Source organism: Grimontia sp. SpTr1 (genome assembly GCF_947387585.1).
In the GTDB taxonomy this organism is placed as follows: Bacteria; Pseudomonadota; Gammaproteobacteria; order Enterobacterales; family Vibrionaceae; genus Enterovibrio; species Enterovibrio indicus.
The window spans coordinates 1-104,225 of sequence record NZ_CANDOD010000019.1 but is presented as its reverse complement, the minus strand read 5'-3'; the positions used below and the strand labels follow the sequence as shown (position 1 = coordinate 104,225).

Here is a 104,225-nt window from a genome sequence, read left to right as displayed (position 1 = left end):
GAATTTGCTTGGCGACCATAGCGTTATGGACCCACCTGACTCCATGCCGAACTCAGTAGTGAAACGTAACAGCGCCGATGGTAGTGTGGGGTCTCCCCATGTGAGAGTAGGACATCGCCAGGCTTCCAATTTAAGTGTGGAGCGGTAGTTCAGTTGGTTAGAATACCGGCCTGTCACGCCGGGGGTCGCGGGTTCGAGTCCCGTCCGCTCCGCCACTTCTTAAAGAAACCTCAGCAGAAATGCTGAGGTTTTTTGCTATCTACGACCCTGAAAAGTGCTTCGCACTTTAGGGCGAGATACTAGCCTTCTTCAATTTCTGAAAGCGTCGCGATAACCAACTGAAATTACCGCAAAATAAGCATGATAATTAAGCTTTCAAGCGTAGAATTAACTAAGCGGAGTGTTTGTTTTCTTTTTGCACCTAGTCACTAAGAGCCTTTTTTCGGTGCTTATCTTCCTTGAGCTTTTCACATTCCCTGTCTGGAACTCAAAACACAAACCTGTCCACAATTAATGAGTGGTTAAAAGCTAATAATTTGATTTATAGGGATACAACGCCTACATCTAATGTATTAAAAAGCATACACAGAGTGATCATTGTTAATTTCTCTCACTTTTATTTATGCAATGAATGGAATACTTACCAGTGGTTCTTATCACTGAGACTTTTTTTATATACCATCGCGGTATTATCAGCTTATCTAACAGGGATAAAGGGATCACCAGATGAATGATTTGTCAGCTTTACTTCAAATGACATTGCTATGTAGTGCAATTGCAGCTTTGGTTGCAGGGCCTGCGGTGATTGCCTTGTTGGTATTTAACAAGTTCAAGCAAAAGAATCTTGCCGAAGAATCATAACCTTGTATGAATTCTGTCCACTTGGTTTAGCTTTCCCCAATCAACACTGGCTATTTAACTGATAACCATTAAAATAGCTTGCGTATAGGGGTGTAGCTCCAATTGGCAGAGCAGCGGATTCCAAATCCGCGTGTTGGGGGTTCGAATCCCTCCACCCCTGCCAAATTCAAAGCCTCAGCAGAGATGCTGGGGCTTTTTCATATATGGTATTTGGCTCTGCGAGCCAATTGTTGGGGGCTGGGGCGCCAGTCCGATCGAATCCCACCACCCTCGCCAAATTCGAAGCCTCAGCAGAAATGCTGGGGCTTTTTCGTATCTACTGTTCCCTCATTCAGTTCAATATTTGAATTGGCTAAAAGATCGCCTTAGCGAATAGGTTCTTTAAGGCGTATCATGTCAGCTTGGTTTTTCGATAGCATGGGTTTGAACGCCATGAATCAAGCGGCTTTACTCTTCTATATTGCGATTGGAGGTGCATTTGGTGCCTGTTCTCGCTACCTCATCTCCGAGCTATGCGCTGTGATGCTAGGGCGCGGCTTTCCTTATGGTACTTTGACGGTTAATGTCGTGGGCTCATTTATCATGGGGCTACTCGTTGCCGCCTTGGAGCAAGAAGTCTTTTCTCCAGGCCCTTGGCGCCATCTTATTGGACTTGGCTTCCTTGGGGCGCTCACTACCTTTTCCACGTTTTCTATGGATAACGTTTTGCTTCTTCAACAGGGTGAGTGGTTCAAAATGGGCCTGAATGTTGTGCTTAATGTTGTTATCTGTATCTTTGCTGCTTGGGCAGGCTTTCAGTTGTTAATGCGCGGTTAATCACTTTGAGTGGTTGAGATAACGGAAAGCATTCCCTATACTCGTTCGCTGATACTTGTCGGAGTGCCATTTGGCTGAGACTGCGAAAGCAGGATCCGTTGAACCTGATCAGGCTAATACCTGCGAAGGGAACAAGAGAACAACAATTGTGGTGTTCTGGGATAGTCATATCTATAAATTTCGCCACACCTCTTGCTCAGCAAATCCGGCAAGCATTTATTCCCAAAAATATATTGGAGTAATGCTATGTCGAACCGTAAACAAGCCAGAAATGAAGCAAAAGCCTTTATCGACAATCTGTCGGTACAACCCTTTCCAAACTCTCTTAAAGTTCATGTAGAAGGCTCCCGTCCAGATATTCGGGTGGGCATGCGTGAAATATCCCTAGCACCAAGCCTCATCGGTGGCACTAAAGATAACCCCCAGTTTGAAGAAAATGAGCCAGTTCGTGTTTACGACACCTCAGGAGTGTATACCGATCCTGACTACGAAATTGACATTTATGCGGGTCTGCCAAAGCTGCGTGAACGCTGGATAGAAGAACGCAGCGATACTGAACTTCTTGATGGAGTGACGTCAGACTTTGCCAAGACACGTTTGGATGATGACACACTGGACGAGCTTCGCTTTGGTAATCTGCCGTCCGTGCGTCGAGCCAAAAATGGGCAGTGTGTTACCCAACTACACTATGCACGTCAGGGCGTCATTACACCTGAAATGGAATACATCGCGATTCGTGAAAACATGGGTCGCCAGCAATATGCAGATGAGCAACTGAATCGTCAGCACCCGGGTCAGAACTTTGGTGCTAATCTTCCAAAAGAAATTACTCCGGAATTTGTCCGCAAAGAAGTGGCGGAAGGCCGCGCGATCATCCCTTCCAATATTAACCACCCTGAATCTGAGCCAATGATCATTGGCCGTAATTTTCTGGTGAAAGTGAACGCTAATATCGGTAACTCATCAGTCACCTCATCAATTGAAGAAGAAACCGAGAAGTTGGTGTGGTCTACCCGCTGGGGTGCAGATACCGTCATGGATTTGTCGACGGGTCGAAACATCCATGAAACCCGAGAGTGGATTTTGAGAAACAGCCCTGTGCCAATTGGCACTGTTCCTATGTATCAGGCTCTTGAGAAAGTAAACGGTATCGCTGAAAACCTGACGTGGGAAGTGATGCGCGACACCCTTATTGAGCAGGCAGAGCAGGGTGTTGATTATTTCACTATCCACGCTGGTGTGCTGCTGCGCTTCGTACCAATGACCGCTAAGCGTGTCACTGGCATTGTTTCCCGAGGTGGCTCTATCATCGCCAAGTGGTGTCTGGCGCATCATCAGGAAAGCTTCCTCTACACCCACTTCCGCGAGATTTGTGAAATCTGTGCGAAGTATGATGTGGCATTGTCGTTGGGTGATGGTCTGCGTCCGGGATCTATTGCCGATGCTAACGACGAAGCTCAGTTCTCAGAACTTCGCACTCTTGGTGAGTTGACCAAGGTGGCTTGGGAGTACGACGTTCAGGTGATGATTGAAGGCCCGGGCCACGTGCCAATGCACATGATCAAAGAAAACATGGAAGAGCAGTTAGAGCATTGCCACGAAGCGCCTTTCTACACGCTTGGACCTTTGACGACAGACGTTGCTCCAGGCTATGACCACATCACTTCCGGTATTGGTGCGGCGATGATTGGCTGGTTTGGCTGTGCCATGCTTTGCTACGTGACACCAAAAGAACATTTAGGACTTCCGAATAAAGATGACGTGAAAGTCGGCCTGATTACCTACAAGCTCTGTGCTCATGCGGCTGATTTGGCGAAAGGACACCCTGGGGCTCAAGTACGTGACAATGCGTTGTCTAAAGCGCGCTTCGAATTCCGTTGGGAAGATCAGTTCAACCTGGCGCTCGACCCAGATACTGCGCGCGCTTATCACGATGAAACTCTCCCACAGGAGTCAGGCAAAGTGGCGCACTTCTGCTCTATGTGTGGCCCTAAATTCTGCTCAATGAAAATCAGTCATGAAGTTCGTGATTATGCCAAAGGCCTTGATCTAGGCGAAGGCATCGAAGTGAAAATGTTGGAAGATCCGCTTGAAGGCATGAAGCAAAAATCGGCGGAATTTCTTGCTAAAGGCAGCGAACTCTACCACCAGAAAGCGTAGGAGGTGCTATGAACACCTCTCCCGTGTTTCCAAGGATAGAGGGGGGCATAGGCCCTCTCTATCCGGTGGTTGATGATATTGCCCTGTTGAAGCGTTTGCTGGCTTTTGGTGTGCGTACAGTTCAGCTTAGGATTAAAGATGCCAATCATCCTAACCTTGATGCCATGATCAAAGAGGCTGTTTCTTGCGGCCGTCTTTGTCAGGCTCAGGTATTTATCAACGATCACTGGGAAAAGGCTCTCGATGCCGGTGCATATGGGATCCATCTGGGTCAGGACGATTTGAAATCGGCGGACCTTGATGCGATAGCCCGTGCAGGTATTCGCCTTGGAGTGTCCACCCGAACGTCTGATGAACTGGATTTAGCCTTGTCTCTTAACCTGAGCTATTTAGCTATCGGCCATATTTTCCCAACGCCCACCAAACAGATGCCCACTCCACCCCAGGGCGTGGCGCAGTTGTCGAAGCATTTAGCGACAGTAGCAGGGAAAGTACCGACAGTGGCTATTGGGGGAATCGATCTCGCTAAAGCCCGAGAAGTCTGGCAAAGCGGCGTGGATGCGATTGCTGTTGTGCGGGCGGTCACCCAGTCCTGTGACTTGGCGGCAACGCTTCAATCATTCGCTGAGGTGCTGACAGAGGAGGCGAGAAATGAGCGTATCGTCGTCGAACAAAGCTAGTCTGTCAGACTGTGAGTTTGACCGTTACAGTCGCCAAATCATGTTGGATAACTGGGGCGAAGAGGCGCAACTGAAACTTTCCCAAGCCAAAGTACTGATAGTGGGATGTGGTGGTCTTGGAACTGCGGCATCGCAGTATTTGGCCGGGGCAGGAGTCGGACAGTTAGTGCTGGCTGATGGCGATGTGCTGGAGCGTTCAAACTTGCCGAGGCAAATTGCTTATCGTGAAAAGGACTTAGGCAAAGGTAAGGCGAAAGCGCTGAGTGAACAACTCAATGCGTTGAACAGCCTCATCCAATGTCGGCCCGTCACTCGTCAGCTAGATGGAATGGTGCTGGAGCTCGAAGCTTCCCTAGCCGATATCGTGCTTGATTGTAGCGACAACATGGCAACCAGACAGGCGGTGAATGCCGCCTGTGTGAAACTGGGCAAACCGCTGATTGCCGGTGCAGGCATTGGTTGGCAAGGTCAACTGATGACTTTCGATTTCAGGACCTCTTCCTCGCCTTGTTATCACTGCATATTTCCCTCCCATCAGGACCCTCACTCGAGGAGTTGTCAGAGTGCCGGTGTCGTAGGGCCAGTAGTGGGCAGTATTGGCAACTTTCAGGCTTTAGAAGCGCTGAAGCTGCTGATAGGCGAGTCTCTTCCTGCGAACTTTTATCAGTTTGATGGACAGTCATTTTCGCTCAAAAAGATGCTGATTGCTCGCGATCCTGAGTGCGCCATTTGTCAGCCTCGCGCACTTCTAAATAAGGAGGTCTCACATGCAGATCTTGCTTAATGATGAAGCCTATTCGCCAAAAACTGCCAGCGATTTGCTGGCATTGGTGAGTGAATTATCTCTGCCTGAACAGTCGGTGGCGATCGCTCTGAACGGTGAAATTATCCCCCGTAGCCAGTGGCAATCTACACCACTGTCTGAGGGTGTTCAGATCGCTATGTTTCAGGCCATTGCCGGAGGTTAATGATGTTAAAGATCGCTGATAAAACTTTTTCCTCACGCCTGTTTACCGGTACAGGAAAGTTCTCTGGTACCCAGGTGATGGCAGAGAGTATCGCCGAAAGTGGCTCCGAGTTAGTTACCATGGCGCTAAAACGTGTCGATATCCAAAAGCGTGATGATGACATTCTGGCGCCGCTGATTGCGTCGGGTGTGAATCTGTTGCCTAACACGTCGGGTGCAAAAACCGCGAAAGAAGCCATTTTTGCGGCAAGACTTGCCCTTGAGGCGCTGGGAACGAACTGGCTGAAGCTCGAAATTCATCCTGATCCTAAATACCTGATGCCTGACCCGATTGAAACCTTGAAAGCGGCCGAAGCACTGGTCAAAGAAGGCTTTGTGGTGCTGCCATATTGCCACGCCGATCCTGTGCTTTGTAAGCATCTGGAAGAAGCTGGTTGTGCGGCCGTGATGCCGCTCGGTGCGCCTATTGGCAGCAATAAGGGGCTGGCATCAAGGGATTTTCTCGACATCATCATCGATCAGGCCAAAGTGCCAGTCGTGGTAGATGCGGGTATTGGAGCCCCTTCCCATGCTGCTGAAGCGATGGAAAAAGGTGCAGATGCTGTACTGGTGAATACAGCGATTGCTGCGGCAGCTGACCCTGTCGAAATGGCTAAGGCATTCAAGTTAGCCGTAGAAGCAGGACGTATGGCGTATGAGTCAGGCTTAGCAGGTCAGGTAAAACAAGCTGTCGCTTCCAGTCCACTCACCGCTTTTCTTGATGAGCTGGCGTGACGGGAGGAGATATGGCTTTTTCTGATCATTGGCAGACGCTCAATTGGGATGATATCCGTCTCTCGATTTACAGCAAAACGGAAGCGGATGTTCAGCGGGCACTGGCCAAGCCAAAGCGGAATTTGGAGGACTTCAAAGCGTTGATCTCGCCCGCTGCGGAGCCCTTCCTTGAAGCGATGGCGCAGCAAGCTGCCGCACTGACACGCCGTCGATTCGGCTATACGGTCAATTTCTACGTGCCGCTTTATCTGTCGAACCTTTGCGCCAATGCTTGTACCTATTGCGGCTTTTCAATGGAAAACCGTATCAAGCGACGCACTTTGTCGCTGGATGACATTGAGCGAGAGTGCGAAGCGATTAAAGCAATGAACTTTGACAGCATCCTTTTGGTGACGGGTGAGCATCAAACCAAAGTGGGGATGGACTATTTTCGAACCTCAGTGCCTGCTATTAAGCATCATTTCAGCTATCTCGCCATGGAGGTACAACCCATGGAAACGAAAGACTATGCTGAGCTTAAAGGTCTGGGTCTAGACGCAGTGATGGTCTATCAGGAAACCTATAATCGCTCGACCTATGCCGAACATCATCTGCGTGGTAACAAGACGGATTTTGCTTTCCGTCTTGATACCCCTGACAGGCTTGCCCAAGCAGGGATCGACAAGATTGGCATTGGTGCTTTGATTGGACTGGATGAGTGGCGAACTGATTGCTTCTTTGTCGCCAGTCACCTTGAGTACATGGAGCGCACTTACTGGCGAAGCCGTTACTCGATTTCCTTTCCAAGGCTCCGTCCTTGTGAAGGTGCTGTGCAGCCAAAGTCGGTGATGACGGATAGGCAGCTGGTTCAACTTATCTGTGCCTATAGGTTGCTTAACTCAGAAGTGGAGCTTTCTCTATCGACCCGAGAGTCGCCTGAATTTCGTGATAAAGTGCTGCCACTTGGGATCACTTCGATGTCAGCAGCCTCGAAAACCCAGCCCGGTGGTTACGCCGATGATGAGCCTGAACTGGAGCAGTTTTCGGTTTCGGACGAACGTAGCGCGAGTGCTGTAGCTAATGCAGTAAAAGCAGCGGGCTTTGAAGTGGTTTGGAAGGATTGGGAGCAGGGATACTCTGGATGAGACGATAGTGTCCTTAATAGTCTTGACTCAAATATAAGATGGTTTGTAAAAATCTTGACTTTTATGTGGCTAAGGGGTTTCACCGCGCTAGACTGGTAAAGATTTTCAGTTGGTTATCAAGGAAGATAATAATGAAAAAAGTAGTTCTATCTATGTCCTTTGCCTTTATTGTCGCTTCGTGCACATCGACAATTGAGTCAAGCCCTTACAAACCTTCAGCGAGCGAGTTTGATATTAAGTCAGCGAAACGCTCCTTGTCCAAGTACGATGCAGTAACTGTGGATGATGATGGATTTATTGTCGTGAGCCATCAAATTCAGAGTGGCTACAAGTGGGATAAAATTGGTATGCGACAATATGGTTACGAAACTGCATGTGAGTGGCTGGAGTGGTATATTGATCGCGGCTTTATAGTGAATGTTTGGGCAAAAGGTCGAGGCGGAAGCTATGAATTTTATAACGCTGATAGATGTGCTGAAGGCCCTCCTACAAACTTGTAAAGAAAGGGCTCGAAAGAGCCCTTTTAAACTTTACTAATTTGAAATTGGAGCAGTTGCCTGCTTAAGCCACGCCAAGTCTTCCCCTTCCATTGATGGGCTAACATCCTGCCACACTTTCTGGTGGTAATCGTTCCACCAGGCAATCTCGCTGTCAGTCAGCAGTGATACATCCACTAAGCGGCGATCGATTGGTGCACGGGTTAATGACTCAAAACCAAGCACAGTCATGTCGCCCTGGGTTGGCACTTCTACCACCAACTCTAGATTTTCGATGCGGATACCAAAGGCATCAGCGCGGTAATAGCCTGGCTCATTTGACAACACCATACCTGGCAACAGCGCAACGGTATTCGGCGCTTTGGCAATGCGTTGAGGGCCTTCATGGACGCTTAGGAAGTGACCTACGCCGTGGCCAGTGCCATGGTCGTAGTCGAAGCCGTTAGCCCACAGGTGCTGACGCGCCAGCGCATCCAGTTGGCTACCAGCGGTACCCTTCGGAAAACGTGCAGTTGCCAGAGAAATGTGGCCTTTTAGTACCAGTGTAAAAGCCTGCTTTACTTCGTCGGAGCACTCACCAATCGCAACAGTGCGGGTGATATCGGTCGTACCATCCGGATACTGACCGCCTGAGTCCACCAGATAGACATTGTTCAGCTCAAGCTCGCCCGGCTCAGGTTGGTTCAGGTGGTTGTAATGGCACATAGCTGCATTGCCACCTGCTGCTGAGATAGTATCGAAGCTCAAATCTGCCAGGGTTTTATCTAGTTCGCGGAAGCTGTAGAGCTTGTCAGAAAGTTCAGCTTCGTTTGGCAGATTGCCCGCGGCGACTTCTTTATCCAGCCAGGCAAGGAAGCGGCTGACTGCCACGCCATCGCGGACATGGCTTGCTTTCATACCTGCGACTTCTACTGCGTTTTTGGCCGCTTTTGGCAGCATGCATGGGTCGGCAGCGTGAACGATAATAGCACCGTTTTGATTCAGTACCTGACTTGCCCAGGCATTGCTGGTTTGCGGGTCGACCAACACAGATTGGCCGGATAGTGCAGCCAGAGCCGATTCCAGTGCTTCTGGAGCTTGAACCGATACGCCTTCGCTCACATGTGCAGAGAAACCTTCAGGCAGGCGCGCAGGGTCGATAAACAGAGTGACTTCGCCTTTGGCATTGACGATAGCGCTGGCCAGCACCACGGGCAGACGTGATACATCACCACCACGGATATTCAGAAGCCAACAGATGCTGTCGAGCTGACTTAAAAGCGCTGCATCAGCACCAGATTTAGCAATTGCAGTACCGATTTCACGGCGTTTATCTTCGCTGTTTTGACCCACAATGTTGGTGCCCATCAGCCTTGCATCGGTCAGCAGGGGGGCAGGGCGATCATGCCATGCAGTATCGACCGGGTTGGTATCTACACACACCAAATCCAGCTTACCCTCGACCTGTTTCTTCGCAGATGCCAGCCAGTTCGCGCTATGAAGGCGTGGGTCAACGGCAACTTTGCTGCCTTGAGGCAGGTTGTCTTGCAGCCATTGCAGGGCAGGCTCTTCAATCAGATGACGGTATTCGAAAATGTCATCAGGCACTTGCTTGCGTACCTGTACCGTGTAGCGGCCATCAACAAACATCGCGGCTTTGTCTCGCGCGATAACCGCCGCACCCGCTGAGCCAGTAAAACCTGTCGCCCAGTGGAGGCGTTCATTGTGCTCGGGGATGTATTCGCCGAGAAATTCGTCTTCATGAGGAATGATCAGAGCGTCCAGTGCCTGTTCTTCCAGCCAGCGTCTCAATGCATCGACGCGCTGCGCAATAATGGCGTGCATTCTTCGTCCTTATTTGGGTGATCGTATAGGGGTCTTTGGTTGTCTAAGCTATCTGTTTTCATCTGCCGCTGCAATTTCTGTCATATGTCGACAACGTGAAATAATCAGCTGCCGTAACCAGCTATGGCCAGGATCGGATTGCTGACTTTGATGCCAGAACAGGGTATATGCCATGGGCGGTAAAGGTGTTGGTAATGACAACACGTGTAAATTGAGTTGCTTAGCGACGGCTGCTGCAAAATGCGCCGGCGCGGTAAACACCAAGTCGGTATGGGTGCAAAGGCTCGCAGCACTGTTGAAATCCGGTACATACATTGCGATGTCGCGCTCAATGCCCCGCTCTGCAAGTTTATAGTCAAGCAGCCAGCGATCGCTGCCATCACACCTAACCTGAACGTGTCGCTGTTTCAGGTAGGTATCCAAATCCCATTTTGCTTCATTTAGCACGGGGTGATCTTTTCTCACTATCACCCGTTGCTCATCCTGATAAAGCTCCTCATAGATGATGCCTTTCGGCGGCATCATCGTCAGCATGGCGTCAGCAGGGTTAAGGTCTTTTCCCGTAATGCCAAAATCTACCTCACCACGTGCCATGGCGTCGAAAGTTTGCCCGCTCCAAGCTTGGGTATCCAGCGTGATTGAGGGAGCTGCGTCGAGGATTTCACCTAAAAATCGGGGAAGCAGCAGAGGATAGGCACTTTCGACCAGTGAGAAGTGAAAACGGCGATCGCTGGTTGCCGGGTTGAATTCATCCGAGACTGTCAGCCCTTCAATGTGCCCTAGCAGGCTTTTCAGTCCTGGTTTTAAGGACAAGGCTTTCGGCGTTGGGTAAAGGCCACGGGAAGTGCGGTTGAACAAGGGGTCATCAAACTGCTCTCGAAGCTTGGCGAGGCTCTTACTGACCGCGGATTGACTGAGATGAAGACGCTGCGCAGCCCGGGTGACGTTGCTTTCTTCCAGTAATACATGAAGACAGATCAGCAGGCTGAGATCGAAACGAAGCAGTTGGTTGAGGTTCATTAGATGTTATTCCTAATGGGAATGTCTGACCTGAATATAAACCATTTTTGTTCATATCAAAATCCCACTACACTCCGCCTCAAATCATCAGGAGTTCTTTATGTCTACCCCTTCTTCCAAGCCTGATAGCCGACTTGTGGCCCTCATGGTCCTGCTGGTGCTGTTCAGCCCACTGGCAATCGATATTTACTTGCCTGCGATGCCACTGATGGCGGCAGAGTTTGATGTGGCCTCTACCCGAATTCAGGACACCATTTCCTGGTTTATGGTAAGTCTGGGTCTTGGCCAGCTTCTGGCAGGACCTTTGGCAGACCGTTATGGCCGCCGTCCAGTCGCGATAGCCGGTATCGTGATTTATAGCTTGAGCTCGGGCTTTGCCTGGGTTGCAAGTTCGCTGGATGCGCTGCTTTTTGCCCGTCTGATGCAAGGTGCAGGCGCTTGTGCAACCTCTGTATGTGCATTCGCTGCCGTGCGTGACAGCTTTGGCGGTAAACGAAGCGGCCAGATGATCAGCTACCTTAACGGCGCTATCTGTTTCATTCCTGCTCTGGCACCGCTTTTGGGCGCATGGTTAACGGCGCAGTTTGGCTGGCGTTCAAACTTCAGCTTTATGATGGCGTATGCACTGGTGGCCTTAGTGCTGGTATTGACCCTGTTCCGCGAAACCCGTCCGGCAGACACGGACAGCAGCGGCAAACTGCTGAGCCCTTCGCGTTACTGGCAGGTTTTGAAAGAGCCAGTGTTTGTGTATCACGCTGTGCTTTGTATGCTGGCGATGTCGGTGATCCTGGCTTATGTCACCTCAGCGCCGGTTCGCCTGATTAATGGCCTTGGCCTTACCATGGAGCAATTCACCCTGTGGTTTGGTGTCAATGCGGTGCTGAACATCACAGCATCCATGACGGCGCCAAAAGTCATGGATAAATTTGGCAGTCGCAAAACCCTGAATGCCGGCATGTTACTGTTGGTGTTTGCAGGTGGCCTGATGGCTGCACTCAGCACCACACAAGCTGCCTGGGCATTTATGGTACCTGTCTTCCTGTCATCATTTGGTTTCGCCTGGATTCTGGGCTCAGCGGCGGGTAAAGCGCTGGAGCCGTTTGGTCAGCGCGCGGGTACGGCAGCCGCTCTGCTGGGTCTTTTCCAGATGAGTGGCGCAGGTGTGCTGGTCAGCCTGACACAACGCGCAGGTCTTTCTGAGCCACACCTTCTGGTCTTTCACATGTTGCTGCTGGCACCAGGCCTTTTGCTGCTGTGGTCGTCGAAAGGTAAACGCTGGCATACCGCAGAAGCGTAAAACTTAGCGAATTCACTAATAAGACGCGAAAAGCGCGACGGTCTCGACAACCGTTATTCCATCATTTACCCGTTAATTGCTCATTAGCGGGTATTTTTTTGTTGCTTATTTGGCTTGGGAAGTATATTTAGTGTGCGAATTTCTCAGATCTTCCCGATTTCGGGGTGCCAGCCAAATCAAGGGCTGTTCGCACACTCCTTCGTAAATACATACACAGGCAGTTAAATATTATGTCGATGTCGACAATTGAATTAGCTCGTCATCTGGAGATGCTAGAAGAATCTCCGGAAAAAATGATGTTCGGTAAATTGCTCACTGAATTGAGCGGCATGAGTGAAGAGCGCGTAAAAAGCGCTGCGCGTCAGGTGCCAATCAGTGGCCTTCGCGAGCTGGTACACCAGTTTAATAAAGTGATTGATGAGCGCAAAGGTGAGCGTGTGCTGGAATTGGCACAAGAGCTGGCAAACGACGGTATTTCTGTCGATGAGCTGCGCGACTACCTCGCGCAGCGCAGCGCCTGATTATTTCGCTTTCCCTTTTCGCTGCTGAATCAGCAAACCGACAACAATCATTACCAGACCGATTAAGGTCGTAGGATGAATTTGTTCTCCAATAATTTGCGACAGCAAGATCAGCGAAATAAAAGGTGAAATAAAGATCAGGTTACTGATCTTGGCGGTATTAGTGGCAAGCTTCATGGCATTAAGCCAAAGCACAAAAGTAATGCCCATCTCGAACAGACCGACATAGGTCACCGCCGCCCAGCCTTGCCATGGAATGCCACTCCAGTCGCTGGTGTACAGGCTAAGTCCAATCGAAAACGGCAAAGAAAGTAAGAAACCAAGCAGCAGCCCAATTACTGGGTCGGCTTGGTTTTTTGCGTTCAAAATCCAGTAACCCGCCCACAAAACCGTGGAAAGCAGCGCTAATCCGACGCCTAATGGGCTGTCGAATTGTAGGCCAAAGATATCCCCTTTGGTGGCAATGACCACTACACCGGCATAACCCAGTGCCGCCGCAATCCAGTCCTGTTTACGAATTTTCTGGCCTAGGAATACTGCTGCCATCAGCGTCAGGGTGATCGCCCAGCTGTAGTTCAATGGCTGCGCGAGAGAAGCGGGCAACAAATCATAAGCTTTGAACAGTACCAGATAATAAATCAGCGGGTTGATAAGCCCGAGCAGCAGGTAATACAGCGGTCGTTTGGCAAAGGTAGACGTCAACAGGTGCAATTTGCCCTGAAAGCCTGCCACCGCAGCCAGAGAAATTGCCGACACCACACTGGCGGCGGCCAGCATCTGGATCGGCGTCATATAGCTCAGGGTGATTTTAAAAGCCGTCGCGACGGTCGACCAAAGGAGCACCGCAGCCAATCCGTAGCCAATCGCAAGGCGGTCATTCATAGGAGAATCACTTATAAAAAATGAGGGAGAGAATGCGGCAGTCTAGAGCAAGATATACTCAATAGAAAAGCTGGACATTTATCCAGTGTCTGATTAGCCTTCAATACAGTTAGCGTATTGGAAATAAAAGGGTATCGGCATGCAGCTTGAAGCGCTGTTTTCAGACAGTCTGGTATGGATGGCAGCAGGGGCTGGCGCAGGTGTCACGGCGTTATTGGCGGCGCTATACCATCGTATGGCAAAACAAAGCCTGCAGGCCTTGCATGAGCAATTGCGGGAAGCTGATGAAAAGCACAGCCAGTCTGAGATTGGTCGGCTGAAAGGCGAAAACCAGACCTTGCAGGATGAGCTTGATGGCATGGATCTGGAACGTGATCGCTTAAGCTCCGAGCTTCGCACTCAATATGGCAAGCTCGCGGCGGCGGCAGAAAAGCTGCGCCAGATGGAAACCCTGCGCGCTGAAAAAGCCCAATTGGCCGATACCGTTGAGAACCTTCGTGATACCAAAGCGGCACTGGAGTTGACCCTTCGCGAGCAGCAAACCCGTACCGAAGAGCAGCTTGAAGCTGCAGAAGAGAAAATCAAACTGCTTGAAGGCGCGGAGGAGCGTCTTCGCGTTCAGTTCGAGGCGCTCGCCAACAAAGTCTTCGACCACAAAACCCGCACTGTGGATGAGCAAAACCGCCAGAGTCTCGAATCTCTCCTTAGTCCTTTGAAAAACGAGCTGGAAGGTTTCCGTAAGCAAGTCAGTGACAGCTTTGGCGAACAGGCCAAAGAGCGCCACACCCTGGTGCATGAAATCAAAAACCTCCAGCAGCTTAACGAAGCCATGACTCGTGAAGCGGTGAACCTGACTCAGGCGCTCAAAGGCGACAACAAGCAGCAGGGCAATTGGGGTGAAGTGGTTCTTGCCCGTGTACTGGAAGAATCCGGCCTTCGTGAAGGGTATGAATACGAGACTCAGGTCAGCCTTGAGAACGAGCAGGGTAAACGCTACCAGCCGGACGTCATCGTACGCTTGCCGCAAGGGAAAGATGTCGTGATTGATGCCAAGATGGCACTGGTGGCGTATGAACGTTACTACCATGCGGAATCGCTGGTAGATAAAGACAATGCACTGCGCGAGCACATTGCCGCCATTCGCGGTCATATCCGAGGCCTTGGTCGCAAGGACTATCATCAGCTTCATGGCATTCAAAGCCTCGATTATGTGCTGATGTTTATTCCTGTTGAACCTGCGTTCCAGATTGCCATCGAAGCAGAGCCTTCCCTTATCCGAGAAGCGCTGGACCACAACATCATGTTGGTGAGCCCAACTACTTTGCTGGTGGCGCTCCGCACCATCAATAATCTGTGGCGCTTTGAGCACCAGAACCAGAATGCCCGTGTGATTGCAGAAAAAGCCGGCAAGCTTTACGACAAAATTCGTCTGTTTGTGTCGGACATGGAAGCCATGGGATCGGCGCTCGATAAAGCGTCAGATAGCTATCAAAACGCCGTGAACAAGCTTTCCAGCGGGCGTGGCAACATTTTGCGTCAGGCCGAGAGCTTTAAAACGCTGGGTGTGGAAGTGAAGCGCGATATCAGTCCGGCTATGCTGAAAAGAGATACGACAGAAGAGAATGATGATGTTGTGACCTTACCCGTCTCAAAGGATTAAACGGACAGTCACTTGGCGCACTAAGCGCTTTGAGCATGCTCTGCGTATAAAGTACACTAAGCGCAAAATATCGGGCGTTTTCTTCTTTTCCGGCCCGGTGTTACTCAGGGGTTAATAATGACAGATATGACACAGGGCGTGACGCAAGACGCGGAACAGAATACCACCCACTTTGGCTTCAAGACCGTCGCTAAAGATGAGAAAGCCGGTATGGTTGCCAACGTCTTCCACAATGTGGCGGCAAAGTACGACATCATGAACGATGTGATGTCCATGGGTATTCACCGTATCTGGAAACGCTTTACCATTGATTGCAGCGGTGTGCGTCCGGGTCATCGTGTTCTCGACCTGGCTGGCGGTACTGGCGATCTGACGGCCAAATTCTCCCGCATCGTGGGCGAGAAAGGTCAGGTGGTGTTGGCAGACATCAACAACTCAATGTTGAATGTCGGTCGCGACAAACTGCGTGATCTGGGTATCGTCGGCAACGTGAATTACGTGCAGGCGAACGCGGAAGAGCTGCCATTCCCTGATAACTACTTTGATTGCATCACCATTGGCTTTGGTCTTCGTAACGTTACTGATAAAGACAAGGCACTGCGTTCCATGTACCGCGTACTGAAGCCGGGTGGCCGTCTGCTGGTGCTGGAATTTTCCAAGCCAATCGTTGAGCCGCTGTCAAAAGTCTATGACGCCTACTCTTTCCACCTACTGCCGAAAATGGGCGAAATTATCGCGAATGACGGCGAAAGCTACCGTTATTTGGCTGAATCTATCCGCATGCACCCTGATCAGGACACTCTGAAGGGCATGATGGAAGAGGCAGGTTTCGAGCAAACCAAATACTTCAACCTGACCGGTGGTATTGTTGCCCTGCACCGCGGCTACAAATTCTAAGGGGTCGGGAATGCCATTAGACCCATTAGTCACCGCCGTTGTTGAGACCAGCTTAAACACTCTGCTCAAGCAGGATGTGGAGAGCCAACGTCGCTTAGCGAGACTCAAAGGCAAAGTGCTGCGTGTGCGCCTGACAGACATCAACAAGCAGTTGGTGTTTGTGTTTAGCCAGCAAATCGATGTACTGGCGGATTTTGAAGGTGACGCAGATTGCGACTTGGCGTTGGCTATTTCCGTTGCGCCACAGCTGAAAGACAAAGCCAACCTGACCAAACTCATCAAAGAAGACAAATTGCATCTGGACGGTGATATTGATGTTGCCCAGCAGTTTTCCAACCTTCTGAATGGTCTTAACCCGGATATCGCAGAGTGGCTCTCGCATTACACCGGAGATGTGGTCGCACACACCCTGGTTCGAGGTGCCCAGCAAGGGTTGGCATTACTTAAGCAGATGACCGAACGTAACCAGCGCTATGTCGGTGAGCTGGTGGTCGAAGAATGGCGACTGGCCCCAGGTGCGCTGGAAGTGGCCTACTTTGCCGATCAAGTCGATGATGTTCAGAGTCAGGCTTCCCGCCTGTCAGCCCGACTTGAAGCGTTCGAAAAGAAATTGGCTGAGGTGGAGAGCGCATGACACCCAGCGAAATCCGCCGCCTCTACAAAATTACCCAAGTCCAGCTCAGTTATGGGCTGGATGAGCTGTTGCCGGACCAGCCGATAACCCGTGGCCCGCAATTGATGCGCAAAATGCTGTTTTGGATGAAGAATCAACATCCGGACAAGCAACTCGGTGAGCGTCTGCGTTTGGCGCTTCAAGAGCTGGGCCCTGTGTGGATCAAGTTCGGCCAGATGATGTCTACCCGCCGTGACCTTTTTCCGCCTGCGATTGCCGACCAGCTTGCTTTGCTGCAAGACCAGGTTGAACCGTTTGACGGCAAGCTGGCCAAAGCGCAAATGGAAAAAGCCCTTGGTGGGCCGCTGGAAAACTGGTTTGACGATTTCAGCGAAACCCCGCTGGCATCAGCCTCGATTGCACAGGTTCATACCGCGACCTTGAAAGAAAACGGTCGCGAAGTCGTGCTCAAGGTGATTCGCCCTGACATCCTCCCTGTCATTCAGGCCGACATCAAACTCATGTACCGCATGGCGCGTATGGTCGCGCGTTTCCTGCCGGAAGCAAGACGCTTAAAGCCGGTGGAAGTGGTGCGTGAGTACGAAAAGACCTTGCTCGACGAGTTGGATTTGATGCGTGAAGCGGCCAATGCGATCCAGCTTCGCCGCAACTTTGAAAACGACCATATTCTCTATGTGCCGGAAGTGTTCAGCGATTACTGCCGCTCGAGCCTGATGGTGTCTGAGCGCATCTATGGCATTCAGGTGTCTGATATCGAAGGGCTGAAAGCCAACGGTACTGATCTCAAGCTTCTGGCTGAGCGCGGCGTGCAGGTCTTCTTCACCCAGGTGTTCCGAGACAGTTTCTTCCACGCAGACATGCACCCGGGCAATGTGTTCGTTTCCTATGAACACCCGGAAGACCCGCAGTGGATTGGTCTGGATTGCGGCATTGTTGGCACGCTGAACCGTGAAGATAAGCGTTATCTGGCAGAAAACTTTCTGGCTTTCTTCAACCGTGACTACCGCAAAGTCGCGGAACTGCACGTCGATTCAGGCTGGGTGCCGCACGATACCAATGTCGATGAGTTCGAATTTGCTATCCGTACCGTGTGTGAGCCAATTTTCGAAAAGCCGTTGTGCGATATTTCATTTGGGCATGTGCTGCTGAATCTGTTTAACACTGCGCGCCGCTTCAACATGGAAGTGCAGCCTCAATTGGTTCTGCTGCAAAAAACACTGCTTTATGTGGAAGGGTTGGGGCGCCAACTTTATCCGCAACTGGATTTGTGGGATACCGCCAAGCCGTTCCTTGAAGACTGGATGTCACGTCAGGTCGGCCCTCAGGCTGTGATCAACGCCATCAAAGAAAGAGCGCCTTTCTGGGCGGAGAAACTGCCGGAATTGCCAGAGCTGGTTTACGACAGTCTTAAGCAAGGCCGTCAGGTTAACCAACGAATGGATGCCATGTACCGCGAATTTATGCTGGCGCGTAAGCAGCAAAACCGAGCCCGCTTCCTGATGGGTGTTGGCGCTACGCTGCTGGTGACTTCTGCCATACTGTATAGCAATCAGGTAGAACTCTTACCTCAGTTGACCGGTGGCACCGCGCTGTTTAGCTGGTTATTTGCATGGCGCGCATTTAATAAGTGAAATTAAAGAAATAAGTTGTAACATTGAGGGGATAAACTCCGGTTACTTTTTTATTCACCACATAACGCAGAGGTAACACTAGCATGGGTGGTATTAGTATTTGGCAACTGCTGATCGTAGCAGTGATCGTTATTCTTCTGTTCGGAACCAAAAAGCTGCGTAACATCGGCGGCGACTTGGGTTCGGCGGTAAAAGGCTTCAAGAAAGCCATGTCTGATGAAGACAAAAAAGATGCTGATTTCGGCCAGGAAAAACTGGAAGAGAAAGGCAGCAACACAGCTCAAAAAAGCGAAGCGAAAGACAAAGAGCAGGCATAATCCGTGTTTGATATCGGTTTTTGGGAGCTGATCCTGATCGCCGTTGTCGGTCTGGTGGTGCTCGGCCCCGAACGTTTACCTGTGGCCATCCGCAATGTGTCCCGATGGGTGGGTGCGGCGCGTAGAATGGCAGGCTCCGTGAGAGATGAGCTCGAACAAGAGCTGAAAATCCAGGAGCTTCAGGAGAACCTGAAAAAAGCCGAGCAGATGGGTATGCAAAACCTGTCACCAGATCTGCAACAGTCTGTAGATGAGCTTAAAAAAGCAGCGGAAGATGTTCAGCGCCCTTACGCCCCGAAAAGCGAAAGTGAGCCTGCTGCAGACGCTGCCAATGCTTCCAGCCCAACCAAGGATAAAACCGAGTAAGGTTTTATCCGGGCTTCAGTTTTTGTCGAGAAACTATGTCATCTGTTGAAGATACCCAACCGCTCATCAGCCATCTTACCGAGCTGAGAGATCGTCTGCTGCGCGCATTGCTGGCTGTGCTGGTGGTGTTCTTGGCGCTGGTTTACTTTGCCAACGACATTTACACCTTCATTTCCGAGCCACTGGTTTCCCAGTTGCCGGAAGGCACCAGCATGATTGCGACGGATGTGGCCTCGCCCTTCTTCACGCCCATCAAGCTGACCTTGGTGGTGTCGGTGTTTGTTGCGGTGCCTATGATCCTCTATCAGGTTTGGGCATTTATTGCCCCGGGCCTGTACAAACATGAAAAGCGCCTGATATTCCCGCTGTTAGCCTCCAGCTCACTGTTGTTCTATTGCGGTGTGGCGTTTGCCTACTTCGTGGTTTTCCCGCTGGTATTTGGCTTTTTTACCTCGATTGCCCCGGTAGATGTTCAGATAGCTACAGACATTGCCAGCTATCTGGATTTCATTCTGGCACTGTTTATGGCCTTCGGCCTGGCGTTTGAGATCCCGGTAGCGATTTTGCTGCTGACTTGGACGGGTGCAGTTGAGCCTGATGATCTGCGCAAGAAGCGCCCATACATCGTCGTCGCGGCGTTTGTGGTCGGTATGCTGCTGACACCACCTGACATCATTTCACAGACGCTTCTGGCGATCCCTATGTGTTTGCTGTTTGAAGTCGGTCTTTTCTTCTCCCGCTTCTACAAACCGCGCGGCGAAGAAAACGAAGAGAATGAAGAGCAAAGCCAGGGTTAACCTGAGCGTGTGCTGAACCAGAAAGCCAGTGATACACTGGCTTTTTTCTTATTCAGATCAAATGAAAAGGATTGAGCGTGATTGATATTGGGGTGAACCTCACCAGCAGCCAGTTCGACAAAGACAGGGAAGACGTCCTGTCGCGTGCCAAAGAAGCCGGTATCAGTGCCATGGTGCTGACAGGGACGGATCTGGAATCCAGTCCAGAGGCTGCCGCTATGGCCGCATCTCTGCCGGGTTTTGCGTTTTCCACCGCCGGCGTTCATCCCCATGATGCCAAAACCGTGGACGATTTGACGCTGCCATCTATCCGCGCTTTAGCCCATCAGCCTCAAGTGGTTGCCATTGGTGAATGTGGGCTCGACTTTAACCGCGACTTTTCACCAAGGCCGCAGCAAGAAGCGGTGTTTGAAGCGCATCTTAAACTCGCCGTTGAACTCAACTTGCCTGTGTTTCTTCATTGCCGTGACGCCCATGAGCGCTTTATGGCTATTCTGACGCCTTACCTCGATAAATTGCCGGGCGCCGTGTTGCACTGCTTTACGGGCTCTGAGGATGAGCTGAAAGCGTGCTTGGAAGCTGGGCTTTATATCGGCATTACCGGCTGGGTGTGCGATGAAAGGCGCGGTGAAGCCGTGCGTGCCATTGTGCCACTTATCCCTGATGACAAGCTGATGATTGAAACCGATGCACCGTATCTTTTGCCGCGGGATCTCAAGCCAAAACCCAAATCCCGTCGCAATGAACCCTGCTATTTGCCTCATATTGCATCAGAAATTGCTGCATTACGTCAGCAGGACACTGAGCAGTTGATCACACAAACCACCCTCAACACCCGTCGATTCTTTGGACTGTAACCGCTATGATGCTGTCAAAGCTCAAGCACTTGGATTAAGGAGGATACCGTGACCGTATCCATTCAGGGCGCGTTTCCGGCCCGTCGTATGCGCCGTCTGCGCAAACATGATTTCAGCCGCCGCCTGATGGCGGAAAACCAGCTTTCCGCCAGCGATCTGATTTACCCGATGTTCATTCTGATGGGGAAAAACCGTCGTGAAGCGATAGAGTCGATGCCGGGCATTGAGCGTTTGTCCATCGATCTTATGCTGTACGAAGCAGAATATCTGGCAAAACTGGGCGTACCTGCGATTGCCTTGTTCCCTGTTGTGCCGAAAGAATTTAAATCCGCAACTGCTGACGAGGCACATAACCCGGAAGGTCTGGTGCAGCGCGCCGTGCGTTTGCTGAAAGAGCACGTACCACAAATGGGCGTGATCACTGATGTCGCACTCGACCCATACACTTTGTCGGGTCAGGACGGTCTGACCGACGAAGATGGTTATGTGCTCAATGACGAAACCACCCAGGTGCTTATCCAGCAGGCCTTGTCCCATGCGGAAGCGGGCGCAGATATCGTGGCACCGTCAGATATGATGGACGGCCGCATCGGTGCTATCCGTGAAGCGCTGGAAGAGGCGGGCTACATTCACACCCAAATCATGGCGTACTCGGCGAAGTATGCGTCGGCATACTATGGCCCGTTCCGTGATGCGGTCGGCTCAGCTGCTAACCTCAAAGGCGGCGACAAGAAAACCTATCAGATGGATCCTGCCAACAGCGACGAAGCCATCCATGAAGTGGCGATGGACGTGAATGAAGGCGCGGACATGGTGATGGTCAAACCTGGCATGCCATACCTTGATGTGGTTCGCCGCGTGAAGACGGAGCTAAAGGTGCCGACGTTTGCGTACCAGGTTTCCGGTGAGTACGCGATGCACAAAGCGGCGTCCATGAATGGTTGGCTTGATGAGCGTAAAACCGTGATGGAATCCTTGATGTGTTTCAAGCGCGCTGGTGCAGACGGCATCCTGACGTACTTTGCCAAAGACGTAGCGCGTTGGCTGGCCGAAGAGCAGCAGATGGAAATCCCTGATCTGCCGAATCAGGAAGAGGCTGAATAAGCTGACCTACGATGAAAAAATGCCAGCGATTTGCTGGCATTTTTGTCTCTGGACGCCGGAGTATTTTAATTAAGGCGCGACATTTCGCTTAATGGGGTTTTGCAGGGAAATCAGGGTTTCTGTCGACTGCACCTCATCAATCGCCTGAAGCTTATCAATCAGCACGTATTGTAGCTCTTCAATCGAGCGGCACATCAGTTTGACGAAGATGTTATAGGCGCCCGTGGTGTAATAGGCTTCCACCACTTCATCAAGCTGTTGAAGCTTTTCCAGCGCCGAGTGGTAGTCCCGTGCGGCATAGAGGTTGATGCCGATAAAGCAGCACACATCGTAGCCCAGTGCTTTGGTGTTCACCAAAACTTCGGTGCCGGTGATGATGCCCGCCGATTTCATCTTTTCAACCCGCACGTGCACTGTGGCCGGGCTGACAGAAAAACGTTTCCCCATTTCCGCATAAGGCACTTTGGCATCCGCCATCAGGGTTCGTAGAATTTGGCGATCTAAATCATCTAATTTTGCAATTTCATTCATAGCGATTCACTAAACTCCATGTTACCCGCAGTTTCCGTGCATGAAACTTGACCAATTGATAGCCTTCCCAATACCGTGTGGTACAACTGATACAGAATTAAGACAGCTCAACTTCATTCTATGCGCCAAATATTTAAGTGGCTTTTTGTTACTGTTCTCTTTCTTCAAAGCGGCGCAGCACTAGCAGCCTATCAGGTTCTCGCCATTCATTCCTACCATCCGGACTTTTTCTGGACGGAATCCATTGTACGTGGAATCGAGAAGGGTGTTGAAGGGCAGGACATTGTTGTTGAGCATACCTATCTTGATACCAAGAGAATTCAATCCCCTGATTATCATGAAGAGCTGAAACGTCTGTATCTTACTCGCCTTGAAGAGCATCAATACGATGCCGTGCTGACCACAGATAATGCCGCGCTCTGGCTGGTCAACGAACTTGCTGAAGAAATTGGCAATGTGCCCGTGGTGTTTTCCGGTTTGAACAGTGCCAGTCTCGAGCCGTATCAGAACATTAATATGCTCGGTGGCGTTGAAGAACTGATTAACGTGCCGGCCAACGTTTCGTTGATCAAAAACCTTCACCCTGACACTGAGCGTGTTTGGCTCGCACTGGATGATGCTTATTCCAGCCGTCAGTACTGGCAGGCCATCTCACGTCAGTTGGACAGCGCCCCTGAGCTGGGTGTCGACATTCGCCGCATGCACAAAGTGAGCTTTGAGCAGTTGGTTGAACAGAGCGCCGTGCTGGAAGAGGGCGATGTGATTCTGTTTGTCTCCTTCTTCAAAGATGCCAATGGCGACTTTATGGAGCATGGCGATTTGCTCACCAAGGTCACACAAGCGACCACGGTGCCGGTTTACGGCGCGAACAGTTTTATGCTGCCTTACGGCATTGTCGGCGGCATCATGGTGGATGGCGAACACCATGGAAAGGTACAGGCAGGCTTGCTGATTGAAGCGCTAAACAGTGGTGAAATGCCAAAGATTATTTCTGACGCCAATCAGCTTATCTTTGAATACGATGTTGCCAAAAAGCGTCAAATCGACATAAGACAGTTTCCTCAAGCCACCATCAACAACCAGCCTCCATCTTTCTGGCAAGCCAACCGTGATGCAGTGCTAAGTAGCCTCGCCATCATGTTTATCGCTATGGTGATCATTGGCATTCTCACCAAGCACATGAACCGCCAGAAACAGGGTGAGCGGGCGCTGGCGCAAAGCCGGGCATTGTTCAAAGGTGTGTTTGATCAAAGCCATCAATATATTGCTTTGCTGGATTATCAAGGGCGTGTGATTTCCGCCAACGGTGCATTCCAGCGTTTGTTTCCCGAGTTTGGCAACCGCGGTTTCTTGCCATTATGGCGCTGGTCAGAATGGCTCAGTGCTGACAGGCTAAAACTTCACCTTGAATCCTTGATTGAAGGACAGGCGAGCCGTTTTGAAGTTTGTCTTTTGTCCGAGCAGCAAAACGAAGTGATTCTGGATGTGGCGCTCAAAGCCTTACCGGATCACAGCCATGCCGACGCGCAAATTCTGTTTGAAGCCCGCGATATCAGCCAGCGAAAACTGGCAGAGCAGAAGCTTCAGCGCAGTGAGGTGGAATACCGCATGCTCTATGAACAGCAGCCTGTAATGTTGCTGACCATTGATCAGCAATCGCGTATTCAATCCGTGAACCAGTGCACCACGGAGTGGCTGGGCTTTTCTAAACGCCATATGCTCGGACATAAAGTGACAGACTTTTATGCCGATGGCAGCCTACCGCCGAGAAGCCTTTTAAACGGGAAAGATCGGGAGCGGTTTGGGATCCGTCGCCGTGAGATCCGCTACCGCACCAGTGACGGCAAAGAGCGTTGGATTCGTGAAAGCATCCGCTCGACTCAGGTGCAATCCCAACTTTTATTAGTAGGAGAGGACATCACGGAAAATCGCCGAATGGAGCAACAGCTTCGTTATCAGGCGCAACATGATTTCCTGACCGGTTTGCTGAATCGGAACTACTTTGAAGCCAGATTGGTTGATGTACTGGGCACTTTGACTGAAAACGGTGCCACGCACGCCATGTTCTACATCGATCTCGACCAGTTCCGCGTGATTAACGATACCGTGGGTCATGAAGCGGGTGATGAAGCGCTCAAACAAACGGCGCAGGTTCTGCGTGAGTTGCTGCCTATTGGTGCGACGTTGGCACGTCTTGGTGGTGATGAGTTTGCGGTGATTTGTTATGACTGCAATGAGCAGGATGCTTTGGATCAGGGCAGGAAAATTCTCGATACGCTGAGCGAGCTTGATTTCTACTGGAAGAATACCCGTCTTGCGTTGGGATGTTCTGTTGGCATCCGCATGCTGGATAAAACCGCGGGCACGCCTCAGCAGGTGCATGCTCAGGCTGATACAGCCTGTTATGCCGCTAAGCATGATGGCCGCAGCCGGGTTCACCTCTATCGCCCGGACGATCAGGAACTTCGCCGCCATGAGCGGGAAATGTCCTTTGTCAGCAAAATTCATGCGGCACTGGCGGAAGACCGATTTGAAGTTTATGCCCAGCCGATTGTCAGCGTGACGTCCCGTCTGAAAGAAAAACTCTATTTCGAAGTCTTGGTGCGGATGCGCGACACCAAAGGGGAGAACGTGGCGCCGGGACAATTCATCCCGGCTGCTGAGCGCTACAACATGGCGCATTTGATTGATAAGCGGGTGATTGAGAAAACCTTGGGGTGGTTTGAGCGTTACCCTGAATATGTCGATTCCGTGGGTATGGTATCGATTAACCTTTCCGGCCGCTCTATGAGCGATGAAGGTTTTATCCAGTTCTTGATTGAAGCGCTCAAAACCAGCACCATTCCAAGTACATCGATCAGTCTTGAAATCACCGAAACGGCTGCGATTGGTAACCTCAGTGACGCGATAGAGCTATTTAAAAAGCTCAAGCAATTAGGCTGTACCATTGCGCTGGATGATTTCGGCTCTGGGCTTTCATCATTTGGTTATCTCAAGCGCCTACCTGTCGATATCATCAAGATTGATGGCCAGTTTGTGCGGGATATCGCCGAGGATGAAACCGACTATGTCATGGTGCGGGCGATTCACCAATTGGCGACTCAGATGGGCAAGAAAACCGTGGCAGAGTTTGTCGAAAATGATGCCATTCTGATGCGTCTACGTTCCCTCGGTGTTGATTATGCCCAAGGTTATTATTTCAGTGTGCCGAAGCCGATGGAGCAGCTTATCCTCGAAGCGGCGGCCGATGAAAAAGAAGCGGCTCTCTAGCAAGGGACCGCGGCCAGCTTTCTATTTCTCTTCAAACCCTATCCTTTTGTCATATACCTACACGACCTGAACCCTGCATCTTCAGGTCGTTTAGGTATATACTCACGGCGAATATTACGCCGGAGAACCCAGGTGCAGATAGCTTTAACCTGCGAAGCGCTAGAACGCGCTGACATCCTTAATGAGATTGCCAACCGTTGGGGACTGACCCACGATGAGAACGCCCTGTTTGCGTTAGTACTGACCGAAAATCAATTGGAGCTTAGAAAGCTGGACGAGCCAAAGCTCGGCGCGGTCTTCGTCGATTTGGTCGGCGGAGCTGTAGGTCATCGCCGTAAATTCGGGGGCGGGAAAGGGCAGTCGATTGCTAAAGCAGTCGGACTCAACAAAGGCGCGACGCCAACGGTACTGGATGCCACCGCGGGATTGGGGCGCGATGCTTTTGTGTTGGCTTCTCTTGGTTGTAAGGTGCAGATGGTTGAGCGTCATCCTGTGGTTGCGGCATTGCTGGATGATGGCCTTGCCCGTGCCAAAGTGGATCCGGAAATCGGCGGTTGGGTGAGTGAACGTATGTCGCTTCTGCATGCATCAAGCCATGATGCGCTGGTGAAGCTTGTTGATGATGAACATCTGGAACGCCCGGATGTGGTGTATCTCGACCCTATGTACCCGCACAAGAAAAAGTCAGCATTGGTGAAAAAAGAGATGCGTGTTTTCCAGTCGCTGGTAGGCGCAGATGACGACGCAGATGGTCTGTATGAGCCGGCTTATACACTGGCGACCAAGCGTGTGGTGGTCAAGCGTCCGGATTATGCCGAGTTTCTGGCTGGCAAAACGCCGTCTACTCAAATTGAAACCAAGAAGAACCGCTTTGATGTCTATGTGAAGGCGGCAATGCGATAGCTCTCATCGCTAAGGTCAACAGACCCTAGATTCCTCTCCACCAGAAACCAAAACGCCTCCGAAGCGGAGGCGTGGGGTGCAAAGGGTCGGATTACTCCATACCTTTAACCAGCAGAACTGTCAGCAGACCAGTAACAACTGAAACCAACAGGCCTGACACCAGGATCCAAGGTAACATATCCATGATGGGCGGGCTCACTTTCAAAAGGGATTGGCAAAGCCGATGCCATTTGTTGATCACTCTGGCTGATGAAAGCCTACGAATTGATTAACAACTGAAACCGGCAAAATATAATTTGTTACGCCCCTATTTGATAACAGCTACTTTGTCTTAACAATGGCTGGTAAATAGCAGTTAATCATTATTAACAGCTTGAAACAACTTGGGTTGTTTTTGAGTCTGAGTGCGAAAATCGTGAATAAAAAAACGCCCTTTTGGGCGTTTTTTGTGCGCGAAATGTTTCACTCTTTGTGAGGCAGGGCAAGCTTGAGGGCTTCGCGGGAAAGACTGTTAGCAGCACCGGACTCGTTAAGTTTTTCTAACGTATCCACTAGCCAAGCGTAATCGGTCACATCCGGGCGAATTTCCAACGCTTTTTCAAAATGAGTGCGAGCCTCTGTCCATTTTCCTTCACGGAAGTAGAGCTGACCCAATGCGCTGTGTGTCACCGGGTTATTCTCGTTGTAGCGCAGTAGCTCCTGAAGTTTGAGAATAGCCGGATGGTAATCTGGCAGTTTCAGTTCAGGCACCAGAGAGATCAGGGTCTCATCAGGATGCTTTTTCAGGTTCTCACGTAGAATGATGTAAGCCTCTGAATCAGCATGGCGTGAAATAAGCTGTTTGACCAAGCAAGCAATCAGCTTAGGTTGCTGGCGGGCTGCGCGGCTTAGGCTGTTCCAGTGCGCAAGAAGGCCGTCGCTGCCTTTCTGGGTCGCGATATGCGCCATCAGGCCACACTCAGCTTTCAGCTCCAGCTTTTCAGCTTCGCTGTCTGTCACGGCTTTCACACGTTTCAGCGACGGCATCAAACGCAGCAGTGCTTGCCAGTCCTGAAGCTGTAGGTAGGTATCTTTCAGTAAGTTCAGCAGAATCGGGTTGCGCGGATTGGCATCGACCAACCCTTGAAGGCTCGCGAGCGCTTCTTCATATTGACCTTGGCGAAATTGCAGTTTGGCGCGGGTCAGTGAGGTTGCCAGACGATCAGTCCCAAAATCCGCCGCCTGCTGCAGGTAACGGTCACGGCTGTCCACGTCGCCACGGCCTTGCGCTGCTTCTGCTGCTGCCAGGTAGTTCAATAAAGGGGCATCGCTGTGGGCAGCCCCTTTCATCACCAGTTTCTCGGACTGTTTCCAGTCACCTTCCAGCAGTTTCAGCAAGCCATCGTTGGTCAGCGCGCGTGCTTTCTTACTCTTACGGCCGGAAAACCAGCCGCGGGTTGAACTTGAAAGCGAGAAGATTTTGCGAATGAGCCATTCAAGGATGAACAGCGCAGCAAAAGCGAATACCACCAGAATGATGAGCGTGGATACACTCATCTCGATGGTTTGGTTGGCTGCGGAAATCAGCACGTAACCTTGATTACCCGCCAGATCCGGCCCGACAATCAGGCCTGCAATCAGCGCGATAACCAGCAGGAGAATTTTAATCATTGGTTATTCTCCCCGGTTTGCAGTGGCGCTAAATCGCGGCGAAGACGGTCGGCCAGCATGTCACTGATCAGCGCTTGGCTTTCCAATGCCTCAGGGTAGCTCACCTCGATGGTTTGTTGGCTGAGGTTGGTCAGGGTCGCAATGAAGCTCTTGGTAATGTCAGCGTCCTGATTGTAGAAACGCTCTGCCCAGTCTTTCGCGGTTTTCAGTGACTCTGCATACAAGCGGCCATTCTCGCGATATACCGAGGTCACGGCCTGATCCAGCTTCGCCTTGAGGTTTTCTTGCAGGTAGAAAGTTTGCGCCGGTGTCAGCAGCGGGACCACATCACCTTCACGCTTTCGGTAGGTGATGAACTGACCGACGAAATCACTGAAAGAGGCTTTCAGGTTTTGCTGCCAGTCGTCGACATTGCCAGAAACCTGCTGCGGCGCGACTTCTTCTGCTTCTGGCATGATGGCATTGGCCAGCGGCAGTTTGTCGACCTCCTGCTGCAGCGAGTTCAGGCGAAGCACAATTCCGTCGCGGTCAATGCGCTTCACGGCTTTCAATTGCTGGATATCTTTTGCCATCGCCTGACGGATAGGCGTCAGCGACGGGTCATTAAGCTCAGCAATGCGCTGATCGGCATTTTGCATCAGTGTGGTGGCTGTCAGTACATCGTGTTCCAGCCAAAGCTTACGTGCGGCCTGATTCACCAGGTAGTCCGCTTCCGCTAACAGCCAGTCATTGGGACGACGGCCTTTCACATCAGCCAGCGCTGATTGCAGGCTCTGAATGGTGGTGTCCTGCTGTTCAATCAGCACTTGAGTATCCTGCACGGCTTTTTTCACGGCTTCCTGGCTTTGCTTTTCGCTGTCAGCCAGCGCCGATTTCAGTGAGCTGATTTCATCCGTTAATGCAGAGATGTTGGCTGTGAGCTGTTGGCTTTGCTGGTGGCCGTGATAGTAAAGGCCGCCGCCGAGGGCAATCACCAACACAATGGCAACCACAGAAAGTTTGTTGCCACCTTTTTTCTCTTGGGTAGCAGGGGGCGGCGTTGCAGCGTTTTTGTCACTGGCCGGCGTATCAGCAGGCGTGGACTTGGCAGCGGATTTGTCGGTCGCAGAAGGCTTACCGCTTTGCTTGGAAGACGATGGCGTTTCCTTGCCGGTAGGGGATGCTGGCGCCGACGTGTCTTTATCCGTGCCTGAAGTCTTATTGTTGTCTGTCATCCGAATGTCCCGAGTTAATCATCTCGTTTAACGCGTGAAACAGGGCGTGATTGGAGGCGCTGTTTACGCAGCTGATTGCATTAAAACCAAGGCCAATTGCTTGATTGTAAATCCGTTTGCTTGGCACCAGTATATGGCATTCTCGTAACCATTGCTGGTCACACTCTGAGATTGTCTGACACAAAAGCGAAAGTTGTTCACCACTGGTGATGACCAAGGTGTCGACATTTTCCGCCCGCCATTGCATAGCCAGTGATGATAGGGGGTCACTGGTCCAATGTCGTTGATAGGCTTCAAAATAGCGCACCTTGGCGCCGTGATTTGTCAGGGTATCGCCCAAAAGTGCCCGTCCGCCGTTGCCACGCAAGATCACGACCTGAAGACTTTCCGGCTTCTCGAAAACTGACAAGGACACCATGCCTTCGCTGTCTTCTGTCGGCGGCTGTATAGCATCCACACCACTTTTGGCTTTCCAGACTTGTGCTGTTTTTTCTCCGACTGCCACATAATGCAGATCGTCACGCCAGCTGGCGTTTTCGTCCTGAAGTTGTTGATGGGCGTATTCAATCGCACGGGGACTCACCGCCACGACAACGCTGTGTGGGGGTAGTGTATTAAGGGAGTGAGTCAGAGAGGGAAGATCGTTTCCGGCGGAAAAAGACAATAAAGGCGCGGGAAGCGCCTTTATTCCTGATTGATTCAGGGTTTCGGCAAGTTCATAGCAGGCAGGTGCGGGGCGCACCACCAATACTGTCATACTTCGTCCTGATACAGTTTTTCCAGAATCACGCGCGCACCATCTTCAAGCAGTTGTTCAGCAAGGCCAGTACCCAGCTCTTCCGCTTTTTCAAGCGGGCCCGTCACTTCACCGCTGACGATCTTGCTGCCGTCTGGCTCACCAACGAGTGCGCGCAGATGAATTTGGTCGCCGTGGATTTCTGCGTAGCTGCCAATCGGCACCTGACACCCACCCATCAGGCGGTTGTTCATCGCACGCTCACACAGTACGCGGTAAGTGGTGTTGGCATCGGCCAATGGTTCCAGCAACGCACGGACGCGTTCATCATCCAGACGGCACTCAATGCCAACAGCGCCTTGGCCAACCGCTGGCAGAATTTCTTCCGGTTCAATTTCATTGCGGATACGGTCGTGAAGATTCAGACGTTTCAGACCTGCTGATGCAAGAATGATGGCGTCGTACTCACCATTATCCAGTTTGCCTAAGCGGGTGCCGACGTTGCCGCGCAGATCTTTCACCACCAAATCAGGGCGCATGGCACGAACCTGGCACTGGCGGCGAAGGCTTGATGTACCGACAACCGCACCTTCTGGTAGTGCATTGATGCTTTCATAATTGTTGGAAACAAAGGCGTCACGTGGGTCTTCACGCTCACAGATAGTGACCAGCCCCAGCCCTTCAGGGAACTCTACCGGCACGTCTTTCATGGAGTGGACTGCTATGTCTGCACGACCATCCAACATTGCTTGCTCCAGCTCTTTCACGAACAATCCCTTGCCGCCAACTTTGGCCAGTGGAGTGTCGAGAATGATGTCGCCTTTGGTCACCATAGGAACCAGCTCCACAACCAAACCCGGGTGGGTTTCTTCCAGAGCGGCTTTAACAAATTCAGCCTGCCACAGGGCAAGTGGGCTCTGGCGGGTGGCGATGCGGATGGGTGTTGAAGTCATAGTTGCGTCCATTTGATTTGCTTACGCTAATCGTACCACCCCTTGTTATTCCTTGAGAACTTAAGGTGATAGTGGCGATAAAAAGGTGCGAATCCACGCGGCTTCGGCTATGATGATGTGATATGGATCATGTTTTTGAGGCGGTTCACAGGGATAAAACCCTACGTGGTTCACCTTATTTCGGATCAAATTTGAGATAAAGCGTTGTCTCTCTCACAGTTTTGGTCATATAGTGAGCAAAGTGAAGCAGAAATGATGAGTCATTGCTCGCTTTACGCTCCAAAGAAAAACTGTTAGATTGATCACGTTTTTATCCATGGGCACTGAAGTCTTTTAGATTCAGCTCCCGTTACGTTGACTAGGATGTCGGCAACTTTGGATGTTTATCTTGCAAAACTATGTTGATCAGCAATTAGAGCGTCTTAATGCCTTCAACCACGTTAGGTTGGAGCGCGCACGAAGCGCTATGCACTCTCAGGCCGTTAATGTCTTTAACGTATTGCCTGCCTTGCTGCACTTTAATCATCCTGCTGTCCCTGGTTACCTAGAACGTAGCGTCGTCCATGGTATCTGCAGTTTCTCCCTTTCAGACGTTCAGCAAGACTTCGTCAACGATTGCGCCCTCGCACTGAATACCCCATCACCAGTTAAGCCATTTTCCCAAGAGCACCCTATTAAAGGTTTGTTCTCGATGGGCAGTACTGCATCAATGGGTCAAAGCCTCACCAGTGACCTGGATATTTGGGTGTGTGTGCAGGATTGGGTGGCGCACGACGAACGTGACATGTTGGACGCCAAATGTTCACTGATTTCCGACTGGGCAATGTCTCAGGGTGTGGAAGTGAACTTCTTTGTGATTTGCGAGCAGCGCTTCCGCCAGAACATGGCGCAGGCGATGACCACGGAAAACTGTGGCTCTACCCAGCACTACCTGCTGCTCGATGAATTCTACCGCTCCGCCGTGCATCTCGCCGGCCAACATCTGCTTTGGTATTTGGTGCCACCGGAGATGGAAGGTTGCTACGAAGATTACGTCGGAGAGATGATTGCCAGTGGCGCGATAAAACGCGAAGACTGGGTGGACTTTGGCGGTTTGCCATCGATCCCGGCGGAAGAGTACTTCGGCTCCAGTCTCTGGCAACTGTATAAAAGTATCGATTCACCTTATAAGTCGGTACTGAAAGCGATTTTGCTTGAAGCTTATTCTTGGGAGTATCCAGGTACCCAGCTTCTGAGCGTCGACGGCAAGCGCCGTTTCTTCTCTGGCATGTTGGACGTTTACCAGTCTGACGCGTATTACCTCATGCTGGAGAAAGTTACCCGCTATCTTGAGCGCATCGATGACCACCGCCGTCTTGATCTGGTGCGTCGCTGCTTCTACCTCAAAACCCACGAGAAACTGACCCGCGAACCGGGCCCTGGCTCTGTGCCATGGCGCCGTGAAGTACTGTGTATCCTGACCCGTGAATGGGGCTGGACGCAGGAAGACATCGCGCGTCTGGATAATCGCCGTAACTGGAAAGTGGAAGAGGTTAAAGAAGCGCACAACGAGCTGCTTGAAGCCTTAATGCTGAGCTATCGAAACCTTATCCGTTTCGCGCGCCGCAATGACATCACTTCTGCAATTAGCCCTGAAGACATCAGTATTCTGGCCCGTAAGCTTTATGCTGCGTTTGAGGTATTGCCGGGCAAAGTGACCCTGCTCAACCCGCAACTGTCTCCGGATTTGCACGAAGCGGACTTGAGCTTTATTCAGGTGCCAGAAGGGCGCAGTAACCCGCCGGGTTGGTATCTGTACAAGCAATCACTGAAGCCTGTCGAAATCATCGGCCGTTCGCCGCTCGAACATAACCGTTACCTGTCAAAGCTGGTGGCGTGGGCGTATTTCAATGGTTTGTTGACCGAATCAAGCCGCCTGCATTCAGTGGCACGTAACAGCAATGTCGACATCGACAAGCTTTACCAATTGGTCAGTGACCTTCGTAACACCTTCTCGGTGCGTCGTCCGCAGCCTTCGCTGCAGGCGCTGTCGAGCCCTTGTGAAGTGCGTAAACTGGCGCTGTTCATCAATCTTGAAAACGACCCAACCACAGAGCTTAAACAGCCTGCGGTTCGTTTCGATTTCAAAAACACAGACATTTTCAGCTACGGCGCTGAGCAGCAGTGTTTGGTTGGCAGTGTCGATTTGGTTTACCGCAACAGCTGGAACGAAGTGCGTACCCTGAACTTCAAGGGCGAGAACGCGATTCTTGACGTGCTGAAAACCCTGCTGGGTAAAATGCACCAAGATGCCATTCCGCCAGAATCAGTGGATGTGTTCTGTTATGCGGGCAAGATGCGTGGTTTGATTCGTAACCTGGTTTACCAACTGGTGGCAGAGTGTATCGACATGCGCCTGAAACCGGTCGATCAGGAAAAACGCCGCCGCTTTAAAGCGATTCGTGTGGCAGACCAAACCTTCGGCCTGTTCTTCGAGCGCCGAGGTGTGTCAGTGCAGAAGCTGGAAAACTCCGTCGAGTTCTACCGTTCGATTTCTACCAATAAGGTTCACGGTTCACCGGTCGTGGTATTGGACAAAGACGCTGATATCCATCCGCCGGAAGTGGTCGATGCTTACGCCAGTGAAGGTCTTATCCAGTTCTTCTTTGAAGATTGTGATGATGGGTTCCACATCTATGTACTGGATGAAAACAACCGCGTGGAAGTGTATCGCCAGTGCAGCGGTGACAAAGAAGAGATGGTTCAGGGCGTAAACCGCTTTTATACCTCCTCGCAGGAAACCGCCAACTTTGCCGGTAAAGGTGTTAATTTCAACCTGCCACAGTTCTACGACATCATCCATCAAGCCGATGGTCGCGCGCAGGTCATCCCCTACAAGAGTGAGCGTCAGTGGCAACGTGCTGATGCGAATACTGACGCAGCCCAATACGCGTCCCGCTGATCAATCCCGATTTCAGAAAAAAGGCTGACAACACATGTTGTCAGCCTTTATTAATACACTTTAAATCAAGCAGCTTGTTACCAGTCCACACTCTCGCCAGCGTGTTTGGAACATTCTTGCTTCACCATATCCATAAATTCCATGCCACTCTTGCTGCACAGCCATTGGCCGTCCTGGTAGCTGAAATGGAAGCCACCTGAGCGCGATGCCAACCAGATCTCTTTCATCGGTTCCTGACGGTTGATGATGATCTGGCTGCGGTCTTCAAAATCCAGTGTCAGAACATTACCATTCGTTTCGTAATCGATATCCGCGCCACTCTCGTCGATGCCGTCTTCAATCGCCATCCATTGCTCGTCAACCAGTTCATTGTATTGGCTTGTGTTCATTCTCAGTCGTCCTATTGCTTTTCAGTGCGTTGATGCGATTATAGAGGGCATTAACTTTTAGATCACTGGCAGAAATGATGCGATTAACCCTGAAACTTGCCGCGCTGGCAACAGTAGCCCTGATTTCGGCATGCGGTCAGCAAGGACCCCTCTACTTTCCAGAAGATGTACCCGCGCAAAATGAGCAGGTCAATTCGGAAACGCCGCAGGATACTCAGGAATCCACTCAGCCATAAAACTTTGGACAGGGAAGGACAACGTTGGACTACTTCAATTATCAGGATGACGGGCAACTGTGGGCAGAAGATCTGCCACTGGCGCAGCTTGCAGAGCAATACGGCACACCGCTTTACGTATATTCGCGTGCGACGCTGGAGCGTCATTGGCATGCGTTTGATAAAGCCGTGGGAGACCATCCGCACCTGATTTGTTATGCCGTGAAGGCAAACAGCAACCTTGGCGTACTTAATGTATTGGCGCGTCTGGGCTCAGGTTTTGACATCGTTTCACAGGGTGAGCTGGAGCGCGTATTGGCGGCTGGCGGCGATCCGAAGAAAGTGGTGTTCTCTGGCGTGGGTAAAACCGAACCGGAAATGGCGCGTGCGCTGGAGCTGGGCATTAAGTGCTTCAACGTCGAATCAGAAGCTGAGCTTGATCGCCTGAACAAAGTGGCGGGCGAGCTGGGTAAAGTGGCGCCAATCAGCCTGCGTATCAACCCGGACGTGGATGCCAAAACCCACCCGTATATTTCTACCGGTCTGAAAGAAAACAAATTCGGCATCGCGTTTGATAGAGCCCGTGAGGTTTACCAATACGCGAACAGCCTGCCACACCTTTCTGTGCATGGTATTGACTGTCACATTGGTTCACAGCTGACAGAGCTGGCTCCGTTTATCGAGTCGACCGATCGCCTGCTGGCGCTGATTGATGCGCTTGGACAGGATGGCATCTCTATCGATCACCTTGATGTAGGTGGTGGTCTCGGCGTGACTTACAGCGATGAGAAACCGCCAGAGCCGTCTGACTATGCGAAAGCCTTGCTTGACCGTTTGTCGAACCATCAGGATATCGAGCTGGTGTTTGAGCCGGGCCGTGCCATCGCCGCCAATGCCGGTGTCTTGCTGACCAAGGTTGAGTTCCTCAAGCACAACGAAGAAAAGAACTTCGCCATCATTGATGCGGCGATGAACGACTTACTGCGTCCAGCGCTTTACCAAGCTTGGCAGGATATTGTTCCCGTACAGCCACGTCAGGGTGAAGCCAAAACTTATGATTTGGTTGGTCCTGTGTGCGAAACCGGCGATTACCTCGGTAAAGACCGCGCGCTGGTGCTTGAAGCAGGCGACCTGCTGGCGGTGCGTTCATCAGGTGCTTATGGCTTTGTGATGTCGTCTAACTACAACACCCGCTGCCGTGCGGCAGAAGTGATGGTAGATGGCGATCAATCCCACCTGGTGCGTCAGCGTGAGCCGCTGGCATCACTGTGGGAGTTAGAACAGGTACTGCCTGAGTAAAAGGATCCGGATGCAGATACAATTTTCCAAAATGCATGGTCTCGGCAACGACTTTATGGTCGTTGATTGCGTGACGCAAAATGCATACTTCTCTCCGGACATGATCCGCCGTCTGGCGGACAGAAATACCGGCGTGGGGTTTGATCAGCTGTTGGTGGTTGAGCCACCGTATGATCCGGAAAGTGATTTCCATTACCGGATTTTTAATGCTGACAGCAGCGAAGTGGAGCAGTGCGGCAATGGTGCGCGCTGCTTTGCCCGTTTTGTGCGGATGAAAGGGCTGACCAACAAAAACCAAATTCAGGTCAGCACCAAAGGCGGCAAGATGATACTCAAGATGGACAGTGACGAGCTGGTTACTGCCAATATGGGTGAGCCTATCTGGGCGCCGTCTAAAATCCCCTTCCGCGCAAATGCTGAAGAAAAAACCTATATTTTACGTGTAGAAGATAAAACCCTGTTTGTGGGCGCGGTCAGTATGGGCAACCCACATTGCGTCACTGTGGTCGATGACGTCGATACTTATGACGTGGAAGGTCTGGGTCCGCTGGTGGAATCCCACGAGCGTTTCCCTGAGCGTGTTAACGCTGGCTTTATGCAGGTGGTATCGCGCAATGAAATCCGTCTTCGCGTTTACGAGCGCGGTGCGGGCGAAACTCAGGCGTGTGGCAGTGGTGCTTGTGCAGCAGTCGCTGTAGGCATTTTGCAGGGTTTGCTTGATGAGTCGGTGAAAGTGCACTTGCCGGGCGGCGATCTGAAAATACGCTGGAAAGGCGTAGGGCATCCGCTTTACATGACGGGTCCGGCTTCACACGTATACGATGGACAGATAACAGTATGACGGAGCTTTCCAAGCTCGAAGGGCCACTGGCTGAGGCATTGACCGAAGAAGCCGTGGCCGCTTTTCTGAAAGACAATCCAGACTTCTTCCACCGCCAACCTCAACTGGCGGCGCAATTGAGAGTGCCTCATGCTGAGCGTGGTGCGGTATCTCTCGTCGAAATCCAACTTGGCCGTTTGCGTGAGCGTGTGGCCGAGCTTGAAGAAGATATTACCCAGTTGATGAGTATCGCGGCAGGCAATGAAAACCTGTTTCGCGCTTTCTCCCACGCGCATAAGGCGTTGTTTGCGGCAGAAAGTGAAGACGATATTCATAAAGCCTTGCTGGAACTTGCCAACTCACTGCACCTGGTTGTGAGCCTTCGTCTCTATGACGGTGGACACCACCAGTTAAACCGAAAGAGTGTGGATGCGGTGAAAGCGGCGCATTTCTGCGGCCAGCGCATCTACCTGGGCAGGTTGCGCAAAGTCGATGGCGACCAGTTTGTAACTCAGGCACCTGAGCTTGGCTCTTATGCGCTAGTTCCTGTGTTTAAAGGCAAAGAACTGGGTTTCCTGACTTTTGCCAGCCAAGATGGCGGTCACTTCCAGCCAAGCATGGATACTCTGTTCGTCGAACAGATCGCCGAGCACATCGCCATCCTCCTCACTAAGTGGCAGGCGAACGAATGAGTTTGCCTGCCAGCATCGGAAAACCGCTGGCGCGATTCTTTGATTACATGATCCGCGAGCGGGGCTTAAGCCGCCACACTGAAAACAATTACCGCCAACAACTGACTGCCAGTGCTGAGTTTCTGGTAGGGGCTGGCGTGACCAAATGGCAGGATGTCGATGCCGCATGGGTGCGCCAGATTGCAGCCCAAGCCAAGCGCGAACGTCTGAAAGCGGGCAGCATTGCGCTTCGCCTGTCAGCCCTTCGCAGCTTCTTTGATTTTATGGTGTCAGACGGCGCACTGGCGGCGAATCCCGCGAAAGGCGTCGCAGCGCCCAAGCAAGGTCGCACGCTGCCAAAGAACCTTGATGTCGATGAAGTGAATCAGTTGCTGTCAGTGGATGCAGACGATCCATTAGCCGTGCGCGATCGCGCCATGATGGAGCTGATGTATGGCGCAGGACTTCGTCTGTCTGAGCTTATTGGCCTTAACGTTCGCGATGTGGCGATGCGTAAGGGGGATTTACGTGTGATCGGTAAAGGCGACAAAGAGCGTGTGGTGCCTTTTACCGGTATGGCGAAAGAGTGGCTGTTCAACTGGCTGAAAGTGCGTAACCAACTGCTTAAAGGGCCGGAAGATGCTCTTTTCCTGTCGAAGCTGGGAAACCGTATTTCTCCGCGCAGCGTACAAAAACGTATGGCGGAATGGGGACAGAAACAGGCGGTCAGCAGCCATATCAATCCTCACAAATTGCGTCATAGTTTTGCTACCCACATGTTGGAATCTTCCGGTGACTTGAGGGCGGTGCAGGAGCTTCTGGGCCATGCTGATCTCTCCACCACTCAGGTTTATACCCACCTCGATTTCCAGCACCTGGCTAAAGTGTACGACGCTGCACACCCTAGGGCGCGTAAGCGTAAAAACGACGACTAACCGCACTACTCACTGCAAGGAGCGCGCATGAAGTTCTATCGCCGCTGGCAACCTGTCTCTGCCATGACATTTGATTTGGACGACACCCTGTATGACAACCGGGTGGTGATTATCCGTGCAGAGCAAATGTTGCTGGATTGGCTGGAAGCGCGTTGCCCGGCGATGGTTGATTTTGACTGGCCGCAGTGGCAGGTGATGCGCGCAGAAGTGATCGCAGCGGATGCCTCGCTGGTGGGGTTTGTCACCGAAATCCGTCGTGCCCAGCTTACCCTGGCGGCTTTACGCTGTGGCCTGAATGAAGCTGACGCCAAATCTCTCGCCGATGATGGCGTGGCATTTTTCCTTTATGAGCGCAGTAATTTTACTGTTCCGGAAGACGCGATGCAGATCATGGGTGAATTGGCTGAGCGCTATCCGCTGGTGGCGATCACCAATGGGAATGTTGATTGCGACAAGCTGGGCCTGACGCCGTTGTTCAAACAAGTGCTTCAGGCAGGGCCGGACGGTGCAGCGAAACCTGACGGTGCACTGTTTGCCAAGGCGCAATCCATCCTGAATATTCCCGCAGACACCATTCTCCATGTTGGCGATCACCTTAAAGCCGATGTGCGCGGGGCAAAACTGGCTGGCTTTAAAGCGTGTTGGTTTAACGACACAAAAACGCCGCTGACATTGCAGCGGCGCGCTTCGTTACTGCCGGACGTGGAAGTTTCCAACCTTTCCGAGTTGCTCTTGCTGGGCTAGTTACGGTTCTTCAACCAGTTATCGACTGCTGCCACACCTGGTCCCCAAATCATGGTGACGAGCAGCATCACCCCCCACATTTGGTGGTCGAAAAAGCCTTTTGGCCACAGCGCCGGATAAGACACCACCGCAACAATGTTAAAGGCAAACAGGGCAAAAGCCGCTGGGCGGGTTAAAAGGCCGAGTGCCAGGAAGATAGGTAAAATGAGCTCCGCCGCCGTGCCGAGGTAGGCCGCCATTTCCCAGGGAAGAAACGGTACCTGATATTCGTATTCAAACAGGAACAGGGTACTGTCCCAACTGGCGATTTTGGTCTGGCCAGATTTGAAAAACACCCAGGCTACCCAGAGGCGGCTAACCAACAGAAGAACCGGAACCAAAGGCTTCAGCGCAGATTCCATCAAGTCGTCGATTTTATTGATCACAGCGAACATGTGCGATTTCCTTTTCTTGTTAATCACTGGCCAGAGCAAAGCTGCTGAAAACACCGCGTAGCATGGCACCGGAAATGTGTGGCAAAAGCTCGGGGTCAATCTCCCCAAACGCGAAATCTTTACAGGCGAGGATCAGCGAGGCTTCTTCATCGCTGATAGTGGTGACACTGATCCCTTCGTCATCTTTCTGCACCAGCAGGGCTTCAGGACGCATCAAATCCAGCTGATTCAATGCTTCCTCATCCTGATTGCTGACCGCTTGCCAGAGTGTGGCGACAGCAAAGTCACTTTTCATCACGGCGGATGCCGGAGAAACCGTCAGCTGAATACGCGGAAAATCTTCCGGTGGTATTTCTGACAAGGCCTCGACCGGAAATGCCTCAGGCAATGGCGCTCTGTTCACGCATTGGATATGCCATTCAATCTCAGCGATATCTGCCAGATACCGCACGGCTTCGATGATGTTGGGCAGCGCGCGAATGGTGTCAGCAAACCCGGCACCATAGCGATCGGCACAGGCGTTATCCATGGTGGTGCCGAGTACATGGTGGCGGGCAATGGCTTGAAAGCACTCTTCACCCACCAGAGCATTGGCGACGGGGTAAATGTTCTCGAGGCATTCTGTCAGGGTCATCACAAAGTTGTTGCGGTAAACCTGTATCAGCGCCTCTGGCTCTGTCACGCCTTCTGCAACAGGTAAATCGTGTGACTCATAATGCAGGGCATCGCGAAACTGATGCTGCAGCGAAGCAAGGCTAGGTGCGCTCATGATGCCTCCTTGACGGATGGCGAGAGGGCTTTGACGATGCGATCGGCTTTTGCTGCTTCACCGAGTAAAACGTCCGGCGTGGGGATATCGCGATCCCATTCAATCAGGGTATGGCGCGCACCATGCTCGGCAATCCACTTTTCATAAAGCGACCACACAGGCTCAGAGACTGGCTGGCTGTGGGTATCAATCCAGATTTCCCCTTCGTCCAACTGCTTCACGGTAAAGCCGGCCAGATGAATTTCCCGCACCCAATCTGGATTAATTGCCGCGAGGTAAGTGTCGGTATCAAAGCCATGATTGAAGGCGCTGACATGAATGTTATTCAGATCGAGCAATAAACCACAGCCAGTGCGCCTCGCCACTTCGGCAAGAAACTCCCATTCAGGAATGGTGGAGTGGCTGAAACTCAGATAGCTCGAAGGGTTTTCGACCAACATTTGGCGGCTCAGGTAATCTTGCGTTGCGTCGACATTGCGGCAAAACACCTCCAGCGCTTCTTCTGTATACGGCAGAGGCAGCAGGTCGTTGAAGTATTCACCGTCGACCGAGCTCCAGCTTAAATGGTCGGAAATAAAGAGGGGGTCGATGGTGTCGACCAGTTGTTTCAGCTTGCCAAGGTGGTGTTTGTTCACCGGATCGACAGACCCTAGTGACAAACCCACACCGTGGCAACTGACGTCATAGTGGCGCCGCAGGGTGTGCAGCGCCTCAAAGGCTTTTGAGTGCGGCAGGAAAAAGTTCTCGCTGTGTACTTCTAACCATCCGATATCCGGGGAATGATTAAGAAAGTGATCGTGGTGTGGCTGTCTCAGTCCAACGCCCACCCAAGGAGATACCTTTTCCATACCGGGACCCTTTAGTGCCAATTAAGACGAAGTGGTTGAACCGCCAACCAGACGCTCACACAGACCTTTTGGTACTACGACGAATGCGTCGGTTTGTGCATCTTTGGTTGAGGTACCTGCACAAGAACTATTGTTCGTTGCACAGTCGTTTTTACCGGCTTTAACCACGCCGTAGCATTTTTCTTTCTCTGCTGCTTGAGCGGGAGCAGCTGTCAGGGTGGTTGCACCGACAGCAAGAAGACTGGTAACAGCAGCAGCGACAGCAAAATTGGTCTTTTTCATGATGGTTCCTCTCTTTACAGACTTTTGTCATCAAGATAATCAATAGGTTATTCAGGGAGTCCCTGATGGCACTGTTGGTTATTCAGTGCTCTTCCAAAAGGATAGGTCTCTGGCATAAAAACTTTCGTTATTACGGTTATTTTTTAAGCCTATTTTTCTTTGAATAAGTAAAGATGCCTCTATATCTATGATTTTATTGCCTTTAATTTTTGGGTGTTTTTTGTCTTGAAACGGTAGACGTTAAAGCTATTCATGAGGTGAGAAAGAGGCAGAAGCCGTTACAGATTCAAAAACAAGCGCAGTGCGATAAGCAGATCTGCAACTCACGACGGTTTATGGGTATAATCCTCGACCAGTGTATAAATAACCAGTGAATGAACGATGGACGTATCCCACCTGATTGACGGTCTGAATGACAAACAACGCGAGGCAGTGGCTGCTCAGCTTGGCAACTATCTGGTTCTGGCGGGCGCAGGCAGTGGTAAAACACGTGTGCTGGTTCATCGTATTGCCTGGTTAATGCAGGTTGAATATGCCTCGCCGTTTTCGGTGATGGCGGTAACTTTTACCAACAAAGCCGCCGCAGAAATGCGCGGGCGTATTGAGCAGTTGATGCAGGGTACGGCCTCCGGTCTTTGGTGCGGCACTTTCCACGGTTTGTGTCACCGTATTCTCCGCGCCCACCATCTGGATGCAAACCTGCCGCAGGACTTTCAGATCCTGGACTCAGATGATCAACAGCGTCTGCTTCGCCGCCTGATCAAAGCGCAGAATCTGGATGAAAAACATTGGCCTGCGCGTCAGGCGTCCTGGTACATCAACGCCAAGAAAGACGAAGGCCTGCGTCCGCATCACATCGATGCCCAGTTTGATCCGGTAGAGAAAACCTGGCTGCGTGTTTACGCTGCCTATCAGGAAGCGTGTGACCGTGCAGGTCTGGTGGATTTTGCGGAATTGCTGCTGCGTTGCCACGAGCTGCTGCGTGATAAAGAGCATATCCGTGAGCACTATCAAGCGCGTTTCCAGCACATTCTGGTGGACGAGTTCCAGGATACCAACAACATCCAATATGCGTGGCTGCGTATGATGGCGGGCAACAGTGCCAAAGTGATGATCGTAGGCGATGACGACCAGTCCATCTATGGTTGGCGCGGCGCGAAAATCGAGAACATCTCCCGCTTCCTGCAGGACTTCCCTGGCGCTGAAACCATCCGTCTTGAGCAGAATTACCGCTCGACTGGCAACATTCTGAAAGCGTCTAACCACCTGATTGAAAACAACGCCGAGCGTATGGGCAAGAGCCTGTGGACGGAAGGTCAGGAAGGTGAATTGATTTCTGTATACAGTGCGTTTAATGAGTTAGATGAAGCCCGTTTTGTGGTGGGTAAAATCAAAGCCTGGCAAGACGAAGGCGGCGCACTGAATGACACTGCGATTTTATACCGAAACAACGCCCAGTCCCGTGTGCTTGAAGAGGCCTTGATTCAGGCGGGTCTGCCGTACCGCATTTACGGTGGCATGCGATTCTTCGAACGTCAGGAAATCAAAGATGCGCTGGCGTACCTTCGCATGATTGGTAACCGTTTTGATGATGCGGCTTTTGAGCGCGTGGTGAATACGCCAGCACGTGGCCTTGGCGATCGCACGCTAGAAACCATCCGCCTTGCTGCGCGCGACCGCGGTGCAACCATGTGGGAAGCGAGTAACCAGCTGCTTGAAGAACAGGTGCTGGCAGGCCGCGCTGCAAACTCACTGCGTCGTTTTGTCGAGCTGGTGAATGCACTGGAAGACGACACCCGCGAAATGGCGCTATTCCAGCAAACGGACTACGTGATTCAGCACTCCGGCCTTCGCGCTATGTACGAAGCGGAGAAAGGTGAAAAAGCGCAGGCGCGCATTGATAACCTTGAGGAACTGGTCACCGCAACCCGTCAGTTTGAAGTGCCGGAAGAGGTGCAGGAAGAAATGTCGCCACTGTCGGCGTTCCTCTCTCATGCAGCGCTTGAAGCCGGTGAAGGTCAGGCGGATGAGTTTGACGATGCGGCGCAGCTAATGACACTGCACAGTGCCAAAGGCCTGGAGTTCCCAATGGTGTTCATGGTGGGTGTGGAAGAAGGCATGTTCCCAAGTCAGATGTCGGCAGAAGAAGCCGGACGTTTGGAAGAAGAGCGTCGCCTCTGTTATGTCGGTATGACCCGTGCGATGAAAAAGCTCTATATCACCCACGCGGAAATGCGCCGAGTTTATGGCAAAGACATGTTCCACAAAGCGTCGCGATTTATCCGCGAATTACCGGAAGATTGCCTCGAAGAAGTGCGAATGCGCGCGAAAGTGTCGCGTCCTGCCGCAGCATCAGGGCGTTTCTCGCAAACCCAGACCCAAGAGAACTTCAACCAGACCGGATTCTCGCTTGGCCAGCGTGTGCTGCATCCGAAATTCGGTGAAGGCACCATCATTAATTTTGAAGGAAGTGGTCAGCAGAGTCGTGTACAGGTGGCGTTTAACGGGGAGGGTATCAAATGGTTGGTAACCCAATACGCCAAGCTTGAGGCGATGTGATTCGGGGTCTGAAGAAAAAGAAAGGGTGGCATTGAGCCACCCTTTTATTTTTGGCGTGTCGATATGTCGAATTAAGCGGGCGTGCCCCAAGCACTTGCCAGATCGCTGATGAGCGATTCACTCGCGCCAGCGCCTGTCAGGTGCTTCAGAATCACAGGTGCGAACTTCTGCACCATACCTGAGTCCATTCCCAACATGTTAAACACTTTGTCTACTGACTCCATGTTCGACAGGTTGCTGCCCAAATCACCCGGGATCATGCTGGTCAGTGAATCCATACCCGGTACCATTTTCAGAAGTTCGCTGCTCTGGCCTTCGCCCAATGTCTGGTAAGCCATGGCCAGCAATGCACCGGCACCGCCTGCCGCTTGCTTGTCGTCAACACCGAGGTCGGTAGAAAGCAGAGAGGTCAGCGGGTTGCTGGCTGTTTCGCTGCTCACGCCTTCCAACAGGTTTGACGCTTCTTTCTCGGCACTGCCCAGCAGGCTACCCAAGTCGGTCGCCTGCGCCGGGACACTCGCTGTGCCCAGAAGGGTACACAGCGCAATCATATTCACTTTTCGCAACATTCTTTTGCTCCTGGCGTTAATCCGCCACAACTAAACCTTCGCGCCTTGGGTCAGCTCCGCCTACCAAGGTGCCGCTATCGATAACAATACCGTGGATACCCGAGGTTAAGTCACGAATATTGACTTCATATCCCATTGCTTCAAGCGCGGGCTTGAAACTTTCTGCATCCGTCCCGGCTTCAAGATCGTAGGTGCCAAAACGGTTTACAAGGTGAGGCAGGTCGATAGCAGATTGGATGTCGAGTCCCCAATCAAGGTGCGCGACCAAGGTTTTCGCCACGTAGCCGATGATGCGGCTGCCGCCCGGTGAGCCAACGGCCATGTATGGCTTGCCATCACGCATCACGATGGTTGGCGACATGGATGAGCGGGGGCGTTTGCCCGGCTCTACGCGGTTGGCAATCGGATACCCGTTAGCGTGGGTTTTGAACGAGAAGTCTGTGAGCTCGTTGTTGAGCAAGAAACCTCGTGTCATCAGGCGTGAGCCAAAGCCGTTCTCGATGGTAGTGGTGATAGAAACGATGTTGCCGTCTTTATCCACAATCGAGAAATGGCTGGTGGAAGGCAATTCAATAGACTCGTCATCGGCAAGTTTTGGCGCAACGCTGGCGTGACTGAACTTGGGCTCACCCGGGCTAACCTCTTTCATGGCACCTTCGGCTGGGATCAGCTCGGCACGGGCTTTGAGGTATTCCGGAGCCAGCAGGCCTTCTGTTGGCACTGGCACAAAATCGCTGTCGGCGATGTAGCGGCCGCGATCTGCAAACGCCATCCGGGAGGCATCCCCAATCAAGCGCCAGCTTTCAGGGTTGTCTTTACCCAGTGACTTCATCGGGAAGTGACTGAGTACCCCCAGAATTTGCCCCACTGTAATACCGCCGGATGTTGGTGGTCCCATGCCACAAATACGGTACTGGTGGTAAGGCGCACAAACAGGCTGGCGCTCCACAATGCGGTAGTCAGCCAGATCTTCTTTGCTCAGAATGCCCGGGTTGCCCGCGGCGTTTTGCACTGTCGCCACGATGTCGGCGGCAATCTCGCCTTCGTAGAAATTATCAATGTTCTGAGCAACCAGTTTTAAGGTGTCGGCATACTCCTGATTCACCAGGCGGTGACCGACAGTGAGCGGATTACCATTGTCGTCAAAGAAGTACTGATAGGTTGACGGGTAGCGGCGCAGTCTGTCGGCATCGCCTTCAATCAGACCCGCCAAACGTGGAGAGACTTCAAAGCCACTTTCTGCCAGTTCAATGGCCGGTGTCAGCACTGCGCGCCATGAAAGGTTTCCGAATTTGGCGTGGGTGTCGTGCATCAGGCGTAATGTGCCCGGTGTGCCCACAGAGCGCCCACCGACCACAGCATCATAGAACTTCAGCGGCTCGCCATTTTCGTTCTGGAACAGCGTAGGCGTGGCATCTTTGGGCGCGGTTTCGCGTCCGTCAAAGGTGGTGAGTGCCTGCGCATCACTGTCCCAATACACCAGCAGTGCACCGCCGCCGATACCTGAGCTTTGTGGTTCAACCAAGCCGAGGACAGTTTGTACCGCCACCATGGCATCAATCGCATTCCCGCCAGCACGCAGCATGGCTTCACCTGCTCGGGTGGCATGGGGGTTGGCAGAGGCCACCATCCACTCTTTACCTTTCACGGCTTTTCGCATCACGCTACCGGTTGCGAGCTCCGGCGCAACGGCGTCAGCGGCTTCACCCTGGGTGGTGGCGGCAGCAGGAAAAGCAAGTGCAAGGCTGAGTGCCAGTACGGAAAGAAAAGGGGTAGGGTGTTTTTTCATTGTAATTCCTTTTAACGCCCAAGAGTTGGACTTTGAGTATAGTCCGCAAAAGGAAGAGAAGAGTGTCGGATTAACGAGGCAGAAACACGGATTTTTTCCGCTATGGCAGCAAGATAGAGGATTTGTCGGGCGTAAAGGAATACGGCACCTGACGGTGCCGTATTTGGTGCTTATTTGCTGCGTTGTTTGCTCCGGCTCCGGACGGCATCAAAGGTAAAAATTGCCAGCGCGGTCCAGATAAAGGCAAAAGTGGTCGCTTTATCTGTCGTGAACGGCTCGTTGTAGAGACCAACGGCCAACATGAACATAATGGTTGGGCCGATGTACTGGAAAAAACCCAACGTCGAGAGACGCAATTTCGTTGCCGCGCCGTTAAAGCAAAGCAGTGGCAGTGTCGTCACTACACCGGCAGCGATCAGAAGGAGGTTCAATCCCCAGTTGTTTTGCATCATGTCAGAGGTGGTGCTGCTGGCGATAAACAAAAGGTAAATCAGCGACACAGGCATCAGCACCAGAGTTTCGATGAAAAGCCCGGTTGCGGCATCGACGTTTATCTTCTTACGCAGAAGGCCGTAGCAGCCGAAACTACATGCCAGTACCAGTGCGACCCAAGGCAGTGACCCAAAGGTGATGACCTGAATGGCCACACCGAGAAATGCCAAGGTTACGGCAACCCATTGTAACTTTCTGAAACGCTCACCGAGGAAGACCATACCAAGGACCACATTGATCAGTGGGTTGATGTAGTAGCCGAGACTGGCATCGAGCATCAGGTCATTTTTCACCGCCCAAATGAAAATCAGCCAGTTAGCCGCAATCACCACGGCAGTGATGGTCAGAAGGCCAAGACGTTTTTTGTCTTTCAGTAACAATTTGACGCGCGCAAGACCACCGCTCGTATGAAGAATGAGGGCAAGGAAGAAGAAAGACCAAATCACGCGGTGCACCAACACTTCCATCGGTGGTACATCGGTTAGAGCCTTAAAGTAAAGCGGAGCAACGCCCCACATGGTGTAAGCGCCCAGCGCCAGCATCACGCCGCGGCGGGTTTGTTGCGCATCATTCACTGCGAAATCTCTACATCTAAAAACGCTAAAGAGCAAAAACCGCCTGATGGCGGTGCGTGCAGCGAAAAATAAAGGTTTGATGCGGATTTTTCTGGAGAGTGCCCAGCATCCACATCATATATAAAAGTTTTTGCTGCTTTGGCCAGTATATGGACTTCCCTTTTTGAAGCACACCTTTTCTGTTGAGAAAAATTGAACTGACAGTTCGTCGTCGTTGACCTTTTATCCATGCTCCGCTGCGTTTAGAATGAGCGGCTATTCAATGATGAGAGGCTCTATGACCGTTACCGATTCGGCCGAAATGACACCGCCACTGGCGCACGACGAAACTGTTCTGCAGGAAGTGTTCGGCTATCACAGTTACCGCGACGGTCAGAAAGAAATCATCGATGCCGCAGTTGGTGGGCGTGACTCATTGGTGATCATGCCAACAGGCGGTGGCAAGAGTCTCTGTTATCAAATTCCTGCCTTGGTGCGCGATGGCCTCACCATCGTGATCTCGCCGTTGATCTCCTTGATGAAAGATCAGGTCGACCAATTGCTGGCGAACGGCGTGCAAGCAGCATGTCTTAACTCTTCGATGAATCCAGACGAGCAATCGGCCACGTGGCAATCGCTGCGCAATGGCTCGCTCAAGCTGTTGTACGTATCGCCAGAGCGCATTCTGATGCGTGATTTTATCGAGCGTCTGCAGTCGGTAAACCTTGGCTTGATTGCGGTCGATGAAGCCCACTGTATTAGTCAATGGGGACATGATTTTCGTCCTGAGTACGCGCAACTTGGCAGCCTGAAGCAGCATTTCCTTGATGTGCCGGTCATGGCACTGACCGCAACGGCTGATGACACCACGCGTCAGGATATCTGCCAGCGTCTGGCCCTCAATGACCCGCATATTTATCTTGGCAGTTTTGACCGTCCGAATATCCGCTACACCTTGGTGGAAAAGCACAAGCCTCTGGCGCAATTGACCCAGTTTCTGGCAACCCAGTCCGGTCAGAGCGGCATTGTTTACTGCAACAGTCGTAAACGAGTCGAGCAGGTGGCAGAAAAGCTGATTGGCAGTAATATCCGCGCCGCAGCTTATCATGCAGGCATGACGAACGAGCAGCGCGCCTGGGTGCAGGAAGCGTTCCAGCGAGACGATGTGCAGATAGTCGTCGCGACCGTGGCTTTCGGCATGGGTATCAACAAACCCAATGTGCGTTTTGTGGTGCACTACGACATCCCGCGCAATATCGAATCCTACTATCAGGAAACTGGCCGTGCCGGGCGTGATGGCCTGCCAGCAGAAGCGGTGATGCTCTATGACCCGTCAGACATTGGCTGGCTGCACCGCTGCTTGGAAGAAAAACCGGATGGTCCGCAAAAGCTGGTGGAAAGCCACAAGCTCAATGCCATGGGCGCGTTTGCCGAAGCGCTGACATGCCGCCGTCTGGTATTGCTGAACTACTTTGGTGAGTATCGCGAGAAACCTTGCGGCAACTGCGATATCTGCCTTGACCCACCAACGCTGTTTGATGGTACTGAGCAAGCGCAAAAAGCCTTGTCCTGCGTGTACCGCGTGAACCAGAATTTCGGTGTGGGCTACACGGTCGAAGTGCTGCGCGGGATGCAGAACCAGCGTATTAAGGAACACGGACACGAGAAGCTCAGCACCTATGGTCTGGGGAAAGCGTTCAGCCATGAATACTGGGTCAGCATTTTCCGTCAGCTTATCCACCGTGGTTATCTGGTGCAGAACATTGCCCGAAGCTCTGTGCTGCAATTGACCGAAGAGGCGCGTCCGGTGCTTCGCGGGGAAATTGCGCTAGAACTTGCAGTGCCGAGATTAGGTCTGTCGCCACGTAGCAAAGCTGACAAGCTTGGTAAGCGTAATTACGACAAGAAGCTGTTTGCCAAACTTCGTAAGCTCCGTAAAGCGATTGCGGATGAAGAAGACATTCCACCATACGTGGTCTTCAACGATGCCACCTTGATTGAGATGGCAGAGATGATCCCAACCTCTCAAGGTGAGCTGCTGGCGGTGAACGGTGTCGGTCAGCGCAAGCTTGAAAAATATGGCAACGTATTCCTCGATGTGATTGAAGACCATATCACCCTTAATGACGATGAGCCGAGTTATGGATAACCCTACTTTCCGTCTTTCCCACCATGACAGCGAAGCAGGTCGGTTGGTGCTGGCTGCAGATGCGCTGGATTTTGATAACGCCGAGCAACATTTGATGGCGTTTTGCCAACTGATTGACGCTAAGGTCGCGGAAAAACAAACTGATGCGGATTTATTAAGCTGGCTTATCGACTTTGAAGGTGTGCCATTTATGCTGCGTGCCGAGCATTACAGCGCCAGTGTTTGGCTGGAAAGGCTGGGTGCAGAAGGTGATGAAGAGCTCGCCTTTCTGAATATCTGGCTGTCGAAACAGCTTGGCTAAGCCGCATTAGAAACCGACTAATTTGCAGCAGTTGGCATTCGCCGGAATTGATGTATAATTCGCCACCTTAATTAGGGGCTGTTAACCTTTGGTGATGATTTTTGCAGCCGTTTGTGGGGATTTTATGCAAGGCAGAAGCTTCGATGTGTAGCTAGCCTACATGAGAAGCTGATAACGCAGCAGAAATTCCCTACAAACGCTGCCCGAAGGGTTCTGCTCTAAGCGTTTTATGCTTTGTTGAGGTGTATTTGCTTAGAATGACTAGGCGGCACACACCTCGCCGCGCCTAAAACGCTTATAGCGAGAACAAAATTTAACCACCAAAGGTTAACAGCCCCTAGATGCCAGATCACAGAATCTGGTGAGTTGGTAATTTGGGTTCCCTCACCCCCAATGACAAAAAGGTTCACAATGAGCACTTTTACGCCCGCGCAACAGCGCAAAGCCCTCTCTTTCCTGGTGGTTTTCCACCTGGTTATCATTGCATCCAGTAACTACCTGGTTCAGCTGCCATTTACCGTTTTCGGGTTTCACACCACTTGGGGTGCGTTTACTTTCCCGTTCATTTTTCTGGCAACCGATCTAACCGTTCGCATCTTTGGTGCGGGCCTTGCGCGCCGGATCATTTTCGCGGTCATGGTACCGTCGTTGCTGATCTCCTATGTGCTGTCGGTCCTTTTTTACCAAGGCGAATATCAGGGACTGGGTCATCTGACTGAGTTCAATCTGTTCGTTGCGCGTATCGCCGCCGCAAGCTTTATGGCTTACCTGCTGGGACAAATCCTCGATATCCACGTGTTCAACCGCCTGCGCCAAACCAAGCAATGGTGGGTGGCGCCAAGCTGTTCAACGCTGTTTGGTAATGCGATTGATACTCTGGCGTTCTTTGCGATTGCTTTCTACAACAGTCCGGATGCCTTTATGGCGGAGAACTGGGTAGAAATCGCGCTGGTCGACTACGCATTTAAACTGGTGATCAGCCTCGGCTTGTTCGTTCCTATGTACGGTGTGCTGCTGAACTATATTGTCAGCCGCATTACCCGGGTGAACGAAGCCGTTGAAACCAAGCTGGTTTAACAGCGAAATCAACGCAGAATATTGAGGGAAAGAGAGCCGGTCGAAAGACCGGCTTTTTTTATGTCTTAACTTCAAGCGCTATAATCGAAACACGAGCGTCTTGGCGCTAATCATTTCAAGGACTATCCCATGATCATTCGAGAAGGCACGCTGGCGGAAGCCGTGAACGTGCTCAGCCAGATTGATGAATTTGCCCATCAGGAATCCCTCGAGTCGCTAAAAAAACGCATTGGTGACAAGTCTTCATTGGTATTGGTTGCTGATATCGACGGCGAACTTTGTGGTGTCAAAATTGGCTATCAGTTAGATGATGAGTGTTTTTACAGTTGGCTGGGTGGCGTGACCAAAACTGGTCGCCGCCGCGGTATTGCACAGGCGCTGTTACATGCGCAGGAACGTTGGGTGGCAAAACATGGCTATACCAGTCTCAGGGTGAAATCCCGTAACTGCTTTGCAGGCATGCTGTGTTTACTGTTGAACAATCACTACCAGATTGAACATCTGGAGAAGAAAGAGGCATTGGAGCAATATCGCCTTCATTTTGTGAAGAAAATCACACCTGTGGCATGAAGGTAAAAAACAAGCAAAATACTGCTTGCTAAATAGTAATGAGAATGATTATTATTTGTCTTGTTCGAAGGCAAGTGGGAAACTTACTTTCGGACACACGACATTGCTCACATTGCTTCCAGTATATGTTTTTTGCATGAAACTGCTTACGTTGTGCAGTTGACCCTGATGCAGGCGACGCTTTTGCTCAAAAGCGTCGCTTTTTTCTTTTTTATCCTACGCCAGTTCAACCAGCTTACTGACCAGCTTAGAGATCCCCGCATTTGCCTGACTGACAGAGGTTGCCAGCATGTATGCCGGTGTTGAGAGTAGGCGACGGCTTTGATCCAGCACGAAGTCATCCACTGGGCAATCAATGTGTTCACCGCCCATGGCGTTGAATGCCGCTGCAGTCTGCGGATCGTTACCGATAGTCCCTTTCGCACCGGGGCCATACACTTTCGGGATCAAGACGGGGGAAATACAGACATAACCAGCCGGTTTTTCTGCGATGGCGAATGCCTTACACACGCGCAGCACTTCTTTTTCGATCTCCATTTCTTCGTCGCTGGTGGCAAAGGTGCTTAGGTTTTTAGCGACACCAAATCCGCCGGGTAGCAGCAGGGCATCAAACTCATTCACGTTGAGTTCACTGAGTGGCTTTACATCACCGCGGGCAATGCGCGCCGCCTCTACCAGAACATTACGTGTTTCACCGGATTCTTCACCCGCGGCATGATTAATCACATGGTGTTGATCAACATCCGGCGCGAAGCAATGCCAGGAAGCACCCGCCTGCTCAATGGCCAACAGGGATAAAACGGATTCATGGATCTCTGCGCCGTCGTAGACACCACACCCAGCCAGAATGACTGCCACTTTCTTCATAAATGTGTCCTCATTTTAAATTCGGGACAGGCAATCAACGCTCATTCCTAGCCTGTCAGATCATCAATGCTAGGCTAGTTTATGAGCAAACTGGTAGGGATTTGAATCTAACCGGATCACATCCTTACAGATCGATAAAAGAAAATTTTTCTGGATAACTCGATCATGCCATTAATTTCTTTTTCCACAGTCGATGATCGGCGATCGATCCTGATCACGATCAATGACTTAAGGTTAAGTGTCTAAAAATTATAAGGTAAATTTCTTTCCCTTATGGCATTCCGAATTTGATCTACAGACCTGAAAATAAATACCAACAAACTTATCCACAGTGATTTTTAGTGAATGAGCTGTGTATAAGGCTTATGCACAGGGTGGGGAAGGTCGGCTAAGCAGAGAAGAATAATGTTGTAAATCCAAAGCGATCACCTTGGCATTCCTGAGCCGAAGAGCGAAATCTCGGGTTAACAGACTCCGGAACTCGTGGCATCCTTACCCATCAATCATTTTCCGGTTAGCTTATAACGTTATGGCGACGACTTCTGATAACCCGTTGATCCTGGTCGACGGCTCTTCTTATCTCTACCGCGCGTACCACGCTTCTCCCAACCTGACCAATGCCAATGGCGAGCCAACAGGTGCCGTTTATGGCGTCGTGAACATGCTGCGCAGCTTGGTGAAACAGTATCCGCAATCTCATGTGGCGGTGATTTTCGACGCCAAAGGCAAGACCTTCCGTGATGACATGTATGCGGAATACAAAGCGCACCGTCCGCCAATGCCGGATGATCTGCGAAGCCAAATTGCTCCGCTGCATCAAATCATCGAGGCCATGGGCTTCCCGATGCTGGTGATTGAAGGCGTTGAAGCGGATGACGTTATCGGCACACTGGCGGTGCAAGGTTCTAAGGCAGGCATGCCAATCCTTATCAGCACCGGTGATAAAGACATGGCGCAGTTGGTGGATGAAAACGTCACCCTGATTAACACCATGACCAACGTGATCATGACGCCACAAGGCGTGCATGACAAATACGGCTTTGGCCCAGAGCACATCATCGATTACCTCGCGTTGATGGGCGATAAAGTCGACAACATCCCGGGCGTACCGGGAGTGGGTGAGAAAACCGCCACTGCGTTGATCGCCGGTATCGGTGGTCTGGATGCGCTGTATGACAACCTTGATAAGATTGCAGACCTTAGCTTCCGTGGCTCAAAAACCATGGCGAAAAAGCTTGAGGACAATAAAGAGAACGCTTACCTCTCTTATCAGCTTGCCACTATCAAGCTTGATTGTGAGCTGCCGTTTAAGCCGGAAGAGCTAATCAACCGTTCGGCAGATAACGACAAGCTGGTTGAGCTTTTCACTGAACTGAACTTCAAGCGCTGGCTGGCAGAAGCCCAAAGTGGCAGTGCAGGTGTTGATGCCGTCGCAGAGCGCGCAGCTTCTGGCGCTTCAGCAGCGAAATCGTCTGCCAAAGCAGAAGCGACATTCGAAGCCGCCGCGATTGATCGAAGCCAATACGAAACCATCCTGACAGAAGAAGACTTCCAGCGCTGGATGGAGAAGCTGAAGAAAACCAATGTCGTGGCTTTCGATACCGAAACCGACAGCCTGGACTACATGGAAGCCAACCTGGTAGGTATTTCCTTCGCCGTTGCTGAAGGTGAAGCTGCTTACCTGCCGCTGACTCATGACTATCTGGATGCGCCGAAGCAGCTGGACAGAGACTGGGTGCTGGCAGAAATGAAAGCCTGGCTCGAAGATGCCGGTGCGCTGAAAGTTGGCCAGAACCTGAAATACGATGCGAGCGTGCTGGCACGTTACGATATCGCGATGCGCGGCATTGCTTACGACACCATGCTGGAATCTTACGTGTTCAACAGCGTGGCAGGTAAGCATGACATGGACAGTCTGGCACTTCGCTACCTGCAGCATAAGTGCATCAGCTTTGAAGAGATTGCCGGTAAGGGCAAGAAGCAACTGACCTTCAACCAGATTGAAATGGATCAGGCGTCCCCTTACGCGGCAGAAGACGCTGACGTCACCCTGCGTTTGCACAATGCCCTGATGGCACAGCTCAACAATGACGAGAAACTGAAAGTTATTTTCGAACAGTATGAAATGCCGTTGGTGCCAGTACTGTCGCGTATTGAGCGCCATGGTGTGTTGATCAGTGCGGAAATGCTGGCGAAGCAATCTCAGGAAATTGCGATTCGCTTGGATGAGCTCGAAAAGGAAACTTATGAGATTGCCGGTGAAGAATTTAACCTGAGTTCACCCAAGCAGCTTCAGGCCATCCTGTTCGAGAAAATGGGTCTTCCTGTGTTGAAGAAGACACCATCAGGCACCCCTTCTACTAACGAAGAAGTGCTTCAGGAGCTGGCACTGGATTACCCGCTGCCAAAACGCATTCTGGAATACCGTGGACTGGCGAAGCTGAAATCCACCTATACCGATAAACTGCCGAAGATGGTGAAACCAGCTACTGGCCGTGTGCACACTTCTTATCATCAGGCAGTCACGGCAACGGGTCGTTTGTCATCAACCGATCCGAACCTTCAGAACATTCCTATCCGCAATGAAGAAGGCCGTCGTATCCGTCAGGCGTTTATCGCACCGGCAGGTAAGACCATTCTGGCAGTCGACTACTCGCAAATTGAACTACGTATCATGGCGCACTTGTCTGGTGATGAAGCCCTGATTGATGCTTTCCGACACGGCAAAGACATCCATGCGGCAACGGCTGCGGAAGTGATGGGGATTGATATCAGTGATGTGACCTCTGAAATGCGTCGCCGTGCGAAAGCCATTAACTTCGGCCTTATCTATGGCATGAGTGCGTTTGGTCTGGCGAAACAGCTCGGCATTCCACGTGGTGAAGCGCAGCAATACATGGAACGCTACTTCGAGCGCTACCCAGGTGTGCGCCAGTACATGGAAACCACCCGACTGCAGGCTGCGGAGCAGGGCTATGTAGAAACTATCTTTGGCCGCCGTCTTCACCTGCCGGAAATCAAATCCAGTAATGCCATGCGTCGCAAAGGGGCAGAGCGCGCTGCAATCAATGCTCCTATGCAGGGAACGGCAGCAGATATCATCAAACGCGCGATGATTTTGGTGGATGCCTGGATTCAAACCCAGCCTGAGGGTCGTGTGGCACTCATCATGCAAGTACACGATGAATTGGTGTTGGAAGTAGATACCGAACACCTTTCTGACATTGAGCAACAGGTTTGTAAGTTAATGGAATCGGCTGCGTTGCTGGAAGTTCCGCTGGTCGCCGAATCTGGTAGCGGCGAAAACTGGGATCAGGCGCATTAAATCAGGCGGTTGATTCCGACCTGACTCGCATAAACACTTAAAACTTAACGCGAAAAAAGCCCGCTGCTGTGGGCTTTTTTATTTCTGAAATGAAACAATATGAATACATCAGGTGTTCATTTTTATAATTTGATGAAAAAAAACTACGTAAAGGGTTTTCTTAATCGGCCATTTGATATACAGTAAGAGGCGTAGGGTACAGAGGTAAGATGTTCTATCTTTCAGACCTTTTGTTTCACGTTATTGGATTTAGCTGATTCAGCAGCCCCGGTTGACAAATGTCAGCCGGGGCATTTTTTATTGTGCTTTTCCTATCCAATACTTCTTCTAGATGCCTCTCATTAATTCCTTTAAATACATTGTCTTATCTGTATTATTATTGATGTATTTGTATTTTGTTACCGTTTATTAGAGTAAATACTTTAATTTGAGGGCGTTGGCGTTATAATGACCACTGCTTCTTGTTCTTGATGTGTCAGGGTTGTCTGCAATCCAACTTACGACAGGCAACTCACACGTTATTTCTGACCGAATTGAGTGATCGATTCGGTCTTTTTTTATTCAATCAAATCTGTAACTCACTTCCAGAATGAAAGAGATCGTTACTTATACGATTTTCATGATATTTCATATCAAAAAATAAGTTTGAGAAATAAAAATAAAGCGATTAACAATCAATGTGTTGGAATTTTTAACAGAACAGGTGCCTGATCTTTGAGGCAAATATGACAGGTGTTTAGGCGGGTGTAACTTGCGGGGTTGGGGAAAATCACTGACACTAGCTTTATAACGACTAAAAAAAAACCTCCTATTTCTCTCCCGTTACCCCACCTATATGGTGGGGTCTTTATTTTCAGCGTCCTGACAGATTAAGCCTCGTCGTTTTCAGTATCTTGCTGATCAGATTCTTGTGGGATTTCGAGTGCCGGTGCGTACCAACCATCCAGCTTTTTACGCAGTTTATCGACACCAATACCCTTTAATGATGAGTAAAGCTCGACTTCTACATCACCGCCAAAATCTTTGGCTGCTTCACGCACTTTTAAAAGCTCTGCTTTGCGCGCACCGCTTTTCAGCTTGTCACACTTGGTTAGCAGTGCGAGCACCGGCAAGTTGCTGTCTACCGCCCAGAAAATCAAATCCTGATCCAGCTCTTTCAGTGGGTGGCGGATATCCATCAGCACGACGAGGCCTTTAAGCTGGTTACGCTTTTGCAGGTATTCGCCCAGAGATTTCTGCCATTTTAGCTTCATTTCCAGCGGCACTTGCGCGTAGCCGTAACCCGGCAAGTCAACAATGTGGCATCCCTCATCCACTTTAAACAGGTTGATTAATTGTGTGCGACCCGGCGTTTTACTGGTTTTCACCAAGCTTTTTTGATCACAAAGCCTGTTTATTGAGCTAGATTTACCAGCATTGGAACGACCTGCGAATGCGATCTCGATGCCAGTATCATGAGGTAAAGCCCTGATATCTGGTGCACTGGTAATAAAGTGGGTGTTTCGATAGTTGAGTGAAGGATTCACTGTTAACTCCGTCTCGACTTTATGTAGTCGACTGATTACTTTTATGTGAAATTGTGTAAAATGACCGTGCTCGGTTTTTGCTCGATGATTGTATCATGATGGCGTGGGCATCGTGGTATTGGAAGCTTGATAATTATAAATGGAATGTCATGAAGAGATTAGCGCTACTACTCACTTTATTCGCGAGCTTTACTGCCTTTGCACAAGGCGATGCAGAAGCAGGTAAAGCAAAATCAGCCACTTGTGCCGCTTGTCACGGTGCAGACGGTAACAGCGTCATTCCCGCCAACCCTAGCCTTGCAGGTCAGCACGAAAAATACCTTCTTAAGCAGCTCAAAGAGTTCAAGCTGGGTATGACGACTGGCGGAGAGCAAGGTCGTAACAATGCCGTGATGGCCGGCATGGTGGCTGCACTGTCTGAGCAAGACATGGCAGATTTGGCGGCATACTACGCATCACAAACAGCGAAACCGGGTACGACTCCGGAATCTTCTATCGAAATTGGTAGAGAGCTGTACATGGCTGGTGACCAAGAGCGTGGTATTGCAGCTTGTATTGCGTGTCACGGCCCTCGAGGTAACGGCACCGCACTGTCAGGCTTCCCGAAAATTTCCGGTCAAAACGCCGATTACATGAAAGCCCAGCTGATGGCATTCCGTGACGGTCAGCGCAACAACGACCTTAACGGCATGATGCGCATTGTGGCGCAGAAGCTGTCAGATAAAGAAATCGAAGCTATCTCGAACTATGTAGGCGGTCTGCACTAACAGACTGTGCAATAGTCAGATTGCGCAAAAAGACGTCAAAAAGGCAGCGTTCGCTGCCTTTTTTCGTTTGGGTTTCTATTATTTCCCATGATCTTGTAAGCGATTGACCATTCTTTATAGAGAAAGGTGCTTAAATATTTGCTGGTTTTTATTTTTTTCTTCTATATTTCAGAAAGATACTTTTTAAGTGCATTTGGTAATGGTTTGAATTGTGAGTTACCGCCTGTTTTGAAAAGTGCGAAAGCGTAAACTTATTCATGTCGACAGGAGCACGACACGGAAAGGACAATCAGGACGATTTCGCAGGGCTGCGCAAGGATTCAAAAGGACTTTGGCTTAGGAAAGCCTCAGAAACCAGGACGTTATGTTGTCAGGACGGCATTCAAAAGTGTGAAGGATTCACACTCAGCATGGACCACCTTCAGGACGAAAGGTTAGGACACACACCAGGATGGTGATGACGACAGGACGTTGCGAGTAATAACTCAAATAAAAATGGCAGGACGCCCGCGCTTAGAAGGACCCTTATTCACCGGGATGTGGTGTTACTGTTAGGGATGAAAACGGTAAATCCGTTCATTAGAACGCTATAGAGCGACAGGCTTTGCCTGTCGCTTTTTTCTTATTCAACTTTCTGCTACATTTCCCGCCATTCAATTTGGTGTAGAAATCCCCATGTCCCTTGAATGCCCTCTATGTAGATCTGCTGATATAGCCGATTTCGAGCAGGATAGACGTCGCCGTTACTTCCGTTGTCAGGAATGCTATCTGGTCTTTGCAGACCCTGAGTGCCTGTTATCACCGGAGGAAGAAAAAGCCGTCTACGACAAACATGAAAATGTCGTGGAAGATGAAGGCTATCGACGTTTCCTAAGCCGTCTCGCGACACCGCTTATGGAAAAAATGGGTGAGGGCGCCAAGCAAGGCTTAGACTTTGGATGTGGTCCCGGTCCGGCTTTAGCCGCCATGCTTGAAGAAGCCGGACACCAAATGGCCGTGTACGATCCGTATTTTGCGCCCAACCTCAGTGCGTTGGACGCTACGTATGATTTCGTGACCTGTACAGAAGCCATTGAACACTTTTATATGCCTCACAGGGAATGGAGACAATTGCTGAACTTGGTCAAGCCGGGAGGCTGGTTAGCCATTATGACCAAGCTCGTTATTGATGCTCCAGCTTTCAAAAGCTGGCATTACAAAAATGACCCAACCCACGTGAGTTTTTTCAGTCGCGAAACGTTCCGCTTTTTGGCCGAGCGTGATGGTCTTGACGTGGACTTTGTTGGTAACGACGTAATTTTACTGAGGAAGAAAAACGAATGACCCGCAAGAAAAAAGCCCGCAAAGTTGGCTCTGAAGGTCCTGCGCAATACAGCGAGAAGTCGCTGACCAAAGAAGACATTGCTGCGCTGGCACGCAAGCGTAAGAGCAAGCGCAAAGGTCTGAAGTCTGGCTCACGCCACTCGGAAGGTAAAACCGCGCAACAGCGTCAGGCGCAGGCACAACGCGACCCGCGTCTGGGCAGCAAAAAGCCTATCCAGTTGGTGGTAGAAGCCAAACCACATCCAAAATCTGCAGAAGCGAAGAAGGCCCGTCGCCTGAGCGCTGAGCAGGAATTGGAAATGTTGGAAAATGATGCGCAACTAAATGTGCTTCTCGACCGTATTGAAAAAGGTGACAGTTTGGGCGCAGGCCTTCAGCAATACGTTGATGAGAAGCTGGATCGCATTGAGGTGCTAATGAAGCAATTGGGTCTGTTCGAAGAGGACGAGCCTGAAGTGGAAGAAGCACCGAAGAAAAACAAACGCCGCGATGACGACGATTTGCTGGCGGAGTTTGAAAACTTCAAATTTGACCAGGAGTAAGTGTTGGAAACTCTTCCTATAGGTGTTGTGGTACTCGGTGGTGCCATCATTCTCGGTTTGGCTGTGTATGCAGGCTGGTTGCTGTCGAAACTTCGCCATCAAACCAAAATGCAGGAAAAGGCGATGAACGCCGCTATCAAGCAACGTAACGAGAAAATCATTGAGAGTGTAGATGTGATTGCCATGGCGACACTGCAAGAGCAGTGCGACCTGTCAGAAGCGGCTATCCGTCTTTACATGATCATGGACCACCTGCAGGGAGAGAAGCGCGTAGAATTCCCTGAGCGCTTCCCCGCACTTTACGAATTGTATGATGTGGTGAAAGACATGCCACGCGGCGATGCGCGTAAGAAGATCGAAAAGCGTGAACGCATGCGCCACGACATGGAGCGTATGAAGGCGGAAGCCCGTCTTCAGCAGGCCATTCATACAGAGCTTGAGGAAATCCTCGCATTTACTGGCGCAAAAATGACGCCGGTGCGTACCTTAGCGAGTTAACAACTCAGCCATAAAAGGTACGATCTGACCAACAATTTTCCCGTTCCTTGTGCGGGAACAATTCTTAGCAGCCGGAGAGTGTGGCAGAATTAGCCAACTTACACTTTCCGGTTGTTCATTTTGGCGGGAACATACATGTCTAAGCAGCAAATTATCTGGGATCAGGCACTGATCGAGAAGTATAACTACTCAGGGCCGCGTTACACCTCTTACCCAACCGCACTGGAATTCCATGAGGTTTTCACGGCGGCTGAGTTTGATATGGCATGCACCCAATACCCAGATCGTAATCTGTCTCTGTATGTGCACATCCCGTTTTGCCACACCCTTTGCTACTACTGTGGCTGTAACAAGGTGATCACCCGTCATGCACACAAAGCGGATCAGTATCTTGATGCGCTGGAACTGGAAATCCGTCAACGTGCATACCTGCTTCGCGACCGCAACGTGACTCAACTGCACTGGGGCGGCGGTACGCCAACCTTCCTGACCAAAGAGCAGATTTCCCGCCTGATGTCCCTGCTGCGTGAAGAATTCCGTCTCAATGCCGATGCGGAAATCAGTATCGAAGTGGATCCGCGTGAAATTGAACTCGACATGTTGGATCACCTGCGTAGTGAAGGCTTCAACCGTCTAAGTATCGGCGTGCAGGATTTCGATAAGACAGTTCAGAAAGCGGTGAACCGTGAGCAGGATGAAGACTTCATCAAAGCCATGGTGGTGCGTGCCAAAGAATTGGGTTTTCGCTCGACCAACCTGGATCTGATTTATGGCCTTCCGCACCAAGATAGTGCAACCTTTGCTAAGACATTAGAGCAGGTGCTGACCATGCAGCCGGGCCGTTTGTCTGTTTTCAACTATGCGCACCTGCCACAACTGTTCGCGGCGCAGCGAAAAATCAAAGAAGACGATTTGCCATCGCCACAGGAAAAACTGGCGATGTTGGAGCAAACCATTAACACCCTGACTGGCGCAGGCTACCAGTTTATCGGTATGGACCACTTTGCCTTGCCGGATGATGAACTGGCGGTAGCGCAGCGTGAAGGCATCCTCCACAGAAACTTCCAGGGTTACACCACCCAAGGCGATTGCGATCTGCTGGGGTTGGGGGTGTCAGCGATTTCCATGATTGGTGATTGCTATGCACAGAACCAGAAAGAGCTGAAGAAATACTACGGTCAGGTCGACGAGCAACGCCATGCGCTGTGGAAAGGCGTAATGCTGGATGGCGATGATTTGCTTCGCCGCGAAGTCATCAAATCGCTGATCTGCAACTTCACACTGGACAAGCGTGCGATTGAACGCGAGTTTGATGTTTCCTTCGATACCTACTTTGCGGAAGATTTGGATTTACTGCAGTGCTTTGTCGATGATGAGCTGGTGAGCATTGATGCAGATACCATTAAAGTGACGTTGAAAGGCCGCCTGCTGATTCGCAACATCTGCATGTGCTTTGACACTTACTTGCGTGACAGAGCACGTCAGCAGCAGTTTTCCCGCGTGATTTAATGCTGTCTCACACCACAAGAAACGAAAAAAGCCGCTGATTGCGGCTTTTTTGTTGGCTGTTGATGGGGCGTTATACGCCGCTGCCGATGCTGAAAATAGCCAGCACCACAGCCAGAGCTGCCGCTGCCAGTTGACCTGGGCCAGCAGCAACAATTTCATTTGCGGTAAACAGTGCGTCGAACATGATACTTCTCATCCGGCGTAAATATGGGTTTTCAACCAAGGGGCTTATCAAAGAAAAGGCTCTGCATTGACCTTGATTGCTTAAAATTCGGCGGCATTCTACTTGAGTTTTGAACAAAAAAACACCGGCTTTTGCCGGTGTTTTCAGGATATTTTTCAGGTGAACGGATTAGCCGCGGGATGCTGCTTTGGCTTTCAGTTCCGCTTTTTCGCTATCAGACAGGAACGCGATTTCCATGCCGTTCGCTTGAAGCTGAGTGATTTGCGCTTGGCTCAGACCGGCCTGTGGTGCGGCTACTTCGTATTCGTAAGGCAACTCGATACCTGATACAGCAGGGTCATCGGTGTTCAACGTTGCCAGAATGCCTTGTGCCAGGAACTGTTTCACCGGGTGTGCTTCCAATGAAGCCACGGTGCTGGTTTGCACGTTAGAGGTCAGGCAAGACTCAATGCCGATACGGTTTTTGGCCAGAAACTCCATTAAAGATGGGTCTTCGATGGCTTTCACACCATGGCCGATACGGGTTGCACCCAACTCATTGATTGCCTGCCACATGCTTTCTGCCCCTGCTGCTTCGCCAGCGTGCACAGTCACATTCAGGTTAGCTTTACGGACTTTGGCAAAGTGATCGTTGAACTGGTGACCCGGCTGTCCCAGTTCGTCACCAGCCAAATCGATAGCAACCAGGTGTTCTTTCAGTGCCAACAGCGCATCCAGCTCCTGCATGCAGGCTTCCACACCAAAAGTACGGCTCATGATACCAATCAGGTTGGTTTTCACGCCGAAGTCACGGCTACCAGCCTGAACGCCATCAATCACCGCTTCCACCACACCTTGCACTGGAAGTTGGTGCTTCATCGCCATGTAGTAAGGCGAAAAGCGCAGCTCTGCATAGTCAATGCGCGCATTTAGGGCATCTTCGACGTTTTCATAGGCAACACGGCGAACCGCGTCCAGATCGCCCAGTACAGCGACACCCCAATCCAGCTTGGACAGGAAACCAACCAAATCCGGCTCGTTAGACATAACCTGAACGTGTGGGCGGAGTGTGTCGATAGTGTCAGCAGGAAGCGTCATGCCGAACTTCTGACCCAGTTCCAGAATGGTGTTAATACGAATATTGCCATCAAGGTGACGGTGCAGATCCGCCAGAGGAAGGTGGGTTGCGATCATGTGAATATCCTTAAATCAACTTTTGGCAAGTATAAGGACTAAATACAAGGTCGTCAGTAGGGCTGGGAAAGGAAACCGCCTAAAAAGGCGGTTTTGAAAAGATTGTTTACCAAATTTGTTTAAATGGTGAACTGTTTTGGGTTTATGGCATTTGAAGTTCTTTGAGCTTACGGGTCAGGGTGTTACGTCCCCAACCAAGCAGTTTTGCTGCTTCCTGCTTGTGCCCCCGGGTGTGGCTGAGTGCTTCACGCAGCAAGATACGTTCAAATTCAGGCAAGGCTTCACGTAGCAGGTTGTCATCACCGTTATCCAGCGACAGACGAGCCCATTGGGATAGCGCGGCCTGCCAGCTGTCACCTTCGCCGGTACTTTCCATTGATTCAGGTTGCATCAGCTCTGGCGGCAAGTCTTCGGGCAAAATTTCTTTACCGCTCGCCATCACTGTCAGCCAGCGACAGGTGTTTTCAAGCTGGCGTACGTTACCGGGCCAGGAAAGACCTGACATTAAATCCAGTGTGGTCGGGTGCAGTGATTTAACCTCGATATCGAGCTCATCAGAAGCTCGCTTGAGAAAGTGTTTGGCGAGCTGACCGATATCCTGACGACGCTCACGAAGCGGCGGCAGGTGAACACGAATTACGTTCAGGCGGTGGAACAAGTCTTCACGGAAACTGCCTTCGGCCACCAATCTTTCAAGGTTCTGGTGTGTTGCTGCAATGATGCGGACATCCACATTGATGGCCTGATGGCCACCGACACGATAGAACTGGCCATCGGCCAGCACGCGCAGCAGACGGGTTTGGATATCCAGCGGCATATCACCGATTTCATCCAGAAACAGGGTGCCGCCATTAGCCTGCTCAAAGCGGCCCTGTCGGACATTGTTGGCACCGGTAAAGGCGCCTTTCTCGTGACCAAACAGTTCCGACTCAATCAAGTCTTTAGGGATTGCCGCCATGTTAAGTGCGATAAAAGAGTTTGACGCGCGTGGGCTATGGCGGTGGAGAGCATGGGCAACCAACTCTTTACCCGTGCCGGACTCACCGTTGATCAATACGGAAATCGATGAACGGGAAAGGCGACCAATGGCGCGGAAAACTTCCTGCATAGACGGCGCTTCACCGATAATCTCCGGTGCGGCTTCCATGGTTTCTTTGGGAGAGCGCTGGCGTTTTTGCTCCTGACTGTGGGAGACGGCGCGCTCAACCAACGCAACAGCTTCATCAATATCAAACGGCTTTGGCAGGTATTCAAATGCCCCTTTCTGATACGCGCTCACTGCAGCATCCAGATCCGAGTGAGCAGTCATAATGATGACTGGCAGTGTCGGGTATTCAGATTGCAGACGGTTTAGCAGGGTGAAGCCGTCGGTGCCCGGCATGCGGATATCAGAGACAAGTACATCCGGGACTTCCCGGTTTAATGCATCCAGCACGCTGTCAGCGTCGGCAAAAGTTTCACAAGCAAGCCCAGCTGCGCTCAGGGTGCGTTCCAGTACCCAGCGGATTGAGCTGTCATCATCGACGACCCAGATTAGTCCTTTGCTCATATTCTCCCCTTAGCGACGAATGGGTAACAAAATGGTGAAAGTGGTGTGTCCCGGCCAGCTATTAACGTAAATCTTGCCTTTATGCTGATCTATGAGGTTTCGGGTAATGGAAAGTCCCAGCCCTGTGCCTCCGGGGCGCCCTGACACCATGGGATAAAACAAGGTGTCCTGGAGCTCAGGGGCAATGCCAGGACCATTGTCAGAAATATCGATACGTGCAGCCAAACGGTGGCGCTTCCCGCCAATCACGACTTGATGCTCAGTACGGGTGCGGAGAATGATTTCAGCATTTGGGCTGTCTCCCATAATTTGCGCTGCATTGTTCACCACGTTGAGAATGGCCTGTTCCATCTGGTCAGGATCCATCTCAATGTCGGGCAGGCTGGGGTCGTAGTCACGCTCTACCACCACTTTATCTGCACTGAGTTCAACCAGCTGGCGAACTTTCTCCAGTATGACGTGGATGTTTTCTTGCTGGCGGTGACCGGGCTTTTGTGGCCCCAGTAGTCTGTCGACCAGATTGCGCAGGCGGTCAGCCTGCTCAATGATGATGCGGGTATATTCCGCAAGATTTGGGTCGGGCAGCATTTTCTCTAAAAGCTGAGCCGCACCACGAAGGCCACCGAGCGGGTTTTTAATTTCATGGGCAAGGCCACGCACCAGCTCTTTGGCAGCCTGCTGTTGTGCCTGCTGCTGCAACTCTTTACTGATTTGTTGTTGGTGACCAATGGCTTTGATTTCTATCAGCATGGAAGGACTGCGCGCCCACATTAAAGGGCTGGCACTCAGCTCGACTTTGCGCTGGTGGCCGTCAACAACGATGGTGACATCGCTATCTGTTAGCCCTTGACCGCCAGAAAGCGTTTCCTTGACCAGGCTGAGGTCGATTGAACAGTGTTGCAACAGTTCGGGAAGGGGATGCTCTAGTAAACGACGTGCACTCAGGCAGAGCAGTTGCTCGGCTGCAGGGTTGGCATAGGTGACAACAAGATCATTATCAAGCACCAACACCGCAGTGATGAGGTTATCCATAACAGTTTCGGTCAGCGTGGCCACATTACCTTCCTTTTGATTGCACCAATATGGTGCAATCCAGTTTACTCGATAGTGCGTTGTTGTGCAGCGAAGAAAAACCGCTTTCTACAGCAGCGCTGCCAAATAGCGTCTCAGCCTGTGTTATCTGGGGGTTGGCTTGCCCGGAGGCAGTGCTTTCTTCTTGGTTGCCCGATGCAGATACACAGTAACTGAATGGGATGCTGCAATTACCTTGCCATCTTGTAGTAATTGCACCTTTATGGTGTGGGTGCCTCGATCAACGTTGTTTAGGGTTAAAGATGCACCTTTTGAGGCGGGCTGTTTCTTTCCATCAATCACGGCGCGAACAGATTGATTTTTCCCTAGTGGCAGGTCGGTAGAAATATTGAGGGTGATATTGCCTTCATTACTGCGAATGGTGGCTTCATCGCCCGGAGAGAGCAGGGAAATTGAGCTGGCCAGCGGCGGCGCTTCGGGGGCATCAGGTATGGGCGGCGCTTCCGGCGTGGCAGGTGAAGCAACATTGGATGGCCCCTGAGCAGGTAGAGGAATCGTACCTAACACCACCTCGAGCTCCAAACTCGCGGAAGGTGGCGAATCGCTGAAATGCAGAGTGCCATTTTCATCAACCCAGCGGTAATACTCACCCGCACTGGCGGACACAGACAGTGCACCAAAAAGGAGCATACCGATTTTGCGCATCATGAATTCCTTGAGTTTCTGGCGGGATGCCAACAAACCTATTTTCCGTGGGGGAGAAATCCAGACAATAGAAAAAGGGCCCGCCTGTGAGCGAGCCCTTTGATTTGGTATGAAACCCGTTGAGTTACACTGAGTAGTACAGTTCGAATTCCAGTGGGTGAGTGGTCATGTTCACCTTCTCAACGTCCTGAGATTTCAGCGCGATGTAAGAATCGATGAAGTCATCAGAGAATACGCCGCCTGAAGTCAGGAACTCACGGTCGTCGCTCAGTGCTTGCAGAGCTTGCTGCAGAGACTCAGCAACAGTTGGGATTTCTGCTGCTTCTTCTGCTGGCAGGTCGTACAGGTCTTTATCCATTGCATCGCCAGGGTGGATCTTGTTCTTAATACCGTCAAGACCAGCCATCAGCATTGCTGCGAACGCCAGGTATGGGTTAGCCGATGGATCGCCGAAGCGAACTTCGATACGACGTGCTTTCGGGCTTGGTACCACTGGGATACGGATAGAAGCAGAACGGTTACGTGCAGAGTATGCCAGCATAACAGGAGCTTCGAAGCCTGGAACCAGACGCTTGTATGAGTTGGTAGACGCGTTCGCGAATGCGTTGATTGCGCGAGCGTGCTTGATGATACCACCGATGTAGTACAGAGCAGTTTCAGACAGGCCGCCGTACTTGTCGCCAGCGAACAGGTTTTGACCGTCTTTCGCCAGAGATTGGTGAACGTGCATACCTGAACCGTTATCGCCAACCAGTGGCTTAGGCATGAAGGTCGCAGTCTTACCAAATGCGTGCGCTACGTTGTGAACAACGTACTTGTAGATTTGGATTTCATCCGCTTTGCTGGTCAGGGTATTGAAACGCGTTGCGATTTCGTTCTGACCTGCAGTTGCTACTTCGTGGTGGTGTGCTTCAACAACCAGACCCATCTCTTCCATTACCAGACACATTGCTGAACGGATGTCTTGAGATGAATCAACTGGTGCTACTGGGAAGTAACCGCCTTTAACGCCAGGACGGTGACCTTTGTTACCGCCTTCGAAATCAGAACCTGTGTTCCATGCTGCTTCTACGTCGTCAATCTTGAAGAAAGAACCTGACATGTCAGTCGCGAATTTCACATCGTCAAACAGGAAGAACTCTGGCTCAGGACCGATCAGAACAGTGTCTGCGATACCGGTAGAGCGCATGTAGTCTTCAGCGCGTTTTGCGATAGAACGTGGGTCACGGTCGTAGCCTTGCATAGTTGCTGGCTCAAGAATGTCACAACGTACGTTCAGCGTTGCATCTTCCGTGAATGGGTCAAGTACTGCTGAAGACGCGTCAGGCATCATCACCATGTCTGACTCGTTAATGCCTTTCCAACCTGCAACAGATGAACCGTCGAACATTTTACCTTCTTCGAAGAAGTCCGCGTCGATCTGGTGTGCTGGGATTGAGATGTGTTGCTCTTTACCTTTGGTATCGGTGAAGCGCAGGTCAACAAACTTAACTTCGTGCTCTTGGATTAAGGCGAGTACGTTTTCTACTGACATGTGAATAAACCTCCGGTGTCATTGTTCTCTAACTTGGTGAAGTTGCTTCTATGCGTTCCACCAAAAAATGGGTCTGGCTCCACTAAAGCTAAAAGTGTGCCAAGTTTGAAATCCCAGTCATTCCGCGCTTTTACACGAAAATGACTTAAAAAAGTGCGTTACTTCGATCAATTATGGTGCGCGTCCGCACCAAGATGGTGCAACTGGAAGGGTTGCGTGCCAATCAACTCATTCAGCAGCGGTTCGGCGATGTTGTCAACGTCAGAACAATGGGATGGATAAGACAATGTTGGAGCTGTGAGGTGGATCGAAAGTCGGCCCATTGTGGTGCAATAAAAAACGCAAGTAGTCGACCCATCATAAGGAAGAAAAATGTTGCCCATATGTAGCGCACTGTTCGTCCGCAGGCAGTATTAGATAAGGGATGGAGACAGACTTCCAAAGTGGGCTTTTTGTGTCGGTAACAAGGCAGAACGAATATAAATTGATCCTAAGTCACATATTTCGTGGGTTTTCAATAAAAATCTGGTAAATTACGGCCGGATTTTTAATCAGTGGCGGTGAGCGCTTTCGGCAAAGCCGGAGCTTTTGGCGGCACATCTTTTTTGAGTGAAAGAGAACCCATGTCTACTTTACAGATAGATAAACTAAGAAACATCGCGATCATCGCGCACGTTGACCACGGTAAAACCACCCTGGTTGACAAACTGCTTCAGCAGTCTGGCACCCTGGAAACCCGTGGCGAGCACGAAGAACGCGTCATGGACTCGAACGACATCGAGAAAGAGCGTGGCATTACCATTCTGGCGAAGAACACCGCGATTAACTGGAATGATTACCGCATCAACATCGTAGATACCCCAGGACACGCCGACTTCGGTGGTGAAGTGGAACGTATCATGTCGATGGTTGACTCTGTACTTCTGATCGTTGACGCAGTTGATGGCCCAATGCCACAAACTCGCTTCGTAACGCAAAAAGCGTTCGCACACGGTCTGAAGCCAATCGTTGTTATCAACAAAATCGACCGTCCTGGCGCGCGTCCTGACTGGGTAATGGACCAGGTATTTGACCTGTTCGATAACCTGGGTGCTACTGACGAGCAGCTGGACTTCCAAGTGGTTTACGCATCAGCATTGAACGGTTGGGCGACACTGGAAGAAGGCGAAACCGGCGAGAACATGGAACCACTGTTCCAGGCTATCGTTGATAACGTATCAGCACCAGAAGTTGATACCGAAGGCTCTCTGCAAATGCAGATCTCTCAGCTGGACTACAGCTCTTACGTTGGCGTTATCGGTGTTGGCCGTGTGACCCGTGGTTCTGTAAAACCTAACCAGCAAGTGACCATCGTAGGTGCTGACGGTAAGACCCGTAACGGTAAAGTCGGTACTGTACTGGGTTACCTGGGCCTTGAGCGCCATGACGTTGCATCTGCAGCGGCAGGCGACATCATCGCAATCACAGGTCTGGGTGAGCTGAAAATCTCTGACACCATCTGTGACGTGAACGCGGTTGAAGCGCTTCCAGCGCTGTCTGTTGACGAACCAACTGTGACCATGACTTTCCAGGTAAACACCTCTCCTTTCGCAGGTAAAGAAGGTAAGTTCGTGACTTCACGTAACATCCTTGAGCGTCTGCAGAAAGAACTGGTGCACAACGTTGCACTGCGCGTTGAAGAAACTGAAGACCCGGATAAATTCCGCGTTTCAGGTCGCGGTGAACTGCACCTGTCTATCTTGATCGAAAACATGCGTCGTGAAGGCTTCGAGCTTGCTGTATCTCGTCCAGAAGTTATTCTGAAAGAAGAAGATGGCCAGCTGATGGAACCGTTTGAGACCGTGACCATTGACGTTCAGGAAGAGCACCAGGGCGGCATCATGGAGAAAATCGGCCTGCGTAAAGGCGAGCTGAAAGACATGTCTCCAGACGGTAAAGGCCGTGTACGTATGGACTTCATCATGCCATCTCGTGGCTTGATTGGCTTCCAGACTGAGTTCATGACCCTGACTTCTGGTTCAGGTCTGATGTACCACACCTACGACCATTACGGTCCACACAAAGGCGGTAACATCGGCCAGCGTAACAACGGTGTACTGATTGCGAACGCAGCGGGTAAAGCCCTGACTAACGCCCTGTTCAACCTGCAGGAGCGTGGTCGTCTGTTTATCGGTCACGGTGTTGAAGTTTACGAAGGCATGGTTATCGGTATTCACAGCCGTGACAACGACCTGACTGTTAACGCCCTGAAAGGTAAGCAGTTGACCAACGTACGTGCATCAGGTACTGATGACGCACAGGTACTGACTTCACCAATCAAGTACACACTGGAGCAGGCTCTGGAGTTCATCGATGACGACGAACTGGTAGAAGTCACCCCAGAAAGCATCCGTATCCGTAAGAAACTGCTGACTGAAACTGACCGTAAGCGCGCAAGCCGCGGCAGCAAGTAAGCCTTCTTAGGAACGTAAAAAAGCCTCCCGGTTGGGAGGCTTTTTTGTCTCTATCGCTTTTTTTCTGCGTTATTTGACGAACTTGTTGTAAACAAACAGCAGGATAAGTGCGCCCACTGTTGCCATTACGATGCCGCCAATGCTAAGACCGGTTGTGGTGCCAATGCCCAGTAGTGTGCTGACCCAGCCACCCACCACGGCGCCCGCAATACCCAGCAGGGTAGTGATGATGAAACCGCCACCGTCTTTTCCTGGCATGATCCACTTCGCGAGAATACCTGCGAGTAAGCCAAGAATGATCCAAGAAATAATGCTCATATTTTCTCCTCCAAGTTGAGAAACGGTACTACCGTTGAATGCAGGCAGTAAATTGCCTGGGCACACATTACGGCAGTTTGTCTCACACCGTCTGTTTCAAAATAGAGAAAATCATTGAGACGCCTTGAGATATGAACCTTAGTTCTTTAGGGTTGCCAGGAAGCGCTCTGACTCTGCAATAGCGGCTTGCATGTCTTTGATTGCACGATTTATTTCATGTTCTAAACCAGCAAACTCTCCCTTCAAAGCACCAATCGCAGCGGCATTGAGGTTGTGCTTCAGGTAAAGGGTGTTATCACGTAATGTGTCGAGAACCGGCTCCATTTTGCTTTCTGCTTTTTTCATCGCAGACAGCATTTGTGCGTAACTGCGTTCGGTTTCCTTGAGTTTACGTTCGCTGTCACGGCGAAGCGTGGCACTGGAATAGAGTGACAATTCTTCGCGCCACTCATCAAACAGGGCATCAGACACATCTTCTACGGCTTCGATGCGCTCGCGCACATTTTTCACCGCAGCTTCGCTGTCTTCATATTGATCGTTGATGGTGTCGTACATTGTTTGTAACTCTCCACCATCAAAATTAGTCAGAGTGGTGAGTGCATCAAGTGCACTGGTAAACTGCTCGCTGGCTTCCTGCTGTGCATCGGAAGCAGCCTCAACGCGATCGGCCATGATGTCACGCTTATGCACGCCAACCTTTTCCATGGTGGCGTAGTAAGCTGACTGACAGCCAGCCAGCGTAAAAAACAAAAGCAGGGTGGAGATGAGGCGCACGGTACACTCCTTCGTGTATGATTAATTTTCTAAATAAAGACTATGGTTGAAGCATTGGAACGACTCAAGCATTCATTGCCCAAGGTAGGGCAAATTCTGTTCGCCTTCACAAGGCATCTTATTCGACGTGTTATTCATGACCGCCTGACAGTGACTGCCGGTTACATGGCTTATGTCACTTTGCTGTCGCTGGTACCTCTCATCACTGTGGTGCTGTCAGCATTATCGTTAATCCCAGGCTTTGCGGATGCCGGCGATCAGATCCGCACTTTTGTACTGCATAACTTTGTCCCTGCCTCCGGTGATGCGTTGGAGCAATACCTCAACCAGTTTGTCGCTAACGCAGGTAAGATGACTGCTGTCGGTGTGGCCTTCCTGTTTGTGGTGGCCTTGATGCTGATCTCCGCTATCGACAAGAGCCTGAACTACATTTGGCGAATCAAGCACAAGCGCGCGCCTGTGGTGTCGTTTTCTATTTACTGGATGGTGCTGACCCTTGGTCCTGTGTTGGTGGGCAGCAGTCTGGGTGTGAGCTCTTATCTGGGGTCATTGAACCTGCTTGAGCTTGATGGGGCAGACATATGGGCGCCAACCCTGCTGAAGTGGTTGCCGTTTTTGCTCACCGGTCTGGCATTTTTGGGGCTCTATACGCTGGTACCTAATTGTCGGGTGCGTCTTGCACATGCATCTGCCGGGGCTATATCCGCTGCTCTGCTATTTGAATTCAGCAAAAAAGGCTTTGCCTTCTATGCCACCAATTTCCCGTCCTATGAACTGATTTACGGTGCGCTGGCTGTGGTCCCTTTGCTGTTTGTCTGGGTCTATCTCAGCTGGTGTATCGTGCTGATTGGTGCTGAGATCACCGCTTCGCTCGGCGAGCGTCAGATGTGGGAAACTCCCACTCCTTCAGAACCAAAACAACTTACTGATAATTAAGACGATAAGAAAGGAGCTGCTATGATTGCGCTTATCCAGCGAGTAAGCGAAGCCAGTGTGGTGGTTGACGGCGAGACCGTCGGTGCGATTGGCAAAGGGCTGTTGGTGCTGCTGGGTGTTGAAAAAGGCGATGACGATAAGAAAGCGCATCGCCTGCATGAGAAGGTGTTGGGTTACCGCGTGTTCAGTGACGAAAACGACAAGATGAACCTGAACGTGCAACAGGCGGGTGGAGAGGTACTGGTGGTTTCCCAGTTCACGCTGACAGCTCTCACTAACAAAGGGATGCGTCCCAGTTTTAACGGCGCGCCTCCGGCGGAAGCGGATCGTCTTTATCAATTGTTTTCGCAATATTGTCGCGAAAGCGGTGTCAAAACAGAAAATGGTGTGTTTGCAGCCGATATGAAAGTGAGCCTGGTGAATGATGGTCCGGTGACTTTCTGGCTGCAGGTTTAATAACCCAGTTGGGTTCACGAGGAGAGAAACAGGATGTTTCGGTTAATCACCCCTACCAAGGATGATGAGCTTCAAGCGTATTTTCATTTTCGCTGGAAGATGCTTCGTGAACCTTGGCGTCTGCCGGAAGGCTCTGAGCGTGACGCCTATGATGTTGGTTCTCACCACCGCATGATTGTTGACGCTAAAGGTGAGCCGATCGCCATTGGCCGTCTTTACCTGACACCGGACAACGACGGCCAAATTCGCTACATGGCCGTGGCTCCGCAATATCGACAGCGTGGCTTAGGTGCACTGATCCTGATGACGCTGGAATCGCTGGCACGCCAAGAAGGCGCGAAACGACTGGTCTGTAACGCCCGTGAAGACGCCATTGGTTTCTATAGCCAGAACGGTTTTGTCAATCAGGGTGAGCTGAGTGAAGAGCGCGGCCCTGTGCGTCACCAACAGATGCTGAAAACCCTCGATATGATGTCCGATGTAGTGCGCCGCCCGGAATGGTGTCACGAACTTCAGCAGCGCTGGGAACAGCAAATCCCCATCAGCGACAAAATGGGTATCCGCATCAATCAGTTTACCGGCTACCGCTTTGAAATTTGTGCGCTGCTCAATGCCAACCTCAACCCCCATGACTCCATGTTCGCAGGCAGTGTGTTCAGCATGGCAACCCTTGCTGGTTGGGGGATGGTATGGCTGCTGATGAAAGAGCGTCAGTTATCAGCAAGCATCGTGCTGGCTGACAGCCATATCCGATACCGTCGGCCGATTCTGGAACGTCCACGCGCTGCGGTATCTCTTGATGGGCTAAGTGGGGATCTCGATCGCCTTGAAAACGGCCGCAAAGCCCGGGTGAAACTGGAAGTCACTTTCTACAGTGGCGATGATGTGGCGGGGACCTTCACAGGCACTTACATGCTGGTTCCTGAGCAGGAAAAAGCAGCAGATACCATTGAAAGCCAAACATTACTGTTTGGCTGATTTTCCAACTTGTTTACTGGCGTGAATGGGACAATCCGCCATTGCCCGTCACCAGATCCCATTGTCCCGACAACGTTGAGCGCTGTCCTTCCTGCACTAAACTGAGCGGAGCCAGCCCAATCCGGCCGCGATCGGCAGCGATTTTCACTTCGCCAAGACTCACTGGCAGTGCCACCTTCTCCGCTTCCCCGCTTTTATCCGCAAACAACATCAACAAAGATTGACCGAAGGATTCTCCTTGGTTAGCGAGCATCACGGTACGGTGCGGTGTGGCTTTGAGATCTCCGGTCAGGCTGTAAGCCAGACTGTCCTTATCACCACCCAGTGCAGAGACTCGCACTGACAGATCATGTTCACCTTCAAGAGGCAGGTTCAGACCCAACCAGCGCGAATAAATGGCGGTTGGCAAACTGAGCCCTGTGCCTTCAAACAGCCAAGGACGACTTGGGTTGGTTAGGTCGGCATTGGCCTTAGCGGCCAGCTGGCCTTGTTGAAACGTCAGGCTCAATGGGTCAAGCCGCCATACGCCATCTTCGACACGCATTGCCAGATACGGAGAGGAAACCGGAATACGGTTGATGCTGGCGGCTTTAGCACTCCCCGTTAGCTCACCTAGCCACATCCCGTTGTGACTGGCTTGCCTTAGCAGTAAATCTTTTCCTTTCAGGTTGAGACCCATCACCTGCAGTGGGAAAGCCGGATCTGGCACAGTGATGTTCGTGTGTCTCACAGTAAGGTTGTTCAACCGAATATTGTCAAAACCCTTCCAGTACGTCGAAAGTGACCGGGACAACCCGTCTTCAAGCTCAAGGGTGAGTCCATTCAACACTAGTGAGCGCAATGAAAGTGACGCTGGTGTCATGTCACCGGCAAAGGAGATATACCCCTCGTCATCTACTTTGGAGGAAAAGGCACCGACCTCGATACGTGCAGGGGAAAGCGACATCTCTGCCAGTACATCGGTCAAGAGCCACGTATCGTAGTTAATCAAATTGGCATTGAAAGAAAGCAGGGAGGAAGCATCGTTGGTAGCCCACACCAACTCGCCGCCCCGCAAGTTGACCGATTGCGCCGAGAGGTTTAGGTGCTCGAGGGTAAGCGTGTCCAGAGATGCACTGACATCCAGCAAATCAAGGCGGTTGATGGCAATGTCGTAATCTTCGCTCAGCGATGCCCACATTGCAGTGAGATTCGAAAGGTTATCAGAAGGCTCAATACGTGCGTCACTCAATGTAAGCTGGTGGAGTGTGACCTTGCGGTCCTCAATGGTGGCACTGCCAGTGATATTGCCAAACTGGCTGTTAAACGACAGGCCCCAAATTTCCCATTTTTCCTCATTCAGCTCACTGTCGAGCAAGAGGTTGGTCAGGGTCTGACCGTCGATAGAAAGAGAGGGTGCCGAGAACTGGAACTGTCCCTGCCAGCTTCCCCATTTCTCTTCGGTATTTTGCCAGTTGGCGATTTGAATATCGGCATGGTCAAACGCAAACGCACTGCTTTGGTAGGCGACATCGTCCAGCGCAAGATGCTTTATCGACAGTGATTCCGGAAGTGCCGCTTTGTCGGCCAAATCAATCGTCGCTTTGCGGATCACTGCGCTTTGCAATACCAGCGAACCATCAATGGAGTCCCAAAGCGACAGCGCTGCTGAAGCGTAGCCTGCACGGTAAAGGGTGTTTTCTGTTTCCTGTTCAACCAGTTCTGGCTCAATCAGTGTGAAGGAAAAAGGCGAGAGCAGATCGTAATCCAGCGAGGTGGCACGCAAGGTATAAGGCGTGAGAGTTGCCACGGTTTTTTGCACCAATGGCAGGCCGTAATTCGTGCTGAGTACGGTGATAAGCGCACCCAATGCGACCAAGGTGATAATGACAAGCGAGGCAAACAACTTGGCGAGGAAACGCATTTGGCGATGTTCTCTCTATGGTTATCAGATGCGAAAGGGGCAGCGTGTTACGCCGCGATTCTGTTGAGGTTGGCGCAAAAATCAACGTTATTCAAGCAGTAATCTGTTTCAGCGCCAAGGCAATGGAGGAATTTAGAGATTGTCCGTCAAACTGCAAAACAAAAAGCCCCCGGAGCAGGGGGCTTTCTATCTTTATGTTTGTGGCGACTGTCGGTTAGTCTAGCTGCGGGCCTGCTTTCACCAGCGCCTGACCTTCTGGGGTGTCAGTGTATTTCGCAAAGTTGTCGATAAAGCGTTTTGCCAAATCTTCGGCTTTGCTTTCCCACTGCAGAGGGTCAACGTAAGTGTCACGAGGATCCAGAATATCTGGATCAACATCGTGCAGCTTCACAGGCACTTCCAGATTGAAGATTGGCACCACTTTGGTTTCAGCTTCTTCAATCGAGCCGTCCAGAATCGCATCGATGATCGCGCGGGTATCCTTAATAGAAATACGCTTACCTGAGCCATTCCAGCCAGTGTTGACCAGATAGGCTTCTGCACCTGACGCTTCCATACGCTTCACCAGTACTTCTGCATACTTGGTTGGGTGCAGAGTCAGGAACGCATTGCCGAAGCACGCTGAGAAGGTTGGGGTTGGTTCGGTGATACCACGTTCAGTACCCGCCAGTTTGGCGGTGAAGCCAGCCAGGAAGTGGTACTTGGTTTGCTCAGGCGTCAGTTTAGACACTGGTGGCAATACACCAAACGCATCGGCAGACAGGAAGATCACTTTGTTAGCATGGCCGCCTTTCGATACCGGTTTCACAATGTTTTCAATGTGATAAAGCGGGTAAGAAACACGGGTATTTTCTGTTTTTGAACCGTCGTCGAAATCAATGGAGCCGTCGTTGCGAACGGTGACATTCTCGAGCAGTGCATCGCGACGAATCGCATTATAGATGTCTGGCTCAGCTTCTTTAGACAGCTTGATGGTTTTTGCGTAACAACCGCCTTCAAAGTTGAAGATGCCGTTGTCATCCCAGCCGTGCTCGTCATCACCGATCAGTGCACGTTTTGGGTCGGTAGATAGTGTGGTTTTCCCCGTGCCGGAAAGGCCAAAGAAGACAGCCACTTCGCCGTCTTTGTTCATGTTGGCGGAGCAGTGCATAGAAGCAATGTCTTGGAGCGGAAGGAAGTAGTTCATCATCGCGAACATACCTTTCTTCATTTCACCGCCGTACCAGGTACCACCGATGAGCTGCATACGCTCAGTCAGGTTAAATACCGTGAAGTTTTCGGAGTTCAGACCATGCTCCTGCCACTTCTCGTTGACGCACTTCGCACCGTTCATGACCACGAAATCAGGTTCAAAGTTTTCCAGCTCTTCTTCGGTTGGGCGGATAAACATGTTTTTCACGAAGTGTGCCTGCCAGGCCACTTCGGTGATCACGCGGATGCTCAGTCGGGTATCGGGGTTGGCGCCACAGTAACCATCAATCACAAACACGCGTTTGCCTGATAGTTGGCGGGTAACGAGGGCTTTAAGGTCATCCCAGACGTGTTGGTCGATAGGCTTATTATCATTCGTTCCTTGATCTGACCACCACAGGGTGTTTTCGGTAGTGTTGTCGCGCACAATGTATTTGTCTTTGGGAGAACGACCGGTAAAAATCCCGGTATCGACAGCCACTGCGCCTAGCTCCGTTACAGTGCCTCTCTCAAATCCTTCCAGCTCCGGCTTTGTTTCTTCAACGAAAAGTTGTTCATAGGTAGGGTTACGAACAATCTCTTTAACATCGTGTAAGCCGTGTTTTGACAAATCGATATTATTTGCAACCTTTTTTTCGACGTTCATGACAGTCATAGGTGCTCCTTGGGTAAGATGTAATGTAACTGTCGTCCATGCTAGCAACCTGAATTAGTCAATTCAGAGAGTTAACTCAAAAAATAACCACAAACAAATTAAGGGTTTGTAATAGTCTTAACCAGTCTGTACTTATAATATTACCGTCATGTTGCGCATGTGTGCCACACGAGATTGGTTATTATTTGTACAAAATTAAGAGGTTAGCGTTCAGCGTATTTTTTTTGCGAAAAGTGGAGATTCGGCAGAATAAAACCGGCTCAGAGGCCGGTTTTTGAGGGATTTTTAACCATTAATTATTTAAGAAAATTATTAATGTACGGCTTCTGATGACGGGCCGTTTTGGTCAAAAATTGCTGAAATATCAACAGAGTCGAACTCGTAGTCAGCACCGCAGTAGTCGCAGTGAAGTTTGATATTTCCGGTCTCAGCGACCATTTTTTCAACTTCCTGACGCTCAATGGCAGCAATTGCAGAAGCGCTGCGCTCACGCGAGCATGAACACTTGAATGTCACACTTTTCGGCTCGTAGACTTTCACATTTTCTTGGTGGTAAAGACGGTATAACACTTCCTGCGCTTCCAGCGAGAACAGCTCTTCGTTTTTCACTGTCTCAGTCAGTTTTGCCAGATGGTCGAAGTCGTCTTCTTTGCCCATGCCATCCGGCAATACTTGCAACAGCATGCCAGCCGCTTTTGATTGGCCGTCCGCTTCCCCGGTGCGCAACCATAGACGGGTTTTCAGCTGTTCAGAACGTGCGAAGTAATCTTCCAGACATTCCTGAAGCGTGTCACCTTCCAAACCGACGATGCCTTGGTAGCGCTCTCCTTGCTCCGGCTCGATGGTGATCACAATGTGACCTTTACCCATGAGTTCTGGCAGGGTTGCGGTTTCTGGCAGATCGCCGTTCCAGCGTGCCGTGCCGCGAAGCACCTGATTGTGGTTACCGTTGATAACAATCAGAGATACTGGGCCGTCACCTTGAATTTGTACGGTAATACTGCCTTCAAACTTCAGCGTTGCTGTCAGCAGGCTGGTTGCGACCATCAGCTCGCCCAGCAGGTTTTTTACCGGTGCCGGATAGCTTTTGCTGCCCGTCAGCTGTTGGAATGAATCAGAAAGTTGAACCAGTTCGCCGCGTACAGAGACGCCATCGAACAAGTAACGGTGCAGACTGTCTTGTGCCATGGGATAACTTCTCCGGCGTTAATCGTTACTGTGTCTAAATTTGATAATATCGCGTCGCTGCTTTTTGTCAGGACGACGATCTGGACTTGGGTTGTGTGCATTCAGCTGACGCTCAAGGCTTCGTTGTTCCCTGCGCGACACGCTTTCATTGGTTTCACTGTAAAGGGCCTGAGCCTCAGGCGCGCCGCGGCGACGCTCACTCAGTTGCTCGACGATGATGATTTTCTCATCAAAGCCTTGTCTCAGTTTGATCTCTGCGCCGATTTCTACCAGTTTGCTCGGTTTGGAACGTTGGCCGTTGTAGTGAACCTTGCCACCATCAATCATATTTCTGGCGATGGTTCGGGTTTTATAAAAACGTGCCGCCCACAGCCATTTATCCAGTCTGACCTGCAGATCCTGATCAAAATCGTTATCTTTCGAGCCCACTAGACACTCCTTTACATTCGGGGGGCTAAACTTATCACGTTTGCTGAATACGATCAGCATCACAATTCGAGCTCTTATATGGTGTCCATTCGTCTAACTTTCAAGCCGCAATGGAATCATTCAGACAAAAATCAGTTCTCACTTATCGGCAATGGACAAGAAAACAGGTAAATTGGTGAGTCAATTTCATATTCTTATTCTAAGGTGCCAAAAGGCATCAGATTGCGGCAATTGACTGAATGGCAATGAAGTGCCGATGTTTGTAACAGGAAAAACATGTCTTCGAATTTTGGGATAAAGCGCTTACCTGTCTGGGCGCAACCACAACTAGGAAAAGCGTTCCCGGCTACACTCGCGAAGTGGGTAATGCGTTTGCTGGTATTGATACTGGCATGGACGCTGGGAAGACTGGTATGGGTTTGGGTGCCCAACTCTGCGCCTGAAGCCGTTTCCGGTGCGCCCGCTGCTGCGGCGACAGTTGTTGCACAGGGACCAGCCTATCAGCTTGACCAATTGGTCAACCGTCACTTCTTTGGCCAATACAGCGCCAAAGCCGCTCCCGTTGAGAAAAAACCTGAACCTGTCGTCGAGGCTCCTCGTACCCGCCTGAATCTGACCTTGGTGGGGCTGGTCGCAAGTTCCGAGCCTGATCGCGGTTTGGCTGTGATTGCCAACCGTGGCTCGCAAAAAACCTACGGCATTGGTGAAGCGATAGAGGGGACGCGGGTTATTCTTCGTCAGGTGCAAACCGATCGCGTCATTTTGCGAAACAATGGGCGTGATGAAGCGCTGATGCTAGCGGGGGTCGATTATAACCAGTCCAGCTCTTCCCCGGCGCCAACTCGGGCGCAAAGCAAACCAAATATTCCTAAGAACACGGGTGAAGCTGACCTGAGCAATGTGAAAGCAGAAATCATGAATAATCCGCAAGCATTGCTGAAATACATCACACTGTCTCAAGAGAGAAACGAAGAAGGGCTGGTGGGTTATCGCCTTGGGCCGGGTGGAGACAGCCGCCTGTTTGAGCAGGCAGGCCTTCAGTCTGGCGACGTTGCTGTAGGCATCAATGGTGCTGACTTGACCAACCCGGCAGAAATGAACCGTATTTGGCAAAGCTTGTCTGATGCCTCTGAAATCAGCCTTACCGTCCAGCGTGACGGTCAATTGCACGAAATTTATATCGGTCTGTAACTGGACTGGAAACGGAGAACGAAGTGAATACGTGGAAAAAACGTAAAACATCCTGGTTAGTTGCAGGTGTGCTTGCCATGCAAAGCATGGGAGCTTGGGCTGCCGAATTCAGTGCCAGTTTCAAGGGAACAGATATCCAGGAATTTATCGAGATTGTCGGACGCAACCTCGAAAAGACCATCATTGTTGACCCAGCGGTGCGCGGCAAAGTGAATGTGCGCAGCTACGACGTGCTGAATGAAGATCAGTACTACCAGTTTTTCCTCAACGTACTGTCGGTTTACGGCTTTGCTGTGGTGGAAATGGAAAACGGTGTGCTGAAAGTGGTGCGTGACAAAGATGCCAAGCAATCGGCAATTCCGGTGGTGGGCGACAATGACAATATTCAGGGCGATGCGGTTGTCACCCGCGTGGTTTCAGTGAAAAACGTCTCTGTACGTGAATTGTCTCCATTGCTGCGTCAGCTGATTGATAACGCTGGTGCCGGTAACGTGGTTCACTATGACCCAGCCAACGTCATCATGATCACAGGCCGTGCAGCGGTGGTAAACCGTCTGGCAGACATCATTGAGCGTGTCGACCAGGCCGGTAACAAAGAAGTGGAAGTGGTCAACCTTAAGCATGCTTCAGCATCAGAAATGGTGCGCATCGTGGAAAGCCTGAACAAACAAGGTGACGGCAAAAGCACGCCACAACTTCTCCAACCAAGTTTTGTCGCCGATGAGCGCACGAACTCTGTACTCATCTCCGGCGAGCCACAGGTGCGCGACCGAATTCGCCGTCTGATCAACCAACTTGACCGCGAAATGGCAACTGTTGGCAACAATCGTGTGATTTACCTTCGTTATGCCAAAGCTGAAGACGTGGTCGATGTACTTCAGGGCGTATCAGAAAATCTGATTGCAGAGAAGCAAGGTGGCCAGAAAAGCACTACCGGTGTCGGCGGGGACGTGAAGATCTCTGCGCACAAAGGCACTAACTCGCTGGTTATTACTGCGCCGCCAGACATTATGCGAGCGTTGGAAGGTGTGATTTCACAGCTTGATATTCGCCGTGCCCAGGTACTGATTGAAGCGATGATCGTCGAAATGTCAGAAAGCGACGGTGCAAACCTCGGTATTCAGTGGGGTTCACTGGATGGCGGTGGTATCCAGTTTGGTAATACCGGCGTACCAATCACTAACTACTTGGCTGCGCAGGAAGAAGCGAAAGACAAGACAACGACAGAGTCGCGCTTCGACAACAATAACAACCTGGTTCAGGTGCCAATTACTGAGTCTGGCGACCCAACGGCGATTGCAGAAGTGCTGGGCGGTGTCAGTGGCCTTGCTGCCGGTGTAGTCTTCGGTGACTGGACCGCTCTGGTGACTGCAGTGTCGACCAACAGTGATTCCAACATCCTTTCTTCGCCAAGCCTGATGGTATTGGATAACGAAGAAGCTTCGTTCATCGTGGGTGAGGAAGTGCCTGTTGTGACGGGCTCTGCCACAGGTTCCAACAACGACAACCCATTCCAGACCGTTGAGCGTAAAGATGTCGGTGTGAAACTCAAGATCACTCCGCAAATCAACGAAGGTGATTCTGTACAGCTCAACATCGAACAGGAAATCTCGAACGTACTGGGCGCAAGCGGCGCCGTCGATATCCGCTTTGGTAAGCGTCAAATCAACACCTCGGTACTGGCGGCTGATCAACAGATGATTGTACTGAGTGGTCTGATCGACGAGCAAACCAACGAGAGCGAGCAGAAGGTACCTTTGCTGGGTGATATCCCGATTCTTGGCCACCTGTTCAAATCTACCTCGTCAGGCAAAACCAAGCGTAACCTGATGCTGTTCATCAAACCGACGATCATCCGTACTGGTCTGACCGCCGATGGCATCACACAGCGTAAGTACAACTACATCCGCGCCGAGCAAATTTTCCGTGCGCAGGAAGAAGTGAAACTGATGCCGGGCGTGACAACACCAGTACTGCCGGAGTTTGGCTCTGATTTGACCATGCCTGCGGAAGTACGCGCCATCATGGCTGAGTTGAGGTAAGGCCATGGAATTGCTTTCCCAGGAAACGGAAGTTGAAGCAGAACTGGCTCAGGACCTTGATGCCCCAATGGTAGCCACAAGGCTGCCATTTGGCTTTGCCAAGCGCCATGGCGTGGTAGTGGAGCGAACAGAGAGCGGGTTCCTGCTGTACTACCGTGACCAGCCAAAGCCTGCAGTGCTTAATGAAGTACGCCGCGTTCTCGGTCATGGCTTTACACCGATCCAGCTGCGTTCAGAAGATTTCGAGCCTAAGTTGACCCAGCTTTACCAGCGTGACTCTTCCGAAGCCCAGCAATTGATGGAAGACATCGGCGCTGACAGTGACGATTTTTTTGCGCTGGCCGAAGAGCTGCCACAGAGCGAGGATTTGCTGGAATCGGAAGATGATGCGCCAATCATCAAACTCATCAACGCCATGCTGGGTGAGGCCATTAAAGAAACGGCTTCTGATATCCACATCGAAACCTTCGAGAAGAGCCTGTCTATCCGCTTCCGTGTGGATGGTGTGCTACGTGAGGTCTTGAGCCCTAGCCGCAAGCTGGCACCACTTTTGGTTTCGCGTATCAAGGTCATGGCGCGACTCGATATTGCGGAGAAGCGCGTGCCACAGGATGGTCGTATTTCACTGCGTATCGGCGGACGCGCGGTAGATGTGCGTGTATCGACCATGCCTTCATCCCACGGCGAGCGTGTAGTGCTGCGTCTTCTCGATAAGAACGCTACCCAGCTTGATTTGGAAAGTCTGGGTATGACTCCGGCGGTTCACGACAACTTCCAGCATCTTATCAAACGCCCGCACGGTATCTTGCTGGTGACCGGTCCGACAGGCTCGGGTAAGTCGACCACGCTGTATGCAGGTCTGACGGAGCTTAACAGTGCGGAGCGAAACATTCTGACGGTTGAAGACCCTATCGAATTTGATATCGATGGCATCGGCCAGACACAGGTGAACACCAAGGTTGATATGACATTCGCCCGCGGTCTTCGCGCCATTTTGCGTCAGGACCCGGATGTGGTGATGGTCGGTGAGATCCGTGACCTTGAAACCGCGCAAATCGCGGTGCAGGCGTCACTGACGGGTCACCTTGTGATGTCGACCCTTCACACCAATACCGCAGTCGGTGCAGTGACCCGTCTTCGTGATATGGGCATCGAGCCTTTCCTTGTGTCTTCCTCGCTGCTTGGCGTGCTGGCACAACGACTGGTGCGTACCCTGTGTCCGGATTGTAAAGAACCTTATGAAGCGGATGCTCAAAGCAAAGCCTGGTTTGAGTTGTCAGAAAACGAACCGTTGACGCTTTACAAAGCTAAGGGCTGTAAGAAGTGTAACCACAAAGGCTATCGCGGCCGTACCGGTATCCACGAGCTTCTGGTCGTTGATACCCAGGTTCAGGAGCTCATCCATAACGAAGCGGGTGAGCAGGCGATTGAACGTTATGTTCGCGAGTCCACGCCGAGTATCCGTGCTGATGGCCTGATGAAAGTTCGCAAGGGCCAGACCACGCTGGAAGAAGTCCTGCGTGTGACGCGGGAGGGCTAATGGCAGCGTTTGAATACAAAGCGTTAAATGCCAAAGGCCGCACCGTAAAAGGCGTTATTGAAGCAGACACGGCGCGTCAGGCGCGCCAAATGCTGCGTGAGAAGTCACTGGTGCCGATGGAAGTGGCGCAAACGCATGAAAAAGAGCAGCAAAAGCAATCTGCTTCTGTCGGATTCAAACGCGGGATCAGTACCAACGAACTGGCGCTGTTGACCCGTCAGCTTGCGACGCTGGTGCAGGCAGCCATGCCATTGGAAGAATGTATCAAAGCTGTTGCCGACCAATCGGAAAAGCAACGACTCAAGAACATGCTCACCGGCGTGCGCGCAAGGGTGGTCGAAGGCTACACGCTTTCTGACAGCCTTGGCGATTACCCTCATGTGTTTGACCAACTGTTCCGCGCCATGGTAGCGGCCGGTGAGAAATCCGGTCATCTCGGCCCTGTGCTTGAGCGTCTTGCCGATTACGTGGAAAACCGCCAGCAAGTGAAGAACAAACTGATTCAGGCCATGGTTTACCCCATGGTACTGACGGTCGCTGCGATCGGTATCGTTGCCTTTTTGCTGGCAACCGTGGTGCCGGACATCGTGGGCCAGTTCCTGCAAACCGGGGCTGAGCTGCCAAACATCACCAAAATATTGCTCGCGGCGAGCGATTTCGTCACCAATTGGGGACTGTTGGTGCTGGGTGTCTCGGTGGCTTTGTTCGTAATGTTCCGTGTGATGCTCCGAAACGCAGAGCGTCGCCTAGGCTGGGATAGAAGCGTACTTGGTATGCCTGTGGTTGGGCGGGTTGCGCGGGGGCTGAATACCTCACGCTTTGCTCGTACTCTGTCGATTTGTACATCAAGCGCCATTCCCTTGTTGGATGGGATGAAGGTTGCGGCAGACGTGATGACCAATACCTGGGTAAAAAGTAAAGTTCTGGAAGCGTCTGATCGCGTCCGGGAAGGGGCGAGCCTTCGGGTATCGCTGGAAAAGTCGAAACTGTTTCCACCCATGATGTTACACATGATTGCCAGTGGTGAGCGAAGTGGTGAGCTTGAGCAAATGCTGACCCGCGCGGCTGACAATCAGGACAGAGACTTCGAATCTCAGGTCAATATCGCACTGGGGATCTTCGGGCCTTTGCTCATCATTGTGATGGCGCTAATCGTACTGTTTATTGTCGTGGCAACCTTAATGCCAATTATCCAGCTCAACAATATCGTGGGCGTGTAACCACAACTCGCTGCCAAGCAGTGTTTTTTCAGGAGAGATAGAAAATGCAACGTCGTCAACAGGGCTTCACCCTGCTGGAAATCATGGTTGTTATCGTTATTTTGGGTGTGCTGGCAAGTTTGGTGGTACCAAACCTGCTGGGTAACAAAGACAAAGCTGACCAACAAAAAGCCGTCACTGATATCAGTGCACTGGAAAATGCGCTGGATATGTACCGCTTGGATAACAGTGTTTACCCAACCACCGATCAGGGCCTGGATGCGCTGGTATCAAAACCGTCTTCGTCGCCAGAGCCACGTAACTACCGTCAGGATGGTTACATCAAACGTCTGCCGCAAGATCCTTGGGGTAACCAGTACCAATACCTGAATCCGGGTGAGCACGGCACAGTCGATATCTTCACGCTGGGTGCAGATGGTCAGGAAGGCGGTGAAGGCGTGAATCAGGACATCGGCAACTGGAACATGCTGGACATCAACTAATCGATGAGAAGAGGGCGCCCGTCCGGGTTTACATTGCTGGAAATCCTGCTGGTGATGGTGCTGCTGGCAATCAGCGCTGTCATCGTGGTGCCCAATCTTCCACAAAACAAAAGTGATGAAGCCAAGGAAGAAGCCCAGCGCTTCTTCCAGCTCATTCAACTTTGGACTGAGCAGTCATTGCTGACAGGGCAGACGTTTGGCCTCAACGTTGAAAAAGACGGTTACCAGCTTCTTCGCCTGACCCGTGAGGATTGGGAGCCAGTAGAGCAAGAGCGAAACATTACGTCCGTTACCTTGCCTGAAGGGCTGGTGCTTGATTTAGAAGTCAGTGGCTTTGTGTCTGAAGAAGATCGTTTGTTCGACAGAGAAAGCCTGTTCGACGAAGAGATGTTTGCTGACGAGGAGAACAAACCGCCCCAGCCTCAGGTTGTCCTGATGGGGAACGGCGAAATTATTCCATTTACCCTGACCATCGTGGCGGACAAAAAACGCCTCTGGCAGGTGAAAGGCAATGATGTGGCAACATTCGAAGTGAAGAACTTGAATGAGGATAAAGAGTGAGAAAGCGTCGCGGCTTTACCCTCATTGAAGTCTTGGTAGCCATGGCGGTATTCGCCGTGGCGGCAATGGCGGTGCTTAATGCCACCGGCCAACATGTTAATTCTCTGGGCGTATTGGAAGAAAAAACCTTTGCGTCCATGGTGGCAGACAATCAGCTGGCGCTGTTTGTGCTGGAAGACAAACCAGTGACATCAGCGAAAAATGGCAGCTCGAAAATGGCTGGGCGCGAGTGGTTCTGGACGGTGAAACCTATCCCGACCTCTGACAACCTGCTTCGGGCGGTAGATGTGATTGTCTGGGCGGATGAGCGTCGTCAAGGCTCTCTGGTATCGGTGAGGACATATGTGCCTGCGAACTAAGAGAGCGAAGGGTTTTACCCTGATTGAAGTGCTGCTGGCGTTGATGATTTTCGCCACCCTGAGTCTGGCGGCGAATCAGATTTTCCGGAACGTCATTAACAGCAACATACAGACAGAAGAAGTGGGCAATGCACTAAAAAGCCTGCAACGCACACTATTAATCATGGACAGCGATTTCCGTCAGATGCTGGCACGCCAATACCGAAATGGTGGCGACGAAGCCAAAGAAACCTTGTTGGAACTTGGTGACGATTTACTGGATTCAGAATCGCAGGGGATCCGATTTGTACGCGGTGGCTGGATTAACCCACAGCAGCTTTTCCCTCGTGGAGAAGTGGTGAAGGTGGGGTATCGCATTCAGGATGACACACTGGAGCGCATCCGCTGGATGTACCCGGATGACAGCTCAGCGACGGAACCTGCTTCCATGCCTTTGCTGGAGGGTGTGACAGACATTAAGTTTGAGGTGCAGGGCTCAGATGGCTGGAAACGCGATTGGGACACGCCGCTCGAAATGCCAAAAGCCATCCGGGTGACGTTGGATACCGAGCGCTACGGTGAGCTAACCCGTATTTATCTGCTGCCAGGACAAACTCTGGCACCGCCGGCGGGGAATACGCCATGATGAAGCGTCGGTCACAACGCGGCGTTGCCCTTTTGGTAGTGCTACTCATCATGGCATTGATGACCACGGTTGCGGTCAGCATGTCGGGTAGGATGTTTGTGAACTTTAACCGGGCTGAAAGTCAGGTGCGGTATCAGCAGGCCTACTGGTACGCTCAATCGGTTGAATCTTTGGCCCGTTTCGGTATCGAGGAAAGCTTCGACAGTAACGATACTGTGACCCTCAGTCAGCCGTGGGCTGTACGTGATCAGGTTTATCCGCTCGATGGTGGTCAGGCGACGGGTAATGTTTACGATCGACAGGCGTGTTTTAACGTCAACGGACTTCGCAGTGTGAAACCGACGGAAAATGGCACTAACCCTAAAATGGTGGTGTCGTTTCAACAGCTGATTGAATCGCAGGGCATCGACAGCTTTGAAGCGGAAACTGCGGCGGCGGCAACCTGGGAGTTTGTCGATACCGACACCAATGTCCAGTCGCCGCTAGGCGTGGAAGACAGTGAATACGAAGCGCGTCCCGTGCCACACGTAGCGCCAAACAGTTTTATGGCGGACATCTCTGAATGGCGTGCCATCAATGGCGTGACGCAGGATATGTTCGACAAAGTCGGTTCGCTACTTTGTGCGATTCCCAGCGATAAGTTGGTGGTGAATGTTAATACACTGACCGAGGAAGATGCGCCAATATTGAGCGCCATCTTCCACCCGAACCTCAGTGAGGATCAGGCAAAAGAATTGATCAACGGAAGAAACGCCGTTGATGGCTGGCAGGACGTGGCCAGCTTTATGGCCGAGCCAGTACTGGCGGGCATTGAACAAGATGAAAGGGAACGACTGCAGCAATATTTGGATGTGCGCAGCCGCTACTTTGAATTGGATACAGAAATTACCCTCGACAGCGTGACGCTGAGACTGCGCTCTTTGCTGCAGAGGGATGACAACGGCGCGGTAACCGTTATCCGTCGTCGCTTTGGAGGAATGAGTGAGCGAGATCCTGACAATCAGGCTTAACAGTGATCCGCAGGAGTTGATCCCCTGGCTGGTCTGGTCGCCAGCCCAGCAGGAAGTGATTGCTTCTGGTGAAGCCGAGAGCTTGTCACAGCTGACGGATTATGCGGCTGAGCGGGACGTGGTGGCATTGGCTGACAGTGCTGCTATCACGCTGACTACCGCAATGATTCCTGCGGGAAGTGAACGCCAGCTCGACACCGTTTTACCCTTCCTTTTAGAAGATGACTTGGCACAGGATGTTGATCAGGTTCATATCACCTTGCTGGGGAAAAGCGGCGAGCTTGCCAGTGTTGCTGTGGTCGAGCACAAGCTATTACAGCGTTGGCTGGACGACTTGACTGACGCTGGACTGCACGTTCGTAAGCTGGTGCCGGATTGCTTGTGTTTGCCAATGCATGATGATGGCTACAGTGCGGCGAATCTGAGCCATCGCTGGCTGATGCGCACCGGCGAAACAGAGGGCAGCGCCGTCGAAGAAGGTTGGCTGCCAGTTTGGATGCAAAGCATTAACAGCCTCCATGAAGAGGATGGCGGTATTAAAACCGTCTACAGCTATTCAGATGTCCCGGAAGACATGGGTGACAACTGGAAAACCGAACCATGTGAGCTGGTGATGCTTCTTCTTGCCCAACAGGCGATGCAAAGCCGCCACAACCTGCTGGCAGGACGATACAAACCACAGAACCAAATCTACAAACACCTCAAACCTTGGCGCGGCGCAGCGATTGCAGCTGCCGTGTTATTGGCCGTGCTGGGTGGTGAGAAAATCGCAGACATCTACCAGATGGAAGCACAAGCTGCGCAATACCGCGAGCAAAGCGAAGCGAAAGTGCGCGCACTTCTGCCACAGAACCAACGTATTCCAACCACCAGTTATATGCGACGCATCATAGAAGGGGAAGTGAGCAGACTCTCCGGTGGTGGCAACCAATCAGGCGTGATGGTGTGGATGTCCGAATTAGGCCCACTGTTAGAATCTGCGCCGGGCATCCAGCTTGATGCGCTTCGGTTCGATCAGGATCGTGGGGAGCTTCGTTTGAATGCGCGTGGAAAGGATTTCGGAGACTTCGAAAAATTGCGTGAAGCCTTGTCGACCAAATACAACACGGAGCTGGGGCAGCTAAGCCGCGATCAGCAAACCGTGACCGGCGCCTTTGTATTGCGTAAGGAGCCATCATGAACGCATTGATTGCTTATTGGAAAGGCCTCTCCCGCCGCGAGCAACGTTTGCTGAGTGTCGCAAGCGCAGTGTTGGTTGTGGGTGTGCTTTACTGGGGTGTCGTCAGTCCATTACAAGAGCGTGCCGAGCAAGCCCAACAACGCTTGAATAGCGAGCGTAGCTTGCTGAGTTGGGTGGATGGCAAAGCCGCCGAAATCCAAGCGTTGCGCCGTGTGGCTGGAAACAGCGGTCAGGTGAGCGCCCTCCCACTTAACCAATCTGTGACTACGTCTGTTAAGCGTTATAACCTTGAAATTGTGCGTTTGCAGCCTCAACAGGAAGAAATTCAGGTGTGGCTGAAACCGATGCCATTCAATTCACTTATCAGCTGGCTCGATTACTTATCGATTAATCACGGCGTCGAGGTGAAGTTTATTGATGTGGGCAAAACCGACACTCAGGGTGTCGTTGAAGTAAAACGACTGCAACTGGGAAGAGGGTAAGATGAAACGTGTGATCCTATGGAGCGTGCTTTTTCTTGTCGTATTGATCTCGAGCGCGGTGGTACACATTCCGGCGAATCTGGTCGTGCGTTACCTTCCGCCCATGCAAGGACTGGCGCTCAGTGGCGTATCGGGAACCTTATGGAATGGCTCTGCGTCTAATTTTACGTTTCAAGGCCGGGAAATGGGCGCGTTGAAGTGGCAATTCAACCCACTGAAACTCTTTACCGGCAAAGCAGATGTTGAACTGCGTCTTTCTGGCTCGCCGGGCTTGTCGGCGCGCGGAAATCTGGGATATAGCCTGGGTGGTCTCTACGCGAATAACCTTTTGGTCTCGGCGTCTGCCAATGTAGTGCAGTCGTTTATTCCGTATCCAATGCCTGTTAGTCTGTCCGGACAGTTTGATTTAACCGTACGCGATTACCTGTTTAACCAACAGCCTTTCTGTGAATCGCTCGCTGGCAACCTTGCTTGGTCGCAAGGCAACGTGGCTTCACCCATCGGCACGATTGAACCAGGTTTGGTGGTCGCGCAATTGTCCTGCAATGAAGGTCAGTTGGTGATGGATGGTGACAGTGCGTCTGATGCGATTGAAACTGATTTCAATATTTCGCTGTCACCGGATCAACGCTATAGCCTGAATGGCTGGTTTGCACCGGGAGAGACATTCCCCGAAAGCATGCGTGGCCAACTTGGTTTCTTAGGTACGCCTGACAGCGAAGGCCGTTATCGCCTCAGTTTCAGCGGTTAACGGGAGAGCAAGCATGAAAAAGCAGATTCCACCTGAAATTCTGGACGCCAAGGTTGTTGCTAAATCGCGTCTGTTTCAGATTGAAGCCTTGGATTTAAAGTTCAGTAATGGCGAAGAGCGCACTTACGAGCGCATGAAGCCAAGCGGTCGCAATGCAGTGATGGTTGTACCGGTAACAGAAAACGGCGACTTACTGTTGGTGCGCGAATACGCTGCCGGAACTGAACGTTATGAACTAGGCTTTCCAAAGGGGCTGATTGATCCGGGTGAGACCGCCTTAGAAGCGGCAAACCGAGAACTGAAAGAAGAAATTGGTTTCGGTGCCCATCAGTTGTTCCCGCTGAAAGAAGTGGTGCTTGCACCGTCTTACTTCTCCAGCAAAATGACCCTGCTTCTGGCGCAGGACCTATACCCAGAGAAGCTCGAGGGCGATGAACCCGAGCCGTTGGAGTTGGTCCGTTGGCCTGTTGCGCAGGCAGAAGAATTGTTATCTCACGTCGATTTTGGGGAAGCGCGCAGTATTACCGCATTACTGTTGGCCTTGAGAGAGCTTTCCGGCCGTTGATCACTTCGTGACCAAAGACCATTGGACAAAGTCGTAGTGTGAGAGCCCAAGAGGAGTGTTACATGGAGCTGTCACAACTGCTTCAGCCGGTGATAGAGATTGCCCGGGCTTCCGGTCAGGTGATCCTGGATATCTATCAGCGTGGTGAATTTGAAAAGAACATAAAAAGCGATGACACACCGGTGACCAGCGCCGATCTCGCGGCGCACAAACTGGTCACTGAACGCCTGAGTGCACTAACCCCGGATATTCCTGTGCTGTCAGAAGAAGACGCTTCGATTCCGTTTGCTGAGCGTGGCAACTGGGAGCGTTACTGGCTGGTGGATCCGCTGGATGGTACACAGGAGTTCATTGCCGGGAGTGGCGACTTTGCCACCATTATCGCACTGGTGGAAAACAATCAGCCGGTGATGGGTGTGGTGTATGGTCCTGTGTCTGGGGTCTCTTACTATGCCGCCAAAGGTCATGGTGCCTGGAAGGTGATGCCGGATGGTGAAAAGCACCGCCTGTCTATCCTCAAGCATGAAGATGAACTCGCATCCCTGTCGATTGCGATCAGCCGTCGTCAGGACATCAAAGCGATCACTGACCGCCTTGAACCTAGCCGTAACTATGATTTGGTGCCTCTGGGTTCTGCGGCGCTGAAGTCTTGCTTAGTCGCAGAAGGCGCGGTGGATTGCTACCTTCGCCTTGGCCCGACGGGTGAATGGGACACGGCGGCGACCCAATGCATCGTAGAAGAAGCGGGCGGACGAATTCTGGATATGACGCTTTCACCGCTTTCCTACAACGAGCGGGATTCACTGGAAAACCCGAATTTCATTGTATTGGGCGATACCGAACTGCCTTGGCGACAGATTGTGAGGCTGGAAGGTTAACCTAGCCACCTTTCACTATCGTCCAGAGACAAAAAACGGAGCAGAAGCTCCGTTTTTTCATTGATTCTTCGTGAGTCAGAACAAACGGTTAAGGCCGTTCAATGCCGCCACGCGATAGGCTTCTGCCATGGTCGGGTAGTTGAAGGTAGTATTGATGAAGTAATCCAATGTATTCCCTTCGCCTTTTTGCTCAAAGATCGCCTGACCGATGTGGATGATCTCCGCCGCACGCTCACCAAAACAGTGGATCCCCAAGATCTCCTTGGTTTCGCGATGGAACAGGATTTTCAGACTTCCCACATCCATGCCTGCAATCTGTGCACGCGCCAAATGCTTGAATTGTGCGCGTCCCACTTCATAAGGCACTTTTGCCGCGGTTAGCTCCTGTTCGGTTTTACCCACAGAGCTGATTTCCGGAATAGTGTAAATTCCGGTTGGGATATGATCGATAAGACGACCTTTCGCCTGACCTTCACCAATTGCCTGTGCCACAATTCGGCCCTGGTCGTAAGCCGCACTCGCAAGGCTTGGATAACCAATCACATCACCAACAGCATAAACGTGCTCTACTTCGGTGCCGTAGTTATCGTTCACTTTCAGCTGACCACGTGAATCTGCCTTCAAGCCGACGGCTTTCAGGTTCAGCGCATCAGTATTACCGGTACGGCCGTTGGCAAACAAAATACAGTCAGCTTTCATCTTCTTGCCGGACTGCAGGTGCAAGATAACGCCGTCTTTGGTGCCTTCGATTTTCTCGTAGGTCTCATCATTACGTATCAGAACACCGCTGTTCCAGAAGTGGTAGGAAAGCGAGTCTGACATTTCGTTATCGAGGAACGAGAGCAGGCGGTCACGGGTATTGATCAAATCCACTTTGATACCAAGACCACGGAAGATAGACGCATATTCGCTGCCGATAACGCCTGCTCCATAGATGATGACGTGGCGAGGGTCGTGCTGCAGCGAGAGGATTGAGTCACTGTCGTAGATACGTGGATGTCTGAAGTCGACATCTTTTGGACGGTAAGGGCGTGAGCCTGTCGCGATAACGAATTTGTCGGCCGTGTATTTGTCGACGCTGCCATCCGCGGCTTTCACTTCAATTTCGTGCGTGCCGCTGAACTTGGCGCTGCCGTGAATGATGCTACAGAGGTTCCTGTCATAAAAACCCTGGCGCATGCGGGTCTGTTTGCCGATAACAGATTGAGCATGGCCAAGAATGGCAGAAAAGGTACTGTGTACCTGTTTGTTGTCGCCGGTATAAATCGGACTCTGGTTGAATTCGATAATACGGCTGACAGTGTGTCTCAACGCTTTGGATGGAATGGTGCCCCAGTGGGTACACCCGCCGCCAACGGTACCTTCTTTTTCAATCACCGCGACGCGTAAGCCCGCTTTGGTCAGGCCCATGGCAGCCCCTTCGCCGCCAGGGCCGCTACCTATTACGATGACATCAAAATGGTTAGACGATGTAGGGGTCGCTTTGCTCATGTCCGTATGGCCTTTTGTTTTCATTATGTTAAGGATTGCGGGCTAAGTGTAGCGCTCACAAGGCGTGGCGAGAATCAACTCGCTCCTATTCAGCGTAGGTGATCACGCAACTTAACGTAAAAACAGGCCTCTAAATGCATATACGAAAGGAAATGCCCTAGAAAAAGACGCTAAACCCTGCCGAGAAGAAATATTCATCGTAATCATAGAAGTCGATATTCGAGGTGTGATGGGTGTAGCTCGCTAAAGAGACAAACGAGAAATCCTCAAAACCAAACAGATTTGCATACTCATAGGCACCGAATGCTGTGTAATGCGTATCTGAACGTTTTTCATCTTCAAATATAGGGTTTGGCGCTTTGTATTTTGATGAGCCGGTAGTTAGCGTTGCTGCAAACTTGTGGCGTTGATGGAGCTTGAACCATGTGCCTTCCGCACCAAGGTGATCATAGGCCATCGCATCACCCTCAGTGTCATGGTGCAGGTAGCGAAGAGAAACGCTATAGCCGCTTGTTGGCGTCAGCATGCCTTGGTAACTCAGCTTGCCAAAATAGCTGTTGCCATCTCTGTTCATCAGTTGTTGAGCGTCTTGAGTTACTCCCGATAATTCCTCATCCACCTTGATGTTTGCGATGCCGAGATCAACGGAGTAGGCAGAACCATTGATGTTGGAGAGTGAGAAAAGATAGGCGTTGCCCGTTCTGTCAGTAGTTTCTCTTGCAGCGTCAAAATTGTAAGGATCCTTCCACACTTCTTCACTGAGCACGGTTGGAAGGAACGCCAGACTCACTTTAGTGCCGGAGTCAGTCAAATAGCGATAACCCATTTCCAGAGCAATGAGACCCGTGGCAATGTCTTCACGAGATGTACCAATAAAAACCTGTTTATTAAGGTCTTCGCCAAAGGTGTAGGTAAGGTTGCCAAGCGCTCCCCCTATTAACTCCTCGGTGCGTTTTTGTGCGCCATTTGGTAAATACTCATCACCAGAGGTCGATAAATTTGAGTTCGTCGAAGACATGCCCGCCAACATGGAAAACTCACCAGTCACCCCTTCTTCTTTGGCCAGTTGTGCGTTACTTATTGAGGAGAAACCCGCGAAGAGGAGGCCGGTGGCAACTTTTACATGTTTCATAAATCAGGCCTTCTGTGTCTTTAACTGGAATGAGCATATGGGGCTGATCTTAGAGCGAATAATAAATGAGCGACATGACTCAAATTTGTCAGTATTGGCTGGGGTTATGGCATGAAAATGACTGGCAAGGTATTAAATGAGGTGTTTTGGTTTTTTGAATGAAGCAAGTTGATGAATAGGACAATAAAGCTTCTTAACGTAGTTTGAGTATAAGCACTGAACTCACTATAAAAACCGAGTATAGTTTGCGGTTAGATTTCATGAGGTAAAACACTGACGATGGGAATTAGAGCTCAGCAGAAAGAAAAAACCCGGCGAACGCTGATTGATGCGGCTTTCAGCCAACTCAGCGCAGACCGAAGCTTTTCCAGTCTCAGCTTACGCGAAGTGGCGCGTGAAGCCGGTATTGCACCGACGTCGTTTTATCGTCACTTCAAAGATATGGACGAACTTGGCCTGACCATGGTGGATGAAGGTGGTTTGTTGTTGCGTCAATTGATGCGACAGGCACGCCAACGTATCGCCACCGAGGGTAGCGTTGTCAGAACGTCAGTGGAAACCTTTATGGAATTCATCGAAAGCAGCCCCAATGTATTCAGGCTGCTATTGCGTGAACGTTCCGGTACTTCAGCGGCTTTCCGTGCAGCCGTCGCACGTGAAATTCAACACTTTATCGCTGAGCTGACGGAATATTTCCAGGCGACAGGCGGATCGACCCGAGATGAAGCCTATAATCAGGCAGAGGCATGTGTCACATTGGTATTCAGCTCAGGTGCAGAAGCACTGGATCTGGACAAGCGCGCACGTGCTGAACTCGCGGAACGTCTGGTGACCCAGCTGCGCATTATCGCGAAAGGCGCTTACTGGTACCGTAAAGAACGTGAACGCAATGCTCTCAAGGATAAGTTGTCTTCAGGCAGGTAAGTAATATGGAACAGAATCACCAATCAGAGCGTAAATTTCTCCTTCTCGCCGTGGTCGCAGGTCTATGTGGCAGCGCATCACTGGCAACGCTTTTCGTCGATAGCGTTGCTTTCTCCGTTTTCCCGATCATTGCCTTTATTCTGGCGGTGTACTGCTTTTACCAGCAGCATGTTAACCAACCACTGACCGAGGGCACACCGCTTATCGCGTTTGCCTGTTTCCTGGTCGGTGCCTTTGGCTACACGGCGTTTGTGCGCATGCAGGTGCCAGAGCTTGGCGGTAATTTCTTCCCAATTATCGTGACCATGCTGTTGGTTTTCTGGGTGGCATTCAAGATGGGCTGGCTGAGTGTCGGTGGCACTAAGAAAGAAGAAACCCCTGCCGAAGAGTAATGTTGGCAGTAGACACAAAAAAGGCGCCTCAGGCGCCTTTTTCTGTTTCTGAACATTTATTTGCGCTCAAGTAGCACACCCGCTTCCATATGGTGGGTATATGGGAACTGGTCAAACAGCGCAAAACGTGTGATGCGGTGTGTTTCTGACAGAATATCCAGGTTCTCTTTCAGTGTCTCTGGATTACAAGAGATATACAGAATGCGGTCGTAAGCCTGCACCATGCGGCAGGTACCCTCATCCATGCCTGAGCGCGGCGGGTCGACGAAGATGGTGTTGCAGTTGTAGCTCTTCAGATCGACACCGGCTTGCTGCAAACGGCGGAACTCTCGCTTACCTTCCATCGCTTCCGTGAATTCTTCCGCAGACATACGAATGATTTGGACGTTGTCGATGTTGTTCGCTGCAATGTTCCACTGTGCCGACTCTACAGAAGGCTTGGCCAGTTCGGTTGCCAGTACGCGATCAAAGTTGTCCGCCAGTGCCAGTGAAAAATTACCGTTACCGCAATAAAGTTCGAGCAGATCGCCTGTGCTGTCCTGAGTACAATCCACTGCCCACTCAAGCATCTTCTCTGCCACTTTCCCGTTTGGCTGGGTGAAGCTGTTTTCAATTTGCTGGTAGGTCAGGGTGCGATCGTTAACGCTCAGCTTTTCCACCACGTAATCGCGGTCAATCACGATCTTTTGCTTACGCGCACGGCCAATCAGGTTCAGGTTGAAGCCTTCATCGTTCAGACGTTGCTTCAGCATGCGCGCATTTGCTTCCCATTCTTCGTCAAGCTGACGGTGGTAAAGCATTGAAACCAGTACTTCACCGCTCAGGGTAGATAGGAAGTCCACCTGGAACAGTTTGCGACGCAGGCTTTCAATCGGACGGATAGCATCAACCAGCAGAGGCATCAGATCGTTGATGATGCGGCTTGCCTGCGGAAACTGGTCCACACGGTACTTCTGCTTGGTCTCTTGATTGAACATGATGTAATAGAGGTCATCCCCTTCATGCCAGACACGGAATTCCGCACGCATGCGGTAGTGTTTGTCTGGAGACGGAAACACTTCCAGCTCAGGCGCATTGAACTCGGCAAACGCGTCTTGCATACGCGTGATTTTCTCGTCCAATTGCGCCTGATATTGGGTGGTGTCAATCAGGGTATTGCTCATATTACCTAACCTGCATAACTAAAAATGAGCGCAAATTGTAAGTAGCGGAACCATATTGTCCAGCCTTTTCGCTGACTTTTTCGCCAGTAGAAGCGTAAACCTGTGCCTTGGGATAATATTGGCACACTTTAATCAGACCGAGCCTTGTCATGAGCTTTCGAAAACCAAAGAACCGCAAAGAAATTTGTTATCCGTTTATCTATGAGTCGGCTTTGACCTGCGACTATGAAATCCACACTGACGAGCTTTGCAGTTTGGTGGGGATGGCACTGGCAACCTTGCCGGAAGGTTTTGATGATGTGCGGGAAGATCTCGAAACTCTTCATCCAAAAATCTATCACCTTAATGGTTCTGTGCGTGGGAAGACGGCCATCTTTGAAGAAGACTTGGAATGGCTGCATGCGAGATACGACCATTACAACGAATTAAGCCGTGGTCGTATTAACCGCTTTGTGCTCCCAAGAGGTCCGGTTGGTGTAATGGCGTTGCATCAGTGCCGCACGGGCTCAAAGAAAACCGTGCGTCTGCTTCATCGCTTAGATGAATCCGGCGTGACCTTTGAGCCAGTACTGCCCCGTTTCGCTAATCTGCTTGCTAACTTCTTCTTCGTACTGACGGTGTATATCAAGATGAAGCTGGACGTAGAAGAAGTGGAGTTTATCAGCCTCAGCTATTGAAAGCGCTGCCAAGCACAAATCACCCATTTCCCGGGCGAATGAGACCAAGTTCTCAATATCTATGTATCAATGGCGCGCTGACTCCTCTATACTCTGCGCGCTTTCACTCCAGCTGGGAATCCGGTGAGAATCCGGAACTGGCGCGCAGCGGTAAAGAGAAACGAAAGTGACAAGGCGAAAGCCAGACACTGCATCTGAATGTGGGAAGTCGTCACTGTAGGTCGTCTCTAAGTCCGAATATCAGCTGGGTCACAATATGGTTTCAGGATCTCCTGACATCATTGGATACACGCGATATTTGGATCTGATATGTCTAAAAAGCTACTTGCAGCAGGTATGCTGCCATGGGCTGCGTTTGCGCACGCCGAATCTACTACTTCCTCTGTTGACGACACTATGGTCGTTACTGCTTCCCGATTTGAACAAAGTACGCAATCGCTGACTGCCCAAGTAGAGATTGTTACTCGTCAAGATATCGATCGCATGCAGGCGAAAACGCTTACAGATGTTTTCCGCCGAATGACTGGGATTCAAGTTTCTCAGTATGGTGGCCGAGGCCAACTAGCCACTCTTATGGTTCGTGGCGCTAACTCTGACCAAGTACTTGTGTTGATTGATGGCATTCGTTTTACAAGAGCTGTTAAGGGTACTGTCGACTTTAGCCAATTGCCGCTCACTTTTGTCGAGCGTATAGAATACGTGCGTGGTGCAAGAGCTTCTGTTTACGGCTCTGAGGCTATTGGCGGCGTTATCAATATCATCACACGTGCAAACAACGACACTGATCGAGCTACTCGTTTAACTGCAGGGGTTGGAAGCAGAGATTATGTTGAAGCCTCAGGCTCGAGTGGATTCAAAGTAGGTGAGAATGGCCAACTGAATGTGGCTTTAGGATACGAAAGTGACGACGGCTATAACGTTCATCCTATCCAAGGATTGAATGATGGTGACAAGCATGGGTTTGAAACTAAAAATGGCCTTATTGGATATGTTTCAAAACTAAACCAAGACTGGACAGTCTTTGCCAACGCTCGCGCTTTTGAAAATGTTTACCAGTACGATGGTTCTTGGAATACAACTTATTCGTATAAAGAGTCAACAGTTGAAAATTACTCCTTCGCTGGTGGCGTCAACTATGAATCCGAATTGTTGTCTAGTCAGATTCAGGTTAGCTGGCAAGATCAATCTGACTATGACTATGAGAAAAAGGATGGCAAGGGGTCTGCGCAACCGGACGATTTGGAACAGTTAAATCTTCAGTGGAACAATCAATACGAACTCAGTGAAGTTGTTACAATTGGAGGCGGTACGGACTATCGAAAAGAAACATTTATAGTCAACGCTTCAAACTCTGACTACGATCGCGACAACTTAGCGTTCTATGGTATTGCACTTGTTGACTTTGAAAATGTATTTGGCGAGGTGGGGGCCCGCTTAGATGACAACGAGCAGTTTGGATCAGAAACGACTTACAACTTTGGAGCCGGTTTCCGACTGACGGAAGAGTTGGTTCTTAAAATGTCATATGGTACTGCATTTAAAGCGCCTAACTTGTTCCAGCTATACAGCTTTTATGGAAACTCTAAGCTAAAACCTGAATCTTCAAAGTCAGCTGAGTTGTCTTTGAATGGTGTTGTTCAAGAGGTTTATTGGTCAGTAACGGGTTACAACACTAAGATTGATGACTTGATTGAGTACGACAACAGCACGCGCACTTATAACAACCTGAATGGCGAGAGTACGTTGAAAGGTGTTGAGTTGACAGCTGAATTTGATACCGGATTCTTGTCTCATCAGCTAAGTGCTGACTTTAAAGACCCTAAAGATGAAGAAGACAACCTGCTTCCTTATCGAGCAAAGAAATCATATAAGTACACTGCTATTGCTTACTTCGATGAATTCGATGTGTCACTGGGTTACCAATACATTGGTAAGCGCGAAAATTCAGGAACTAAGCTTGGCTCTTACAGCTTACTTGATGCGTCAGTTAACTACTTCGCTACAGAGAGCGTTACTTTGAATGCTCGTGTAGACAACCTGCTCGATAAAGAATATGAGATGGTGATTGGTTACCCAGCACCAGAACGCACGTTTTATGTCAGCATGGACTACCGCTTCTAAGCTTCACTAAGCCGCCTAAGGGCGGCTTTTTACTTTCAGGAACAAACATGAAAAAACGCGTTATTGTCAGTTGGTCATCCGGTAAGGACTCAACCCTGACACTGTGTCGACTGCTGGAAGACGATCGTTATCAAGTCGTCGGGCTTTATACCACTTACGTGGCAGGTACTGTTCCTTTCCAGGCCACGCCCATCAATGTTGTCAAAGTGCAGGCAGAAAGTATTGGATTGCCTTTGGTGCTTATCGAACTGAACGAAGTCTTTCCTCCAAATGATGTTTATCAGAAGAGGGTTGTCGAAGGTATACGCAGTAGTGGGCTAAATGTCGATGCAGTGGCGTTTGGCGATATGTTCTGTAATGGCATAGAAGAATACCGCAGAAGCTATATTGAACCTCAGGGCTGGGAGTGTGTTTTTCCATTGCTCGGTGAGGGAAGTGAGGTGCTTGCAAACGAAATCATTGCTTCAGGCATTAAGACGACACTTTCTACCGTTGATACCTCTCAGTTGGATGGAAGGTTTCTTGGCTGGGACTATAACGCCAATTTGTTAGCTGAGCTTCCAGATGGCTGTGACCTTTGTGGCGAAGACGGGGAGTTTCACACAATCGTTACCGATGCTCCTTGCTTTCAGTATCCCCTGGATATTGAGATCACAGGTTTTCAGCGGGAAGGGAGATTCCACCACCTTAGCTATCATCTCGTCAGGTGAAAGATTCAAATTCGCTGACGTGCAAAGTATGATTGCGTCGCAAGTGGATAACAAAGGGTTATAGCGTGAAGAGTGTGCTGATTTTTGATTCTGGTGTAGGTGGCCTTTCTGTGTTTAAGGAAGTGGCTCAGCTACTGCCGGAACAGCATGTCGTGTATGCCTTCGATAATGCAGCTTTTCCCTATGGTGAATTGGCGGATGATGTGCTTATCCAGCGTGTCTGTAGAATGGTCTCCGCGATTTGCCAACAGCAGGATATTTCGTTAGTTATCATTGCATGCAATACCGCAAGCACACTCGTGCTGCCACATCTGCGGGATCTGCTTAATGTCCCGGTGGTCGGGGTTGTTCCTGCTATTAAGCCTGCTGCCGCAATCAGTAAATCCAAAATCATTGGCCTTTTGGCTACTCCCGCAACAATAAGACGTCCTTATACGCATCAGCTTGTAAAAGAGTTTGCGCCCGATTGCGAAGTTGAAATGGTGGGTTCAACGGAACTCGTACAAATGGGAGAGGGGAAATTGCGTGGCAGAAAGGTCGATAAAAAAATATTAAGCGATGTACTAGCGCCGTTTATAAATAAAACAGACTGCATTGTATTGGGTTGCACACACTTCCCGTTACTTCGTGAAGAAATTGAAGACATTTTAGGCGAACAATGTCTGGTAATTGATTCAGGTAAAGCGATCGCCAACCGCGTAGTGACATTATTAAAAGAGGGAGATCAAATGACCTCCCTCAGTAAAGCTGAACATTTTGTTTTTAGTAGCGCTCCAGTGAAAGAAGAAGAAGCACTAAATCAAGAGTTAGAAAAGTTGGGCTTTGCAACGATTAGCCGCGCTCCGATTTTCTAGGATCATTCGCCTCTCTAACTTTAAGAGTCCTTTCACCGTATTCGCTGTTGTTCAAAGCTTCTATTGCATCAGCAGCATCTCCTGCTGCAATCACGACAAATCCAAAGCCACGTCGCTTCCCGGTGCGCTTGTCTTTCATCAAGCGCACGGCAAAGACCTCACCATGTTTAGAGAACAGTTCCTTCACGTCATTTTCATTTGCACGGTAAGGAAGGTTGCCCACATAGATGGTTTTGCTGGTGGAAGGGGTAGACTCTGAAATATCGCCTGAAGATTTAGTAGAAAAAAGAGAAATGGCAATACCTGTTGTAATTGCACCAAGTGCGAATGCATAACCTGTACTGGCAATTAAAGTGGAGTTTTTTAAAAGCAATGCACCAAGAAGTGCGATGGCTGCAGTAATAAGCAAGCTGATAGATGTTTTCATAATCGTCTAAAGTAAACGTCGGTTAGAAGAAATAGCATGAAGAATCGAAATCAATGCTGACTAAAATAAATACAATTGTCGGGTTGATATTACGGATATTGAGTTCTTATTGCTAGTAAGTGAATGTGACGGCTATCTAATGTTGCAATTTGTTGTGTTTTTCAAAGTTTAGGTTGAATTGTGTTCGAACGAAAAAAAAACCAATAAAAACCCTTGCCAATGTGATCCCAGTCTCTATAATGCCGCCTCACCGACACGGAGAGCGGCTTCCACAGCGGAAACGCCCACTCAAATCGGTACGGCGAAGGCCTCAAAAATTGAGTTGAAATAAACGCTTGACGCGCTGTTTCGAATCAGTAAAATGGCCGCCCGCTTCGAAGGGAAATTCACCCCGAGAGGCAAGTCAACAAGGTGTTTTGAGGGTTGCGAAAGCAACGCTGAAAAATCTCAAAATTTCTTCTTGACTTCATCGCCCGGCAGCGTAAAATTCGCAGCCCTGACGGTGAGAAGCAACGCTTCTTCAAGTCAACGTTCTTTAACAATTTGACCTATGCAATCTGTGTGGGCACTCGTGATTGATAGACAAAAGATTTATCGATGTTTACTGAGTGACCAAACGAAAACTCTTCGGAGTTATCGGCACAGTCAATTCGTTCTGCTCTTTCTTTACTATGTAGAGAGGGGTTAGAACACAACAGTATTTCATCGAGCCAAAAACTTTAATTGAAGAGTTTGATCATGGCTCAGATTGAACGCTGGCGGCAGGCCTAACACATGCAAGTCGAGCGGCAGCGACTAAACTGATTCTTCGGATGAGTTTAGGGCGGCGAGCGGCGGACGGGTGAGTAATGGCTGGGAACCTGCCTGGTAGAGGGGGATAACCACTGGAAACGGTGGCTAATACCGCATGACGTCTACGGACCAAAGAGGGGGACCTTCGGGCCTCTCGCTACCGGATGGGCCCAGTTGGGATTAGCTAGTTGGTGGGGTAAAGGCTCACCAAGGCGACGATCCCTAGCTGGTTTGAGAGGATGATCAGCCACACTGGAACTGAGACACGGTCCAGACTCCTACGGGAGGCAGCAGTGGGGAATATTGCACAATGGGCGCAAGCCTGATGCAGCCATGCCGCGTGTGTGAAGAAGGCCTTCGGGTTGTAAAGCACTTTCAGCCGTGAGGAAGGCATTGTACTTAATACGTGCAGTGTTTGACGTTAGCGGCAGAAGAAGCACCGGCTAACTCCGTGCCAGCAGCCGCGGTAATACGGAGGGTGCGAGCGTTAATCGGAATTACTGGGCGTAAAGCGCATGCAGGCGGTCTGTTAAGCAAGATGTGAAAGCCCCGGGCTTAACCTGGGAACCGCATTTTGAACTGGCAGGCTAGAGTCTTGTAGAGGGGGGTAGAATTTCAGGTGTAGCGGTGAAATGCGTAGAGATCTGAAGGAATACCGGTGGCGAAGGCGGCCCCCTGGACAAAGACTGACGCTCAGATGCGAAAGCGTGGGGAGCAAACAGGATTAGATACCCTGGTAGTCCACGCCGTAAACGATGTCTACTTGGAGGCTGTAGTCTAGAACTGTGGCTTTCGGAGCTAACGCGTTAAGTAGACCGCCTGGGGAGTACGGTCGCAAGATTAAAACTCAAATGAATTGACGGGGGCCCGCACAAGCGGTGGAGCATGTGGTTTAATTCGATGCAACGCGAAGAACCTTACCTACTCTTGACATCCAGCGAAGCTTGAAGAGATTCGAGTGTGCCTTCGGGAACGCTGAGACAGGTGCTGCATGGCTGTCGTCAGCTCGTGTTGTGAAATGTTGGGTTAAGTCCCGCAACGAGCGCAACCCTTATCCTTGTTTGCCAGCACGTAATGGTGGGAACTCCAGGGAGACTGCCGGTGATAAACCGGAGGAAGGTGGGGACGACGTCAAGTCATCATGGCCCTTACGAGTAGGGCTACACACGTGCTACAATGGCATATACAGAGGGCAGCGAGACAGCGATGTGAAGCGAATCCCAGAAAGTATGTCGTAGTCCGGATTGGAGTCTGCAACTCGACTCCATGAAGTCGGAATCGCTAGTAATCGTGGATCAGAATGCCACGGTGAATACGTTCCCGGGCCTTGTACACACCGCCCGTCACACCATGGGAGTGGGCTGCACCAGAAGTAGATAGCTTAACCTTCGGGAGGGCGTTTACCACGGTGTGGTTCATGACTGGGGTGAAGTCGTAACAAGGTAGCCCTAGGGGAACCTGGGGCTGGATCACCTCCTTAACGATACTATT

97 protein-coding genes, 2 tRNA genes, 2 rRNA genes and 2 riboswitches are annotated in these 104,225 nt (G+C 50.9%); of the genes, 68 read left to right on the top strand and 33 right to left on the bottom strand.

Features of this window, described 5'->3' with window-relative positions:
- Positions 1–7: 7 nt before the first annotated feature.
- From rrf to QL223_RS21775, 12 genes are all read left to right on the top strand, one after another.
- Positions 8–123, top strand: a 5S ribosomal RNA gene (gene rrf, locus QL223_RS21830).
- Positions 124–138: 15 nt separating this feature from the next.
- Positions 139–215 (top strand) — tRNA-Asp (locus QL223_RS21825).
- A gap of 511 nt (positions 216–726) precedes the next feature.
- Positions 727–861: a hypothetical protein gene (locus QL223_RS21820; protein ID WP_281545959.1), complete on the top strand. Its 135-nt coding sequence runs from the start codon at positions 727–729 to the stop codon at positions 859–861.
- Between the two features lie 86 nt (positions 862–947).
- Positions 948–1,024, top strand: a tRNA-Trp gene (locus QL223_RS21815).
- A gap of 269 nt (positions 1,025–1,293) precedes the next feature.
- Positions 1,294–1,677, top strand: coding sequence for a fluoride efflux transporter CrcB (crcB, locus tag QL223_RS21810; RefSeq protein ID WP_046305573.1), 384 nt, complete (start codon positions 1,294–1,296; stop codon positions 1,675–1,677).
- Positions 1,678–1,726: 49 nt separating this feature from the next.
- Positions 1,727–1,825, top strand: a riboswitch (TPP riboswitch).
- Between the two features lie 98 nt (positions 1,826–1,923).
- Positions 1,924–3,837, top strand: coding sequence for a phosphomethylpyrimidine synthase ThiC (gene thiC, locus QL223_RS21805; RefSeq protein WP_281545958.1), 1,914 nt, complete (start codon positions 1,924–1,926; stop codon positions 3,835–3,837).
- 8 nt (positions 3,838–3,845) lie between these two features.
- Positions 3,846–4,517: a thiamine phosphate synthase gene (thiE, locus tag QL223_RS21800; protein WP_281545957.1), complete on the top strand. Its 672-nt coding sequence runs from the start codon at positions 3,846–3,848 to the stop codon at positions 4,515–4,517.
- The gene (locus QL223_RS21795) at positions 4,489–5,301 is read left to right on the top strand and encodes a HesA/MoeB/ThiF family protein (protein ID WP_281545956.1); all 813 of its coding nucleotides are present in this window, start codon (positions 4,489–4,491) and stop codon (positions 5,299–5,301) included. Before thiE ends, QL223_RS21795 begins: the two co-directional genes overlap by 29 nt.
- On the top strand, positions 5,285–5,485 hold the full coding sequence (gene thiS, locus QL223_RS21790; RefSeq protein ID WP_281545955.1) for a sulfur carrier protein ThiS: 201 nt from the start codon (positions 5,285–5,287) through the stop codon (positions 5,483–5,485). Before QL223_RS21795 ends, thiS begins: the two co-directional genes overlap by 17 nt.
- Before the next feature lie 2 nt (positions 5,486–5,487).
- On the top strand, positions 5,488–6,258 hold the full coding sequence (locus tag QL223_RS21785; RefSeq protein WP_281545962.1) for a thiazole synthase: 771 nt from the start codon (positions 5,488–5,490) through the stop codon (positions 6,256–6,258).
- 11 nt (positions 6,259–6,269) lie between these two features.
- Positions 6,270–7,382 (top strand): 2-iminoacetate synthase ThiH, encoded by a 1,113-nt coding sequence (gene thiH / locus QL223_RS21780; RefSeq protein WP_281545954.1) that lies wholly within the window; start codon positions 6,270–6,272, stop codon positions 7,380–7,382.
- Between the two features lie 131 nt (positions 7,383–7,513).
- Complete coding sequence (locus QL223_RS21775) at positions 7,514–7,882, top strand: hypothetical protein (protein WP_239644008.1); 369 nt, start codon at positions 7,514–7,516, stop codon at positions 7,880–7,882.
- A 33-nt stretch (positions 7,883–7,915) separates the two neighbouring features.
- Here the strand turns inward: QL223_RS21775 and QL223_RS21770 are convergent, their stop codons facing one another.
- Both QL223_RS21770 and QL223_RS21765 read right to left on the bottom strand, forming a co-directional pair.
- Positions 7,916–9,703 carry an aminopeptidase P family protein gene (locus QL223_RS21770; protein WP_281545953.1) on the bottom strand — a complete coding sequence of 596 codons (1,788 nt, stop codon included), beginning with the start codon at positions 9,701–9,703 and terminating at the stop codon, positions 7,916–7,918.
- Positions 9,704–9,751: 48 nt separating this feature from the next.
- Positions 9,752–10,723, bottom strand: a complete 972-nt coding sequence (locus QL223_RS21765) for a LysR substrate-binding domain-containing protein (protein ID WP_281545952.1) — start codon at positions 10,721–10,723, stop codon at positions 9,752–9,754.
- A gap of 100 nt (positions 10,724–10,823) precedes the next feature.
- On the opposite strand from QL223_RS21765, the gene QL223_RS21760 reads away from it, so the two are divergent.
- Positions 10,824–12,020 (top strand): multidrug effflux MFS transporter, encoded by a 1,197-nt coding sequence (locus QL223_RS21760; protein WP_165017403.1) that lies wholly within the window; start codon positions 10,824–10,826, stop codon positions 12,018–12,020.
- Between the two features lie 230 nt (positions 12,021–12,250).
- On the top strand, positions 12,251–12,541 hold the full coding sequence (locus QL223_RS21755; RefSeq protein WP_002541590.1) for a hypothetical protein: 291 nt from the start codon (positions 12,251–12,253) through the stop codon (positions 12,539–12,541).
- Here QL223_RS21755 and QL223_RS21750 read toward each other — a convergent pair whose 3' ends face one another.
- Positions 12,542–13,423 carry a DMT family transporter gene (locus tag QL223_RS21750; RefSeq protein ID WP_062708587.1) on the bottom strand — a complete coding sequence of 294 codons (882 nt, stop codon included), beginning with the start codon at positions 13,421–13,423 and terminating at the stop codon, positions 12,542–12,544.
- Positions 13,424–13,658: 235 nt separating this feature from the next.
- Between QL223_RS21750 and rmuC the strand changes: the two genes are divergently transcribed.
- From rmuC to hemB, 9 genes are all read left to right on the top strand, one after another.
- Positions 13,659–15,083, top strand: a complete 1,425-nt coding sequence (gene rmuC / locus QL223_RS21745) for a DNA recombination protein RmuC (RefSeq protein ID WP_281545961.1) — start codon at positions 13,659–13,661, stop codon at positions 15,081–15,083.
- Between the two features lie 117 nt (positions 15,084–15,200).
- Positions 15,201–15,980, top strand: a complete 780-nt coding sequence (gene ubiE / locus QL223_RS21740) for a bifunctional demethylmenaquinone methyltransferase/2-methoxy-6-polyprenyl-1,4-benzoquinol methylase UbiE (RefSeq protein WP_046305560.1) — start codon at positions 15,201–15,203, stop codon at positions 15,978–15,980.
- Positions 15,981–15,990: 10 nt separating this feature from the next.
- Positions 15,991–16,614 carry an SCP2 domain-containing protein gene (locus QL223_RS21735; RefSeq protein WP_281545951.1) on the top strand — a complete coding sequence of 208 codons (624 nt, stop codon included), beginning with the start codon at positions 15,991–15,993 and terminating at the stop codon, positions 16,612–16,614.
- Positions 16,611–18,245, top strand: coding sequence for a ubiquinone biosynthesis regulatory protein kinase UbiB (gene ubiB / locus QL223_RS21730; RefSeq protein ID WP_281545950.1), 1,635 nt, complete (start codon positions 16,611–16,613; stop codon positions 18,243–18,245). Before QL223_RS21735 ends, ubiB begins: the two co-directional genes overlap by 4 nt.
- A gap of 83 nt (positions 18,246–18,328) precedes the next feature.
- The gene (tatA, locus tag QL223_RS21725) at positions 18,329–18,562 is read left to right on the top strand and encodes a Sec-independent protein translocase subunit TatA (RefSeq protein ID WP_002541584.1); all 234 of its coding nucleotides are present in this window, start codon (positions 18,329–18,331) and stop codon (positions 18,560–18,562) included.
- Between the two features lie 3 nt (positions 18,563–18,565).
- Positions 18,566–18,928: a Sec-independent protein translocase protein TatB gene (tatB, locus tag QL223_RS21720; RefSeq protein WP_002541582.1), complete on the top strand. Its 363-nt coding sequence runs from the start codon at positions 18,566–18,568 to the stop codon at positions 18,926–18,928.
- Positions 18,929–18,963: 35 nt separating this feature from the next.
- Complete coding sequence (gene tatC / locus QL223_RS21715; RefSeq protein ID WP_002541581.1) at positions 18,964–19,725, top strand: Sec-independent protein translocase subunit TatC; 762 nt, start codon at positions 18,964–18,966, stop codon at positions 19,723–19,725.
- Between the two features lie 77 nt (positions 19,726–19,802).
- Positions 19,803–20,582, top strand: a complete 780-nt coding sequence (gene tatD / locus QL223_RS21710; RefSeq protein WP_281545949.1) for a 3'-5' ssDNA/RNA exonuclease TatD — start codon at positions 19,803–19,805, stop codon at positions 20,580–20,582.
- Between the two features lie 48 nt (positions 20,583–20,630).
- Positions 20,631–21,686 (top strand): porphobilinogen synthase, encoded by a 1,056-nt coding sequence (gene hemB / locus QL223_RS21705; protein ID WP_002541579.1) that lies wholly within the window; start codon positions 20,631–20,633, stop codon positions 21,684–21,686.
- 69 nt (positions 21,687–21,755) lie between these two features.
- On the opposite strand, the gene asnC is transcribed toward hemB, so the two are convergent.
- Positions 21,756–22,217, bottom strand: a complete 462-nt coding sequence (gene asnC, locus QL223_RS21700) for a transcriptional regulator AsnC (protein ID WP_002541578.1) — start codon at positions 22,215–22,217, stop codon at positions 21,756–21,758.
- Positions 22,218–22,337: 120 nt separating this feature from the next.
- Here asnC and QL223_RS21695 point away from each other — a divergent pair, with 120 nt between their 5' ends.
- Together QL223_RS21695 and QL223_RS21690 are read left to right on the top strand one after the other, a co-directional pair.
- Positions 22,338–25,487 (top strand): EAL domain-containing protein, encoded by a 3,150-nt coding sequence (locus QL223_RS21695; protein WP_281545948.1) that lies wholly within the window; start codon positions 22,338–22,340, stop codon positions 25,485–25,487.
- Between the two features lie 132 nt (positions 25,488–25,619).
- On the top strand, positions 25,620–26,390 hold the full coding sequence (locus QL223_RS21690) for a class I SAM-dependent methyltransferase (protein WP_281545947.1): 771 nt from the start codon (positions 25,620–25,622) through the stop codon (positions 26,388–26,390).
- 462 nt (positions 26,391–26,852) lie between these two features.
- On the opposite strand, the gene QL223_RS21685 is transcribed toward QL223_RS21690, so the two are convergent.
- From QL223_RS21685 to hemC, 4 genes are read right to left on the bottom strand one after another with little or no spacing between them, the layout of a single operon-like run.
- Positions 26,853–28,040 carry a heme biosynthesis HemY N-terminal domain-containing protein gene (locus tag QL223_RS21685; protein WP_281545946.1) on the bottom strand — a complete coding sequence of 396 codons (1,188 nt, stop codon included), beginning with the start codon at positions 28,038–28,040 and terminating at the stop codon, positions 26,853–26,855.
- Positions 28,037–29,254, bottom strand: coding sequence for a uroporphyrinogen-III C-methyltransferase (locus QL223_RS21680; RefSeq protein WP_281545945.1), 1,218 nt, complete (start codon positions 29,252–29,254; stop codon positions 28,037–28,039). The genes QL223_RS21685 and QL223_RS21680 overlap by 4 nt, the downstream gene beginning before the upstream one ends.
- Entirely contained in the window at positions 29,238–30,011 is a 774-nt protein-coding gene (locus tag QL223_RS21675) for a uroporphyrinogen-III synthase (protein ID WP_281545944.1), read from the bottom strand. Before QL223_RS21675 ends, QL223_RS21680 begins: the two co-directional genes overlap by 17 nt.
- A complete protein-coding gene (hemC, locus tag QL223_RS21670; RefSeq protein ID WP_002539659.1) occupies positions 30,008–30,943 on the bottom strand; it encodes a hydroxymethylbilane synthase in 936 nt (311 codons plus the stop codon). The genes QL223_RS21675 and hemC overlap by 4 nt, the downstream gene beginning before the upstream one ends.
- Positions 30,944–31,322: 379 nt before the next feature.
- Here hemC and QL223_RS21665 point away from each other — a divergent pair, with 379 nt between their 5' ends.
- Positions 31,323–33,884 carry a class I adenylate cyclase gene (locus QL223_RS21665; RefSeq protein WP_281545943.1) on the top strand — a complete coding sequence of 854 codons (2,562 nt, stop codon included), beginning with the start codon at positions 31,323–31,325 and terminating at the stop codon, positions 33,882–33,884.
- Positions 33,885–33,961: 77 nt separating this feature from the next.
- Here QL223_RS21665 and cyaY read toward each other — a convergent pair whose 3' ends face one another.
- Positions 33,962–34,273: an iron donor protein CyaY gene (gene cyaY, locus QL223_RS21660; protein WP_281545942.1), complete on the bottom strand. Its 312-nt coding sequence runs from the start codon at positions 34,271–34,273 to the stop codon at positions 33,962–33,964.
- A 74-nt stretch (positions 34,274–34,347) separates the two neighbouring features.
- Here cyaY and QL223_RS21655 point away from each other — a divergent pair, with 74 nt between their 5' ends.
- Genes QL223_RS21655 through QL223_RS21630 form a run of 6 tightly spaced genes read left to right on the top strand, consistent with a single transcriptional unit; the run spans position 34,348 to position 38,957 of the window.
- A complete protein-coding gene (locus tag QL223_RS21655; protein WP_002539662.1) occupies positions 34,348–34,509 on the top strand; it encodes a lipoprotein in 162 nt (53 codons plus the stop codon).
- A gap of 24 nt (positions 34,510–34,533) precedes the next feature.
- Positions 34,534–35,787 (top strand): diaminopimelate decarboxylase, encoded by a 1,254-nt coding sequence (lysA, locus tag QL223_RS21650; RefSeq protein WP_002539664.1) that lies wholly within the window; start codon positions 34,534–34,536, stop codon positions 35,785–35,787.
- A 10-nt stretch (positions 35,788–35,797) separates the two neighbouring features.
- Positions 35,798–36,628 (top strand): diaminopimelate epimerase, encoded by an 831-nt coding sequence (gene dapF / locus QL223_RS21645; protein WP_002539665.1) that lies wholly within the window; start codon positions 35,798–35,800, stop codon positions 36,626–36,628.
- Entirely contained in the window at positions 36,625–37,299 is a 675-nt protein-coding gene (locus QL223_RS21640; RefSeq protein WP_002539666.1) for a DUF484 family protein, read from the top strand. The genes dapF and QL223_RS21640 overlap by 4 nt, the downstream gene beginning before the upstream one ends.
- Positions 37,296–38,213, top strand: a complete 918-nt coding sequence (gene xerC, locus QL223_RS21635) for a tyrosine recombinase XerC (protein WP_002539668.1) — start codon at positions 37,296–37,298, stop codon at positions 38,211–38,213. The genes QL223_RS21640 and xerC overlap by 4 nt, the downstream gene beginning before the upstream one ends.
- 27 nt (positions 38,214–38,240) lie before the next feature.
- The gene (locus QL223_RS21630; RefSeq protein ID WP_281545941.1) at positions 38,241–38,957 is read left to right on the top strand and encodes an HAD-IA family hydrolase; all 717 of its coding nucleotides are present in this window, start codon (positions 38,241–38,243) and stop codon (positions 38,955–38,957) included.
- On the opposite strand, the gene QL223_RS21625 is transcribed toward QL223_RS21630, so the two are convergent.
- The 4 genes from QL223_RS21625 to QL223_RS21610 are packed head-to-tail and all read right to left on the bottom strand — an operon-like array spanning position 38,954 to position 41,290.
- Positions 38,954–39,391 (bottom strand): DoxX family protein, encoded by a 438-nt coding sequence (locus QL223_RS21625; RefSeq protein ID WP_281545940.1) that lies wholly within the window; start codon positions 39,389–39,391, stop codon positions 38,954–38,956. The two genes, QL223_RS21630 and QL223_RS21625, sit on opposite strands and share 4 nt — an antisense overlap.
- 19 nt (positions 39,392–39,410) lie before the next feature.
- Positions 39,411–40,160, bottom strand: a complete 750-nt coding sequence (locus QL223_RS21620; protein ID WP_281545939.1) for a DNA-binding domain-containing protein — start codon at positions 40,158–40,160, stop codon at positions 39,411–39,413.
- A complete protein-coding gene (locus QL223_RS21615) occupies positions 40,157–41,008 on the bottom strand; it encodes a DUF692 domain-containing protein (protein WP_281545938.1) in 852 nt (283 codons plus the stop codon). The genes QL223_RS21620 and QL223_RS21615 overlap by 4 nt, the downstream gene beginning before the upstream one ends.
- Positions 41,009–41,029: 21 nt before the next feature.
- Positions 41,030–41,290, bottom strand: coding sequence for a DUF2282 domain-containing protein (locus tag QL223_RS21610; protein ID WP_002539675.1), 261 nt, complete (start codon positions 41,288–41,290; stop codon positions 41,030–41,032).
- A gap of 381 nt (positions 41,291–41,671) precedes the next feature.
- On the opposite strand from QL223_RS21610, the gene uvrD reads away from it, so the two are divergent.
- Entirely contained in the window at positions 41,672–43,849 is a 2,178-nt protein-coding gene (gene uvrD, locus QL223_RS21605; protein ID WP_046305541.1) for a DNA helicase II, read from the top strand.
- 71 nt (positions 43,850–43,920) lie between these two features.
- On the opposite strand, the gene QL223_RS21600 is transcribed toward uvrD, so the two are convergent.
- The 3 genes from QL223_RS21600 to rarD form a co-directional block, all read right to left on the bottom strand.
- Positions 43,921–44,418, bottom strand: a complete 498-nt coding sequence (locus QL223_RS21600; RefSeq protein WP_281545937.1) for a DUF2780 domain-containing protein — start codon at positions 44,416–44,418, stop codon at positions 43,921–43,923.
- Between the two features lie 16 nt (positions 44,419–44,434).
- On the bottom strand, positions 44,435–46,207 hold the full coding sequence (gene ggt / locus QL223_RS21595) for a gamma-glutamyltransferase (RefSeq protein WP_281545936.1): 1,773 nt from the start codon (positions 46,205–46,207) through the stop codon (positions 44,435–44,437).
- 170 nt (positions 46,208–46,377) lie between these two features.
- On the bottom strand, positions 46,378–47,274 hold the full coding sequence (gene rarD / locus QL223_RS21590; protein ID WP_281545935.1) for an EamA family transporter RarD: 897 nt from the start codon (positions 47,272–47,274) through the stop codon (positions 46,378–46,380).
- Between the two features lie 277 nt (positions 47,275–47,551).
- On the opposite strand from rarD, the gene recQ reads away from it, so the two are divergent.
- The 4 genes from recQ to QL223_RS21570 all read left to right on the top strand — a co-directional run bounded on the left by recQ (position 47,552) and on the right by QL223_RS21570 (position 51,350).
- The gene (gene recQ, locus QL223_RS21585; RefSeq protein WP_281545934.1) at positions 47,552–49,402 is read left to right on the top strand and encodes an ATP-dependent DNA helicase RecQ; all 1,851 of its coding nucleotides are present in this window, start codon (positions 47,552–47,554) and stop codon (positions 49,400–49,402) included.
- Positions 49,395–49,703, top strand: coding sequence for a DUF3630 family protein (locus tag QL223_RS21580; RefSeq protein WP_281545933.1), 309 nt, complete (start codon positions 49,395–49,397; stop codon positions 49,701–49,703). The genes recQ and QL223_RS21580 overlap by 8 nt, the downstream gene beginning before the upstream one ends.
- Positions 49,704–50,114: 411 nt before the next feature.
- Positions 50,115–50,780: a 7-cyano-7-deazaguanine/7-aminomethyl-7-deazaguanine transporter gene (locus QL223_RS21575; protein ID WP_002539687.1), complete on the top strand. Its 666-nt coding sequence runs from the start codon at positions 50,115–50,117 to the stop codon at positions 50,778–50,780.
- A 129-nt stretch (positions 50,781–50,909) separates the two neighbouring features.
- Positions 50,910–51,350: a GNAT family N-acetyltransferase gene (locus QL223_RS21570; RefSeq protein ID WP_002539688.1), complete on the top strand. Its 441-nt coding sequence runs from the start codon at positions 50,910–50,912 to the stop codon at positions 51,348–51,350.
- A gap of 216 nt (positions 51,351–51,566) precedes the next feature.
- Here the strand turns inward: QL223_RS21570 and elbB are convergent, their stop codons facing one another.
- Complete coding sequence (gene elbB, locus QL223_RS21565) at positions 51,567–52,217, bottom strand: isoprenoid biosynthesis glyoxalase ElbB (RefSeq protein WP_002539690.1); 651 nt, start codon at positions 52,215–52,217, stop codon at positions 51,567–51,569.
- Between the two features lie 529 nt (positions 52,218–52,746).
- Between elbB and polA the strand changes: the two genes are divergently transcribed.
- Positions 52,747–55,542: a DNA polymerase I gene (polA, locus tag QL223_RS21560; protein ID WP_281545932.1), complete on the top strand. Its 2,796-nt coding sequence runs from the start codon at positions 52,747–52,749 to the stop codon at positions 55,540–55,542.
- A gap of 869 nt (positions 55,543–56,411) precedes the next feature.
- Here the strand turns inward: polA and yihA are convergent.
- Positions 56,412–57,068 carry a ribosome biogenesis GTP-binding protein YihA/YsxC gene (yihA, locus tag QL223_RS21555; protein WP_002539693.1) on the bottom strand — a complete coding sequence of 219 codons (657 nt, stop codon included), beginning with the start codon at positions 57,066–57,068 and terminating at the stop codon, positions 56,412–56,414.
- Between the two features lie 149 nt (positions 57,069–57,217).
- Between yihA and QL223_RS21550 the strand changes: the two genes are divergently transcribed.
- From QL223_RS21550 to hemN, 5 genes are all read left to right on the top strand, one after another.
- Positions 57,218–57,835 carry a c-type cytochrome gene (locus QL223_RS21550; protein ID WP_002539694.1) on the top strand — a complete coding sequence of 206 codons (618 nt, stop codon included), beginning with the start codon at positions 57,218–57,220 and terminating at the stop codon, positions 57,833–57,835.
- Between the two features lie 675 nt (positions 57,836–58,510).
- Positions 58,511–59,158, top strand: coding sequence for a class I SAM-dependent methyltransferase (locus QL223_RS21545; protein WP_002539697.1), 648 nt, complete (start codon positions 58,511–58,513; stop codon positions 59,156–59,158).
- Positions 59,155–59,700, top strand: a complete 546-nt coding sequence (gene yihI / locus QL223_RS21540) for a Der GTPase-activating protein YihI (RefSeq protein ID WP_002539698.1) — start codon at positions 59,155–59,157, stop codon at positions 59,698–59,700. Before QL223_RS21545 ends, yihI begins: the two co-directional genes overlap by 4 nt.
- Complete coding sequence (locus tag QL223_RS21535) at positions 59,701–60,198, top strand: DUF2489 domain-containing protein (RefSeq protein ID WP_281545931.1); 498 nt, start codon at positions 59,701–59,703, stop codon at positions 60,196–60,198.
- Between the two features lie 135 nt (positions 60,199–60,333).
- On the top strand, positions 60,334–61,707 hold the full coding sequence (gene hemN, locus QL223_RS21530; protein ID WP_002539701.1) for an oxygen-independent coproporphyrinogen III oxidase: 1,374 nt from the start codon (positions 60,334–60,336) through the stop codon (positions 61,705–61,707).
- A gap of 352 nt (positions 61,708–62,059) precedes the next feature.
- Here the strand turns inward: hemN and add are convergent, their stop codons facing one another.
- From add to glnA, 5 genes are all read right to left on the bottom strand, one after another.
- On the bottom strand, positions 62,060–63,064 hold the full coding sequence (add, locus tag QL223_RS21525; RefSeq protein ID WP_281545930.1) for an adenosine deaminase: 1,005 nt from the start codon (positions 63,062–63,064) through the stop codon (positions 62,060–62,062).
- Between the two features lie 142 nt (positions 63,065–63,206).
- Positions 63,207–64,613, bottom strand: a complete 1,407-nt coding sequence (glnG, locus tag QL223_RS21520) for a nitrogen regulation protein NR(I) (protein WP_002539706.1) — start codon at positions 64,611–64,613, stop codon at positions 63,207–63,209.
- 9 nt (positions 64,614–64,622) lie between these two features.
- Positions 64,623–65,669 carry a nitrogen regulation protein NR(II) gene (gene glnL, locus QL223_RS21515; protein ID WP_002539708.1) on the bottom strand — a complete coding sequence of 349 codons (1,047 nt, stop codon included), beginning with the start codon at positions 65,667–65,669 and terminating at the stop codon, positions 64,623–64,625.
- A 120-nt stretch (positions 65,670–65,789) separates the two neighbouring features.
- Complete coding sequence (locus QL223_RS21510) at positions 65,790–66,353, bottom strand: DUF4124 domain-containing protein (protein WP_039850157.1); 564 nt, start codon at positions 66,351–66,353, stop codon at positions 65,790–65,792.
- A 121-nt stretch (positions 66,354–66,474) separates the two neighbouring features.
- Positions 66,475–67,884, bottom strand: coding sequence for a glutamate--ammonia ligase (gene glnA, locus QL223_RS21505; protein WP_002539711.1), 1,410 nt, complete (start codon positions 67,882–67,884; stop codon positions 66,475–66,477).
- 623 nt (positions 67,885–68,507) lie between these two features.
- Here glnA and typA point away from each other — a divergent pair.
- Positions 68,508–70,337, top strand: a complete 1,830-nt coding sequence (gene typA, locus QL223_RS21500; protein ID WP_046305085.1) for a translational GTPase TypA — start codon at positions 68,508–68,510, stop codon at positions 70,335–70,337.
- Between the two features lie 69 nt (positions 70,338–70,406).
- Here typA and QL223_RS21495 read toward each other — a convergent pair whose 3' ends face one another.
- Both QL223_RS21495 and QL223_RS21490 read right to left on the bottom strand, forming a co-directional pair.
- A complete protein-coding gene (locus QL223_RS21495; protein ID WP_002539716.1) occupies positions 70,407–70,655 on the bottom strand; it encodes a GlsB/YeaQ/YmgE family stress response membrane protein in 249 nt (82 codons plus the stop codon).
- 138 nt (positions 70,656–70,793) lie between these two features.
- Positions 70,794–71,429: a DUF2959 domain-containing protein gene (locus tag QL223_RS21490; RefSeq protein ID WP_002539717.1), complete on the bottom strand. Its 636-nt coding sequence runs from the start codon at positions 71,427–71,429 to the stop codon at positions 70,794–70,796.
- Between the two features lie 42 nt (positions 71,430–71,471).
- On the opposite strand from QL223_RS21490, the gene QL223_RS21485 reads away from it, so the two are divergent.
- Genes QL223_RS21485 through QL223_RS21475 form a run of 3 tightly spaced genes read left to right on the top strand, consistent with a single transcriptional unit; the run spans position 71,472 to position 73,799 of the window.
- The gene (locus QL223_RS21485; protein ID WP_002539719.1) at positions 71,472–72,365 is read left to right on the top strand and encodes a virulence factor BrkB family protein; all 894 of its coding nucleotides are present in this window, start codon (positions 71,472–71,474) and stop codon (positions 72,363–72,365) included.
- 21 nt (positions 72,366–72,386) lie between these two features.
- Entirely contained in the window at positions 72,387–72,821 is a 435-nt protein-coding gene (gene dtd / locus QL223_RS21480) for a D-aminoacyl-tRNA deacylase (RefSeq protein WP_002539721.1), read from the top strand.
- 33 nt (positions 72,822–72,854) lie between these two features.
- Entirely contained in the window at positions 72,855–73,799 is a 945-nt protein-coding gene (locus QL223_RS21475) for a bifunctional GNAT family N-acetyltransferase/hotdog fold thioesterase (protein WP_046305078.1), read from the top strand.
- Between the two features lie 13 nt (positions 73,800–73,812).
- Here the strand turns inward: QL223_RS21475 and QL223_RS21470 are convergent, their stop codons facing one another.
- From QL223_RS21470 to hslR, 4 genes are all read right to left on the bottom strand, one after another.
- A complete protein-coding gene (locus tag QL223_RS21470) occupies positions 73,813–75,702 on the bottom strand; it encodes an AsmA family protein (RefSeq protein ID WP_281545929.1) in 1,890 nt (629 codons plus the stop codon).
- A 214-nt stretch (positions 75,703–75,916) separates the two neighbouring features.
- The gene (pckA, locus tag QL223_RS21465; protein WP_046305074.1) at positions 75,917–77,548 is read right to left on the bottom strand and encodes a phosphoenolpyruvate carboxykinase (ATP); all 1,632 of its coding nucleotides are present in this window, start codon (positions 77,546–77,548) and stop codon (positions 75,917–75,919) included.
- Between the two features lie 312 nt (positions 77,549–77,860).
- Positions 77,861–78,736 (bottom strand): Hsp33 family molecular chaperone HslO, encoded by an 876-nt coding sequence (gene hslO / locus QL223_RS21460; protein WP_002539728.1) that lies wholly within the window; start codon positions 78,734–78,736, stop codon positions 77,861–77,863.
- An 18-nt stretch (positions 78,737–78,754) separates the two neighbouring features.
- Positions 78,755–79,165, bottom strand: coding sequence for a ribosome-associated heat shock protein Hsp15 (gene hslR / locus QL223_RS21455; RefSeq protein WP_281545928.1), 411 nt, complete (start codon positions 79,163–79,165; stop codon positions 78,755–78,757).
- Positions 79,166–79,441: 276 nt separating this feature from the next.
- Between hslR and gspC the strand changes: the two genes are divergently transcribed.
- The 14 genes from gspC to cysQ all read left to right on the top strand — a co-directional run bounded on the left by gspC (position 79,442) and on the right by cysQ (position 92,051).
- Positions 79,442–80,356, top strand: a complete 915-nt coding sequence (gene gspC, locus QL223_RS21450; protein WP_281545927.1) for a type II secretion system protein GspC — start codon at positions 79,442–79,444, stop codon at positions 80,354–80,356.
- A 23-nt stretch (positions 80,357–80,379) separates the two neighbouring features.
- Entirely contained in the window at positions 80,380–82,398 is a 2,019-nt protein-coding gene (gene gspD, locus QL223_RS21445) for a type II secretion system secretin GspD (RefSeq protein ID WP_281545926.1), read from the top strand.
- A gap of 4 nt (positions 82,399–82,402) precedes the next feature.
- Complete coding sequence (gene gspE, locus QL223_RS21440) at positions 82,403–83,938, top strand: type II secretion system ATPase GspE (protein WP_281545925.1); 1,536 nt, start codon at positions 82,403–82,405, stop codon at positions 83,936–83,938.
- The gene (gene gspF, locus QL223_RS21435) at positions 83,938–85,158 is read left to right on the top strand and encodes a type II secretion system inner membrane protein GspF (protein ID WP_281545924.1); all 1,221 of its coding nucleotides are present in this window, start codon (positions 83,938–83,940) and stop codon (positions 85,156–85,158) included. The genes gspE and gspF overlap by 1 nt, the downstream gene beginning before the upstream one ends.
- Positions 85,159–85,202: 44 nt before the next feature.
- Positions 85,203–85,640 carry a type II secretion system major pseudopilin GspG gene (gene gspG / locus QL223_RS21430; protein WP_002539739.1) on the top strand — a complete coding sequence of 146 codons (438 nt, stop codon included), beginning with the start codon at positions 85,203–85,205 and terminating at the stop codon, positions 85,638–85,640.
- A 3-nt stretch (positions 85,641–85,643) separates the two neighbouring features.
- Entirely contained in the window at positions 85,644–86,201 is a 558-nt protein-coding gene (gene gspH / locus QL223_RS21425; RefSeq protein ID WP_046305070.1) for a type II secretion system minor pseudopilin GspH, read from the top strand.
- Positions 86,198–86,560: a type II secretion system minor pseudopilin GspI gene (gene gspI, locus QL223_RS21420; protein WP_281545923.1), complete on the top strand. Its 363-nt coding sequence runs from the start codon at positions 86,198–86,200 to the stop codon at positions 86,558–86,560. Before gspH ends, gspI begins: the two co-directional genes overlap by 4 nt.
- On the top strand, positions 86,544–87,185 hold the full coding sequence (gene gspJ / locus QL223_RS21415) for a type II secretion system minor pseudopilin GspJ (protein WP_281545922.1): 642 nt from the start codon (positions 86,544–86,546) through the stop codon (positions 87,183–87,185). Before gspI ends, gspJ begins: the two co-directional genes overlap by 17 nt.
- On the top strand, positions 87,185–88,195 hold the full coding sequence (gene gspK / locus QL223_RS21410) for a type II secretion system minor pseudopilin GspK (protein WP_281545960.1): 1,011 nt from the start codon (positions 87,185–87,187) through the stop codon (positions 88,193–88,195). Before gspJ ends, gspK begins: the two co-directional genes overlap by 1 nt.
- Positions 88,167–89,375 (top strand): type II secretion system protein GspL, encoded by a 1,209-nt coding sequence (gene gspL / locus QL223_RS21405; RefSeq protein ID WP_281545921.1) that lies wholly within the window; start codon positions 88,167–88,169, stop codon positions 89,373–89,375. The genes gspK and gspL overlap by 29 nt, the downstream gene beginning before the upstream one ends.
- Positions 89,372–89,857, top strand: coding sequence for a type II secretion system protein M (locus QL223_RS21400; RefSeq protein WP_046305064.1), 486 nt, complete (start codon positions 89,372–89,374; stop codon positions 89,855–89,857). The genes gspL and QL223_RS21400 overlap by 4 nt, the downstream gene beginning before the upstream one ends.
- Position 89,858: 1 nt before the next feature.
- Positions 89,859–90,608, top strand: a complete 750-nt coding sequence (locus QL223_RS21395; protein ID WP_281545920.1) for a type II secretion system protein N — start codon at positions 89,859–89,861, stop codon at positions 90,606–90,608.
- A 13-nt stretch (positions 90,609–90,621) separates the two neighbouring features.
- Entirely contained in the window at positions 90,622–91,173 is a 552-nt protein-coding gene (gene nudE, locus QL223_RS21390) for an ADP compounds hydrolase NudE (protein ID WP_165017577.1), read from the top strand.
- A 62-nt stretch (positions 91,174–91,235) separates the two neighbouring features.
- Positions 91,236–92,051: a 3'(2'),5'-bisphosphate nucleotidase CysQ gene (gene cysQ / locus QL223_RS21385; RefSeq protein WP_046305057.1), complete on the top strand. Its 816-nt coding sequence runs from the start codon at positions 91,236–91,238 to the stop codon at positions 92,049–92,051.
- Between the two features lie 75 nt (positions 92,052–92,126).
- Here the strand turns inward: cysQ and sthA are convergent, their stop codons facing one another.
- Together sthA and QL223_RS21375 are read right to left on the bottom strand one after the other, a co-directional pair.
- Positions 92,127–93,542, bottom strand: coding sequence for a Si-specific NAD(P)(+) transhydrogenase (gene sthA / locus QL223_RS21380; protein ID WP_039850161.1), 1,416 nt, complete (start codon positions 93,540–93,542; stop codon positions 92,127–92,129).
- Between the two features lie 157 nt (positions 93,543–93,699).
- A complete protein-coding gene (locus QL223_RS21375; protein WP_281545919.1) occupies positions 93,700–94,674 on the bottom strand; it encodes a DUF2860 family protein in 975 nt (324 codons plus the stop codon).
- A 279-nt stretch (positions 94,675–94,953) separates the two neighbouring features.
- On the opposite strand from QL223_RS21375, the gene fabR reads away from it, so the two are divergent.
- Both fabR and QL223_RS21365 read left to right on the top strand, forming a co-directional pair.
- Entirely contained in the window at positions 94,954–95,598 is a 645-nt protein-coding gene (fabR, locus tag QL223_RS21370; protein WP_002539752.1) for an HTH-type transcriptional repressor FabR, read from the top strand.
- Positions 95,599–95,603: 5 nt separating this feature from the next.
- Positions 95,604–95,990: a YijD family membrane protein gene (locus tag QL223_RS21365; RefSeq protein WP_002539753.1), complete on the top strand. Its 387-nt coding sequence runs from the start codon at positions 95,604–95,606 to the stop codon at positions 95,988–95,990.
- Positions 95,991–96,046: 56 nt separating this feature from the next.
- On the opposite strand, the gene trmA is transcribed toward QL223_RS21365, so the two are convergent.
- Entirely contained in the window at positions 96,047–97,153 is a 1,107-nt protein-coding gene (gene trmA, locus QL223_RS21360) for a tRNA (uridine(54)-C5)-methyltransferase TrmA (RefSeq protein WP_002539755.1), read from the bottom strand.
- A 149-nt stretch (positions 97,154–97,302) separates the two neighbouring features.
- On the opposite strand from trmA, the gene QL223_RS21355 reads away from it, so the two are divergent.
- The 4 genes from QL223_RS21355 (at position 97,303) to murI (ending at position 101,515) form a co-directional block, all read left to right on the top strand.
- The gene (locus QL223_RS21355; RefSeq protein ID WP_002539756.1) at positions 97,303–97,830 is read left to right on the top strand and encodes a hypothetical protein; all 528 of its coding nucleotides are present in this window, start codon (positions 97,303–97,305) and stop codon (positions 97,828–97,830) included.
- Between the two features lie 76 nt (positions 97,831–97,906).
- Positions 97,907–98,094, top strand: a riboswitch (cobalamin riboswitch).
- Positions 98,095–98,139: 45 nt separating this feature from the next.
- Positions 98,140–99,951, top strand: a complete 1,812-nt coding sequence (gene btuB / locus QL223_RS21350; RefSeq protein ID WP_002539758.1) for a TonB-dependent vitamin B12 receptor — start codon at positions 98,140–98,142, stop codon at positions 99,949–99,951.
- A 47-nt stretch (positions 99,952–99,998) separates the two neighbouring features.
- On the top strand, positions 99,999–100,661 hold the full coding sequence (locus tag QL223_RS21345; RefSeq protein WP_002539760.1) for a hypothetical protein: 663 nt from the start codon (positions 99,999–100,001) through the stop codon (positions 100,659–100,661).
- A 65-nt stretch (positions 100,662–100,726) separates the two neighbouring features.
- Entirely contained in the window at positions 100,727–101,515 is a 789-nt protein-coding gene (gene murI, locus QL223_RS21340) for a glutamate racemase (protein WP_002539761.1), read from the top strand.
- Here the strand turns inward: murI and QL223_RS21335 are convergent.
- On the bottom strand, positions 101,493–101,942 hold the full coding sequence (locus QL223_RS21335) for an RNA-binding protein (RefSeq protein WP_002539763.1): 450 nt from the start codon (positions 101,940–101,942) through the stop codon (positions 101,493–101,495). The two genes, murI and QL223_RS21335, sit on opposite strands and share 23 nt — an antisense overlap.
- Positions 101,943–102,662: 720 nt before the next feature.
- Between QL223_RS21335 and QL223_RS21330 the strand changes: the two genes are divergently transcribed.
- Positions 102,663–104,214, top strand: a 16S ribosomal RNA gene (locus QL223_RS21330).
- The last annotated feature ends 11 nt before the right edge of the window (positions 104,215–104,225 follow it).

Coding starts and splice junctions, on each gene's coding strand:
- QL223_RS21820 (WP_281545959.1), top strand. CDS start 727: ATGAATGATTTGTCAGCTTTACTTCAAATGACATTGCTATGTAGTGCA.
- crcB (WP_046305573.1), top strand. CDS start 1,294: ATGAATCAAGCGGCTTTACTCTTCTATATTGCGATTGGAGGTGCATTT.
- thiC (WP_281545958.1), top strand. CDS start 1,924: ATGTCGAACCGTAAACAAGCCAGAAATGAAGCAAAAGCCTTTATCGAC.
- thiE (WP_281545957.1), top strand. CDS start 3,846: ATGAACACCTCTCCCGTGTTTCCAAGGATAGAGGGGGGCATAGGCCCT.
- QL223_RS21795 (WP_281545956.1), top strand. CDS start 4,489: ATGAGCGTATCGTCGTCGAACAAAGCTAGTCTGTCAGACTGTGAGTTT.
- thiS (WP_281545955.1), top strand. CDS start 5,285: ATGCAGATCTTGCTTAATGATGAAGCCTATTCGCCAAAAACTGCCAGC.
- QL223_RS21785 (WP_281545962.1), top strand. CDS start 5,488: ATGTTAAAGATCGCTGATAAAACTTTTTCCTCACGCCTGTTTACCGGT.
- thiH (WP_281545954.1), top strand. CDS start 6,270: ATGGCTTTTTCTGATCATTGGCAGACGCTCAATTGGGATGATATCCGT.
- QL223_RS21775 (WP_239644008.1), top strand. CDS start 7,514: ATGAAAAAAGTAGTTCTATCTATGTCCTTTGCCTTTATTGTCGCTTCG.
- QL223_RS21770 (WP_281545953.1), bottom strand. CDS start 9,703: ATGCACGCCATTATTGCGCAGCGCGTCGATGCATTGAGACGCTGGCTG.
- QL223_RS21765 (WP_281545952.1), bottom strand. CDS start 10,723: ATGAACCTCAACCAACTGCTTCGTTTCGATCTCAGCCTGCTGATCTGT.
- QL223_RS21760 (WP_165017403.1), top strand. CDS start 10,824: ATGTCTACCCCTTCTTCCAAGCCTGATAGCCGACTTGTGGCCCTCATG.
- QL223_RS21755 (WP_002541590.1), top strand. CDS start 12,251: ATGTCGATGTCGACAATTGAATTAGCTCGTCATCTGGAGATGCTAGAA.
- QL223_RS21750 (WP_062708587.1), bottom strand. CDS start 13,423: ATGAATGACCGCCTTGCGATTGGCTACGGATTGGCTGCGGTGCTCCTT.
- rmuC (WP_281545961.1), top strand. CDS start 13,659: ATGGCAAAACAAAGCCTGCAGGCCTTGCATGAGCAATTGCGGGAAGCT.
- ubiE (WP_046305560.1), top strand. CDS start 15,201: ATGACAGATATGACACAGGGCGTGACGCAAGACGCGGAACAGAATACC.
- QL223_RS21735 (WP_281545951.1), top strand. CDS start 15,991: ATGCCATTAGACCCATTAGTCACCGCCGTTGTTGAGACCAGCTTAAAC.
- ubiB (WP_281545950.1), top strand. CDS start 16,611: ATGACACCCAGCGAAATCCGCCGCCTCTACAAAATTACCCAAGTCCAG.
- tatA (WP_002541584.1), top strand. CDS start 18,329: ATGGGTGGTATTAGTATTTGGCAACTGCTGATCGTAGCAGTGATCGTT.
- tatC (WP_002541581.1), top strand. CDS start 18,964: ATGTCATCTGTTGAAGATACCCAACCGCTCATCAGCCATCTTACCGAG.
- asnC (WP_002541578.1), bottom strand. CDS start 22,217: ATGAATGAAATTGCAAAATTAGATGATTTAGATCGCCAAATTCTACGA.
- QL223_RS21695 (WP_281545948.1), top strand. CDS start 22,338: ATGCGCCAAATATTTAAGTGGCTTTTTGTTACTGTTCTCTTTCTTCAA.
- QL223_RS21685 (WP_281545946.1), bottom strand. CDS start 28,040: ATGATTAAAATTCTCCTGCTGGTTATCGCGCTGATTGCAGGCCTGATT.
- QL223_RS21680 (WP_281545945.1), bottom strand. CDS start 29,254: ATGACAGACAACAATAAGACTTCAGGCACGGATAAAGACACGTCGGCG.
- QL223_RS21675 (WP_281545944.1), bottom strand. CDS start 30,011: ATGACAGTATTGGTGGTGCGCCCCGCACCTGCCTGCTATGAACTTGCC.
- hemC (WP_002539659.1), bottom strand. CDS start 30,943: ATGACTTCAACACCCATCCGCATCGCCACCCGCCAGAGCCCACTTGCC.
- QL223_RS21665 (WP_281545943.1), top strand. CDS start 31,323: ATGTTTATCTTGCAAAACTATGTTGATCAGCAATTAGAGCGTCTTAAT.
- cyaY (WP_281545942.1), bottom strand. CDS start 34,273: ATGAACACAAGCCAATACAATGAACTGGTTGACGAGCAATGGATGGCG.
- QL223_RS21655 (WP_002539662.1), top strand. CDS start 34,348: ATGATGCGATTAACCCTGAAACTTGCCGCGCTGGCAACAGTAGCCCTG.
- dapF (WP_002539665.1), top strand. CDS start 35,798: ATGCAGATACAATTTTCCAAAATGCATGGTCTCGGCAACGACTTTATG.
- QL223_RS21640 (WP_002539666.1), top strand. CDS start 36,625: ATGACGGAGCTTTCCAAGCTCGAAGGGCCACTGGCTGAGGCATTGACC.
- xerC (WP_002539668.1), top strand. CDS start 37,296: ATGAGTTTGCCTGCCAGCATCGGAAAACCGCTGGCGCGATTCTTTGAT.
- QL223_RS21630 (WP_281545941.1), top strand. CDS start 38,241: ATGAAGTTCTATCGCCGCTGGCAACCTGTCTCTGCCATGACATTTGAT.
- QL223_RS21625 (WP_281545940.1), bottom strand. CDS start 39,391: ATGTTCGCTGTGATCAATAAAATCGACGACTTGATGGAATCTGCGCTG.
- QL223_RS21620 (WP_281545939.1), bottom strand. CDS start 40,160: ATGAGCGCACCTAGCCTTGCTTCGCTGCAGCATCAGTTTCGCGATGCC.
- QL223_RS21615 (WP_281545938.1), bottom strand. CDS start 41,008: ATGGAAAAGGTATCTCCTTGGGTGGGCGTTGGACTGAGACAGCCACAC.
- QL223_RS21610 (WP_002539675.1), bottom strand. CDS start 41,290: ATGAAAAAGACCAATTTTGCTGTCGCTGCTGCTGTTACCAGTCTTCTT.
- uvrD (WP_046305541.1), top strand. CDS start 41,672: ATGGACGTATCCCACCTGATTGACGGTCTGAATGACAAACAACGCGAG.
- QL223_RS21600 (WP_281545937.1), bottom strand. CDS start 44,418: ATGTTGCGAAAAGTGAATATGATTGCGCTGTGTACCCTTCTGGGCACA.
- ggt (WP_281545936.1), bottom strand. CDS start 46,207: ATGAAAAAACACCCTACCCCTTTTCTTTCCGTACTGGCACTCAGCCTT.
- recQ (WP_281545934.1), top strand. CDS start 47,552: ATGACCGTTACCGATTCGGCCGAAATGACACCGCCACTGGCGCACGAC.
- QL223_RS21580 (WP_281545933.1), top strand. CDS start 49,395: ATGGATAACCCTACTTTCCGTCTTTCCCACCATGACAGCGAAGCAGGT.
- QL223_RS21575 (WP_002539687.1), top strand. CDS start 50,115: ATGAGCACTTTTACGCCCGCGCAACAGCGCAAAGCCCTCTCTTTCCTG.
- QL223_RS21570 (WP_002539688.1), top strand. CDS start 50,910: ATGATCATTCGAGAAGGCACGCTGGCGGAAGCCGTGAACGTGCTCAGC.
- elbB (WP_002539690.1), bottom strand. CDS start 52,217: ATGAAGAAAGTGGCAGTCATTCTGGCTGGGTGTGGTGTCTACGACGGC.
- polA (WP_281545932.1), top strand. CDS start 52,747: ATGGCGACGACTTCTGATAACCCGTTGATCCTGGTCGACGGCTCTTCT.
- QL223_RS21550 (WP_002539694.1), top strand. CDS start 57,218: ATGAAGAGATTAGCGCTACTACTCACTTTATTCGCGAGCTTTACTGCC.
- QL223_RS21545 (WP_002539697.1), top strand. CDS start 58,511: ATGTCCCTTGAATGCCCTCTATGTAGATCTGCTGATATAGCCGATTTC.
- yihI (WP_002539698.1), top strand. CDS start 59,155: ATGACCCGCAAGAAAAAAGCCCGCAAAGTTGGCTCTGAAGGTCCTGCG.
- hemN (WP_002539701.1), top strand. CDS start 60,334: ATGTCTAAGCAGCAAATTATCTGGGATCAGGCACTGATCGAGAAGTAT.
- add (WP_281545930.1), bottom strand. CDS start 63,064: ATGATCGCAACCCACCTTCCTCTGGCGGATCTGCACCGTCACCTTGAT.
- glnG (WP_002539706.1), bottom strand. CDS start 64,613: ATGAGCAAAGGACTAATCTGGGTCGTCGATGATGACAGCTCAATCCGC.
- QL223_RS21510 (WP_039850157.1), bottom strand. CDS start 66,353: ATGATGCGCAAAATCGGTATGCTCCTTTTTGGTGCACTGTCTGTGTCC.
- glnA (WP_002539711.1), bottom strand. CDS start 67,884: ATGTCAGTAGAAAACGTACTCGCCTTAATCCAAGAGCACGAAGTTAAG.
- typA (WP_046305085.1), top strand. CDS start 68,508: ATGTCTACTTTACAGATAGATAAACTAAGAAACATCGCGATCATCGCG.
- QL223_RS21495 (WP_002539716.1), bottom strand. CDS start 70,655: ATGAGCATTATTTCTTGGATCATTCTTGGCTTACTCGCAGGTATTCTC.
- QL223_RS21485 (WP_002539719.1), top strand. CDS start 71,472: ATGGTTGAAGCATTGGAACGACTCAAGCATTCATTGCCCAAGGTAGGG.
- dtd (WP_002539721.1), top strand. CDS start 72,387: ATGATTGCGCTTATCCAGCGAGTAAGCGAAGCCAGTGTGGTGGTTGAC.
- QL223_RS21475 (WP_046305078.1), top strand. CDS start 72,855: ATGTTTCGGTTAATCACCCCTACCAAGGATGATGAGCTTCAAGCGTAT.
- QL223_RS21470 (WP_281545929.1), bottom strand. CDS start 75,702: ATGCGTTTCCTCGCCAAGTTGTTTGCCTCGCTTGTCATTATCACCTTG.
- pckA (WP_046305074.1), bottom strand. CDS start 77,548: ATGACTGTCATGAACGTCGAAAAAAAGGTTGCAAATAATATCGATTTG.
- hslO (WP_002539728.1), bottom strand. CDS start 78,736: ATGGCACAAGACAGTCTGCACCGTTACTTGTTCGATGGCGTCTCTGTA.
- gspC (WP_281545927.1), top strand. CDS start 79,442: ATGTCTTCGAATTTTGGGATAAAGCGCTTACCTGTCTGGGCGCAACCA.
- gspE (WP_281545925.1), top strand. CDS start 82,403: ATGGAATTGCTTTCCCAGGAAACGGAAGTTGAAGCAGAACTGGCTCAG.
- gspF (WP_281545924.1), top strand. CDS start 83,938: ATGGCAGCGTTTGAATACAAAGCGTTAAATGCCAAAGGCCGCACCGTA.
- gspG (WP_002539739.1), top strand. CDS start 85,203: ATGCAACGTCGTCAACAGGGCTTCACCCTGCTGGAAATCATGGTTGTT.
- gspH (WP_046305070.1), top strand. CDS start 85,644: ATGAGAAGAGGGCGCCCGTCCGGGTTTACATTGCTGGAAATCCTGCTG.
- gspJ (WP_281545922.1), top strand. CDS start 86,544: ATGTGCCTGCGAACTAAGAGAGCGAAGGGTTTTACCCTGATTGAAGTG.
- gspK (WP_281545960.1), top strand. CDS start 87,185: ATGAAGCGTCGGTCACAACGCGGCGTTGCCCTTTTGGTAGTGCTACTC.
- QL223_RS21400 (WP_046305064.1), top strand. CDS start 89,372: ATGAACGCATTGATTGCTTATTGGAAAGGCCTCTCCCGCCGCGAGCAA.
- QL223_RS21395 (WP_281545920.1), top strand. CDS start 89,859: ATGAAACGTGTGATCCTATGGAGCGTGCTTTTTCTTGTCGTATTGATC.
- nudE (WP_165017577.1), top strand. CDS start 90,622: ATGAAAAAGCAGATTCCACCTGAAATTCTGGACGCCAAGGTTGTTGCT.
- cysQ (WP_046305057.1), top strand. CDS start 91,236: ATGGAGCTGTCACAACTGCTTCAGCCGGTGATAGAGATTGCCCGGGCT.
- sthA (WP_039850161.1), bottom strand. CDS start 93,542: ATGAGCAAAGCGACCCCTACATCGTCTAACCATTTTGATGTCATCGTA.
- QL223_RS21375 (WP_281545919.1), bottom strand. CDS start 94,674: ATGAAACATGTAAAAGTTGCCACCGGCCTCCTCTTCGCGGGTTTCTCC.
- fabR (WP_002539752.1), top strand. CDS start 94,954: ATGGGAATTAGAGCTCAGCAGAAAGAAAAAACCCGGCGAACGCTGATT.
- QL223_RS21365 (WP_002539753.1), top strand. CDS start 95,604: ATGGAACAGAATCACCAATCAGAGCGTAAATTTCTCCTTCTCGCCGTG.
- trmA (WP_002539755.1), bottom strand. CDS start 97,153: ATGAGCAATACCCTGATTGACACCACCCAATATCAGGCGCAATTGGAC.
- QL223_RS21355 (WP_002539756.1), top strand. CDS start 97,303: ATGAGCTTTCGAAAACCAAAGAACCGCAAAGAAATTTGTTATCCGTTT.
- btuB (WP_002539758.1), top strand. CDS start 98,140: ATGTCTAAAAAGCTACTTGCAGCAGGTATGCTGCCATGGGCTGCGTTT.
- QL223_RS21345 (WP_002539760.1), top strand. CDS start 99,999: ATGAAAAAACGCGTTATTGTCAGTTGGTCATCCGGTAAGGACTCAACC.
- QL223_RS21335 (WP_002539763.1), bottom strand. CDS start 101,942: ATGAAAACATCTATCAGCTTGCTTATTACTGCAGCCATCGCACTTCTT.